Here is a 104,819-nt window from a genome sequence, read left to right as displayed (position 1 = left end):
ACGCGATGCAGGATGGATACTTTCCCTGCCAGCGGCAAGCGATACTTCGCGAGTTGGCCGATTCCGATGTTCCGGTATTCCGGCCTGGGTTTTTTCAATGCTTCAGCCACGTTAGACCCCTTCCCAATCTGATTGACGATTTCGCGCGTCGGCGATGCTCGACACGGGCGCGACTCGTCCAGCCTGATCCGCCTCGAAAAGCGTCCGGCGATTGTGTTGTGGAGAAGTTTCTAACCCGCGCACTGCGCGATAGCGGTATTTTGTCGCGCGATTGATATACTGTCCAATATCTATCTCGTCTTTCTGAAATATCTTTTACAGATATCGCATGGAACTGCGCCATATCCGCTATTTTCTGGCCGTCGCCGAAGAGCGCAACGTGACGCGCGCGGCGGAACGGCTCGGCATCGGCCAGCCGCCGCTCAGCCAGCAGATTCACGCGCTGGAAGACGAACTCGGCGTGCGGCTCTTTCGGCGCACCGGGCACGGCGTCGTGCTGACGGAAGCCGGCGAAGCGTTCGCCGTCGATGCCAGGCGTCTCATGACCGACGCGCGCCTCGCCATCGAAAAGGCGCAAAGCGCGGGGCGCGGCGAGATCGGGCAGCTCAATATCGGTTTCACGGGTTCGGCGGCGTTCAATCCTGTCGTGTCGAAACTCATCCGTTCGTATCGTCAGGCTTATCCGAACGTCACGCTCACGCTCACCGAAGGCAACACGGCGCAACTGCTCGCCCATCTCGACGCCGGCCGCGTCGACGTTGCGTTCGTTCGCCTCGGCAGCCAGTCGCCTGCCGGCGTGCAGATTCATCACATCGCGATCGAGCCGATGAAAATCGTGCTGCCCGCCACGCACACGCTCGGCCGAAAACGCAAGGTGCCGCTCGCGGCGCTGGCCGACGATCCCTTCGTGATGCTGCCGCGCGAAGCGAGCCCGACCTTGCACGACGTCATCATCGGCGCGTGCCGGGAAGCGGGATTCGAGCCGATTCCCGGGCAGCAGGCGCCACAGCTTTCATCAGTCGTGAATCTGGTCGCGGCGGAATTCGGCGTGTCGCTGGTGCCGGCGTCCGTGTGTCAGATTCAGGTCGACGGCGTCGCCTACACCGATGCCCTCGGCAGCGCCATCACGATTCGTCTGGCGCTTGCCTCGCGCATCGACGCGACCGCGGCCAAGACCGCCAACTTTCTCGACATCGCGCGGCAAGTCGTTACGTCATCGGCGTGACATTGTCATCAGAACAAGCGCGCATTGCATTCGACGAATTTTCGTCCAACACTTCAGTTCGCAAGAAGAGCGTCAAGAAGGCCGAATCCTTTCAGATCGAGGAGCGAGGTCATGCGCGAAGAATTGAAGCATCCGCTGCAATGCACGCCCGCGTGCCGCCGGGGTTTCCTCAAATCGGTTGCGTCCGCGACTATCGCCGGGCTCGCCGCGCCGCCGCTGCTCATGGCGTCCGCGCACGCCGATGCGTTGACGCATGCGCAACGCGACAGCATGACGCCCGAGCAGATCATCCAGTTGATGAAGCACGGCAACGAGCGCTTTCAGAAAGGCGAGCGCAAGGATCGCAACTACCTGCGCGAACAGAAAGCGAGCGCGAAAGGCCAATATCCCGCGGCCGTGCTGCTCAGTTGCATCGACTCGCGCGCGCCCGCCGAAGTCATCATGGATCTGGGCATCGGCGATATCTTCAATTGCCGCATCGCGGGCAATATCGAGAACGACGACATTCTCGGCAGCATGGAGTTCGCGTGCAAGCTGATGGGCGCGAAGGTCGTGCTCGTGATGGGACACACGTCGTGCGGCGCGATCAAAGGCGCGATCGCCAATGCGGAGCTGGGCCATCTCACGGGACTGCTTGCGCGTATCAAACCCGCTGTCGATGCGACGCAATACGACGGCGAACGCTCGGCGACCAACTACGCGTTCGTCGATAAAGTGGCGCGCAAGAACGTCGAACTGACCATCGCGCAGATTCGCCGCGACAGCGCCGTGCTGAGCGAGATGGAAGGCCAGCACACGATCAAGATCGCCGGCGCGATGTACAACCTGAGCACGGGCGCGGTGGACTTCTACGGCGCCTAGCTTTCGACGCGCTCGCGAACCTCGTTCTGTTTCGTCACGACGCCGCGAACCGCCGTCCAATACTCGGTCCGCACGCCGATATCCTCGGAAACGAACGGTCCGCCGCGCGTCGACCGGTAATGCGCGAGCGCCTTGTACACGAGACGTTGCCCGATCAGCAGAATCGGCACGTTGAGCAGCACCATCACGATGTTCATCAGATCGGACAGCGCCCACAGGTTCGGCAATTCGAGCCCCGCGAGCACGGTCAGCGCGCCGAACGGCACGAACACCAGCGAACCCACGACGCGAATGCCGGTGATGAAGCCACGACTGCGCGAGATGAAGTTCGCCGATATCTCCGCGAACGAGATCATGCCGAGCAGCGTGGTGAACGCGAAGAGCCCGTAGCACACGCACATCACGATCTTGACGACATGCGCGACCGAAACGGGCACGAGCGTTTCGACCGAAGCCAGATAGACCGTGATCTTCGATGCCCTGACCGATTCCCACGCCTGCCCGTCGACGGTGCCGGTCCATACGTGCGCCATCACGACGATGAAGCCGGTCATCGTGCAGATGACCATCGTGTCGAAGAACACGCCGAGACTCTGCACGAAACCCTGCTCGCAGGGATGATCGTTGTCGGCGATAGCGGCGGCCATCGTGATGGTGCCCTGGCCCGCTTCGTTCGACATCAGCCCGCGTTTGACGCCCTGCGCGAGCGCCGTGCCGATCGCGCCGCCGAACAGCGCATGCGGCGCGAATGCACCGACGATCACCTCATGAAAGAAGTATGGAATCAGCGGCAGATTGATCAGGATGATGACGAACGACATCAGGCAGAACAACGTTGCCTTGATCGGCACGAGCACATCGGTATAGGCGGTGACGCGGCGAATGCCGCCCATGATGATGAACGCGCACGCCGCGATGAGCACGACGGCGATGCCGTAATACACCGTCGACTGTCGCGCGAGATGCGTGCCGCTCACCGTGTCGGCAATGGTGCCGATCGCGGTGAACACGTTGAACGTTTGCGGCGGCACGTTGAAAAGCGCATAGACGATGAACACGAGCGACAGAAACGTGCCGACGATGCGGCTGTCGCCGAGAATGCGCCGCCCATAGAACGGCAGGCCGCCGACGAACTCGTCGTGCTTCTTCTCCTTGAAGAGCTGCGCGAGCGTCGATTCCATGAATGCGGTGGCCATGCCGAAGAATGCGGCGACCCACATCCAGAACAGCGCGCCCGGCCCGCCGACGGAAATCGCGCCCGTGATGCCGACGATGTTGCCCGGCCCCGCGCGCATCGCCAGCCCGAGCATGAACGACGCGAGCGCGCTGACGCCGGTATTCGACGACTGCCGCCGCAACATGATGCGCACGATCTTGCCGACGTTCATCGTCTGGATGAAGCGCGTGCGGATGGTGAAGTGAATGCCCACGCCGACGAGCAGCAGGATCGCGAACGAGAACTGCCCGAGCACGGGAATCTGCGCATAGGCCTTGAAATTGGTGGGGAAATCCCACAAGAAATCCGAGACGGGCGCAATGAAGGCAAACAATGCATTCACGGATTGGAAGAGACTTTCCACGCGGGGCGTTCCTTTCGTGCTTCGACCTGTTTCGAACAGGCGTTCGGAATGTTAAGAAACCAGCGTTCTTTCGGGCTGGCGCTCGTGCCTGCGCGGGCACGAAAACGAATGAGGCAGCGATTATACGGTTCCGGGACCGGCCATCCTCCTGATCGCTGATGGCGAAGCTCAAACGGATGCCGGCAAGACCGACCGTTAGTTGCGGCGTGACGTCATGTTCAACTCATTCTTTCATTGCACAATCTCGTGCATAACGCGTCTGGAGAACGAGATGGCAGAACGACTCGCGAAACTTCTCGCCGTGGCCTCCATGGCCCTGCTCGCCTCGCTCGTCAGTTTCGGCAATCTGACCGACTACGGCAGCAACCTGCAATTCGTCGAACACGTCTTGCGGATGGACACGACCTTTCCCGGCAACGCCAACATGTATCGCGCGATCACGTCGCCGATGCTTCAGCACTTCGGCTACGACCTGATCATTTTTCTCGAGACGGTCACCGCTCTGCTTTGCTGGATAGGCGTCGTTACGATGTGGCGTGCCCTGCGCGGAGAGAACGCGGTGTTCGCGCGTGCCAAGCGCTGGGCGATCGCGGGCCTCACGCTCGGCTATCTCACGTGGCAAGTCTGCTTCATGTCGATCGGCGGAGAATGGTTCGGCATGTGGCAATCGCAGCAATGGAACGGCACGGAGAGCGCGTTTCGCTTCTTCATGACCTTTCTGGTGATATTGCTCTTCGTGACGCGCGCTGAATCACAAACATCCATGAGGGCGAAAACATGACGACGGCCACCGCAATTCAGGTGCTGAATATCGGCAGCTTTCACGTCGGCGGAAAGATGATCACGCTGTCGGGCATGAGCCCGCGCTCACGCGTGAGCACCGCCCAGGGCGCGGTCCATCCGGTCGACCCCAACGGCGAAGTGATCGTCGGGCAGATGTATGTGCAGTACGTGCGGCTTGCTTCAACGCGTAGTGCGCATCCGCTTTTGCTCTGGCACGGCGGCGGCATGAGCGGCGTGAACTGGGAGACGACGCCCGATGGCCGCGCGGGATGGCAGATATATTTCCTGCGTGCGGGCTTCGACGTCTACGTGTCCGACGCGGTGGAACGCGGTCGCGCATCGTGGGCGCCTTATCCCGACGTCTATCCGGATGCGCCTTACTTTCGAACCGCGCGCGAGGCATGGGAGGAAACGTTTCGCTTCGGACCGGCGGGCTCATGGCATGTCGATCCGCAGTCGCGTCGGCCTCACGACGGCATGCGCTTCGACGTATCGAAGATGGAAAGCTTCATGAACCAGTTCGTGCCGCGCTGGGGATCGAACGACACGCTCACGCAACACGCCTACGACGCGCTGATCGAACGCCTGCCCGGCAGCATCGTGCTCACGCATAGTCAGGGCGGCAACTTCGGCTTGCGTGCGGCATTGCATGCGCCGGAGCGCGTGAAAGCGGTCATCTCGCTCGAGCCTTCCGGCGCGCCCGATCCCGCGCAGTGCGATCCGTGTCTATTGCGTGGCGTGCCACATCTGTTCGTCTGGGGCGACTATCTTGACCGGCATCCGTTCTGGATCGAGTCCGTGCCGAAGGTGCGGCGCTGGCACGAAGCGCTCGCCGCGGCGGGCGTCGATACCCAATGGATCGATCTGCCCGCACGCGGCATCACGGGAAACAGTCACGCATTGATGGCCGATGACAACAGCGATGACATCGCGGACATCGTGCTTGCGTGGATGCGGGAGCGGCTGCTCATCGATTAATGCGGCTCAATTCAACGCCACCGCCGCCGCCGCCCCCACCGGCGACCCTTCGATCTGCACCGACTCTTTCCCGTCCGGACCCACCGGCACATCCCCGACGAGCGTCGTGCGATACAACTGCCGGTCGAAGTCGAGATCGAAGATATCGGTAGGCGCGAGATGCGCGGTCGTGCGGTTGTCCCAGAACGCGATGCTGCCCGGCTCCCACTTGAAACGCACCGTGAATTCCGGCCGCGTCACATGCTCCCACAGCAATTCGAGCAACACCTGGCTCTCGCGCGGCGCCAGTCCCGCGACGTGCTTCAGAAAGCCCGGACTCACATACAGCGCGCGTTCGCCGGTCTCGGGATGCACGCGCACGAGCGGATGCTCGCTCACGAGCGTGTGATCCTTCACGGCTTTCGCGAACGCATCGGTGCCGCTCGCGCCTTGCGGCGGCGCGAAGCGATGCACGCCGCGCAAACCATCGACGAAAGCGCGCAGCGGCGCGGACAGCTTCTCGTAGGCGATCACGAGATTGGTCCATTGCGTGTCGCCACCATACGGTGGAATCGTCACGCCGCGCAGAATCGATGCGAACGGCGGATTCACCGCCGCGGTGACATCCGTGTGCCAGCCGGTCCAGGGACGCAACAGCGCCTGGCCTTCGAAACGCGTGGCCTTGCGAAACTTGGAGATCGAATAGATCTCGGGATGCCCGTCGACATGACCGAACACCGGATGCCCAACCGTGAGCTGGCCGAATTGCGCCGAGAACGCGATGTGCTGTTCGTGACTCAGAAATTGCTCGCGGAAAAAGATCACGCGCCATTTGAGCAGCGCGGCGCGGATCGCGCCGACCTGTGCGGACGACAAGGGACGCGTAAGATCGACGCCGCCGATCTCCGCGCCGATATGCGCCGAAAGCGGACTGACAGTCAACTCTGCTTCGTTTTCGATGGCTGCGGCATTCACTCCGGACTCCTTTATATTCGAATCAAGATAAGAGGATCACTCAACTACCCTGCGCGTTCGCATCGTCGGCGAAAAAGTAATCGCGCCACGACTTCGGCTCGTGACGGATCACGCCGACCTTGTGCAGGAACGTACCGAGTTGCAGCGTGTTTTGCGGGGTCGTCGCGAAGCTGGTTTCCTTGTCGCTTAAAATCCTCTCGACGAACGCAGGCGAAAGCTTCGAGCCATCCTGACGAATGTAGATGGCCGCAGCCTGCGCCTTGTCCTTCTCGATGAGCTTCGCGGCATCTGCGAGCGCCGCGCGCACCGCCGCATAGGTCTTCGGATTGTTCTTGCGCCATGCGTCCGAGGTCACGGCGACGCTGCCCGTCGACGGTCCGCCAAGAATCTCGGTGGAACTCGTCACCTTGTGAATCTTCGGGTCTTCGAGTTCCTGATACTGATACGGCGCGTTTGAGAAATGGAGGTTGATGACCGAGTTGCCCGACAGCATCGCGGTCGTCGCGTCGGCGTGCGGCATGTTGACTTCGAAGCGGTCGAGTCGCGCATAGTTGGCGTCGCCAAATGCTCTCGCCGATGCCATTTGCAGAAGACGCCCCTGCTGCGACACCGCGACCGACACCACCGCGATGCGATCCTTCTCGCCGATATCCGCGATGCTGCGAATGCGCGCGTCGTTCGTCACGAGATACACCGGCACCGCGCTTTGCGCCGCGATCGCGCGAAAATCCTGACGCCCGCGTGTGCGGTCCCAGATCGTCATCAACGGCCCGATGCCAATGGTCGCGATATCCGCCGCGCCCGAAAGCAGCGCGTCGTTCACCGCCGCGCCGCCGGAGAGCGTATTCCATTGCACGTCGATATCGAGGCCCGAGCGCGCGCCCGCTTTCTCGATGAGCTTCTGGTCCTTCGCCACCTTGAGCAGCAGCGAGCCGATGCCGCATTGATCGACGATCTTGACCTGGCCTTCGGCATGCGCCCGATGGGCCGGCAAGACAAAAGCCGCCATCAACGCGAACACGGCGAAGAGGCGCTGCAGGGATGGTGTCGTCGTCATGCGGGGATATCGTGGAGAGAGCGGCGGCAGGCAATCAATGTACTAGCCGCTTCCTCACATACGAACGAAGAAATCCCGATACGGATAGCTTCGTTCGCGATAAGCGCCGGGAAGACGCTCACGACGACGATTCGATGCACTGCGCCGTCTCGCGAGGCGCAGTGCGGTAAAACGTGCTTACCAGTGGTAGTTCATGCCGGCGAATACCTGACGGCCGTAGCCGAATGCGCACCAGGTGCCGTAGTAGCACGACGCCACGTACTCCTTGTTGAAGAGGTTCTGCGCGTTCACGTAAAGCTCGACGCCTTTGAACTGCGGATTCGCGCGGCCGAGGTCGTAGCGCAACGTGGCGTCGACGAGGAAGAAGCTCGACACCTTGAAGCTGTTGTCGCTGCTGTAAGTCGTGCCGGTGTAGCGTCCGCCCGCGCCCATCGAGAGACCGGCGAGCGGTCCGCGATTGAGCGTGTAATACGCCCACAACGACGCCTGGTTCTGCGGGATGGCGGGCAGGAACTTGCCTTCGAGCCCACTGTTGTCCTGCGTGTACTTCGTATTGAGGTACGTATAGCTCGCCGTGACGTTCAACGAATCCGTGAGGCTCGCCTTCGCTTCGAGTTCGACGCCGAGCGATCTCGCTTCACCCACCGCCGACTGGAAGTTCGGGTTGGCCGCATTCACGGTCAGCAGGTTCTTACGCGTCAGATCGAACAGCGCAGCCGAGAAGAACGCGTTGTAGCCCTTCGGCGCGAACTTCACGCCGAGTTCGTACTGACGGCCGCGCTCAGGCGCGAACTGATTGCCGTTGATATCCGTGCCCGCTTGCGGCGTGAACGATTCCGTATAGCTGAAGTACGGCGCGATGCCGCTGTCGAACACATAAGACAGACCGCCGCGGAACGTGAACGCGCGATCGAACTGATGCGAAACGATGCCGTACGTCGTGTTGTTCGAATCGCTGCTCGCCCAGTCCTCGCGTCCGCCGAGCGTGAGGATCACGTTGCCCCAGCGCGCCTGATCCTGCGCATAGACGCCGTACTGCGTGCCGCTCAGCACCTGGTGATAACGATCGGGCGGCGTGATCGTCTGGTTGTAGTTCGGCGCGAACATGTCGAGCGACGGCGCTGCGCCGAAGCCCGCGTCGAAGTTGCTCGCGTAATGCTGATAGTCGAAGCCGAACAGCACCGTATGGTCGATCGGACCGGTCGAGAAATTGCCTTCGAGCTGATTGTCGAGGCTGATCGAGTTGAGGTTGTCCTTCGACGCCGCCGTGCCGCGATCGAGCGTGCGCAGATCGTCTTCGAGGCTGCTCGCATAGACGCTCTTGTAGTCCTGCGCGAGATGCAGGAAGCGGCCATTCGAGCGGAACGACCACGCGTTGTTGATCTTGCGATCGAACTTGTAGCCGATCGCTTCCTGCACGCGGTTGAAGCTCTCGAAATTGTGATCGCCGTCGTAGAAGTCGCTCGGCAGCTTGCCGTTCGGGTTATAGAGCACCGTGCCTTGCGGCGGCACGCTGCCGTACGAGGTGCTGCGCGGATCGTGCTGATACAGGCCGTACAGCGTGAGCGAAGTCTTGTTGTCCGGGCGCCACGTGAACGACGGCGCAATCGCGATGCGCTTGTTGTACGTCGATTCAACCTGCCCGTCTTCGGTACGCGCCAGTGCGGTGATGCGATACAGATAGCGTTCATCGCCCGCGATCGGCCCGGAGAAGTCGAAGGTGGCCTGCTTGTGTGCGTAGTTGCCGAACTCGACGCCCACTTCGTGCAACGGCACGACCGTCGGCATCTTGCTTTCCTGATCGAGCAGACCGCCCGCGGCCGCCTGACCGTAGAGCACGGAGACCGGGCCCTTCAGCACTTCGATGCGTTCCATCATGAACGGATCGAGCTGCGGCACCGCGTACCACGCGTTGTCGAGCAGCTTGAGACCGTTCCAGTACTTGTCGGCGTCGAAGCCGCGCACTTTCAGCAAATCGTAGCGCGACGCAACGCCGCCGCGCGTCTCGGGCGTTACGCCCGACACGTAGCGCACAGCCGCGTTGAGCGTCTGCGCGTTCTGCTGATCCATCTGGTCACGCGTGACGACGGACACCGATTGCGGTGTTTCGAGCAGCGACGTGGTGCCCTTCATCGCGGTCGATTCCTTCGCGACATAGCCTTTCGTCGGACCATAGGGTTCATCGACGTTCTGCGCCGTGACCTTCACCGCCGGCAGCGTGCTTTCGGTCGGCGCGCCCGGCGCGTTGGCCGCAGCGGGCGCGGAGTCCGTCGATTGCGCGTAGGCGAGCGGCGCGACCGCGAACAGCAGCAGGGTCGCCAGTCTCAAGGGCCGCATCGTGACCGGGCTCGTCGTTCCAGATTTCATGCTCAATTCTCGTTGGATGTCGTTGCGTGTGTGAATGCGAATCGTTATTATTTGCGGGCGCATTGTGACTGGACGTTTTGTGTTTGTAAAGAAATGATTCGAGCGTATTGGTCCGGAAACGACACAATCCGCCGAAAGGAAGTTGAAATTTTATTGGGGCGCGACGTAGCGCGGCCGCGCAGTGACTACCATGAAAACGGGTCGCCGCCGTGAGCATCGGCTCCGACATGGGAACGCACACGCGAGGTCACACCCATGAACTCCTCTCTTTCTTCCTCGGGCGCGTACGTGCTCGGCCATGCCGATCCCGAAGTGCAGCGCCTCGAAAACCAGGCGCGTTTCATCGGCGATCTGACTGAAGAAATCCTGCGACGCGCGGGTCTCGCGCCCGGCATGCGCGTGCTCGATCTGGGCTGCGGCACGGGCGATGTCTCGTTGCTGGCCGCGTCGCTGGTCGGGCCGGATGGCTCCGTGCTGGGCATCGATCAGGCGCCGGGCGTCATCGACAAGGCGCGCGAGCGGGCGGCACGCGCAGGCCTCGGCAAGGTGCGTTTCGATGTCGCGAGCGTGGCGGATTTCGATCTCGCCATGCCCGTCGATGCGGTCATCGGCCGTCTTATCCTGCTGCATCTACCCGATCCCGCCGCGACGTTGCGCCGCCTCGCCGCGCAGGCGGGCGCGGGCACGCTTTTCGTGTTTCATGAGATGGACATGAGTACCGCGCGCTCGCTGCCCGAGTCGCCGCTCTGCGCGCAAGGCATGCGCTGGATCATGGAGACGTTTGCGCGCGCCGGCGTAGAGACCGACATGGGATCGAAGCTGTATTCGACGTTTCGTCGCGCCGGCCTTCCTGGTCCGCGGATGCTGCTTTCCGCGCGTATCGAAGGCGGCCCCGATTCGTTCGCGTATCAGTATATGGCCGAGGTCCTGCGCACACTGTTGCCGCTCGCCGAGCGTTTTGGCATTGCGAGCGCGGATCAAGTAGGCATCGATACGCTGGCCGCGCGTCTTCGCGATGAGATCGTCGCGCTCGATGGCGTCATTCAGCCGCCCGCTTTCGTCGGCGCGTGGACGCGCGTGGCCTAGCCAGCCGCTTTCTTGTTCCCTTTCGACTGATTGAATTCGATCGCCGCGCGCACGAGATTCTTCAGCGCGCGCGCATCGATTTCGTGGCCTTCGAAGAAGTCGATCGCGCGTCGCGCATTGCCTTCGAGTCCTGCATTGAAGAGCTTCGCGGGATCGGGCAGGCTCGCGCCATACGCGAACGTCAGCTTGACTTTCCCCTTGTGGGCATTGGCCACGGCGATCATGCCATCGCGATACCACACCGGGCTGCCCATGTACTTCCACTCCTCGACGATCCCGTCATCCGCTTCGAGGATGATCTTGCGCACATTGGCGAAGGTCGCGCCGCGCCAGTCCGTTATGCCTGCGATCAATGCGTCGATTCGTTCCGATGGGTTCATGCGTTCCTCTCGTCATGGTTCAGTGCAAGCGCCGACAAATCTAGCGCATGAGGCCCGGGTTGCCAATCGTGAGCTGCAATCGATGAGCCTGGTCCAGATGAAAGATGAACGACGGTCGCGAGCGGATCAGCAATGTCCGCACCTCCGCGCTGCGCGCCGTGCGAATGAAGTCCTCGACGGTAGCGACCAGCTTCTGTAGAAAGGCGACCTCGCGATCGAGATACGCTTCATCGAAATCATAGGTTCCGGTTTCTTCGAGATCGGCGATGTCGTCGATGCCTTGCTTCGTCAATGCATCGCTCGTCGCGCTGCGTTGCGGTTGCGTGCCGAGCCGTTGCGTCAGCGCGGCGATTTCCTGATTGACCTGCGCATGCTCCATCACGATGCGCCGCGCGAACACCTGCAGACTTTTCGAACGCGTCTTGCGCAACGCCAGATTGCCCGCGGCGATTTCCGCCTGATTGGCGACCAAGACGACGCCCAGCATCTGTTCATCGGACAGCGGCCGGTCCTGCGCCTGCACGCGAGCCGTCCACGTCAGAATCAACAACAACGCCGCCGCGATGCGCAAGCAATTCATCCGTGCCTCCAGCCAGGTCTTGTCGACGCCAATGACTCTACTCCATGCGCGCCTTCGCCCAATCCGCCTTGCGCGCCAGCGTGATGAACGCCGCGAGATAGTCGATGCCGGCATCGGCCTCGCGCGTGCCGAGAAAGATCCGTTTCGCGATGCCCTTTCTGCCGAGCTTGAGCACCGCGAGCGGCATGCGCTCCGCGTACTCCTCCGCGAGCCAGCGCGGCAGCGCCGCGACACCGCGTCCGCTCGCGACCATCTGCATCATGATGTCCGTCGTCTCGATCACCTTGTGGCGCTTCGGCACGACGTTCGCGGGCGTCAGGAACTGCGTGTAAATATCGAGGCGATCGGTCTCGACCGGATACGTGATGAGCACTTCCTGCGAAACCTGCATGGGCGTGACATATGACACGGCGGCGAGCGTGTGGTCCTCGGGCACGACGAGCACCTGTTCGTAATCGAACACGGGCGTGAAGCGCAAGCCCGCCTTCTTCAGCGGATCGGGCGTCACGAGCACGTCGATGTCATAGCCGAACAGCGCGCCGATGCCGCCGAACTGAAAGCGCTGCTTTACATCGACATCGACATCGGGCCAGCGCGCGAGATAAGGCGACACGACCTTGAGCAGCCACTGATAGCACGGGTGGCATTCCATGCCGATCCGCAAGGTGCCGCGCTCGCCTTCGGCATATTGCTTCATGCGCGCTTCGGCCAGTTCGAATTGCGGCAGCATGCGGCTCGCGAGACCAAGCAGATACTGCCCCGCCTGGGTGAGCCGCATGCTGCGTCCCTCGCGCGTCCAGACCGGCGTGCCCAGTTGCTGCTCCAGCTTCTTCACGGTATGACTCAGCGCGGATTGCGTGAGATTGAGCACGTCGGCGGCGGCGGTCAGCGAGCCTTGGCGCTCGACTTCTCTTACGACCATCAGATGCGCGCGTTCGAGCATTCGCGTCTCCATGAAGAAAGTTAATCGATACATGAAATTAAACCATTTTTATTCATGCATCGAAAATTCTATCATCGCTGTCACTCACTCTCATTACAAGAACGCACACGATGGTCACGACACATAACCTCGGTTTCCCGCGCATCGGCGCGCAACGCGAACTGAAGTTCGCCCTCGAAAGCTATTGGAAAAATCAGTCATCGCGCGATGAACTGAAGGCCGTCGGTGCGCGCTTGCGTGAGCGGCACTGGAAGGAACAGGCGCATCTCGATCTCGTGCCGGCGGGCGATTTCGCCTTTTACGACCAAGTCCTCGACATGAGCTTCACGCTCGGCAACCTGCCCGCGCGCGTGCGCGACTTCCACGGCGATGCGCTCGACAACTATTTCCGCGTCGCGCGCGGACGCTCGGCCGGGAGCGCCGAAGAACATGCCGCGTGCTGCGGCGGCGTGGCCGCGGGCGAAATGACGAAATGGTTCGACACCAACTATCACTACATCGTGCCCGAGTTCGATGCGGCGACGCAGTTCAGGCTCGATACGTCGCGCCTCGTCGAACAGCTCGGCGAAGCTCGCGCGCTCGGCGTGAACGCGAAGCCGGTCATCATCGGGCCGGTGACATATCTGTGGCTCGGCAAGGCAAAGGACGATTCGGACAAGCTCGCACTCCTGCCGCGCCTCTTGCCCGTCTATGCGGCGCTGCTGGATCACTTCGCCGCGCTCGGCATCGAGTGGGTGCAGATCGATGAACCCGCGCTCGTCACCGAACTCGATACGCCGTGGCGCGATGCCTTCGTTACCGCCTACGAAGCGCTCTCGGCGCGCCGTGTGCGCCTTCTGCTCGCAACTTACTTCGGCCCGTTGCAGGAGAACCTCGATCTCGCATCCAAGCTGCCGGTGGACGGCCTGCATATCGATGCGATCAACGCGCGCAATGAAGCGGCGGCAGCGGCGTCGATGCTGCCGGATACGTCGGTGCTGTCGGTCGGCGCGATCAACGGACGCAATATCTGGAAGACCGATCTGAACGCCGCGCTCGACTGGCTCGAACCGCTGCATGCGTCGCTGGGCGATCGGCTCTGGATCTCGCCGTCGTGCTCGTTGCTGCATACACCCGTCGATCTGGCGAGCGAGGACAAGCTCGACGCCGAGATCAAATCGTGGCTCGCCTTCGCGCTGCAGAAGCTCGATGAACTGAGCGTGCTCGCGCGTGCGTTGAACGAAGGCCGCGCCGCCGTCGCCGATGCGCTCGCGCTCAACTCTGCTGCTATCGAAAGCCGGCGCACGTCAGCGCGCGTGCATAACCCCGCGGTGAAGGCGGCGATCGCGAATATCGACGCAGCGCTCGGCCAGCGTGCGAGCGCCTATGAACTACGCGCGGTCAAACAGGCCGCGATGCTCGATCTGCCGGCCTATCCGACGACGACGATCGGCTCGTTCCCGCAAACGGACGAGATCCGTCAGGCGCGCAGCCGGTTCAGAAAGGGTGAGCTCGATGCAGTCGCCTACAAGGCCGCGATGGAACGCGAGATCACACGCGCCGTGAAGGAACAGGAAGCGCTCGGGCTCGATGTGCTCGTGCATGGCGAAGCCGAACGCAACGACATGGTCGAATACTTCGGCGAGCAGCTCGATGGTTACGCGTTCAGTCAGTTCGGCTGGGTGCAGTCGTACGGCTCGCGCTGCGTGAAGCCGCCGATTCTCTTCGGCGACATCAGCCGCCCGAAGGCGATGACGGTGGAATGGACGCGCTACGCGCAGGCGCAAACGAATAAGCCGATGAAAGGCATGCTGACGGGTCCGGTCACGATCCTGAACTGGTCCTTCGTGCGCGACGATCAACCGCGTTCGGTGTCGTGTCTGCAACTCGCACTCGCGATCCGCGAGGAAGTGCTCGATCTGGAAAAGGCCGGCGTGCGCGTGATCCAGATCGACGAAGCTGCGTTACGCGAAGGCCTGCCGCTGCGCCGCTCGCAGTGGAACGACTATCTGCGCTGGGCCGTCGAATCATTCCGCATCACGGCGAACGGCGTGCAGGACGAAACGCAGATCCACACGCACATGTGCTATTCGGAGTTCAACGACATCATCGCGTCGATCGCGGATATGGACGCCGATGTCATCACGATCGAGACCTCGCGCTCCGACATGGAACTGCTCGACGCCTTCGACGATTTCGACTATCCGAACCAGATCGGACCGGGCGTGTACGACATCCATTCGCCCAATATCCCGAGCGAAGCGCATATCGTCGATTTGATGAAGAAAGCGGCGCAGCGCATTCCGGGCGAGCGCCTGTGGGTGAACCCCGACTGCGGACTCAAGACGCGTCAATGGGACGAAGTGATTCCCGCGCTTCGAAACATGGTCGCGGCGGCGCACGCGCTGCGCGCATCGGCGTGATGATGTGTCAGACGGTCAGCGTGTTGCGGCCCGCGAGCTTCGCGCGATACAGCGCGACGTCCGCGCGTTGCAGCGCGTCGTGGAAGCCCGCCTCGTTCGCCGCGATCTGCGACACACCGATGCTCGTCGTCCATTCCGGCATGCCTTGCGTATAAGTACGGCAAGCGGCGTGAATCTGGTTCGCGCAGACTTGCCCATCCGATGCGCGCGCGGCCGGAAGAATGGCGACGAACTCGTCGCCGCCGAGCCGGCCGAACTCGCCGCCCAGCGATTCGACTTCCGCCCCCGCGAGCCGCGCCAGTTCGATCAGCACGTTGTCGCCCGCGAGGTGACCGTGCCGGTCGTTGATCTCCTTGAAGTGATCGAGGTCGATCGCGAGCACGGTCGCGCCCGGCGCGGCGAGGCGCATCGCGTGCAAATTGAATCCGGCGCGGTTCCAGACGCCCGTCAACGGGTCGCGCCGGGCGGCATCGCGCAGGCGTCGTTGCGCTCGCTCGGCGGGAATCGCGAGCAGGCCGAGATTGAGAACGCCCAGCAGCAACTGATCCGAGAGCATCGGAATCAGCGCAAGATAGTTGATGCGCGGCCCCGCCCATGCATAAGCCGCGAGCGTGACCACATAACCCGGCAGATAGCCCAGCATCGCCAGTCCCGCGATGCGCCGTGCGCGGCTCTTTTCGCGCCTGCCGCTCGACCAGAGCGTGAGGCCGGTGATCGCGGCCGATATCGCCACGCCGATCGTGTCGCCCGCGTGCGTCAATGCCGAAACGATCGGACCGTGACCGCCGATCCATGTCGGCAGGACATGCGCCGCCGCGCAGCCGGCGACAGGCGCAAGCATCCATCTGCGCCACGGCGGCTTGCCGTCGAATGATCGCAGCCCCGAGATGATCAGCATATTGGTGGCCGCGAGCGCGCCGAGCATCGACGCGATGAGCACGAGATTGCCTCGGGCGAGTTCGAAGCCGATCAGCACGGCCGCATACAGCAACGCGCTCGCCGACCAGTGCATGAAATGCAGCTCGATTTTGCGGCCGAGGCGTACAAACGCGAAAACGAGACCGAACGCGGTGCTCGCGAGCACGCTGCAAAGGCGAAGTGTTTCGGTGTCAGGTGTGTGGAACATGGGATAGCCCGCCACGTACGCGACGCGCGTCGGCAACAAACCGCCGTATCATACCTTTCGCTTTCGACGGCTGCGAAAACGGCACGCTCATGTCATCGGCACGGGCGCGGCAAAACTTTAGTCCCGCTCACGTCTTGCGGCATACGCCTTGCTCGCAGGTTGAAGTGTTCGCACAGCTATCATGGAAAGGAGCCGCGCATCATGAAACTCTATTACTCGCCCGGCGCGTGCAGTCTCGCCGATCACATCGCGATGCACGAAGCAGGCATGAATTTCGATCGCGTAAAGGTCGATTTCAAGACCCGGCTTACCCAGGACGGCAAGCCGTTCGACGACATCAATCCGAAGGGTTACGTGCCTGTCGTCGAGTTCGACGACGGCAAACGCCTCACCGAGAACATCGCGATTCTCTCGTGGGTCGCGCAGAAATCGCCTTCTCTCGCGCCTTCGGGCGACGACGGTAATCTCCGGCTACTCGAAACGCTTGCATTCATTTCGACCGAAATTCACAAACAGTTCGGCCGCGTATTCAGGCCATCTTCCGATGCGGAAGCCAGCGCGGCGCGCGAGAAGATCGGCCAGCGCTTCGCGCTCATCGCGAAGATGATGCGCGGCGATTATCTGTTCGGCGACAAGATGAGCGTCGCGGATGCCTATCTTTTCACGATGCTTACATGGGCGCGGAAGATGGGCGTCGATATGCCCGCCGAGCTTCAGGCGTTCTACGCACGCATGCGCGAGCGGCCCGCCGTAAAGCTCGCGTTCGAGCACGAAGGACTCGAATGACTGGATGACGTGACAGGCGCGCGAACGCTCGTTCGCAATGGCGATTCCGGTTTCGACCTGCGCGGGGCAATTTGATACGGAATCCGTATCAAATTGCCCACATTCGCATTTCATCGGTAATCAAAGGTAAGCGTTGCTTACACATGCTCACGTCATTTAATAACGTGATTGCGTAAAGTCCCGGCAACGAAATCAACCCTTTGAGGAAACACGATGAAGAAGAGTCGAACCGTCGCCGCGCTCGTTTGTGCAAGCATCGCACTGACGGCCGGTGTAGCCTTCGCCCAGCCCGCGCCGGGCGGCCCGGACGCCTATCACGACACGAATCGCGGTCCCGGCGGTCCTGGCGGCCCCGGTGCTCCCGGCCACGGTCCCGCGGTGAACGATCACAACGCCCCGCGTCCACCCGAGCATGCGAACGATGAGCCGCGCCATCCGGACTGGCGCAAGGGCGAGCGCCTCTCGGGCGACTACCGCAATCGTCAATACGTCGTCGACGACTGGCACGGCCATGGCCTGCGTCAGCCGCCGCGCGGCTATCAGTGGGTCGGCGTCGGCGCCGACTATCTGCTGGTCGCGGTGGCGTCGGGCGTCATCGCGCAAGTCGTGATGTCGCAATAACGAAGGCGCTCAAGTCTGGCTCGCTGCCGCCGTTATATCGAATCAGGTCGATGGGTCCAATGTGGCCCGGCCGCGATTCAACGTAACGAACGAGTGAGCCATGCCCGATGTCCGTCTCTGGAATGCAAGCACCGATATCGGGCGATGCCGCTTCTATTTCGCGTCGCTGATCGTGCTCTTGGCCGTCGCCATCGTAATGAAGCCGACGCCGCTCGCCTTCCCGCTCGACGACGCCTACATCACGATCCACAACGCGCAGGCGCTGCTGTCCGGCACGGACCGGAATTACGGCGTGTCGCCGCTCGTCGGCGCGACGAGCGAGATTCATCTGCTGCTCGTGACGGCGATGATGTCGCTGACGCAGCCGCTCACCGCGAGCTTTCTCGTCGATATCGCGGCCGCGCTGCTCTATGCGCTGGGGCTCGCGCGCATCGCGTTTCAGTTGGGCGCGTCGTATTTCGTTGCGGTGCTCTTCATCGCGCTCGGCCTGCTGACCGGCTACGCGCCGTATCAGCTTCTCAACGGACTGGAAACAGGTCTCGCGATGGCAGCGGTCACATGGGCCTTGTCTTTCGCGTTGAACCCATCGCTGTCGGTCGCCCTGCCGATTCTTTGCGGGCTTCTTCCATTCGTGCGCCCCGAACTGGGCGCATTGTCCTGCGTCCTCCTCGCGCGACAGATAGGGCTGCGCATTCGACTCGGCGAACGCGCGTACGCAGCACGCGATGGCGCGATAGCGCTTTGCGTCGCGATGCCCTTTCTCATCTGGATGTGGTGGTCGGTCGGATCGCCGATCTCGCAGACCGCATCGGCCAAGCAATGGTTCTTCGCGGAACAGGGCGCGCCGTGGAAAGCTAAATCGGCCGTGATGCTCGGCGGGTTCGCGCAGGCCGGATTGCTGCCGCTCGTGGGCGTCGCGTGTCTCGCGCATCGTTCGAGACTGTGGAAGCCGGTCTGCGTCTATATCGTCGCGCTGCTCGTCGCGTGGTTCGCATTCTTTCCGAGCGGGGTCACGCACAATTTCTCGCGTTATCTGTACGTACTCTTGCCCGCATTGCTGTGCGTGACGCTCGACTATCTGAGGACATCGCGGTTGGCCGTGCCATGGCTGATCGTGTTGACGGGATGCCTCGCGCTCAGCTTGCCGGGCGCGTGGCGCGCCTATCAATCCGGCGACCGCTTCACCGATGGCGAACTGACATCGCTCGCGCAATGGCTGAATACGAATCTGCCCGCTCGTTCGAAAATACTCGTCCATGACGCCGGCTATCTCGCTTACGCAACGCCCTTTCAACTCGTCGATGTCGTCGGCCTGAAGACGCCGCAGAGCATGGCCTTTCATCGCGCGTGCACGGCGCCGACGCGTGGCCGCGCGCGGCAATCGGCCGTTTCGGCGATTGCAACGACTTCGGGTGCTCGATATGCGGTCGTGCTTCACGATGCACAGGGCTTCTGGTACGCGCTGAAGCATGATCTCGACGCCACCGGCTGGACCTTGCGCGAACTGCGCCGACCGTCGACGCCGCACGGATACGGTGTGTATGCGTTGACGCCGCCGGCTGCCGCGGATCACGTGTGCAATACGCTCGCGACCGCTTCGCGCGCGCCGTAGTTCTTTTTACAAGGAAATGGAAAAGAAAAGCCCGCCGGTTGCGGGGGCGGGCAAATTGCGCTTAACGAGAGGGGATCGAAGCGCACTTCCAACACAGTTCACTTCGGTTGAAGTCGATAATTCAACCGTCGCTCAGGCAATCAAGCCTTTCCGCGGATCATGCCGGGTGGAGAAGTCCGTTCCAACGGCTTGCCCGGCCGATCCGGCGCGGTGACAGTCTGATCGAAGATGAAGCCCATCGCGATGTGCTCGGTGTTCCTGGAGCCGCAGGCGGGACAGGTATCGTCTTCGAGCGCATCGTCGGAGTAAATGAGCTTGTTGCATGCCGCACACCGTATGAGCATTTGCACTCCCGAATTCGCCTGAATAGTCCTTCATTTATATGCCATCTGAAGGCATACAGCCAGAGTCGTAAAGCCATGCTTTTACGAGCACTGAACGGACTGCATCGTTAAAACCGATCCGGATGGCGCTCATATGACGTGCGCTAGCAATCCTTGGGCCTGAACGGCTCGGTCATTGTCCGAGCCGGCGCGGCTTCATCGTGGATTGGCCGCGACGAAGTTCTTGACCGCTGCATAAGTCGGCTTCTTCGTCACGCCATCATTCAGCATGATGCCGTATGGACCTTGCCCGGTTGGTGGATCGTCGTACAGCTCATAGACCTGAAGCGACTGAATGTTGTATTGCGGCGCGATTGCAAGCAGCGCGCCCATCATGTTGTTCGCCATGTAGGTGGCCGCCTGGTCCGGTGTACCAGGAAAGTCGGGACGCATGCCCACTTCGTTGATCCAGATCGGCTTGCCGAACGACTGAAGCGTGCCGATCACGTTATAGCAACCCGTCCCACCGCATGCATTGCGGATATCGCCCTGCTCCGAATACCAGTGCCACGCGGTAATGTCCCACGTGACGGCAGGATGACCGCTCGTGCCGTCCGGCTGCGTGCCGTTCGCAAGCATCACGTCGAAGGCGTAATGCATCCACGTATTGCCGCCGATGATGATCTTGCCCACGGGATCGACCGACTTGATGCCCGCAATCAGACCTCGAATGATGCCGCGCGCTTGTTGAAAGCAATCGTTCTTGTAGTCGGTGCTGCGCACGCCGTCGACCCACCCGACCAGACATTGCGGCGCGAGCTCGTTGGTGACTTCGTAATACGCGTAACGCTGTACGCCGACGATCTGCTGGGCGAGCGTATAACTGGCCTGATAGGCCGAATTCTCGTCGGAAAAGACGAGCGATTGCAGAATCACGGGATACACCGTCACACCGGACTTCGCCATCATCTGCGCCACGCTCGCGAGCTTTTGCGCTCCGGCCACGCTGCTCACATCATTGCGATAAAGCGTAAGGCCGAGGTCCTTCACTTGCGCAAGCTGCTGTTCGGGCGTCGAGGTCTGGTAAGGACCGGTCAGGTTGATATGGCCGTTCATGCCATAGAAGATGCTGCCCGAAGGAGCGATCACGGGCATCGGGGTGTCGGCCGCGGCCGTTCCGCTGGCCGGGGCGGGGCTCGATGCGGCGGCCGGCGCTGACGCACCGCCATCCGGCGTAGTCGTCCCGGGCGACGTGCCCGAGTCCGGCGTCGTCGAAGAACTCGACTGCGACCCGCCGGAAGCAACCGTGCCGCCATCGCTGCCGCCACCACCGCCGCATGCCGTCAGCACGAATGCGGCCGCTAGCGCGGGCAACAACATGGTCCATCGTGTCGAACGAAAATGGCGAGCCGCCAGGGAGAGAGTCGAAATGATTTCGGTCATGGCACGATCGGAAGATTGAATTCGCTATCAGGCGCGCGGTTCATTGCCGAAAGAGAAACGCCGACTGAAGCAACGACACGTCGTCGTGAAGCAGGCAGACAACGCGGCCGATGACATGCGGACGCAGTCCCGTTAATGCAAAGGGATGAAGGGAGCGCCCCGACTGGCCGATGCGCAAGAGACGCGATGACCCGGACACACGCTCGATGGACAACGCAGTAACGACAACGCTTCGTTCGAACGAAGCGTCTGTGTGAAGAACGAAAACGGGAAGAAGGCACGGCGGCGCGGACAGCATTCGTAACCGCAAATACGTTAGTACATCATAACGTCCGTGCACGCTTATTCAAGCGTTGTGGGGCATCTTAACAAAAACGCTGGTCGATTTATACCCGTGTATTCGACTGATAAAAGCGCGCCCTCACTGTGATGTGTGGCAAGGCCGCTGTAAGGCGAAGCGCTTTATTGAGACATCAGCGGCGCGCTTCAGTCGCCATCCGCACCGCGAGACCGGCGAGCACCGTGCCCATCAGCCAGCGCTGAATCAGCAGCCATGCGGGCTTGCGGGCGAGAAACAGCGCGATCGATCCGGCCGTCATCGCGACCGTCGAATTGACCGTGATGCTCAGCATGATCTGCACGACGCCGAGAGCGAGCGATTGCCCGAGCACGCTGCCGTTCGACGGATCGATGAACTGCGGCAGCAGCGACAGATACAGCACCGCGATCTTCGGATTCAGGAGGTTCGTGACGAAGCCCATCGTGAAGAGCTTGCGCGGACTGTCGACGGGCAAATCGCGCACCTGAAACGGCGAGCGCCCGCCCGGCTTCACCGCCTGCCACGCCAGATACAGCAAATAGAGCGCGCCGCCGAAGCGCAACGCGTCGTAGGCGAATGGAACCGCGATCAGCAACGCGGTGATGCCGAACGCCGCGCACAACATGTAGAACACGAAGCCGAGCGCGACGCCGCCCAGCGAGATGAGCCCCGCGGTACGGCCCTGGCAGATCGAGCGCGAAATCAGGTACACCATGTTCGGCCCAGGCGTGAGCGCCATGCCGAGCGCGACGAGGGCGAATGCGAGCAGTTGCGGTGTGTGAGGCATCGAGAACTCCGGCGCGAAAGGGTCGAAGCATTCTCCTGCCGAATGAAACGCGACGCCAGATACAGAATCAGCGTGGCCTGTCGATACACTTAATCGAAGCCGAGAAACGTCGAGAAATGCCGAACCGGCTCGCGCGCCATGTCGATCCGGTTGACGGGCGAGGCTTCGTCGGAGATGCCGAGGCTCATGCCGCATACCACCTCATGGTCCGGCGGAAGATCGAGATGCCGTGCGATGACGTTCTGAAAACGCGCGAACGATACTTGCGCGCAGGTCGCGAGGCCAACGGCGCGCGCGGCCAGCATGACCGTCTGAATGAAGATGCCGTAGTCGAGCCAGCTGTATTTCGTGAGCGACGCATCGATCGCGAAGATCAATCCGACGGGCGCGCCGAAGAAATCATAGTTTCTCGCGGTGACGCGGGCGCGCTGTCGAACGTCGGACTTCGCTACGCCGAGCGCGCTGTAATAGCTGGCGCCGAACGCCTCCTGGCGCGATCGCATGTCGTCGGGCAAGGCATCGGGCAGATGCCGCAAAGGTGGATGCGCGTTTTGCTCATGCGCCTGCCTCAACGCCTCGCTCAGGCCCGCCTTGCGCTCGCCCGTCAGCGCATAAACGCGCCACGGCTGCGTATTCGAATTGCTGGGCGCGGCGCGCGCGACATCGAGGATGTCTTCGACTACGCGACGAGGAACTGCATCATCCGTGAAGTAGCGAATCGCGCGGCGCGAACGGATGATTGCATCGACAACTAAAGCATCGGAGTGAGCGTGACGGTCGATCATGAGGCATATGCGCTGTAAGCAGATGGCCCATGATGACACGGCGAAAAGCGGCGCTGCGGCGAAGTATATGCAAGTCCATCTTGCACGAAACAGGACGCAGCGCCGCAAGCATCAACGCATGCCGCCGCTCGCGATGAGATGCTCGCCGGTCATCCAGCGCGCATCGTCGGATGCGAGGAACACCGCGATCGATGCGATATCGTCCGGCTGGCCCAGACGTCCGAGCGGCGTTTGCGCGAGCGCTGCCGCGTCGAAATCGGAACCGATGATGCCCGCGCTGTGCGTGCCTTCGGTCACGACCACGCCGGGATTGATCGAGTTCACGCGGATCTTTCTCGCGCCGAGTTCGCGCGCGAGAACGCCGGTGATCGCATCGACTGCACCCTTCGTGCCGCTATAAACCGCACTCGCCGGCGGCGTGATGCGGCTCACGACCGAACTCACGTTGATGACGCTCGCGCCCTCGCCGAAGTGCTTCGCGGCGGCTTGCGTCGTCAGCAAGGTGCCGAGCACGTTGATATTGAACTGCCTATGAAAATGCTCCTCGGTGATTTCTTCGAGTGGAGCGAATTCGTAGACACCCGAGTTGTTGACGAGAATATCGAGGCGTCCATACGTTTCGACCGCCGCATTCACGATGCCTTGCGCATCGGCGGCCTTCGAGACATCGCCGCCGACCGTGATCGCCTTGCCGTTCGCCGCGGTAATGTCCGCCACGACCGCATCCGCGCCCGCCTTGCTGCTCGCATAGTTGACGACGACTGACGCGCCTTCCGCCGCGAGCGCCTTTGCAATTGCCGCTCCGATGCCTTTCGATGCGCCCGTGACGACCGCCACCTTGCCTGCGAGTTTGCTCATGATCGAATCCTTGAAGAGATTGTTTAATTCACTGATAGACCGGTCGTCGTGTGTCGAACGGAACCGGCGTGACAGCGCTCAATGTAGACATCCGATCGAGCGCGATAAAGCAGCGTAAAGTGAAAAGACTTGCGGTCTCAGGCGAATAATCGAATGCAGGAGGCAACGCATGAACACGAATATGCTTCGCACGGACACGAATTTCGCCGGTCAGATTCCCGAACTGTACGACCGGTTACTCGTTCCTATGCTTTTCGAGCCCTATGCGAACGATATCGCGCAACGCGTCGCGGCGCACGATCCATCGCGCGTGCTGGAAACCGCCGCGGGCACCGGCGCCGTCACGCGGGCCATCGCGCATGCATTGCCGGCGCATGTCGATATCGTCGCGACGGACCTGAATCAGGCGATGCTCGATCGCGCCGCGATGACGCATATCGACCGGCCCGTTGCATGGCGACAGGCGAATGCATTGCAATTGCCTTTCGACGATGCAAGCTTCGATATCGTCGTCTGTCAGTTCGGCGTGATGTTCTTTCCAGACAAGCCGGCTGCTTTTGCCGAGGCGCGTCGTGTGCTGCGTCCAGGCGGCACGCTGCTGTTCAACGTGTGGGACCGCATCGAAGAAAACGAATTTGCCGACACGATAACCGATGCGCTCGGCATGTTCTTTCCCGCCGATCCGCCGCTTTTCATGAAACGCACGCCGCACGGTTATTTCGATCAGGAAACAATCGCGCGCGATCTTGCCACCGCAGGTTTCGATGCAAGACCGCAATTCGAAACGGTGACGCGACGCAGCCGCGCGGCATCGGCGGAACTGGCGGCCATCGCGTATTGTCAGGGCACGCCCTTGCGCAACGAGATCGAATCGCGCGCGGGCGCGAGCCTCGACGATGCGACGTCGGCAAGCGCCGCAGCCGTCGCGGCGCGCTTCGGTTCAGGGCCGGTCGATGGAAAGATTCAGGCCCATGTGATCGCCGTGCAACGCTGACCTGAGCCACGCCACCAGCGAGTCCGATGCACAAAGCGCGCTTCTGAAGCCGATATGCCCGTCCGGGCGCACGGCCCACGCCATGCCGTTCTTTGCGCCGAACGCATCGGCGAACGCGCCCGCGTCGTCGCTGAGCGTCCGATACGCTTCCCGCGCGGGCTCGAACGACGCCGCGTGCGCGAGCTTCGGCGACACGATCAGCACCGCGCTCGCCGCCGTGCCGAGCGCGCCGCGCCACGCGTCGACGACCGCATCGAACGCGGCGACGCGCGCGCCATCGGCGTCGTCGTCGATATAGCCGACGAGCGTGTGATGCCCGCGCCCGAGATGTTCCTGCAGGCGTTGCGCATGGCCGACGAACGCCTGCACGAGACCGCCGACCTCCGGCACGCGATCGCCGGGCGCGGGCAATTCAGCCGCCATGTCCGCGCATTCATCGGCGACGATCGCACTGCTGCCGCGATAGCCCACGAGCAATTGTGTCTCGCGCATCGCGGGCTTGATCTCGCCGTGCGCGAGAACCGTGTTCAACGCACGGCTCGTCGCTTCGACGACATCGAGCCCGACCGGCCGGCGCTCCGTTTCATAACTGTCGAGCAACGCTTCACTCGCCACGCCACGCGCGACGAGCGCGAGTTTCCACGCGAGATTGTGCGCGTCCTGCAGGCCGGTGTTCATGCCCTGCCCGCCGACGGGCGGATGGATATGCGCGGCGTCGCCCGCAAGGAACACGCGCCCGTGCGAATAGTGCTGCGCGATGCGGTGACTCACGCGATACACCGACGACCAGCGCATCGACGAAAGGCGTGTGCCCTTGGGCAGGATCGGCAGCATGATGCGTTCGATCTCCGCGAAATCGGGCGTGGAGTTCAGCGTATGGCGGGCGGCATCGTCGGCGAGCAGGACCATCGACAGGCGATAGCGGCGCGCCGAGCCGCGTACCGGCAAGGCCGCGAGCGTGGTCGAACCGGCGCCGCCTTCGCCCGTCACGTTGAAGCGATACATGCGGCCGCGCGGCAGATTCCATTCGACGTCGACATCGGCTAGCATGAAGGTCTGCGGATACTGATCGCCTTCGTAGGCGACGTTCAACTGACGCCGCACCGTGCTGCGCGCGCCATCGCAACCGACGAGCCAGCGGCAGCGAATCGTGCGGCTCTCGCCGCATGCGTCCTGGATGCGCGCATCGATGAAGTCGGCGGACACGGTGAAATCGGCGAGCGTCGCGCCGTATTCGACGTGCCCGCCATTGCGCGCGAGCGCCGCTTCCAGAATGCGCTCGGTCTCGAACTGTGCGAGCGCGAGCGCGCCGTACGGGAGCCCTTCGCGCTGAATCTCGGCGCTGAATGCGGGCGCGCCGTCCTGAAAGGTGTCGGCGCCGCTGAGCCAGACGCCCGCGTCGATCGCCTCGCGCACGATGCCGAGGTCCTCGAAGATCTCCAGCGTGCGCGCCGTGACGCCGAGCGCCTTGACGAAGAAGACGCGCTCGTCATGCGCGTCGATCACGCGAACTTTTACGCCGTCGCGGCGCAGTTCGGCGGCAAGCATCAGGCCGACGGGGCCCGCGCCGGCGATCAGCACATCTGTCGTGTCGAACATGATGCGATTTCTCCCGAGGAAACCGTTGGATGCGTGGGCGCGTGACGAGATCGTCGGCTGCCGTCAGGGAGAATAACCGTTCAGTGCGTGCTTGTGGCGCTTCAGTCAGCGAGCGGCCCGAGATGCACGCCGATCACGCAGCCCGCCACGATCACGGCGAGCACGGTCGCGGTGATGGCCGCGTAGAGGACGTTTCGCTGCCGCGCGAACACACCGAACATCAGCACGACGCGCAGCACCGGCAGCAGAATGAACAGCGCGACGCCCGCGGTCAGCGCCTTCGTGCCGAAGATCAGTCCCGCGCCGGTAAGCGCGCACGCGGCCCATGTGCCGCACTGAAGAAATCCAGCGAGCAGGCGATCCAGCGAAGCGGACGCATGAGGTTTCGTCATTCGGCGCGCGCCAGGGGATCGATGCCGAGACCGTGCATGACCATCTGGCACGCGACGAGCAGCAGCATCGACAGAAACAGCAGGCGAAGGCGCTCGTTGCGCACTTTCATCAGCACGCGCGCGCCCACGATCGCGCCGATCACCGAGCCGAGCGCCACTGGACCCGCGATGGCGCTGACGATCTCGCCGCGCAGAAAATACGCGCTCGCGCTCGCGGTGGCCGTCACGCCGATCATGAAGTTGGACGTCGCGGTCGAGACCTTGATCGGCAGGCGCAGCGCGTTATCCATCGCCGGAATCTTCAGGATGCCGCTGCCGATGCCGAGCAACGCCGATACGAGTCCGGCCACGTACATCAACGTGAGACCGACGGGCACGCGCCGCACTTCATAGGCGACCTCGCGACGCAGAGCCACATCCGGATAACTCGAATGGAGATCGAGCGCGGCGGCGAGCCCGTGGGCCGGCACAGTGCCCGAGGGACTGGCCGGATCTTCGCGACGAATGAACATCTGCCACGCCGACACCAGCAGCACGCCCGCGAACAGAAAATCCAGCGCTGCAACCGGGATGATGCCCGCGAGCATCACGCCTGTCAGCGCGCCGAGCGTCGTGCCGGTTTCGAGAACCACCGCGAGCCGCACGTTCGTCAGGCCGCCGCGCAGAAACGCCGCTGCGCCGCCGCACGAACACGCGATCACCGACACGATGCTCGTGCCGATCGCCGTGTGCATGTCGATATGGAAGAACGTCGTCAGGATGGGCACGATGAACAGGCCGCTCGCCATGCCCAGCATGCCGCCCGCCGCGCTCGCGCCCAGCCCCGCGCAGAAGAGCCAGCAGGTTGCTTCGAAGCTCATCGGTTCGGCCTCGTTCGAAGATCGGCAAACACTTAATATAACATGTTATAACGTGCTTAGAAAGCCGGAAGGCAGGTCCGCCGATCGTCTCGCGCTATGATTGCCCCTTGCACGATAACAACCACAGCCGAACATGGCCCGACGAAGCAAACAGGAAGACACGCAGGCGGAGAACCTCGACACCACGGACGAAGACGCGTCATCCGGCGGCGGCTCCACGTATCTCGTGCCGGGGCTCGAACGCGGCCTGCGCATCCTCGCCGAATTCTCGGCGCGCGAGCCGGTGCTGGGCGCGCCGGAGTTGTCGCGGCGCATTGGCATTCCGCGCACGACGACGTTTCGTCTGCTGCAAACGCTCGAATCGCTCGGCTTTCTCGAGCGCGTGAACGGAGATCGCAATTTTCGGCTTGGCGTCGCCGTGTTGCGGCTCGGCTTCGAATACGTGAACTCGCTCGAACTGACCGATTTCGGCACGCCGATTCTCGAACGCCTGCGCGATGCAACCGGTCTTTCCACGCATCTTCTGATTCGCGATCAGCGCGATGTCGTGTTCGTCGCGAAGGCGCAAAGCCACGAGCCGATGTTCAGTTCGGTGAAGGTGCATGTCGGCACGCGCCTGCCCGCTCACGCAACGGTGCATGGCCATGTGCTGATGGGTGATCTGTCGCTCGCCGCGTTGAAGGCGCTCTATCCCGAGGGGCAGCTCGAAAAGTACACCGAGCGCACGCCCGCCACCGTCGACGAACTCTACGAGCGCGTGCAGGAATGCGCGGCGCTCGGCTATGGGCTGAGCGAAGCGTCGTTCGAGCGCGGGATATCCGTCGTCACCGCGCCCGTGCGCGATCATTCCGGCGCGATCGTGGCTGCGGTGGCCGCGACCGTGCCGCGCTCGGATATCGGCGCGGATGATGAGAAGTCGCAACTCGTCGAAACGATGTGTGCGGCTGCGGTCGAGCTGTCGATGCGGCTGAACTATCGCGCGTCGCCGGACGATCCCACCGTGGCCCTCGCCGCGCGCAGGATGCCCGCCTAGAACGAGTGATGAATGCCCGCAAGCACGATCACCTGATTCGCCGTGCTCGACACGCCCGCCGTGAAGAACGCCGCCTTCGCACCACCGGTCGCGTGCTCGTAAAGCGCGTTCACATAGAGCTGCGTCGACTTCGACAGCATATAGATATCGCCGATTTCGAACTGCGTCCAGCGGCCGCCCGCGAAGGTCGTCGTCGCTGCGCCACCCGCGATCCAGTTCCACGCCACCGGCTTGAACGTCACGCCCGCATCGTATGACTGGAACGTGTCGGACTGGCCGTTCGATTGCAGCTTCACGCGCGTATAGAGACCGTGCACGACGAACTTGCCGATCTCGTACGATGCCCCCGCGCCCATCTCTTCCTGCTTGTCCGCCATGTAAGTCGCTGCCGGCTGACCCTGGAAGGTCGTGAGGCCGGTCGTCGCGATCGCGGGCGTGCGGTTGTGCTCGTTCGAATACGTGGCCGCCGCCTTGAACGGCCCGTTCGCATACGTGATGCCGAAGCCGTAATTGCGGCCGGTCGAGAAGTTCGTCGTATTGCCGAGGCCCATCATCGCGCCTGCGGAAAAGCCGTAGAAGCTCGCCGAGCGAAACTTCACCGAGTTGTCATACGGCACGACGCCGGTGTCCGCCAGCTGGTCGATGTTGCCCGGATGGAACGCATACCAGCTCGCCGCGAGATAGGCGGTCGAGAGCGGTCCGAGCATGTCGAAGCTGAACGGCGTCTGATGACCGAGCGTCAGCGTGCCGACGTTCTCTTGCTCCAGCCCGAGATACGCCTGACGATTCCATAGCGTGCCGGCCTTCGCGAAGTTGCCGCTGTTCGTATAGAAGCCGTTCTCGAGTTGCGCGACGGTCTTCAGCCCGCCGCCCAGATCCTCGACGACGCGAAAACCCCAGCGGTCGGGCTGCATGTTGCCCTGCTCCTCCATCCACTTCGGATGTCCGCCGACGTTGTTGATATATGCGATGCCGGCATCGAGGCTGCCGTAGAGCGTGACTGAACTTTGCGCGGCCGCTCCGGTCGCGACCCCGGCTCCGATGAGCCCCGCTGCGATGATGTGCTTCACCCTTCGTTCTCCTAACCGTATGGTTCAAGGGCGGGCCCTGCCCGCTTTTGCTGTTGCCGTCGGGGTGCCTTTATTGCGTTCCCGAGGCTGTCCGCTGATCGCTCGTTATGTTCCATATATGGATCACCGTACTGCCTATGGAAAGTATAGTGAGATTTTCCGCGCCAAAACAATAAATTTGGGATGACCTCGGGTAGACCCCGAGTACGGCCCAACGCGCGCGACAAGTCAAAAAAAGCTTACGAATCAATGTCGAACGGACGTTCTTACATCTGATGAAACGTATCGTTCCGCTTTTAAACGTCGCGCATTCAGTGTTTTCACCTAGATATCGCGATTTTTATTTTCCCGCGCTTGGACCACTCCTATAATGCCCATACACGAACTGATGTTCCTTTAGTGGAACGCAGACGAACCAGAGAAAAGGGTGAAAGATGTCTGAACAATGGCGCTGCGCCGGGCAAGCCGGCGATCTGTCGGAAGACGCACCGATCGAATTCAAGCTCGATGACGGCGCGGAAATCGGTATCTACAAAGTGGGCGACGCGCTGTACGCGCTCGAAAACGTCTGCCCGCATGCATATGCATTGCTGACGCAGGGTTTCGTCGATGGCGACACCGTCGAATGCCCGCTGCATGAAGCGGTGTTTCACATCCCCACGGGCAAATGCCTGAAAGAGCCCGGCGGCCGCGACCTGAAGACGTATTCGGTGCGCCTTGCCGGCGAAGAAATCCAGATCAAGGTGGCGTGACATGGAAAAAGTCGTGAACTTCAACCCGAATCTCAAGCCGTGGCTCGCGCCGCAGCCGAACAACGTCGCGGGCAAGGGCGTGATCGAGAAGCCGGGTGAAACCGAAAACTTCATCTGGCAGACGCGCCGTGCCGAGCCGACGCAATACGAAAACGACTTCGGCGATGCGCTCGAACGCGTCTTCGAAGCGGGCGCGCTGGAGCTGGAGCAAGTGGTCGCGGGCTTGAACAAGGACGGCTTCCGCACGCCGGAAGGCACCGCATGGACCGCCGATCGTCTCGCCGCCGAACTTCGCACGCTCGCTGAATAAAGAAGGAGCACTTCCCCATGACGTCCCCTCAGCAATCCACAACGACCGCAGCCGATCCCGTTCAGTGGTATCTCGATCGCGGCCTGCGTAACTACTGGTATCCCGTCGCGCCGAGCTGGCAAGTGGCGAATGCGCCCATCGGCCTGACGCGCCTTGGCGATCAGATCGTGCTCTGGCGCGACCACGAAGGCAAAGTGCACGCGCTCGAAGACCGCTGCCCGCATCGCGGCGCGCGTCTGTCGCTCGGCTGGAATCTCGGCGGCAGCGTTGCGTGCTGGTATCACGGCATCGAAATCGATGGCAGCGGCACCGTGCAGAAAGTGCCCGCCGTGTCGGCGTGTCCGCTCGAAGGCCAGAAGTGCGTGAAGTCGTACCCCGTCGAGGAACACGCGGGCGCGATCTTCCTCTGGTTCGGCGATGACGCCAACAAGGAACCCGCGCCGCTCGTGCTGCCGGAAGAACTCGTCGGCGACGAATACGCGAGCTTCCTGTGCATGTCGCACTGGAAGTGCAATTACCAGTACGCGATCGACAACGTGATGGACCCGATGCACGGTGCGTATCTGCACGCGACGTCGCACTCGATGGCCGAAGGCGACAAGCAGGCGGACATGCGCGTGCGCAAGACCGATACGGGTCTGATGTTCGAAAAGGTCAATCAGCGCGACGTGAACTTCGACTGGGTCGAACTCGGTGAAACCGGCTGCCTGTGGATGCGCCTCGCGATTCCGTACAAGAAGAAGTTCGGTCCGGGCGGTAACTTCGGGATCATCGGCTTCGCAACGCCTGTCGATGAAGACAATTGCCAAGTCTATTTCTGGCGCACGCGCAAGGTCTCGGGATGGCAGCGCGATGCGTGGCGCTTCCTGTATCGCAATCGCCTCGAAGGGCTGCATTGGGCCGTGCTGGAACAAGACCGTTACGTGCTCGAAAGCCTCGCGCCGAACGCGCGCAATCACGAATTCCTCTATCAGCACGATGTCGGCATGACGCGTGTGCGTCGCATGCTGAAGCAGCGCGCGCAGCAGCATCTCGCCGCGCTCGAGGCGCTGCCGAAGAACACGGAGCACGCTCATGCGTGACGCGTCGAATGCGCTCGATGGCCGTCGCGTGCTCGTGACGGGCGGCGCTCGCGGACTCGGCGCGGCGTTCGTCAAGGCGCTCGTCGAGAGCGGCGCGCGCGTTGCGTTCGGCGACGTGCTGCATGCGGAAGGCGAAGCGCTCGCGCGTGAACTGCCCAATGCGCACTTCTTCCCGCTCGATCTGAACGAGCCGCAGAGCATCTCCGCGTTCGTCGATGCAAGCGTGAAAGCGCTGGGCGGTCTCGATGGCCTCATCAACAACGCCGCGATCACCAACTCGGGCGGCAAGTCCGCCGATGAACTCACGCCACAAACGTGGGACGCCGTGATGAACGTCAACGTGCGCGGCGCGTGGCTGATGAGCGTCGCCTGCCTGCCGCATCTGAAGGAATCGGGACACGGTGCGATCGTGAACATCGCGTCGGATACGGCAATGTGGGGCGCACCAAAGCTGCTTGCCTATGTCGCGAGCAAGGGCGCCGTGATCGCAATGACGCGTTCGCTCGCCCGCGAGTTCGGCGCGAGCAACGTGACCGTCAATGCAATCGCGCCCGGCCTCACCGAAGTGGAAGCCACCGCCTACGTGCCCGCCGAGCGCCACGAGTACTACCTCAAAGGCCGCGCACTGACGCGCGCGCAAGTGCCCGACGACGTGAACGGTCCCGCGCTGTTTCTCCTCTCGGATGCCGCGCGCTTCGTGACGGGCCAGCTGCTGCCGGTGAACGGCGGCTTCGTGATGAATTGATTCGCTCTACATAGAACCTGGAGAAAGCAATGGCCGATGCAGACATCGAACGTAAATCGTGGGACCAGCCCGCCGAAGCGAGCTTCGAGCAATGGATGGAGTCGCGCGTCGCGCGCCTCGAAACGCGCCGCTACGACTGGGACGCGCTCAAGTTCCAGGCCGATTACGACCCGAAATATCGCCGCGCGCAGATGCGCTATGTCGGCACGGGCGGCACCGGCGTCGCGAAGGACATGAACACGGTCCCCTCGGGCAGCTTCACGTTTTCGACGATGGTCATTCCCGCCGGCAACATCGGGCCGAGCCATATTCATGTCGACGTTGAAGAAATCTTCTTCGTCTTGCGCGGCAAGATGAAAGTGGTCTGCGAGAAGGACGGACAGACGTGGGAAGCCGTGCTCGGCGAGCGCGATCTCATTTCCGTGCCGCCGGGCGTGTATCGCACGGAGATCAACATCGGCGAGGAAGACGCGCTGATGTGCGTGATGCTCGGCGCATCGAAGCCGATCACGCCGACGTATCCGCCGGATTCGCCTTTGGCGAAGCTCAAGCGCTGAGGCTGCGATGAACATCGAGACGCTCGCCTCGTTCGCCGATATGCGAATCGGCACCACGCACGGCATCACGGGCTATCGCGAGGCAGGTGCGATGCATCTGCGCACCCTGCCCGTCGTGTTGCTGCACGGGATCGGCTCGGGCGCGGCGTCGTGGCTGCGGCAACTCGACGTGCTCGGTGCGAAGCGTCGCGTGCTCGCGTGGGATGCGCCGGGATACGGCGTATCCAGTCGCGTGACGAGTGAATCGCCGATTGCGTCCGATTACGCGAACGCGTTGTCCGCGTGGCTCGATGCGCTGGGCGTCACGCGCTGCGTGCTCGTCGGTCATTCGCTGGGCGCGATCATCGCGGGTTCGTTCGCCGCCGATATGCCGGAGCGTGTCGCGGGCCTGATGCTGATATCGCCCGCTGCGGGTTACGGCGCTGCATCGAAGGACTTGCGCGAGTCGAAACGCGACGCGCGTTTGAAGATGCTCGCCGAACTCGGCCCGCAAGGACTCGCGCGCGAGCGCAGCGCGAACATGGTCTCGCAATACGCCGATGAAACCGCACGCGAATGGGTGCGCTGGAACATGGCGCGCATCGTGCCCGAGGGCTACGCGCAAGCGACGCATCTGCTCGCGAACGCGCATCTCGCAGTGGATATCGCGCGCTTTCACGGACGCATCGCCGTGGCGGTGGGCGCCGAAGACACGATCACGCCGCCCGAAGCGTGCGCGCCCATCGCGCAGGCCGCGCACGTCAGCCTGCAAGTCATTCCGCGTGCCGGACACGCGGGTTATGTCGAATCGCCCGCTGTCTACACGACGCTGATCGATGCGTTTTGCCAGGGCATCGAATGTCACATGAAAGACGGAGTAACACCATGACATCCCTCGCCACGGAAGAAGCCGACAAGAGCGAGCCGACTTATATCGTGCCGGGCCTCGAACGCGGACTGAAGATTCTCACCGAGTTCTCGCCGCGCGAACCCGTGCTCGGCGCGCCCGAATTGTCGCGGCGTCTCGGCATTCCGCGCACGACGGTTTTCCGTCTGCTTCAGACACTCGAATCGCTCGGCTTTCTGGAGCGCGCGGACAAGGACCGCAACTATCGCCTCGGCGTCGCTGTGCTGCGTCTCGGCTTCGAATATCTGAGTTCGCTCGAGCTGACCGATCTCGGCCTCCCGATCATCGAAGCGCTGCGCGATGCGACCGGTCTCACGAGTCACATTCTCATTCGCGATGGCCGCGATGTCGTGTTCGTCGCGAAGGCGCAGAGTCATGCGCCGATCTTCAGCTCGGTGAAGGTGAACGTCGGCACGCGACTGCCCGCGCATGCCACGACGCACGGTCACGTATTGATGGGCGATCTCTCGCTCGATGAACTGCGCGTGCTTTATCCGGAACAACATCTGGAGCGCTTCACGAAGTCGACGCCTGAAACGGTCGAGGAACTCTACGAGCGCGTGAAAGAAGACGCCGAACGCGGTTTCGCAACGAGTCAATCGTCGTTCGAGCGCGGCATTTCGGTCGTCACCGCGCCGGTTCGCAACGACACCGGGCGCATTGTCGCTGTCATCACGACGACGATCCCGCGTCCCGAAATCGACGCCGCGTTACTCGGCAGCGGACTCATCGACAAGGTTCGCGAAGCCGCCGATGCGCTCTCGATGCGTCTCAACTATCGTCCGGCCACGCGTGCTTCAGCGTCGAGCCGATACATGAAGTCTCTGGGGTTGCAATGATTCAGATCGATCTTTCAGGGCAAGTTGCGGTCGTGACCGGCGGTTCGTCGGGCATCGGCTTCGCGACGGCGCGTTTGTTCCTGCAAGCGGGCGCGTCGGTGGCCATTTGCGGACGCGACGGCGAACGGCTCGAAGCCGCGCAAGCCGTACTCGCAAAGGAATTTCCGCAAGCGCAATTGCTCGCTTCACGTTGCGACGTGCTCGATGAGAGCCACGTGAACGCATTCGCCGCACGCGTAATGGAGCGTTTTGGCCGCGTCGACATGCTGGTGAACAACGCGGGACAAGGCCGCGTGTCCACCTTCGCCGACACCACCGACGACGCCTGGCGCGATGAACTGGAACTGAAGTACTTCAGCATCATCCGTCCGACACGCGCCTTTCTGCCGATGCTGAAGGACGCGCCCTCGCCCGCGATCGTCTGCGTGAATTCGCTACTCGCGTTGCAACCCGAATCGCATATGGTCGCGACTTCGTCGGCGAGAGCAGGCGTGCTGAGCCTCGTGAAATCGCTCGCGACGGAGTTCGCGCCGCAACGCATCCGCGTGAATTCGATTCTGATCGGCATTGTCGAATCGGGACAGTGGAAGCGACGTTATGAGGACTACCTACAAAATGCGCAAGAGCCGCGTCAAAGCTGGCAGCAATGGACCGCCGAGCTCGCGCGCAAGAAACACATTCCGCTCGGCCGCTTCGGCTTGCCCGAAGAAGCGGCTCAGGCGCTCTTTTATCTCGCAACAACGCTGTCGTCGTACACGACCGGCAGCCATATCGATGTTTCCGGAGGCTTTGCTCGTCATGTCTAAGAAAACCACGGTCGGCGAACTGATCGCCGCGTTCCTCGAACAATGCGGTGTACGCACGGCGTTCGGCGTGATCTCGATTCACAACATGCCGATTCTCGATGCGATCGGCCGGCGCGGCAATATCCGCTATGTCGGCGCGCGTGGCGAAGCGGGCGCATTGAACATGGCCGATGGCCTCGCGCGGGTCTCGGGCGAACTAGGCGTCGCGTTCACGTCGACGGGCACCGCCGCCGGCAACGCGGCCGGCGCGATGGTCGAAGCCCTGACCGCCGGTACGGCTCTGCTGCATGTCACGGGCCAGATCGAAACGGAATATCTCGATCAGGACCTCGCGTATATCCACGAAGCGCCCGATCAACTGTCGATGCTGCAATCGATCTCGAAGGCCGCGTTCCGCGTGCGTACCGTCGACACCGCATTGCCGACGATCCGCGAGGCCGTGCGCGTCGCGCTGACCGCGCCTGCGGGTCCGGTAAGCGTGGAGATTCCGATCGACATTCAGGCTGCCGAAATCGAATGGCCCGCCGATCTGGCGGCACCCCATGTCGGTGCGCTCACGCATGACAGCCTGCGTGTGAAGCAACTCGCCGATGCACTGACGAACGCCAAACGCCCGCTGCTGTGGCTCGGCGGCGGCACGCGTCATGCGCGCGGCGCGGTCGAGCGTCTGGTGAAGCTCGGCTTCGGCGTCGTGACGAGCGTGCAAGGGCGCGGCGTGCTGCCGGAAGATCATCCCGCGACGCTCGGCGCGTTTAACGTGCATCCGTCGGTCGAGGCGTTCTACAAGACCTGCGATGCGCTGGTCGTCGTCGGCTCGCGTCTGCGTGGCAACGAAACGCTGAAGTACAAGCTCGCGCTGCCGCAACCGCTCTATCGCGTCGACGCCGATGCGCTCGCCGACAACCGTGGCTATCGCAACGATCTGTTCGTGCATGGCGACGCATCGCGCGTGCTCGATGAACTCGCCACGCTGCTCGAAGGCCGCATCCGCATCGATCCGGCGTTCGCGGGCGATCTCGCCGCCGCGCGGGAAACAGCGGTCGCGGAAGTATCGAAGGGACTGGGACCGTACAAGCGCCTCGTCGATTCGCTGCAACGCGCGGTCGGCCGCGATTACAACTGGGTGCGCGACGTCACGATCTCGAACAGCACGTGGGGCAATCGCCTGCTGAAGATCTTCAATCCGCGCGCGGGCGTGCATGCGCTCGGCGGCGGCATCGGCCAGGGCATGCAGATGGCGATCGGCGCGGCGCTCTCGGGCGCGGCGAAGAAGACCGTCGCGCTCGTCGGCGATGGCGGTCTGATGGTCAACGTCGGCGAACTCGCCACCGCCGTGCAGGAAAAAGCGAACGTGATGATCGTGCTGATGAACGATCAATGCTATGGCGTGATCCGCAACATTCAGGACGCGCAGTATGGCGGACGCCGCATGTTCGTCGATCTGCATCAGCCGGATTTCGCGCAGTTCTGCGCGAGCCTCGGTCTCGCGCATCGCCGCATCACGTCGCTCGATCAGGCCGATGACATCGTGCGCGAAGGACTCGCCATCGACGGTCCGGTGCTCGTCGAAGTGGACATGCTGTCGGTCGGCTCGTTCGCGACCGCGTTCGCGGGACCGCCGGTGAAGAAGGAAGAGCCGAAGGAGCCGGAATATGCGTGATCCCCGTCATGCACAGCATGCGATCGACATCGCGATGATCGGCTTCGGCGCGATCGGCTCGGCGGTGTTTCGCGCAGTCGATCGCGATCCGCTCGTGCGCATCTCGCATGTGATCGTGCCGGAACGTGATCGCGCTCATGTGCGCTCGGTGCTCGGCGATGACGTCGATGTCGTGTCGCACGTCGATGCACTCGCGAGTCATCCCGAGTTCGCGCTCGAATGCGCGGGACATGCGGCGCTCGTCGATCATGTCGTGCCCCTGCTCAAGTCCGGCACGGACTGCGCGGTCGCATCGATCGGCGCGCTGTCCGAAGCCGGTCTGCTCGATGCCTTGTTCCATGCCGCCGACGAAGGCGCGGCCACCATCACGCTGCTGTCCGGCGCGATCGGCGGCGTCGATGCGCTCGCTGCGGCGAAGGAAGGCGGCCTCGACGACGTGCAGTACACGGGCCGCAAGCCGCCGCTCGGCTGGCTCGGCACGCCTGCGGAAAACGTCTGCGATCTGCGGTCGCTGACCGAAGAAAGAGTCATCTTCGAAGGGACCGCACGCGATGCCGCGCGGCTCTATCCGAAGAACGCGAACGTCGCGGCGACCATCGCGCTGGCCGGACTCGGACTCGACGGCACGCGCGTGCGCCTGATCGCCGATCCGGCCGTCGAGCGCAACGTGCATCGGATCGTCGCGCGCGGCGCGTTCGGCGAGATGTCGCTCGAAATGTGCGGCAAGCCGCTGCCGTCGAATCCCAAGACATCCGCGCTTACCGCATTCAGCGCGATTCGTGCGTTGCGTAATCGCGCCGCGCGCTGCGTCATCTGAAGGAGCTTTTGAACGATGAATCATCCCGACACTTCGCTCGTGACGTCCGGCGATATCTATATCGGCGGCGAATGGCGCCAGGGGCGCGGCAATCCGTACGCGAGCATCTATCCCGCCGATCAAAGCGTCAACGCGGAGATCAGCACGGCAAACGCCGACGATGCGCGCGAAGCCGTCGAAATCGCGGATCGCGCCTACAGGAAGGCAGATTGGGCCGGATTGAAGCCGCATCAGCGGGCAGCCATTCTGCATCGCATCGCGAATCTGATCGAAGCGCGTCACGAAGCGCTCGCGCAACTTCAGCGCCGCGACAACGGCAAGCCGATCAGCGAAACGCGCGCACTCGTCGCGAGCGCGGCGAGCACGTTCCGCTATTTCGCGTCGTGCCTCGAAACGCTCGAAGAAGAACTCACGCCCTCGCGCGGCGACTATCTGACAATGAGCGTGCACGAACCGCTCGGCGTCATCGTGGCGATCACGCCGTGGAATTCGCCGATCGCATCGGACGCGCAGAAGCTCGCGCCCGCGCTCGCCGCAGGCAATGCCGTCGTGCTGAAGCCCGCTGAAGTGACGCCGCTCGCATCGCTCGCACTTGCGCGCATTTGCGAGGAAGCGGGCGTGCCGAAGGGCGTCGTCAGCGTGCTGCCCGGCAAAGGCTCCGTCATTGGCGATGCACTCGTGCGCCATCCGCTCGTGAAGAAGGTCGCGTTCACGGGCGGCACGGAAGTGGGCCGCGGCATCGCGCGACTCGCGGCGGAGAAGCTGATGCCGGTGTCGCTCGAACTCGGCGGCAAGTCGCCGACCATCGTGTATGCCGACGCCGATCTCGATCACGCCGTCAACGGCGTGCTGTACGGCATCTTCAGTTCGTCGGGCGAATCGTGCATCGCGGGATCGCGCCTGTTCGTCGAGCGCAAGGTGTACAGCGAATTCATGGCGCGGCTCGTCGACGGCGCGCGCAAGCTGCGCGTCGGCGACCCGACGCGCGAGAACACGCAGATGGGCCCGCTGATCACGGGGCAGCATCGCGAGAGCATCGAACGTTACGTCGCGCTCGGTCTCGACGAAGGCGGCACGCTGCTGTGCGGCGGTGAACGTCCCAGCGGCGAGGGCCGCGAGAAAGGCTTCTTCTTTCTGCCGACGATCATCGAAGGTCTCACGAACGACGCGCGCATGTGCCAGGAAGAGATCTTCGGTCCGGTGCTCGCCGCCCTGCCCTTCGACGACGAAGCCGCGTTGCTCGCACAGGCGAACGACAGCGTGTTCGGCCTTGCCGCCGGCATCTGGACGCGCGACTACAAGCGGGCGTGGAGCATGGCGCGCGCATTGAACACCGGCACGGTCTGGATCAACACGTACAAGCAGTTTTCGATTTCCACACCCTTCGGCGGCTGGAAGGACAGCGGCATGGGCCGCGAGAAAGGCCGCCTCGGCCTGCGCGAATACATGCAGCAAAAGAGCCTGTACTGGGGCTTGAACGACGCCCCGCTGCCGTGGGCGAACTGAAGGAGTTGCCATGACGATTCTTGGCATTGAACGCATCACCTACGGCGTGACCGATCTCGACACCTGCCGGCGCTTTTTCGCCGACTGGGGTCTGAAGGAAGTCGCGCACGATGAAACGCGCGCCCGTTTCGAGACCCTGAACGGCTGCGAAGTGCTGCTGGCGCTCGCGCACGATCCAGCGCTCCCGCCCGCGTTCGAAGGCGGTCCGACGCTGCGCGAAGTGACGTGGGGCGTCGCGACACGCGCCGAACTCGACGCACTGCGCGGACGTTTCGCGGGTCTGCCCGGTCACACCGAAACGGATGATGCGGTCGGCTGCATCGATCCGAACGGCATGGCGATTCGCGTCGAAGTGACGAAGAAACGCGATATCGACGTGAAGGGTTCGCCCTCGAACGTGTGGGGACAAACCCTGCGCGTCGATACGCCGAGTCCCGTGTACGAACGCGCCGAACCGGTCGAAGTGGGACACGTCGTGTTCTTCACGAACTGCGTCGCTGAGCAGGAAAAGTTCTATCACGAACTGCTCGGCTTCGAGACCTCCGACCGTTATCCGGGACGCGGCGCGTTCATGCGCTGCGCGCCGCACGGCGGGCACCACGATTTGTTCCTGCTGCAATTGCCCGACGGCAAGCGCGGTCTGAATCACGTCGCCTTCACCGTGCGCGATATCCACGAAGTGTTCGGCGGCGGCCTGCATATCAGCCGCTGCGGCTGGACCACGCAGCTCGGGCCGGGACGTCATCCGGTTTCGTCGGCGTACTTCTGGTACTTCAAAAATCCGGCGGGCGGTCTCATCGAGTATTACGCCGATGAAGACGTGCTCACGCCCGAGTGGCAGCCGCGCGAGTTCGAACCGGGTCCGACCGTGTTCGCCGAATGGGCCGTCGATGGCGGTCTCGATGGCAACACGCGCCGTCAGAAAGACGCGAAGGCGCCCGAAGGCAAGTTCATGACGGAGCGTAAAAATGGCTGATCTTCAGACAGTCGTGGTGATCGGCGGCGGACAGGCTGCCGGATGGATCGTGAAGACGCTCCGCAATGAAGGCTTCGATGGCCGCCTCGTGATGATCGCCGATGAAATCCATCTTCCCTACGAACGCCCGCCGCTGTCGAAGGCCGTGCTCGCGGGCGAAGCGGATATCGACACCGTGCGCATCGTCGATCACGACGCGTTCGCTGAATTGAACGTCGAAGCGTGGCAGCCGGAATGCGCGGCATCGATCGATCGCGACGCGCGCATCGTGCGCACCGCGAGCGGACGCGAAGTGCACTACGACCGCCTCGTCATCGCGACGGGCGGCGCGGCGCGGCGTCTGCCCGATGCGCTCGTGAAGACGTCTCACCTCGCCTATCTGCGCACGCTCGACGACGCGATGGTGATCGGCAAGCGTCTGCGCGAAAGTCACAGCAAGCGTCTGCTCGTGGTCGGCGGAGGATGGATCGGCCTCGAAGTCGCGGCGACCGCGAAGAAGCTCGGCGTCGATGTGACGGTGATCGAAGGCGCGCCGCGTCTGTGCGGACGTTCGGTACCCGAAAGCGTGTCCGACTTTCTGCTGAAACTGCATCGCGATAACGGCGTCGATGTGCGCCTGAATGCTTCGCTCGTGTCGCTCGAAGACTTCGGCAGCGGCGTGCGCGCGCAACTCGCCGACGGCACGACGCTCGATGCGGATTTCGCTGTCGCGGGCATCGGGTTGACGCCGCATACGGCAATCGCGGAGCGCGCGGGCATCGAGGTGAACGACGGCATCGTCGTCGATGAATTCGGCGCGACGAACGATGCGCATGTGTTCGCCTGTGGCGATGTCGCCAATCATCCGAACGCGTGGCTCAAGCGCCGTGTGCGCCTCGAATCGTGGGCGAACGCGCAGAACCAGGCGATCGCGACGGCGCGCGCAGTGCTCGGCGTGCGCACGCCGTATGCGGAGATTCCGTGGTTCTGGTCGGATCAGTACGACGTGAACCTGCAGATTCTCGGCGACATTGCGCCGGGCGCGACGCCGATCGTGCGCGGCGATCTGGACGCGCGGCGCGCGTCGTTGTTCTTCCTCGACGGCGACGCATTGCGCGGCGTCATCGCGATCAACGCGACGCGCGATCTCAAGGTCGCGAAGAAATGGATGAGCCAGGGACGCGCGGTCGATATCGCGGCCCTTGCGGACACAGCGAAAGCACTCGCATAACACACAGACGGGAGCAGGCATGAGGAGCATGGGCAATACAGTCGTCCAACACGGCGGCACCGCAACAACCGTCGCCGACGCGGCCACTGCCGCTCACGCGGTCACGAAGGGATCGATCATCGCGCGCATCGAAAGACTGCCCGCCAACGCGATGCAGGTGCGCGCGCGTATCCTGATCGGCGCGGCGACGTTCTTCGATGGTTTCGACGTCATCGTCATCGCGGCCACGCTGCCGTTGCTGATCCAGAGATGGGGTCTTTCTCCAGCGCAGGTCGGCTTTCTGATCGCGTCTGGATCGATCGGACAACTGATCGGTGCGTTCCTGTTTCCGTCGCTTGCAGAACGCTTCGGGCGCGTGCGTTCGATCGCGTGGAGCTCGGGCATCATCGGCCTCACGAGCATCGCGTGCGGCTTTGCGCCTTCGTTCGCGGTGTTCGTCGCGTTGCGCATCGTGCAGGGACTCGGGCTCGGCGGCGAGTTACCCGTGGCGGCGACTTATATCAACGAGATCACGCGCGCGCACGGACGCGGCCGCTTCGTGCTGTTGTATGAGATCGTGTTTCCGATTGGCCTGCTCGCATCGAATGCGCTCGGCGCGTGGATCGTGCCGCGCTTCGGCTGGGAAGTGATGTACTTCATCGGCGGCGTTCCGCTCGTTCTGTTCTTCCTGCTGCGCGTGCTGGTGCCGGAATCGCCGCGCTGGCTCGGCGAACGCGGCCGCATGCGCGAAGCGGGTGATGCGCTCTCCGCATTCGAAGCCACCGTCAAGCAACCGCTGCCGCCGCTCGGCAATCTCGCCGACTTCGAAGCGATGGCGAACCGTCATCCGAAGCGCCGCCGCCTCGATCTGATCGGCCCGGCGTATCTGAAGCGCACGATTGCGGTCGCGCTTTTGTGGATGACGTGCGGCGTGCTTCAGTACGGTCTGTCGACCTGGCTGCCGACGATTTACCAGACCGTCTATCACACGCCCCTGCAGCTCGCGCTGAATCTTGCGGTGGCGGCATCCGTGCTCGGCGTCATTGGCTCGCTGACCTGCGCCCTGATCGTCGATAAAGTCGGGCGCAAACCGGTCATCAACTGGTCGTTCGTGTTGTGCGCGGTGTCGCTGGTGTGCGCGGGCGTGTGCGTCACGCAGTCCGTGTACGTGGTCGCGACCTTCTGTGCGCTCGCGCTCGGCTTCATGGCATGCGGCTTCATCACCGCGTATGTCTACACGCCGGAACTCTATCCGACGAGCATCCGCGCGTTCGGCTGCGGTCTCGGTGGAGCATGGCTCAAGATCGCGGCGATCTTCGCGCCGGCGCTGGTCGGCAAGACGTTGATGGGCGGGAATATGAACATCGCGTTCTATGCGCTCGCGGCGGTGCCGCTCGTTGCGGCGGTCGCGGTGCATTATATGGGCATCGAGACGAAGGGGAAGGTGCTGGAGCAGCTTGAAGTGTGATGTTTTTGATCAGGCACCGGCGGTGCCTGATCCTTGGCGTTACTGGAATTTGACCGGGACAGGCCGCGTCAAGAGATCGACATAGAACTTGAAGAATCGATCGTTATCGTAGCGCGTGACGTAGGTGATCTTTTGCGGTGATGCGCCCGCCGCCGGCGCATCCGGATAGACCTTCACGTGTCCCTGATCTTCGCCGGGCGTCGTATCGATGTCGAGGTATGCACTTTGCGTCTGCGTCGCGTAAGACGGATCGAGGAAGTAACCAATCGTCAGCGTGTCGTAGATATCTGTGTTCGTTGCGAATGCGCCCGCATTCGCGATTGCATAGACCTTCGTCACCGCCGTCTGTCCTGTCGACGGATTGACGATCTGGTTATAGACCGACTCCGTCAATGGCACGGTGTTGGTGACGTCGAGCGGAATGACTTTCTGCGGAATCGACGTCTGCAAGAGCGTGCGCACGGCCACCGGATCGAACCACCAGTTCAGCTCGCCGGCCGCATTCGCGTTGCCAGGCACGTTCATCGCGCCGCCCATGTAGACGATGCCCTTGATCAGCGGAACGATCTCCGGCGCCTTGTTCACGGCGGTCGCGAGATTGGTCGGCGGCCCGACTTCGATGATCGTCACCTGGTTCGGATAGCGCTTGATCGTGTCGATGATGAAGTCGGCGGCGCTCTGGCTCTGCAGCTTTGCGGATGTCGCGAAGCCGTCGGGCGGCGCGGTCAGTTGGGCTTGTGTGGTCGGCTCGGGACGCATCCATGCGCCGAAGTAGCCGTTCGGATTCGCGGCCTGCTGCGCGCGGATGCTCGCGACGTCGTATTGCAATGGATAATTGGCGCCTGCATACACGCCGACCTTATCCTGCACACCCATGCGTTCGACGGCCTTCAGTGCGTCCGCTTCTTCCTGCAGCAGCCAGTCATTGCCGGTCACGACGCACAGGCCGAGCAGGTTGACCTTGCCTTCGGCCATCAACTGCGTGGACATGGCGAAGAGCTGGCCGTCGTCGCCCATCGTATTGAAGTCCGAATCGATGATGATCTTCGGCGCACTGGCATAGGCGGGTTGATCGTCGTCGGAGCCGCCGCAACCGGCGAGCACGCCGACGATGACAAGGGGAATGATCAGGAATGCCGCGCTGCAACGTCGCATGGTGTTGTCTCCCGAATCGGTTTGTAGTAAGTGCGCCGGTGGTTGGACGCAATTCATTCTACGGTCGATCGGGTGAACGCGTTGCTGGCCGAGGTGTATTGATCTCGCACGTGGCTAGCAGAGGCGGATCTGGAACCCGCCCCTCGCCACGCGGCCCTCGCTATTTGTGCCAGTTGCCGGCCCCGCCCGCGAATGCCGGCACGCCCACTTCCTCACGATCTTGCGCCTCGCGCGCCTCATCGGCCTCCACCGTTTTGCTCGTATCGATGAAAAGCGCCGCGAACGCACCGACCGCGAGCAATCCCGCCGAGATCGTGAACGGCAGGTCATAGCTGCCCGTCTGCTGGATCAGATAACCGAACGCGACCGGCGACACCATCCCCGCGATGCCGAAGCCGGTGTTCATCATGCCGCCCGCCGTGCCCGCATATTTGCCCGCGATATCGAGCGGCAAGGTCCACAACACAGGATTCGTGATCTCGAGGAAGAAGAACGAACCCGTCAGGAACCACACCGCAGCGATCGGGCTCGGCGCGTTGACCATCGGCAAAAGGAAGGCGAGCGAGCCGCCCATGCCAACGACCAGAATGCTGCAACGCGCGAGACGCAGCCGGCCTGTCATCCGGTAGATGCGGTCCGATATCACGCCGCCGAGCGTATCGCCGATCACGCCCGCGAGCAGCGGCAACGCGGTGAAAAGCGCGAGATGCTTCAGATCGAAACCACGCGCTTCCTTCAGATACGAAGGCAGCCAGGTCAGATACACCCAGAGCAGCCATCCATAACAGAAGTCGACGAAAGTCACGAGCCACATGCGATGAATCAGCTTGCGCCACGGCGTCGGGTTCTTGCTCGCGCGCGCGCACTCTCCCGCGCGATAACCGATTTCCGCGATTTCCTCCGGCGTCACGCGGCGGTTCCCATCGGGTGAATTGCTGAACACGAAGAAGTACAGCACCGTCCACGCAAGGCTCGCGATGCCGAGAAGAATGAAGGCCTCGCGCCAGCCGCTCGCCGCGACCACCGCGAGCACCAGCGGCGGCGTCACCGCGCCGCCCAGCCGCGCGAAGCTATGCGTGATGCCTTGCGCGAAACCGCGCTCGCGCACCGGCATCCAGAACGTGAACGCGCGCGTCGCCGTCGGGAATGCGCCGCCCTCGCCGATACCGAGCGCGATGCGCAACAGCACGAGCATCCCGATGCTGCCGGCGAAGCCCGTCGCGAGCGTCGCCGCGCCCCAGATCAGCGAGAGCACGGTCAGCACGAGCTTCGGTCCGAAGCGATCCGCGAGCCATCCGCCGATGATCTGCATCACCGCATAAGGATACGCGAACGCGGAGAACACGAGTCCGAGCTGCATGGAGGTCAGACCCATTTCCTGGCGAATCAACGGTCCCGCGACGGCAATGTTTACTCTGTCGATGTACGAGATGAAGTACATCAGACACATCACGCCTAAAATGATATGGCGCGTCTTCACGCGCTGACGATGCCTGTTCATGCTGTCTCCTGTGTCCATCTTATGTGGAATGGTCAAGCTCGCGAATTCGCGCCCGCTTATTGCACGAGCTTCAGGCGCTGCACCTTGCCTGAAGGGCCGCGCGGCAATGCATCGGTGAAACGGAACTCGCGCGGTGTCTTGTAGCGGCCGAGTTCGCGCAGACAATGCGCGCGCAACTCCGTCACATCGATAGGGACGCCGCCGCTTGCCACGATGTACGCGACGATGTCCTGCCCGTAGGCCGGATCAGGCACGCCGACAGCCGCCGCTTCGAGCACGCCCGGATGACGCAGCAGCGCCTCGTCGATCTCACGCGGCGCGATGTTCTCGCCGCCCTTGATGATCAGTTCCTTCGCGCGCCCGTTGATGTAGAAGAAGCCCGCCTCGTCGCGATAGCCGAGGTCGCCGGTGCGCAGCCAGCCATCGGCGGTGAAGGCATTGCGGGTTTCCTCGGGGCGCTTGTAGTAGCCGCTCATCAGTTGCTCGCCGCGCAGCACCAGCTCGCCGGTTTCATGCGCCGCGCATTCGCGCCCTTCGAGATCGACGATCATCGCCCCGCCGCCCGACGGCAGGCCGATACTGCCGAGTTTTCGTTTGCTCATATCGTACGGATTACTGAATGCGGGCGCGGCGGTCTCCGTCATTCCCATTGTTTCTATGACACCGATGCCGAAGCGCTCCTCAAATGCACGATGATGATCGGCCGGCAACGCCGCAGACGCGCTGCGGCAGAACTTCAGCGCGGAAAGATCGCAGCCGTGCGCGCTCTCGCCATTGAGCAGATACGCGACGATGGTCGGCACCACGTTGATCCACGTACAGCCGTGAAGCGACGCCTCGTTCCAGAACGTGCGGGCGGAGAAACGCGGCGTCATCACCGCCGAGCCGCCGTGCCAGAGCGGCGTCAACAGCGCGACGACGAGTCCGTTGATGTGATAGAGCGGCAGCGACACGAGCACGCGATCCTCTTCGCTCAGGCGATGCTCCGCGCTGATGTTGCGCATGTTCGCGAGCAGGCTGCGATGACTCAGCAGCACGCCTTTGGGCGCGCCCGTCGTGCCCGATGTATACATCAGCAGCGCGGTATCGCCGGGCCGCATCGCGCCTGTGTCGCTCGATACGATCTGCGTGCCGGGCGTTTGGTCGCTTACCAACGAAATCGGGCGCGCAGGTAACGCCGGGATATCGGGCAAATTGCTTGCGTCGGGCGACGTGCGTACCACCGCGATCTCACGCGCCATGCCTTCGCGACGCAACGCATCGATGGCTTCAACGATCGTGTCGCAGGTATCGTCGGCGACGAAGATCGCACGCGTATCCGAATGCTCGACGATATAGCGCACCTGCGAAGGCTGACTCAACAGATTCAGCGGATTCGCCACCAGCCCGCTGTACATCGCCGCGAGCAGCAGACGCGCGGTCTGGATACCGTTGCCCATGAAGACGGACACGACATCGCCAGGGCGTAACCCGGCTGCATGGAAACGCGCTTCGAGTGCGATGCAATCGTCGCGCAATGCGGCGAAGGTCAGCGCATCGTCCTGTGTGATGGACAGCAGAAACGTCTTGTCGGGCGCGTGTGCGGCGCGTGTATCGATCAACGCGCGCAGGGTCGGCGCATCGAGCGGCACGCGGCGAGGCGCGACGATGGGATCGGCAAGCGCGCTCATCGTCCGACCCTCCGGAAGTAATCGCCGAGCAACGCGTCGACTTCGGGCACGCGCTCCGCGATGCGATACGCGACGCGCGTGACGTTAAGGTATTGCCGATAGCCGAGATTCGACGAGAAGTTGTTGCCGCCCCATGTGCCGCAACCCATCGAGAGCGAGAACGGGAGGCCGTTGTCGAAATTGCCGCCGGTCGCGAGGCAATGCGCCTGATCGACGATCACGCGCGCAACCGGCAACTGCATGCCGAGCCTCACGGCGAGCGCGTCGTCGGCGCCGTGCACGCCGACCGAATGCCCCGCGCCCATGTAGCCGTAAATGCCGCGCACGATGTCGATGGCCGCGTCCACATCGCGCGCGCGATAGACCGTCAGCACGGGTGAGAGCTTCTCACCGGAGAACGGATACTCGACGCCGTAGCCGGTTTCTTCCACCATCAGGAACTTCGGCTCGCGCGCGGCGATATCGTCGAGTCCGGCTTCGCGCGCGATGGCCGCCGCCGAACGCGCCGTGCAGCGCGCCGAGAGCTTGCCGTCATGCCACATCGCCGCCTGCAATTGCGCTTTCTGCGCGGCATCGAGCAGCACGCCGCCCTGCTCCGTCAATGCATCGAGCATGCGCGCATAGATCGCATCCTCGATCACGACGCTGTTCTCCGACGAACAGCTCGTCGCGTTATCGAATGTCTTGGACGCGGCGATCTTGCGCGCCGCATCATCGGGATGCGCGCCCGCCGTGACGATCGATGCGACATTGCCCGCGCCCACGCCGAAAGCCGGCGTGCCGCTCGTATAGGCCATGCGCACGTTGGCCTGCGAGCCGGTCGCGACGACGAGATCCGCGAACTTCATCAGCGCGGCAGTGGCGGCCTTGCCGATCGGCTGCGGCAGCATCTGCACGAGAGCGGGATCGAGACCCGCCTTTGCGAACTCCGCGTGAATGAAACCGATCAGCAACGCGCACGACGAATAACCCTTCGGCGAAGGCGCGACGATCACCGCGTTGCCGCACTTGAGCGCGTTGATGATCTTGTTGGCGGGTGTCGCGCCGGGATTCGTCGATGGCGTGATCGCCGCGACGACGCCGACTGCACGCGCGATCTCGACGATGCCGTGTTCCTCGTCACGCGCGATCACGCCGGTCGTCGCGACGCCGTGAAGATCGCGCAGCAGACCGAGCGTCTTGCGATGGTTCTTGCGGAACTTGTCGTCGGCGTTGCCGAGGCCCGTGTCGCGCACCGCGAGCTCCGCCAGTTGCCGGTTGCGCTGCGGGTCCATGATCGCCCACGCGGCGGCGGCCGCCGCGATATCGAGTGTCTCCTGCCCCGCCTGCGCAAAGCGCTGCTGCGCCGCGCGCGCTCGCGTCACGAGCGCTTCGACGATGCGTTCGACGTCGGCTTGCTGTGGGTCAGGCGCGTTGTCGCGGGAACGCGCGAGCGTCGCGCCGCTTGCCATGTCATTCATGCGATGAACCTCGGCTGGTGAAAGATTGAAGGTGTTATCCAATCTAGTCAGCCGCGCTCAACGCGCGGTCCCGTTTTCTGGACTAACGCATACAGCCAAACCGTCAGCATCGGAAAATCAGGATTTCGGGACTTTCCAGAGTCCCGAAAACCGCCGTTTTCGACGCACAATGAAATGGAAGCGAAAAGTAGGTAGACGGAGACAAGCAACGTGACATCGAATCAATCGAATGCCGCCGCAGTGCGCGCGTTTCGCGTGCTCGAAGCACTTGCCGAAGCGAACCGCCCGCTCTCGATGACCGAACTCGTCGATGCGCTCGGCCTGCCCAAGCAGACGGTGCATCGCATTCTCGTGCAACTGATGGATGCATGGCTCGTCACGCGCGGCGCGAGCGACAAGCTCTACGAATGTTCGGCGCGCGTGCGCTCGCTCGCCATCAACGTGCTGATGCATGCGGGGCCCGCCGCGGCGCGTCATGCGCTGCTGGAACAACTCGTTGCGCGCGTCGGCGAGACCTGCAATCTGACGATGCTCGCGGGCAACGACGTCGTGTATGTGGATCGCGTCGAGACCGGCTGGCCGCTGCGCATGCACCTGCAGCCGGGCTCGCATGTGCCGCTGCATTGCTCGGCGAGCGGCAAGCTGCTGTTGAGTTTTCTGCCGAAGGAACGCCGCGAACGGATGATCGAGCGGCTGCCGCTGCGCTCATATTCGGAACGCACCATCACCGACCGCGATGCGTTGCGCCGAGAGCTTGCATTGACGCGCCGCCGCATGCTGGCGATCAACAATCAGGAGCACTTGCAGGGACTCGTTGCGATCGCGGTGCCGGTGATGCTGGACCGCAACCGCGCATGCGCGGCGATTGCGATTCAGGCGCCGGTCGGGCGCGTTGCGCTGGATCAACTGCTCGCCTTCGAACCCGACCTGCGCCGCACCGCGGAAGAAACCGCCAGAACCTTCAAGGAATGACAGCCGGTTTGCGATGCAGCAAACCGGCTGTCCGCTACTTCAAAGCTCAACGTTCGACGGTTTGCAGATGCTGCGCCGAATGTTCATCTGATTCGATCTCGACCTCCTTGCGGCCGCGCTTGAACACCATATACGCGACGATCAGAATGCCGAGACTCGCGACACCCAGCCACAGCGGCTTGCGCTGATCGGGGATGAAAGCCATCGCGACGAGAATCGCCGTCATGCCGAAGATCGCAAGCCAGGTGAGATAGGGAAATCCCCACATGCGCACGCGCAGATCGTTCGCTTCGAAGCTCGTCATGCGGGCACGCAGACGCAACTGCGAGAACGCGATCAGCAGGTACACGAAGATCGCCACCGTGCCGTACGAATTGACGAGGAACGCGAACACCGTATCCGGCGAGATATACGACATCACCACCGACACGTAACCGAACACGGTGCCGAGCAGAATGGCGCGCGTCGGCACACCGCGCTTGTTCACCTTGGCGAGGCCGAGCGGCGCATCGCCGTGACGCGTCAGTGCGAACAGCATGCGCGAAGCGGCGTACAAACCCGAGTTCAGCGCGGAGAGCACGGCCGTCAGCACGATCGCGTTCATCACGTTGGCGGCGGCGGGCATGCCCATCACGTCGAGCGCGCTCACGTAGGGCGTCGCCATCTGATGCGAATTCCACGGCACCAGCGCGACGACGAGCGCCACCGAGCCGACATAGAACACGAGCACGCGCGTGATCACCGAATTGGTCGCCTTCGCCACTGCCTTCGCGGGCTCCTTCGCTTCGGCCGCCGCGATCGTGACGATCTCCGCGCCGAAGTAGAAGCCGGTCGCAGCGACCGCCCCTGTCATCACTGGCCCGATGCCGTTGGGCATGAAGCCGCCGTGTCCGAGGAAAGTCGTGGCGACGTCGGTGGTGTGCATCGACGCCGGCCAGAAACCGCATACATAGAGGCCGCCGAGGAACAGGAACACGATGATCGCGCCGACCTTGATCGACGAAAACCAGAACTCGAACTCGCCGTAGCTGCCGACCGAAATCAGGTTGGTCAGCGTGAGCACGACGAGCAGCACGAGACTGATGATCCATGCAGGCACATCGGGTATCCAGAACTGCACGAGCTTCGCGCCCGCGACCGCTTCGAGCGCGATCACGATGACCCAGAAGTACCAGTACATCCAGCCCGTCAGAAAGCCGGCGAGACGTCCCGGCCCGCGCTGCGTTTTAAAAGCGAGGCGCGCATATTCATAGAACGAGCCGACGGCGGGCATCGCGCACGCCATCTCGCCGAGCATGCGCATGACGAGCACCACGAGGCCGCCCGTGATGAGAAACGAGAGAATCGCGGCGGGCCCGGCCTGCTGGATCACCACACCGCTACCGACGAAAAGTCCGGCGCCTATGACGCCGCCCAATGCGATCATCGTCATGTGGCGCTGCTTGAGGCCGCATTTCAGATCGCCCTGATCCGTGTTCGAGTGCATGTCGTCTCCTGATTTGCTTGTGTCGGTATAGCGTTCGCCCGCTGGTTCATTGCCTGCGGGTCGAGGCGCTTTCATTCAGTCACGTGATGGCCGGACGATCCTTGCGATACGCATTCTTCACCGCGATCCTGCCGTTCCTGAACGTGAAGACATCCACCATGCGCGCTTCGATGCGCGAGCCGTCCGCCTTCGTGCCGCGAAACGTCGATTCCGATACGCCGCGCTCGCCGCTCACGAAATGCTCGCCGTCCTGCCACGACGCATCGGGAAAGGTTTCCCACGCGAGCGTGAAGCCCTTGCGCACTTCATCGCGGCCCTCGAAGGTGCGGCCCAGTGCGTCGGGTCCGGCCACGCCGTGAAAGGCGCATTCGTCCGCCATGCAGTTCATCAATGCGTCGATGTCGTGGCGATTCCATGCATCGTTGAATGACTCCAGAAGGCGGAGGTAGTCCTGATTCGTTTGAGTGCTCATGTGTCGATAGTGTCAGTGCGTTGCGAAAGAGTTCAACCGGGCTCAGCGCTTCTCGTCCTGCGCCAGATACTTGTGATACAGAAATCGTTGGCCGACCCGGCGGAATGGCGCGAAGCCTTTCCACCGCACCATGCCCATCACGTTCGGATATTCGAGCGCGGAATCGTAGATCGGCAGATCGTCGCGGCTGTGCTGCCATTTGCCCGCGACGCGCTCGGCCATGCGCCGCCCCGCATGCGCGGAGAACGACACGCCATTGCCGCCGTAACCCACTGCATAGAAGATGCTCTGCTGCGGATCGGGCTGCGCGACGCGCGGCATCATGTCGTGACTCACATCGACCCAGCCCCACCACGAGTAATCGATGCGAATGCCTTTCAGCGAAGGAAACTTGCGATGCAATCCTTCGATGAGCACATCCATATGCCGGGGGTTCGCCGCGTCCGCGCCGGTGATCGCACTGCGGCTGCCGATCTGCACGCGGTTATCCGGCAGCAGGCGATAGTAGAAACGCAGCGTGCGCGTATCGGTGATGACCTGGCGCGAGCGGAAGCCTGTCGAAGCGAGTTCTTCCTGCGTGAGCGGACGCGTGACGAGCGAGTTGGAAAGGATCGGCATGATCTTCGCGGAAAGCGTGCGATGCATGTCGTTGCGCGTATAGCCGCCGGTCGCGAACGCAACCGCCTTCGCGCGAATCACGCCGCGCGGCGTGCGCACGTGATGCACGCCGCGGATCGTTTCGACGTCGAGCACGGGCGTGCCCGGATGCACCTTCACGCCGAGCGAGCGAGCCATGCGCAGATAGCCGAACGCGAGCTTGAGCGGATGCACGCCGATGCCGTCGGGTTCGAGCAGCGCGCCGCAGCTTTCACGGTCGTCGACATACGATTGCGCGACGTCCTTCGCGCTCAGCATGCGCGTGTCGTAGCCGAAGACATCGCGCATCACGCTGCATTCGTTGGCGAGAAAATCCAGCTTGCGCGGTCGATGCGCGATGTAGAGATGCCCGCCCGGCTGCGCATCGCACGCGAATTCGCCGATCAACTGTTTGAAGGTGTCGAAGCCTTCGCGGATTTCGGCATCGAGCTTGAGCGCCGTCTGCTTGCCCCAGCGCTCGATCCATTGCGAGCGGTACAGCCTGCCGCTCGCGTTCTGTCCCTGCCCGCCGTTGCGGCTCGTGCAGCCCCAGGCGGTGCGGTTCGCATCGACGATCATCGCGCGGATGCCGTGCTCGCGTGCCAGAAAGAGCGCGGTCGAAAGACCGGTGAATCCTGCGCCGACGATCAGCACGTCGACATCGGCATCGCCGGGCAAGGGTCCGTCGTCTTCGGGCGGCGCGCCTGCCGTCGCGACCCAGTAGGTGGGCGCGTAGTCCATCGGCTGACGGCCGATGGGCGAGACGAGCGGGTCGTAGAGCGGATCGTATGGGGCGCACGCGCCTCGAAGGGCCGGCGCAGCGTAATCGAGAGTAGCCACCGATAACTCCTTGGAAAGTACCCCCATGTTGCACCGAACTTCGCGGCGCGCTTAGTGCCACGCCGGAACCATCGTTAGTGCCAGCGCGCGGGTCTCACTGGCCCCAGCGATTGGTCCTTTCTGGCACTACGGCCAGCCATTTTTGTAAGGCCATACTGAGCCGCATCCCTATTTGCCCGCGCATGCCCGTCCCGCGCGGCGCCCATGTTCCTGCGGAGTAACCCATGCTCAAACTCTTGATCGGACTCGGTTTGCCGTTTGTCGGCGTCATCGGCCTGTTGCCGTGGGCGGCGTCGAACGATTTTTATGTGTTCGGCGTTCCGTTTATCTACGCGTGGATATTCGGCTGGTTCGTGCTGACGTCCGTTTGCCTCCAGCTTTGCTGGATTCTGTTCGACAAAAAAGCGGAACAGCGCGAAGTGCGCGGCGCATAAAGGAGACGTTCGACATGGCTTCCACGGTATTTCTGGGCTTCATCGCGCTGTCGCTGTGGCTTGCGTTGCGCGCGGGCAAAGGGCGCGGCTCGCAAAGCGTGCACGATTTCTTTGTCGCATCGCGTCAATTCGGCGCCTGGCTCGTGTTCTTTCTCGCTGCGGGCGAGATTTACAGCATCGGCACAATGGTGGGTTTTCCCGGCGGCATCTATGCGAAAGGGCCGACCTACGGCGTCTGGTTCCTCGGCTATATCCTGCTCGCGTATCCGATCGGCTATTTCATGGGACCGAAAATCTGGGAGGCGGGCAAGCGCTATAACGCCATCACGCTGCCCGACCTGTTCAAGGGACACTTCGCGAGCCGCACGCTCGAACTGATCGTCGCCATTTCCGCGCTGGTCTTTCTGCTGCCGTGGGGACAGTTGCAGTTCACCGGTCTCGTCGCCGCGCTCAAAGGCCTGGGCTGGAACGTGAATCCGGTCGTCCTCATCATGATCTCGGCGCTGCTCGCGTTCGCATACATCGCGATCGCCGGCGTGCGCGCATCGGCGTATATCGCCATTCTGAAAGACCTCCTGATGGTCGCGGCGATCGTCATCACGGGCATCGCGGTGGCGTGGGAAGCGGGCGTGGAACCGGTGTTCAGAGCCGCGAGCCAGCATGTATCGAACGCGATGAGCACCCATCAGCTCACGTTCTCGATGAGCACGATGCTGTTCCAGTCGCTCGGCTTCTACGTGATGCCGTTTGCGATCCAGAACTTCTTCACCGCGAAGAGCGCGAACACGATCCGCCGCTCGCAGGTGGTCATGCCGCTCTACATGCTGATGTATCCTTTTCTCGTGGTCGCGTCGTACTACGCGATCGCGCAGAACGTGCCGCTCGCCTCGCCCAACGAAGCGTTCTTCACCGCCGTCGTGCATCTGTTGCCGCCGTGGCTGGTCGGCCTCGTCGCGGCGGGCGCGTCGCTTTCCGGCTTGCTCGTGCTCGCGGGCATCTGTCTCGCGATCGGGCCGGTGGTCACGCGCAACCTGTTGCCGAACATGCCGGAGACACGTCAGAAGGCCGGCGCCAAAGTGGTGATCGGGATTTATCTGCTGCTCTCCATCGTCATGACGCTCGCCACGCCCAACCTGATGCTCACGCTCATCAACATGACGTACTACGGCGTCACGCAGTTTTTCCCCGGCGTCATCGCGATCGTGCTCGGGCTGCGCGTGAGTGCGCGCGCCATCGCAGCGGGGCTGCTCGTGGGGCAGGTGCTCGCGGTCGTCCTGTATGCGTTCCATGTCGATATCGCCGGCTTGAATATCGGCCTCATCTGTCTCGCGGCGAATGTGCTCGTGGTGTTTCTCAGCAATCCGAGCGCGGGCCGCAAGCACGTTCATGCAGACCTGATCCACTCGAACGACTCATGACCCGAACCGACAACAACGCAGTAAAAGTGCTCGCAGCACGCAAGATTCTGACGATGAATCCGCGTCAGCCCGTCGCGACGCACGTGGCCATTCGCGAGGGCAAGATCCTCGCGGTCGGCACGCTCGACGACATGCGCCAATGGACCGATGCCGAGCCGGACACGTCATTCAGCGACAAGGTGCTGATGCCCGGTCTCGTCGAAGGTCATTCGCATCTGATGGAAGGCGCGATGTGGAGCGCGGTCTATGTCGGCTATTACGAGCGGCGTGGTCCCGACGGCACGCGCTGGCCCGGCCTGCAATCGCTCGATGCGGTGATCGAACGCCTGCAGGAAGCCGAGCGCAAGCTCGATGACGCCAGCGCGCCGCTGCTCGCGTGGGGCTTCGATCCGATCTTCTTCGGCAGCGAGCGTCTGACGGCGGCGCAACTCGATCGCGTATCGGCGACGCGTCCCATCGCGATCCTGCATGCGAGCGTGCATCTGATGAACGTGAATTCGCCGATGCTCGCGCTCGCCGGCATCGACGAAGACACCGACGTCGATGGCATCGTGAAGGACGAGCGCGGCGGGCTCACCGGCGAGTTGCAGGAGTTCGCGGCGATGTTTCCGGTGTATCGGGTGATCGGCGCGACACTTTCCCTTTCGGCAAGCGATAACCCCGCTGCGATCCGCGATTTCGGCAAGGTCGCGCAGCTCGCGGGCGTGACGACGGCCACCGACCTGCTCAACGATCTGTCCGACAAGGGCATGCGCAATCTCGTCGAGGTCACGCGCGATGCGCGTTTTCCGATCCGGCTCGTGCCCGCGTTCGGGCCGCAGCGCAATCCCGAAGGCGGCCCTTCCCGCGTGCTCGAAGCCATGACGCTCAACTCGGAGAAGCTGCGCTTCGGGCCGGTCAAGTTCATCGTCGACGGTTCGATCCAGGGCTTTACCGCGCGCCTGCGCTGGCCGGGCTACGTGAACGGGCGGCCCAATGGTTTATGGCTGATTCCGCCGGAGCAATTCGTCGAAACCTTCTTGCCCTTCCATCTCGCGGGGCTGCAACTGCACATCCACACGAACGGGGATGAAGCCACCGAACTGGTGCTGGATGCCATCGAAACTATCCTGAACCGGCATCCGCGATCGGATCACCGGCATACGCTGCAGCATTGCCAGATGGCCGACAGACGGCAACTCGAACGCGCCGCCCGCCTCGGCATGTGCGTGAACTTCTTCTCGAACCATATCTACTACTGGGGCGACGCGCACTACGCGCAGACCATGGGCGCCGATCGCGCGAACCGCATGAACGCGGCGGGCACGGCTAACGAACTCGGCATCACGTTCGGCCTGCATTCGGATGCGCCGATCACGCAGCTCAACCCGCTTTTTACCGCGTGGTGCGCGGTGCAGCGGCAGACCGCGACCGGTCGCGTGCTGGGTGAAGCGGAACGGCTGAACGTAGCCGATGCGCTGCGCGCGATCACGCTCGGCGCAGCTTATACGATCGGCATGGACGATGTGATCGGCAGCATCGAGATTGGCAAGTTTGCGGATTTTGCCGTGCTCGATGAAGACCCGCATGAGGTGCCGCCCGAGCGTCTCGGTCAATTGCGCGTGTGGGGCACGATTCTCGGCGGCCGCGCGTTTCAGGCGCCCGAATGATGAAGCCGATTCCGCTTGCCGTCATCGGCGGCTATCTCGGCGCGGGCAAGACCACGATGATCAACGCGCTGCTGACCAATACAGATGGCCGGCGCGTCACGGTGCTCGTCAACGATTTCGGCTCGATCAATATCGACGCCACGCTGATTCGCGAACGCAGCGACGACGTGATCGGGCTGGAGAACGGCTGCGTGTGCTGTTCGATCGGCGGCAAGCTGATGGAGACGTTGATCGAGATCAGCGCGCGTGATGCGCGACCCGACTTGCTGGTGATCGAGGCGAGCGGCGTGTCGGACCCGGTGCGTATTGCGCAGGTCGGCATGCTGGATCGCGCGTTCCGCTTGCAGGGCATCGTGGTTGCGGTCGATGCGGAGTGCATCGAGGCGACGCTTGCCAATGCGTATATCGGGGATGTCGCGCGGCGGCAGATCGAAGGCGCGACTTGCATCGTGTTGACGAAGACCGATCTGCTCGGCATCGAGGAATCGCGTGCCGCGCGCGCACGCGTGATGGATATTGCGCATACGCGCATCGTGTTCGAAGGCTGTCATGGCAACGTGCCGAATGCGCTTTTTTTCAACGATGATGCGTCGTTAGGGGAGCGCATTGCTGTGCAGTCGCTTGGTTACTCGAATCGACTGCCCGCCGAATTACGCAGCTTTACGTTTCAGTCCGATCAGCGCTTTGATCGCATCGCGCTCAAGGCCGCTTGCGCATCTTTCAGCGATAGGCTTCTGCGCGCGAAAGGATTCGTGCGTCTTCTCGATGGGTCGTGTGTGGAGATTCATGTCGTTGGGAAGCGCTGGCATATCACGCCATGCCGCGATGTCGAGCAGACTCGGATCGTTTTTATCGGGCTATTCGAACCGGATGATATCGCTTGTGCGTTAAGTGCCGCTTCTGCGCCGCGCACCAACCCATCCCGCGAGCCTGGCGAACAAGGTCATATCCGGCGGCACGGATAAATCCACAGCGAAATGATGCCGATAATAAGGGCTCAGATCGAGCCCGACACCGAGCCCTAGCACTTCCACCCTTCGCGCCGCGTCATACTTCGCGACGACTTCGCGCAAATGCTGATCGAGATAGTTAGGGTCATTGGCCTGCGCGGTGGCGCTATCCATAGGGCTGCCGTCAGAGATGACGACAACAATGCGCCGCGCTTCGCTTCGCGCAATGAGCCGCCCACACGCCCAATCCACCGCTTCGCCATCGATCCCTTCGCGAAACAGATCCGCCTTGAACAGCGCCGCAATATCGCCGCGCGCCGCGCGCCAGCTCGCGTCGCCTTCCTTGAAGATCATGTGGCACGCTTCGTTGAGCCGTCCCGGATAGCGCGGCCTGCCCTTCGCCAGCCAGTCGAGCTTCGCGCGTCCGCCATTCCACGCGCCGGTCGTGAAGCCGAGCACTTCGGTCGCCACACCCGCCATGCCGAGCGCGCGCACGAGCACGTCGATCATCACGGCGACGGGTTCGATGCTCGCCTTCATCGACCCAGAACAATCGATCAGAAAGCTCACCACGCAATCCGCGTGCGGCTGTTCGCGCTCACGCCTGAAGATGCGACGCTCATCCGGCGATGCGACCACTTGCGCGAGCCGGCGTCCGTCGATGCGCCCATCCTCCTCACCGAACGACCAGCCATCGCGCCGCGGCACGGTCAGCGCGGCCTGCAATAGTCGAGCGAGACGCGGCACGTTGATATGCCGCGCAGCGATCAGATCGTCGAGACGTTCGCGATAATCACGCAACAACGCGGCGCGTATCAGCGTCGCCGGACGAAGCGTCCTGTCATGACGCGTAGTGAAGACGCGATAGTCCTCGCGCGACGCCTCCCGGACACTACTGTCCGCGCTAACGGCAAGCGCGAGCCGTTCGATGTCGCCTTCTTCATCGTCGATATCGAACCACGTGCCGAGCATGGTGCGCGCGGCGTCTGCTTCTTCATCGTCGGACGATGCGTTGCTCTCGACGAACGCGTGACGCACGTCGCGCACCATCGCGCCGATCCGCTCGGCGATATCCAGCGCATGAACCGCATAGGCTCGCTGGTCATGACAGTTGCGCCGCATGCCCGCGAGCGCATGTCCGAGCGATGGCGCGAGCGCCGCGCGTGTCGCTTCGATGATCCCTTCCGTTGCTTCGAGCGCCGCGCGGCCGGAAAGACGCGAGGCGGCCATTTGCGCGACCGTGTAAATCAACAAGCCGATGTCGCTGTCGAGCAAGCCGGTTTCATAACAAGCGAGCGACCACGCATCGAAACGATGTCGAACGTTCTGCCTCACGCCGGAGAGGCCCACGGGCACGCGCGTTTCGCAGCGCAGTTGTTCGAGCATGTCGAAGACCATGCGCGCCACGGAATCGCCGGGGGCGAGTGCGTGATGCAGCGCCGCGTCCGAATACGCGATGCGCAACGCGGAGGCATCGGCGGCGCCGCGTGTGGAATCGATGTGCTCGTTTTCCCTGCGCTCGCCGCGCAAATGCGGCGCACGCAGCGGCACGGGCCGCAAGTGGCGATACAACCTGCCGCCCCGATAGTGCAACGCGTCATCGGCGGTCAGCGCGCGCACGGTCGCGGCGCACAGCGCATCGCGGCGCGCGAGTTCACGCGAGTTGCTCATCGCGCCGACTCGTCATGCCATTGCGACTGCGTCTCCAGTTCCTCGCCGAACGCGCGCTGAAAATATTCCGCGACGATGGGCCGTTCCGCTTCGTCGCATTTGTTCAGGAAAGTGAGACGCAATGCGAGCTTCGAATCGTTGAATACCTCGCAATTTTCGGCCCAGTTGATCACGGTACGCGGCGACATCAGCGTCGACAGATCGCCGGCCTGAAAGCCGCGCCGCGTGAGACCGGCCATGCTCACCATCGCATCGACGAGCGCACGGCCCGCGTCGTGATCGAGTTGCGGCACGCGCGCGAGCACGATGCGCGCCTCTTCCTCGCGCGACAGATAGTTCAGCGTCGCGACCACGTTCCAGCGGTCGATCTGCGCGTGATTCAACATCTGCGTGCCGTGATACATGCCGTTCAGATTGCCGAGGCCGATCGTGTTGGTCGTCGCGAACAGGCGAAAAAAACGATGCGGCTGGATCACGCGGTTCTGGTCGAGCAGCGTGAAGCTGCCGTCGCGCTCCAGAATGCGCTGGATCACGAACATCACGTCGGGGCGGCCGGCGTCGTATTCGTCGAACACGAGCGCGATGGGCCGTTGCAGCGCCCACGGCACGATGCCTTCCTGAAACTCGGTGACCTGCACCTCATCGCGCACGACGATCGCATCCTTGCCGACGAGATCGAGCCGGCTCACGTGGCCGTCGAGATTCACGCGCATGCACGGCCAGTTCAGGCGCGCCGCCACCTGCTCGATATGCGTCGACTTGCCGGTGCCGTGCAGGCCCTGCACCATCACGCGCCGGTTGAACGCGAAACCCGCGAGTATCGCCATCGTCACTTCGGGGCTGAAGCGATATGCTTCGTCGATTTCCGGAACGTGCGGATCGCGCGTGCTGAACGCCGGCACCTGCAAATCCGAGTCGATGCCAAACAGCGCACGCACGGACACCTTGCGGTCCGGCTCGTCCAACCATGTGTCGCGCATCATGATGCTTCGTCTCCCATAGCAGAGACTCCAGCATAACAATTATCTTTTTCCGGAACAATTCATTTCGTTTATTTTTATCCAAACGGCCTATACGGCGGCGATCGGCACCTCATTTAAAATAATGTCGAACGAATTCACATGGAATCATGCCGATGGACAAGCCCGACACGCCCACGCTGCGAGCCTTCGCGCTGCTGGAATATCTGGTGCAGGCGGGCAATCCCGTATCGCTGACCGACATGGCCGACGACATGGGCATGCCGAAGCCTTCGCTGCACCGCATGCTGGCGTCGCTCGAAGCGGGCGGTCTGGTGATCCGCGAGCCCGGCGACAAGAACGCGTATGTCGTCGGCCCGCGTCTCGCGCAGCTCGGTCTCAACGTGATGACCCACGCGGGCGCGCGGCGCCTGCGTCACGCGATCCTGACGCGGCTCGTCTCCGATCTCGGCGAAACCTGCAATCTCACGATGCTGCACGAGAACGAAGTGCTGTATCTGGATCGCGTCGAAGCGCCGTGGCCGCTGCGGCTGGACCTGAAGCCCGGCTCGCACGTGCCCGTATGGTGCAGCGCGAGCGGCAAGCTGCTGCTCGCGTTGCAGCCGCGCGAGGAGCGCAACGCGCTCGTGCGGGCGATGAAGCTCGAGCGCTACACCGCGAACACCATCACCGATACGGAGATGCTGGAAGCGGAACTCGACCGCATCGCGAAGAAGGGTGTCGCGATCGACAACGAGGAATTCGTGCAGGGCATCGTGTGCGCGGCCGCGCCCATCGTCGATGCCGAAGGCACGTGTATCGCGGCGATCGCGGTTCATGCACCGGTGTCGCGTACGCCGCTGTCGCGCGCGCTGGAAATGGTGCCGCGCCTGAAGGAAGCCGCTACGGATTTAGGCAAGACGTTCTGAGCGACATCATCTCGGACAATAAAACTGCAACTTCTTGTTCCGAAAATTGTAGCGCCCGGGCCGAGAATCGCCGTAAAGTAACGGGAATGTGAAACCAAACGTTCCGTTTCCGGCTCATGCGCGACGTCACCCATCCCGATCCCGCCGAGCATTCCGGCGATGAAGCGCGGACCCTTCGTCCGCTCGCCGTGCTCGAACAACTGGCCGCGGCCGGCCACCCCTACACGCTGTCGCAGCTTGCGGCGCGCGTGCGAATTCCGAAGGCGACGCTATTGCGGCTGATCGATTCGCTCGAAGCGCAGGGCTACGTCACCCATATGCCCGACTCGCGCGGCACCGACCGTGGCATCGCGCTCGGGCCCCGCGCCGCCCAGCTCGCGCTCGCCACACTCGCCAATAACTCGTTCACGCGCGCGTGCCGCTCGATCCTGCGTTCGCTCGTCGACGTGATCGGGGAAAGCTGCAACCTCACCGCGCTCGACGGCGATACGGTCCTGTATATCGAACGCGTCGAAACCGCCGAACCGCTGCGCTTGCACATGCAGGCCGGCATGCGCGTACCGCTGCACTGCACCGCGAGCGGCAAGCTGTTCCTCTCGCAGATGCCGCTTGCCGAGCGCCGGCAGATTCTCACGCGCCTCACGTTGACGAACCGGACTCATCGCACGCTGACCGATCGGGCGTTGCTCGAAGGCGAACTCGACCGTCTCGCCGCGCGCGGCATCGGCATAGACAACGAAGAGTTCGTGCTGGGGATGGTGGCCGTGGCGGTGCCGATCACCGACGCCGCGACCGGGCGCGTGCTCGCATGCCTGGCCGCGCATGCGCCGACCGCCCGCGCGAACCTCAACGACCTCCTGCAAGCCGTCCCGCAACTGCGCGAAACCGCCGTGAAACTCGCCACGCTCATCGATGCGTCGGACGGACTGACGCTCATGACGCGGCATCGCCCCGCCGCGACGCGCTAGATCCCGCTTCACCCCGATGTTGCCGCCGACGCCCGCTACGCGGGCCACGGCGCCGATTCGCCATCGCTTCGCCTGAAAAATTCCAAATTTTTTAGAGACAAAACATTCCATTTATTTGAAAAAGATGTTGACGGCGAAATCGGGTCGTCCTACGATGTCTTCACGATGCATATTCCGGAACTAAATGTTCCGTTTTATTTTCACCCGGAGACACTCATGAGCGAGCACGACCAAGCCCGTCCTTCCCAGACCACTCTCGCCGCCACCAATGCGGCGCCCGCCGGTCCGCAGTCGATGACCCCGTCCGAAGCATTCGTCGAAACGCTCGCCGCCAATGGCGTGACCGAGATGTTCGGCATCATGGGTTCGGCCTTCATGGACGCGATGGACATCTTCGCGCCCGCCGGCATCCGCCTGATTCCCGTGGTGCATGAACAAGGCGCGGGCCACATGGCCGACGGCTATTCGCGCGTGTCGGGCCGTCATGGCGTCGTGATCGGCCAGAACGGACCGGGCATCAGCAATTGTGTGACGGCCATCGCAGCGGCGTACTGGGCGCACAGCCCGGTCGTGATCGTGACGCCGGAAGCGGGCACGATGGGCATTGGTCTCGGCGGCTTCCAGGAAGCCAAACAATTGCCGATGTTCCAGGAGTTCACGAAGTACCAAGGCCACGTCACGCACCCGGCGCGCATGGCCGAATTCACGGCGCGCTGCTTCGATCGCGCGATGTCGGAAATGGGACCGACGCAGCTCAATATTCCGCGCGACTACTTCTACGGCCAGGTCAAGGTCGAGATTCCGAAGCCGCAGCGTCTCGATCGCGGTCCCGGCGGCGACCAGAGCCTGAACGAAGCTGCCGATCTGCTCGCCGAAGCGAAATTCCCCGTCATCATCTCGGGCGGCGGCGTGGTGATGTCCGACGCCATCGAGGAATGCAAGGCGCTCGCCGAGCGTCTCGGCGCACCGGTCGTGAACAGCTATCTGCATAACGACTCGTTCCCGTCGAATCATCCGCTGTGGTGCGGTCCGCTCGGCTATCAGGGCTCGAAGGCCGCGATGAAGCTGCTGAGCCAGGCCGATGTCGTGATCGCGCTCGGCTCGCGTCTCGGGCCGTTCGGCACGTTGCCGCAGCACGGTCTCGACTACTGGCCGAAAGAAGCGAAGGTCATCCAGATCGACGCGGATCACAAGATGCTGGGCCTCGTGAAGAAGATTTCCGTCGGCATCTGCGGCGATGCGAAGGCGACCGCGATCGCACTGACGCAACGTCTTGCAGATCGCAAGCTCGACTGCGATGCGACGAAGGACGCCCGCGCGAAGACCATCGCGTCCGAAAAGGCCGCATGGGAGAAGGAGCTCGACGAGTGGACGCACGAGCGCGACGCGTACAGCCTCGACATGATCGAAGAGCAGAAGAAGGAGAAGCCGTTCAGCGGCGGTCAGTATCTGCATCCGCGCCAGGTGTTGCGCGAACTCGAAAAGGCAATGCCGGAAGACGTGATGGTGTCGACGGATATCGGCAACATCAACTCGGTCGCGAACAGCTATCTGCGTTTCAACAAGCCGCGCAGCTTCTTCGCGGCGATGAGCTGGGGCAATTGCGGCTATGCGTTCCCGACGATCATCGGCGCGAAGGTCGCGGCGCCGCACCGTCCGGCCGTTTCGTATGCGGGCGACGGCGCGTGGGGCATGAGCCTGATGGAGACCATGACCTGCGTGCGCCATAACATTCCGGTGACGGCGGTCGTGTTTCATAACCGTCAATGGGGCGCGGAGAAGAAGAATCAGGTCGACTTCTACAATCGCCGCTTCGTCGCGGGCGAACTCGATAACCAGAGCTTTGCCGAGATCGCGAAGGCGATGGGCGCGGAAGGCATCGTCGTCGACAAGCTGGAGGATGTCGGTCCGGCGCTGAAGAAGGCCATCGATCTGCAGATGAATCACGGCAAGACGACCATCATCGAGATCATGTGCACGCGTGAGCTCGGCGATCCGTTCCGCCGCGATGCGCTTGCGAAGCCGGTGCGCACGCTCGACAAGTACAAGGACTACGTGTAAGTCCCGTCCACGCCGCTCCGAGCCCGGAGCGGCGTTTTCTTCCAGACACAACAGGCCCGCCATGAAAGCCATGCATCGCATCATCGATCAGGCACGCGACCTGCCGATGCGTATCGTTCTCTCCGAAGCCGAAGACACGCGCGTGCTTCAGGCGGCAGAGCGCGCGCACAAGGAAGGCATCGCGCGCATCGTGCTCGCGGGCGCAAGAGCGCGCACGTATCAGGTCGCGGATGGCGCGGGCATCGATCTGGAAGGCATCGAGCTGATCGATCCTTCTCATTCGCCGCTTGGCGAACGCTTCGCCGGAGAACTCTTCGCGCTGCGCGAGAAGAAAGGCATGACGCCCGAGCAGGCGCGCGCCGCCGTGCTCGATCCGCTGTGCTTCGCGAACCTGATGGTACGCACGGGCGAGGCGGACGGCTCCGTGTCGGGCGCGGTCAACACGACGGCGGACGTCGTGCGCAACGCCATTCAGATCATCGGCGTAAGGCCGTCGTTCAAGCTCGTTTCCAGCTTCTTTCTGATGATGCTGTGCGAACCTTTTCATACGATGAAAGGCGGCCTCATCTTTTCCGATTGCGCGCTCGTCGTCGAGCCGAACGCGGAGCAACTCGCGGAAATCGCAATGGCCGCCGCAGACAGCGCGCGCAGCCTGCTGATGGAAGACCCGCGCGTCGCGATGCTGTCGTTTTCGACGAGCGGCAGCGCGCATCATGCAGCGGTCGACAAGGTCATCGACGCGACGCGGCGCGTGCAGGAAGCGCGCCCCGGCCTCGCGATCGACGGCGACGTGCAGCTCGACGCCGCCATCGTCGCTGAAATCGCGATGCGCAAGGTGCATCACTCGAAGGTCGAAGGGCACGCGAATACGCTGATCTTCCCGAGTCTCGAAGCGGGCAATATCGGCTACAAGCTCGCGGAACGCATCGGCGGCGCGAAGGCCATCGGCCCGCTTTTGCAAGGGCTTGCGAAGCCCGCCAACGATCTGTCGCGCGGCTGCAGCGCCGACGATATCTATCACGTGATCGCCGTGACCTGCGTGCAGGCGCAAGCGGCACGGCATCAGACGATGTGAGAGCACATCATGGATACGCGAGCCGAAACCGAAGCGTTCGTTCAGTCCGAAGCGACGGAAAGCGCGCCGCTAGTAGATAGCGCCGCGCGTGCCGACACGCCCACGCTGCGCGCATTCAGCGTGCTCGAACATCTCGTGGCCGCGAAAAGCGCGCTGTCGCTCGCGGAACTCGCGAACATCATCGAGCAGCCGAAGGCGTCGCTGCATCGTATGCTGCAATCGCTCGAAGCCGGCGGCTTCGTCGCGCGCGAACCGGGCCAGAAGAACGCCTACGTGATCGGTCCGCGCCTCGAACGGCTGGGCGTCGACGTGATGATGCACAGCGGCGCTCGGCGGCAGCGTCATGCGATTCTTGAGCGCCTCGTCGCCGATCTCGGCGAGACCTGCAACCTCAGCACGCTGCACGACACGCAGGTGCTCTATCTCGACCGCTGCGAATCGCCGTGGGCGCTGCGGCTGGAACTCAAGCCCGGCTCGCACGTTCCCGCGCATTGCAGCGCGAGCGGCAAGCTGCTGCTCTCGACGATGCCACGGGACGAACGCGCCGCGCTGATCCGCGCGATGCGGCTGGAACGCTTCACGCCCAACACCCTCGACGATCCGAACCTGCTGGAAGCGGAACTGGATCGCATCGCGCACAAGGGCATCGCCGTCGATAACGAAGAGTTCGTGCTGGGCATCGCGTGCGTCGCCGTGCCGGTGTTCGATTCGCGCGGCAAATGCATCGCGGCCATCGCCGTGCATGGGCCGGTGTCGCGCATGGCGCTGTCGCGCGCGCTGACGTTCGTGCCGCGCCTTCAAGAGGCAGCAGCCGAACTCACGGCCACATTCTGACGCGCCGCAACACCGATCCTTCGGATATCGAAGCAATAAAGCAGGCTCAGGGACAACCCGAATCACCCTCTCAATTCTGAATCGGAATACGCATTTTCCGTTTCACTTTCGCGAGCTTCCGCGCTTTTCTCTTGGCATCCTTGCCCGCTTCTTCCACATTGAACGAAACGCAAGCGAAGCGATTCGTTCCATAAGAAGACTTCAGGAGACAGGTGTCATGCAGCAGGAAGTCGATTACGTGATCGTCGGTGCGGGCTCGGCAGGCTGCGTGCTCGCCAACCGGCTGAGCGCCGATCCGGGCAATACCGTGCTGCTGCTCGAAGCAGGCGGCGCCGATACGAATCCGTGGATTCACATTCCCGTCGGCTACTTCAAGACGATGCACGATCCCGAGCTCGACTGGTGCTATCGCACGGAGCCGGACGATGCCGTCGCCGGACGCAGCATCGACTGGCCGCGCGGCAAGGTGCTGGGCGGCTCCAGTTCGCTCAACGGCTTGCTCTATGTGCGTGGCCAGCGCGAGGACTACGACCGCTGGGCCGAACTCGGCAACGCGGGATGGAGTTACCGGGATGTGCTGCCCTACTTCAAGAAGTCGGAAGATCAGGAGCACGGCGCGAGCGAATATCACGGCGCGGGCGGGCCGTTGAAGGTATCGGACCTGCGCTTGCGTCGTCCGATCGCCGATCACTTCATCGCGGCGGCGCAGGAGATCGGTATTCCGTTCAACGCGGACTACAACGGCGCGACGCAGGAAGGCGTCGGATATTTTCAGCAGACGGCTTACAAGGGCATGCGCTGGAGCACCGCAAAGGGCTTTCTCAAGCCGGTGCGCGACCGTCGCAATCTGACCGTGCAGACGCGCGCGCAGACGCGCAAGGTGCTGATCGAGGGCAAGCAGGCCGTCGGCATCGAATACATGCATGAGGGCGTCGTAAAGACGGTGCACGCGCGTGTCGAAGTGATTCTCGCGGCCGGTGCGATCGGTTCGCCGCAGATTCTGCAGAACTCCGGCGTGGGACCGTCGAGCGTGCTCAACAACGCGGGCGTTCAAGTCAAACATGAACTACCGGGCGTCGGCCAGAACCTGCAGGATCATCTGCAAGTGCGGCTCGTCTTCAAGACGCGCGAGCGCACCCTGAACGATGAAGTCAATAATCCGCTCAAGAAGGCGCTGATCGGCCTGCAATACGCGATCTCGCGCACCGGACCGCTCACGCTCGCGGCAAGCCAGGTTGCGATCTTCACGCGCTCGTCGCCGGATGTCGCGCGTCCCGACATCCAGTTCCACATGCAACCGCTTTCCGCCGACAAGCCCGGCCAGGGCGCGCATCCGTTTTCAGCGTTCACGTCGTCGGTGTGCCAGTTGCGGCCGCATAGCCGCGGCAGCGTCGAGATTCGTTCGAACGATCCGCTGCGCTATCCCGCGATTCACGCGAACTACCTTTCCGACGAACGCGATCATCCTGTCGTGATCGGCGGCATCAAGGTGGCGCGCCGCATTGCCGCCGCGCCATCGCTTGCGAAGCATATCGTGTCGGAATTCATTCCCGGTTCGGGCTATCAGTCCGACGCCGATCTGCTCGACGTCGCGCGCAAGTTCAGCCAGTCGATCTATCACCCGGCAGGCACCTGCAAGATGGGCAGCGATCCGTTCGCCGTCGTCGATGCGCGCCTGAAGGTGCGCGGCATCGGACGCTTGCGTGTGGTCGATGCGTCGATCATGCCGGAACTCGTATCGGGCAATACGAACGCGCCCGTCATCATGATCGCGGAAAAAGCCGCCGACATGATTCTCGAAGATCAGCGTTACCAGCACGTCACGCGCGTGGAAGACGCGCCCGAAGTCGTTGTGCAAAAACCCATGGCCCATGCAGGCCACAGAGACTGATCACAAGTCTCACACATCACGGAGACAAACCATGAACGCACTGCCCCGAACCGATGGCAAGCAGATGAGACGTGTCGTCGTCGCGAGTCTGATCGGCGCGACGATCGAGTGGTACGACTTCTTTCTATACGGCGTGGTCGCCGGGATCGTCTTCAACAAGCTGTATTTCCCGAGCGGCGATCCGCTCATCTCGACGATGCTCGCCTACGGCACCTTCGCAGTCGGCTTTCTGAGCAGGCCGCTCGGCGGCGTGATCTTCGGCCACTTCGGCGATCGCGTCGGCAGAAAGAGCATGCTCGTGATGACGCTGACGATCATGGGCGTCGCGACGGTGTTGATCGGCATGGTGCCGACGTATGCGCAGATCGGCATCTGGGCGCCTTCTCTGTTGCTGTTCCTGCGCGTGCTGCAAGGCATTGGTCTCGGCGGTGAATGGGGCGGCGCGGTATTGATGGCGTTCGAATATGCGCCCGAGAACAAGCGCGGTTTCTACGCGAGCATTCCGCAGATCGGCCTCGCGCTCGGCCTGTGTCTGTCGTCGGGCGTGGTCGCGGGCCTGTCGCTCACGCTGACCGATGCGCAGTTCCTCGCGTGGGGCTGGCGGCTCGCGTTCTTCCTGTCGTTCGCGCTCGTCGCAATCGGCATGTATATCCGCCTGAACGTGATGGAAACGCCCGAGTTCGCGCGTATTCAGCGAACCGGCAGCGAATCGCGCATGCCGATCGTCGAAGTGATCTCGAAGTACCCAGGCAACACGATTGCGGGCATGGGCGCGCGTTTCATCGACGGCGTGTTCTTCAACGTGTTCGGCGTGTTCTCGATTTCCTACCTCACGGGCACGCTGCATCTGCAACGCACCGACGCGCTGCTCGGCGTGATGGTCGCGGCCTTCGTGATGATCTTCACGATTCCGTTTTTCGGGCGCCTGTCGGATCGCGTCGGGCGTGCGCGCATCTACTTCTGGGGCTCGCTCGCTACGGGGCTTTCCGCGTTCTTCGGCTTCTGGCTCATGAAGAACAGCGGCGGCAACACGATGCTCGCGTGGCTCGCGGTCGTGATTCCGCTGGGCGTGGTGTATGCATCGATCTATGGTCCTGAGGCCGCGCTCTTCTCCGAACTCTTCGATGCGAAAGTGCGCTACTCGGGGATCTCGTTCGTGTATCAGTTCTCGGGCATCTTCGCGAGCGGCATCAGCCCGATCGTCGCGACGTGGCTCTTGCAGCGCAATGGCGGCGATCCGTGGATGATCGCGACGTATTGCCTCGCGGCGGGCATCATCAGCGCGCTGTCGGCGGCGTGGGTCGGGTTGCGGCAGCGGCGCGAGATGGCGTTCTCGGTGGGCTGATCGTCTGCGCTGGCCTTGCGTGCAAGCCGCACGTAATATCTCATCATCGACAGAACTTCAGCAGGAGACATGCATGCCGACCCGCCCAACCGCCACGCTTTGGGCGCAGCTCTTCGAGCGCTCGCGGGTCTCGGGGATGAGCTTGCAGAACCAGATCCGCCAGATGATCGTCAATGCGATCCTGAGCGGTCATATTGCGCCCGATTCCGCGCTGCCTTCGAGCCGCGAGCTTGCCGATCAGCTCAACGTGTCGCGCAATACCGTGGTGCTCGCGTATCAGCAGCTCGTCGAGGAGGGCTATCTCGTATCGCGCGAACGTAGCGGTCATTTCGTGAATCCGGCCACGGATGAATTGCAGCGCGGCTTCACCGCGGCGGGACTGTCCGATACGCCGGTCATCGAGACGCAGCAAGGCCATCCCGACTGGAGCGCGCGCATCAGACACGCGCCGTCGAACCAGCGCAACATCGTCAAGCCGTCGAACTGGCAGAGCTACGAATATCCCTTCATTTACGGGCAATTCGATACCGAACTCTTCCCGACGAGCGACTGGCGCGAGAGCTGCATGCACGGTTTGTCGGTGATGGAAATCCGCAACTGGGCGCCCGACCTGATCGAACGCGACGACGAGACGCTCGTCGAGCAGATACGCACGCGCGTGCTGCCGCGCCGTGGCGTGTTCGCGATGCCGGACGAGATCGTCGTGACGAACGGCTGTCAGCAGGCGCTCTATCTGATCGGCGATCTGTTATGCGGGGCGCAGACAAAAGTGGGCATGGAGAACCCCGGCTATCCCGATGCGCGCAACATCTTCCAGCATCACAACGCGCAGATCGTGCCACTGGATATCGATGAGGACGGCGCGGTCATCGACGATGAAAGCGCGATCGCGCCGTGCGATTACGTGTATGTCACGCCAAGCCATCAATGCCCCACGACCGTGACGATGCCGATCGAGCGGCGGCGCAGGCTGCTGGATTTATCGGTGAAGCATGATTTCATCGTCATCGAGGACGACTACGAAAGCGAGAACACGTTTTCGGGCACGCCGCATCCGGCGTTGAAGAGCCTCGATACGGCGGAGCGCGTCGTGTATATCGGCTCGTTGTCGAAGACGCTCGCGCCGGGATTGCGGCTCGGGTATATCGTCGCGCCGCGTACGCTGATGCGCGAACTGCGCGCGTTGCGCCGCTTGATGATCCGGCATCCGGCGGCATACATTCAGCGCGCGTTCGCCACCTTCCTCGCGCTCGGCCATCACGACACGCTGTTGCGCAAGTTGGGGCGCGTCTATAAGGAGCGTGCTGAAGTACTGATGGATGCGCTCGCAAAACACTTGCCGGAGTTGCGCGCATCGAAGGTGACGGGCGGCGCTTCGTGCTGGGTGGAAGGCCCGCCGTGGCTCGACGCGACGCGCCTCGCGAAGGACGCGCAGGCGCTCGGCGTGCTGATCGAGCCGGGCAGCGTGTTCTTCGCCGATCCCGCCGATGGTCAGCGATGCTTTCGCATGGGCTTTTCAGCGATACGCGCGGAATTGATCGAGCCGGGGGTCCGGGCGCTCGCTCAGGTCGTGCAGCAGCGGCGTCCTTGAAACATCGCGGCTACTTCCACGGCGCCATCGCATGAAAAACACCATCGCGCCGCACGAGCGCATGAAACAGCGCCGCCGCAAGATGCACGACGATCAACGCGAAGAAGCATAACGCGAGAAAGCGATGCGCATTCCACAGCAGCGTGTGCAACTCATTGCTATGCGGCAATAGCGAAGGCACGCGCACGCCGAGCAGCACGATCGGATAATCCGCAGCGGACAGCATGCCGTAGCCGAGCAGCGGCAACGCGATCATCAGCGCATAGAACGCCAGGTGCGACAGGTACGCGGCGAGTTTCATCGGCGCGGGCATGTCGGCGGGTAGCGGGGGCGCGCCGCGCGTGATCCTGACGACGAGACGAATCAGCGCAAGCACGAGTATCGCGACGCCGAGCGGCTTGTGGACCGACACGAGCGTCAGATAATCCGGCCTCACCGTCGACACCATGCCGACGCCGATGAACAGCATCGCGAGAATGCAGACCGCCATGATCCAGTGCAGGGCGCGTTGCAACGGCGAGAATCGCCCGGTGATCGCGTTCATTGCGTGGCTCCTTGCGCGGGCGTGTGCGGGTAATCCTTGTCCTCGGCGGTGCGCCGATTGAACGATACCGAGTAGGCGGCCGAACGCGCGGCGGGGAATGGATCGTCGGACACGCGCATGCCGGAGGGCAGCACGGTCGGATCGAAGTTGATATCGCGGCACGGTCCGTCAGGCTCGGGCTCGATGGTCTTGACGACGAGCGTGCCCACTTCCACCGTGTGGCGGTCTTCCGGCCAGGCCTTGCTCGGGTCGGCGGTGGGGTCGCCGGGATTGGCGACCGAGACGACCATCGCCCAGCGTTGCGGCGCGCTTTGGACGCGCTGCGTGATCTCGGCATCGAGGAAATTCGCGCCCTTCTGCTTCAGTTCGTCCGGCGTCAGGTTCTCAGGCTTCGCAGCCGGAATGAAGGACCAGCGCACGGTCTGGTTCTGTCCTTCCGCGTTTGTGAAGACGAAGCTGTTGAGGCTGTTGTAACGCTCGTCCGCGTACGAGGCCGTCCACGGCGCGCTGCCCGCCCACGCGCCGAATGCCGCGATCTCCGGATGCGCGGTGGCAAATTTCTGCATCGACTCGGGGTCGTTCTTGTTCGCGAGCGCGCGCTGCAGTTCGTAAAAGGCCTGTGGGGTCGCGACGGGAAAGAACGGGGCATCGATCATCGCGGAGCGCCATTCGCTTCCATCGGGCATCACGATGCGCAGGCTCAGGCCGCGCACACGCGCCATCGCGTCGGATGCTTTCGGGTCCGGCGTCGCGAGATTGAAGCGGCCCGTGACGGGATACGTGCCCGACGCGAACATTTTGGCCTTGGAAAGCGCCGCGCCCGAGCCATTCGATTCGAAATCGCCGCTGAAGCAGATACCCTTGGCGTGATTGCGCCTGAAGCCCGGCACCGCGCCGCCGGGCGGCGCGAGACTGCCGACGATTTTCGCGGGCGTGAGACGATGCGGCGTGAGCCAGCCGGCCGTGTAGGCAAAGGCCGCGACCAGCGCGGCGACGATAGCCGCGATGAGGATCAGCGCAGGAACGGGCGAACGTGAGGAAGCGTGTTTGTCAGTCATCGTAGTCTCTCGATCAACGATTCTGTTGCACGGTAATCTAACAGCGTGATCGGAATCGTGCCAGTAACGCGCAAAATTCGCAGATACCCCAGTTATTTGCTTCACTTCGAATACCACAGACGATTCATCGTCCGTCGATTGGAGAACGCCTCGTGTTCAAAAGCGTGACTACGTGCGGCAGTGAGATAGCGCTCTTTTACGAAGCGTTTGGAGACCGAGAAGCGCCACCCGTGCTGCTCGTGATGGGCAACAGCGCCCCCGGTCTGGTCTGGCCCGACGCGTTCTGCAATCTGCTTTCCTCGACGGGATTGTTCGTCGTGCGGTTCGATGCGCGTGATACCGGTCTGTCGACCTACATCGACTTCAGCACATCGCCCTACACGCTCGACGATCTGGCTGCAGACGCCTTCGCCGTGCTCGACGGCATTGGAATCGCGAAGGCGCATGTCGTCGGGTTGTCGCAAGGGGGTGTCGTCGGTTACAGGATGGCGCTGTCGAAACCCGAGCGGGTGACGACGCTCTGCACGATCATGTCGTCGCCCGACATGCGGCCCAAGAACGATGCCTTTGCAGGAGCGCCTGAAAGACCAGGAGAGTTGCCGCGTCCCGCAGCGGGCTACGTCGCGAATGTCATCGCGCTGAACGCGCATGCGCCGACGAGCGTCGGCGAAGTCGCGACACGGTTCATCGAGAATTTCCGGTTGGCTGCGGGACCGAGGTCGCCTTTCGACGAAAGCGCCTGGCAAAAGCTGGGGCAGGCATTCGCCGAGCGTCCGCTGCTGCGCTCCGACGGATTGCAGCCGACACTGGCCAATAACAGCAATCACGCGTTGGCCCAGAAAGCGACGGCGGCGCTGACCGCCGAGCAGCTTGGCTCGATCGGGCTACCCATGCTGATCATTCAAGGGAGTGACGATCCGATCTTCCCGGTGGAGCATGGCCGCTGGGTCGCTGCCGCCACACGGCATGCGACGCTTCGAGTCGTCGAGCGCATGGGGCACGCACTCGACCCGGCCTTTTTCGATCCGATCGTACGCGAGTTGTGCCGTTTTTACTTCGGCGAGGAAATTAACATCGCGAGATGACGCCAGAGCCTGGTAGCCGCGAAACCGGGGACGCAATAGTTTGCGTCCCTCGTCCTTCAACGACCGTTATTGCCCCGCAGCCGGCGACTTCACGCTCGGCGTCGCCAGCGTGTTGTTGCTCGAGGGAGCGATGGTGGTCGTCGTACTGCCGGTGTTGTTACTCGGCAGGCCCGAATTCGGCGCCTTCATGCCCATTCCGCTTTCTGAATTGGTGGTACCCGGCGTGCCATAGCCGCCCGATGGGGCTTGCATTTGATTCGACGGGCTAGCGGTACTGCCGGATGTGCCGCCTCCGTTTGCGCCGCCGGCCGTCTGCGCAAAAGCGCCGCCCGACAGTGCGAGTGCAGCGGCTGCCGCAACGAGTGTGGTGGTCAACTTGCTCATGATCCGTCCCTCCTTGTTTCGGACTGAAAATGGACGCAGACGATCACCGCCTGCTCGGTAAAGACTCCCGCAATCACCGTGCCGCATCCTTTCATCCACATGAAATCCTGGCGGGAAAACGCTCCAGCAGCCAGTCGATAAACACACGAAGCCGATGCGTCACGTGACGGTTCTGCGGATATACGACATGGAACGGATACGGCGGCGGTCGCCATTTCTTCAATATCTCCACGAGCGAACCATCGCGAATCGCGGAATGGGCCGCGTAAGCAAATGTTTGCACGATGCCGAGTCCTGCAATGGCCGCCGCCAGATGCGCGTTGCTTTCGTTGATACCGATGCGATGTTCGGCCTTTATCTCGATCCTGTTGCCGTCGTGCTCGAATCGAAACGGCATCGCCCGGCCGTTTTGGGGTGACATGTAGCTGATCAACCTGTGTCCGTTCCTGAGTTCCTCCGGGTAGGCGGGAACGCCGAACTGTTTCAGATATTGCGGCGTGGCGCACGTGATCATCACGGCATCGCCGATATGACGCGCGATAAGCGACGAGTTATCCAACGGACCGCCGCGAATCACACAGTCGACGTTGTCGCTGATCAGATCGACAGGGCGATCGGCTACGCCCAGGTCGATTCTGATATCCGGATAACGCGCCATGAAATCCGGAAGCAGCGGGATCAGCACATCCCGCGCGGGCGATCCACCGACATCGATCCGAAGATGGCCGCGCGGACTGCCTCGCGCAACGTTGAACGACGAGTCGATGTCTTCGAGGTCTCTGAGAATGCGCGTTGCCTTTGCATAGTAATCCTGACCTTCCGGCGTCACCGTGACGCGTCGTGTCGTGCGTTGCAGCAGCCTTGCGCCCAGATGCGCTTCGAGTTCCCGAACCAGCTTGCTCATCGTGGCGTTGGGGAGATCGAGCGAGTCCGCTGCGCGTGTGAAGCTGCCCGCTTCTACCACGCGCGCAAAGGCACGCATTGCCAGCAACTGATCCATTGCGCTCGCCCCGAAATTGACCGGACGATTATACACAAGCGTGAATAGTCATTTCATTGAACACCATTTATCAACAAACGACCAGCCACTAAAGTTCACCCATGCCCAACGCGACACGCAGTCCGGGCGGGCAGATTCCAACACTCATCGACCATCAACGATATGGAGCAAGTCATGAACAAGTCACTCAATGGAAAGATCGCACTCGTCACGGGCGGCAGCACGGGCATCGGCCTGGCCGCGGCAAAGGAGCTCGCCGAGCAAGGCGCACGCGTATTCATCACGGGCCGGCGTCAGGCCGAACTGGATGCGGCCGCGACCGCCATCGGCCCGGCCGCCACGGCGATTCGCGCCGACGCGTCCGTGTTGTCGGATCTTGATGCCGTCTATGCGCAGATCGCCGCGACGGCGGGCAAGCTGGATATCCTTTTCGCCAATGCCGGCGGCGGCGACATGATGCCGCTCGGCGCGATCACCGAAGAGCACTTCGATCGCATCTTCGGCACCAACGTGCGCGGCGTGCTGTTCACCGTGCAGAAAGCGCTGCCGCTGCTGGTCGACGGCGCATCGGTCATCCTGACTTCGTCCATCACGTCCGTGACGGGCACGGCCAGTTTCAGCGTCTACAGCGCGAGCAAGGCGGCCGTGCGCAACTTCGCGCGTTCGTGGTCGCTTGATTTGAAGGACCGCGGCATTCGCGTCAATGTCGTCAGCCCGGGGCCGATCCGTACGCCCGGCCTGGGCGGTCTCGTGCCCGATGAAGCCCGTCAGGGCTTGTACGACGCGCTGGCGTCGCAGGTGCCGCTCGGTCGCCTCGGCGAACCCGAGGAAATCGGCAAGGCGGTGGCCTTCCTCGCGTCCGGGTCGGCCAGTTTCATCAACGGCATCGAGCTGTTCGTCGATGGCGGCATGGCTCAGGTTTGACCGAGCCTACTTCGTCCGAATCTGCTCGTGGGGGTTTTCATCCAGCACGAGCAGATTGTCGTGCGAAAAACCGAGCGCGACCGGCTGGCCGCGTTCCGGCAAGACGCGGCTGGGATCGTTGAAGATATCGAGCGAAACGATCGCCTGATTCACGCGCGCGCGTATGCGTACCACTGCGCCGAGAAAGCTGATTTCCTCCACGGTCGCCGCGAGCGAATTGCGGCCATTCGATGGCGGTTCCAGCAGGATCGCCTCGGGCCGAAGCGCCAGCACGCGATCCTTGCCGGCATCGTCGGGCGCGAGCGGCCGAGACGTCACGAGTTCCTGTCCGTCCACCGCGATGCGTCCCGTCGCCGGATCGATCACACGCCCGGCGAGGATATTGAGCGTCCCCACGAACGACGCGACGAAGCGTGTGCGCGGAACGTTGTAGATATCGAGCGGCGAGCCGATTTGCTCGACGCGCCCGTCGTTCATCACGACGACACGGTCCGAGATCGACAGCGCCTCTTCCTGATCGTGCGTCACGAAAATCGACGTGATGCCGAGTTCACGTTGCAGCGCGCGGATGTCCTCGCGCAGCGAGACGCGAATCTTCGCATCGAGCGCGGAAAGCGGTTCGTCGAGCAACAACACCTGCGGCTTACTCGCAAGCGCGCGCGCCAACGCGACGCGCTGTTGCTGTCCGCCCGACAACTGCCACGGATAACGCCCGGCGAGATGCGGTAGCTTGATCAGTTCGAGCATTTCGGCGACGCGCGCGTCCATTTGTTTCTGCGAGCGCTTTGCGACCTTCAACGCGAAACCGATGTTTTGCGCCACCGTCATGTTCGGAAACAGCGCATACGATTGAAACACCATGCCGACGGCGCGATCGCGCGTGCGCATGTGCGTGACGTCGCGCCCGCCGAGGCGGATCGTGCCGTGCGTGGGCGTTTCGAATCCGGCGATCATGCGCAGCACGGTGGTCTTGCCGCAACCCGACGGCCCGAGAAACGTGATGAACTCGCCTTGCTCGATCTGCATGTCGAAGCGGTGCAGCGCGATGTTCGGCCCGAACGCCTTGTGGAGATTGTCGATCTCGAGAAATGCCATCGGTTGCGGCCTCGGCTCAGGTTTTATGGCCGGCCAGCGCGCGCGCCGAGCCGAACACCTGGATCAACCCCATCGATGCCCACGTGACGACGAACGCGATGATCGCCAGCGCCGAAGGCTCGTAGGCGCGATTCGCGCCGATCAGTTGCAGGTACGGTCCGAACGCGGGACGGTCGAGCAGGCTCGCCAGCGTGAATTCGCCGATGACCACGGCAAACGTCAGAAACGCGCCGGACAGAATCCCCGAGCGCACGTTCGGGAAGATCACGCGCAAGAGGATCGTCGCCCAGCCTGCGCCGAGGCATTCGGCAGCCTCGGTCAGCGTGCGGACATCGACGGCGCGCATGCCGGCATCGACGGCGCGGTACATGTAAGGCAGCGACAGCGTGACGTAACCGAACACGAGCAGCAGATCGGTCGCGCGCTCGTTGCCGGTGAGCGGCAGAATCGAACTGCTGTTGTAGATGCGCAGATAGCCGAAGACGATCACGATCGCCGGTATCACGAGCGGCAGCAAAGTGATGAACTCGACAACAGGCCGTAGCCTCGGAAGACGCAATTGCACCCAGTACGCAGTGGGCACGACAAGCAGCGCGCCGATCACGATCGTGAGCAAGCCCATCAGCACCGAATAGCCGAACGAAGCCTGAAAATGCGGGTCGCCGAGGACGACACGGTAGGCGTCGAAACTGTATGCGTCGCGGCGCATGCGCAGACTGAACTCGAAGGTCGCCGCAAGCGGTATGAGGAAATACAGTGCGCCGATGATCATCGCGATCCAGGCGCCCGCGCGCGATTGCGTTTTCATCGGCGTCCCCTTTCGGCTCTCGCGCGCAGCCAGATGTAGCCGCCGTTCGACAGCCCCGTGACCACGATCATGCCGAGCGCGAGCGCGTAGCCGAGATTCTGGTTGTGCAGCACGTCGCCGCGAATCTGCGCGTAGAGCAGAATCGGCACGATATTGAGCGAGCTGCCGGTCAATGCATACGCCGTGGCCACCGCGCCGAATGCGTTGGCGAACAGAAGCAGGGTCGCCCCGAGCAGGCTCGGCCACAAGACCGGCAAGCCGATATGGCGCCAGTACTGCGCCGCCGTGCCGCCGAGGCAGTCGCACGCTTCGCGCCACTCGCGTTTCAGACCATCGAGCGCTGGCGTGAGAATGAGCACCATCAACGGAATCTGGAAATACAGGTACGTGATGGTCAGCCCCAGAAAACTGAGAATGCTGAAGCCGGTGGAATAGAGGTTGAAGCCGAGGTATTTTCTTGCCAGCACTGTGACAAGTCCCACGCGCCCCAATGTGCAGATGAACGCGAAGGCGAGCGGCACGCCCGCGAAGTTGGACGCGACGCCGGAAAACGTCATGAGCGTCGGGCGCATCCACGCGGGCAAGCGGCCCTGCACCGCGGCCCACGCGAGCAGCGTCCCGAAGAGCGCGCCGCCTAGAGCGGACGCAACGCTCACTTTCACGCTGATCCAGTAGGCATCGAGCACGGCAGGCTGAAACAGTTCGCGCAGGTTCGCCAGCGTGAAGTGACCTTGCGCGTCCTGAAACGCGCCGATCATCAGAAAGGCGGTGGGCAGCAAAAGAAACAGCAGCGCGAACGCGAAAAACGGCACGACGCCGGCATACGTCAGCCAGCTCGTTTCGGCGCCCGCGCGCGCGGGTCCCGACTTCGGCGCGGGCGCGGCCGGCGTCAGCAAGTCCGGGCCCGACGCGCCCGGTTGCGGCGATGCGCTCATCTCGGCGGTCTCGCGCGCTACTTCACATTCGCGCCCACGACCTGATCCCAACCCTTGGTCACGGCGTCCTTCGTGGCGTTCTGCTGCTCGAGCGTCGGGAAGACGGCGTTGCTATAGGCCGATGCAGGCGGCAGCTTCGCGAGCAGCGCCTGCGGCACCTTTTTCTGCGCGACGAGTTCGTTGTAGCGCATCGGATGACAATATCCCGCCAGCCAGCCGAGCTGCCCTTCGTCGGAGTAGAGGAATTCCATCCACAGCTTCGCGGCATTCGGATGGGGCGCATAGGCGCTGATCGCCTGCACATAGACGCCGGCGACGACGCCTGTCTTCGGCACGATCACCTGTACTTTCGGATTGCCCTTGAGCGTGTCCCGATCGGCAAGCGCGTTGTAATCCCAGCGCACGATGACCGGCGTCGTGCCTTGCGCGAGCGACGCCGCCTTGCCGATCACCGGCACGAAGTTGCCGCTCTTGTTCAGATCGGCGAAGAATTTCAGTCCCGCCTGGTCGGCCTTGGCCGCGTCGCCTTTGGTTTGCGACAGGCCCGCCGCGTAGACCGCCTGAATCGCCTGATTGGCGGAACGCGGATCGCCGGCGAGCGAGACCGCATTCTTGTACTCCGGCTTGAGCAGATCGCCCCAGTCGGCCGGCGGCTTGTCGATCATGTCTGCGTTGACTTCGAAGGCGAGCACGCCGTAGTAGTCGCCATACCAGTAGCCGTCGGCATCCTTGGACGCAGCCGGGATCGAATCCCATGTCGCGACCTTGTAAGGCTGCAACAAGCCTTCCTTCTTCGCGGACGGCCCGAACGACAGACCGACGTCGATCACATCGGGCGCCTGCGGACCCTTGTTGCCCTTGTTCGCCTTGATGGCTTCGATCTCGTCGCCCGAGCCCGCGTCCGGGTTGAGTTCGTTGACGTGAATGCCGTACTTCTTCTGGAATGCGGCGATCAGCGCGCCGTAACCACACCAGTCATGCGGCAATGCGATGGTGGTCAACTGCCCTTCCTGCTTCGCGGCGGCGACGAGCGCGTCGGGTGGCGCAGCCGATGCGGCGTCGATGACGCCCCCGCTCAGTCCCGCCGCTGTGGTGATCGAAAGGACACGGCACGCCCAGATACGCTTCATCGTCATCGCTGTTCCCGATAGGAAGATAGTGCGTTGAAGAGATCCGCCGATTGCCGATGCAGGCTAAATTCAATTCCCCGGATTTGCAAGCTGCCAAAAAAGTACGAGCGCGCGTTTTGTCGAATGTAAGGCGGAGTGCGGTCACTCCTTGACGTGCAGCGTGTCGAGAGAACGCTTGCGCAGGCGGGTATCGTGCAGCGCGCCGGCCGCTTCGAGCACCGGATACGCCGTCGAACAAAAGAGCGAATTCAATCGCTTCATATTGCTGATGAGATCGAGGTGAAGCGCGCTGGTCTCGATGCTGCGCAAGGTCTGACCCGCGAGACGATCCAGATGCTTGTGCGAATACGCGCGCTCCAGATCGCGGAAGCGCTCCTTTTCCGCCAGCAGTTGTTCGGCGCATCGCAGGTCGTTGTTGAGGAACACCGACAGTCCGAGCCGCAGATTGCTTACGAGCCGCGCGTGAAGATCGTCGAGTTCGCCCAGACCCTGCTCCGAGAAGGCGAGGCGCTGCGAAATCTTCTTCTCTTCGATGTCGCTCACGATGCGCTCGATGATGTCGCCCGCGTGTTCGAGATTGATCGTCAGCGAAATGACGTCGGTCCAGCGACGGCTTTCCGCCAGGTCGAGCTGCTCGCGAGAGATCAGCGTCAGATAGGTTTTCACTTCCGCATAGAGCTGGTCGACGTCGTCGTCCATGCGCATCGTCTCGCGCGCGACGGCGAGATCATTGTGTCTGAAGAGATTCGACACGTTATCGAGCATGACGCGCACGATGTCGCCGATGCGCAGCACTTCCCGCGAGGCATTCGCGAGCGCGAGGCTCGGCGTCGCGAGCCCGGCGGGATCGAGGTAGAGCGGACGCAGCTCGCCTGTCGCGACCGCGCGATCGGGCAAGAGGCGCCGGCTGATCGCGGCGACCCGATCGACGAGCGTGACGCAGGCGCAGCAGCGCACGAGGTTGTAGATCACATGGAAGCCGACCACCGCTTCGCGCGGATTGGATATCACAACCGGCAGGCCGCGCGCGAGCAGCGATGCGAACGGCAGGATGACGATCGCGCCCGCCAGCTTGAATGCGAAGCTGCCCGCCGAGAGACGCCGCGCCGCCGCGTTCTGCGGCAGCGCGTTGAGCAGGGCCAGCAGGCCGCTGCCGAGATTCGCACCGACCACCAGACACAGCGCGACCTTCAGCGAGATCACACCTGACTGGGCCAGTGTCGCCGTCAGCAGAACGGCGGCGAGACTCGAATACGAGAGCATCGCGAAGCCGGCGCCGACGAGCGCATCGAGCATGGTGTCGCCGGTGAGCGCGCCGAACATCACGCGCACGCCCGCGCCTTGCGTCATCGGCTGCGCTGCCTCGACGATCAGATGAAGCGCGAGAAGTATCAGTCCGAGCCCGATGATCGTGCGCCCGACCTGCCCCGCCCGGTTCTGCTTGCGCGTGAGGAACAACGGCACGCCGAACAGGATGAGAATCGGCGAAAGCCACGACAGATCGAGCGTGAGCACGCGCGCCATGAGCGCGGTGCCGACATCCGCGCCGAGCATGACGGTCAGCCCGGCCGTCAGCGGGACGAGTCCTTGCGCGGCGAACGACGTGATGATGACGGCGGTGGCATTGCTGCTTTGTACGAGGCTGGTAACGCCGATGCCCGCCAGAAATGCGCGCATCCTGCTTCCGGTGCTACGCCCGAGAATCGCGCGAAGATCGGCTCCGAGCACCCGGAGAATGCCAGTACGGACGATATGCGAGCCCCACACCAGAAGGGCGACGCCGGAGAGCAGATTGAGAAGAACCAGCACGGCAGATCGATTTCCTCAAAACAGGACGTGACGCTGACGCCAGGCGGTTGAAGACTGGTTTATGACAGTAGTGTTACATAGTTGGGCGGGTTTTGAGTGAAGTTATCCGCGTGTCATCGCCCGGATGCAAGCGTCTCGGTCAGAATCGCCTTGATCGTTTTTTTGGCCAGCGTCGTGCGCATGCCATGGTCGATGGCGTCATACACGCGGCTCAGCGGCAGACCGATCCCCTTCCCCACCGGGCACCGCTGACTGGGTCTCGCCGCATGCAATGCGAACTGCGCGCCCTCTTCGAGTGCATCGAACACATCGAGCAAGGTAATCTCGTCGGCTCGTTTCGCGAGGCGCCACCCCGCATTCACGCCGCGATAGCTTTCGACCAGACCCGCCCTCGCCAGATAGCCGAGCATGCGGCGAATGACCACCGGATTGGTATTCACGCTTGCCGCGATACGGTCGGACGTGACCGGACCGCTTTCCCTGCGCGCGACGAGCGCCATCCAGGTCAGAATGTGAGTTGCTATCGTCAGGCGGCTATTTGCGCTCATTTCCTCATGCTCTTCATCTTTCGATATAACTATATTGGTTACATCTGAAAGCGTCAAACGATGGAATTTGGATACTCCGCTTTTCGACAATAGAGCATTCCAGACCCGACATTGTGTGCGACCCTGGAGATGGATACGATGTAACTACTATTGTTACATCAAGTTTCCAGCGAGGACTCCCAAAATGTCGATACTCTTCGATCCTGTTCAGATCGGTGCGCTCAAGTTGCGAAACCGGATCGTCATGGCGCCGCTCACCCGCATGCGTGCTTTCGATGAACGCGCTCCGGGTGCGCTCAATGCACATCATTACGCGCTGCGCGCGACGGCCGGTCTCATCATTACCGAAGCCACATCGGTGACGCCGCAGGGCGTCGGGTATCCCAATACGCCGGGCATCTGGAGCGAGAAGCAGGTCGCAGGATGGACAAAGCTCGTTTCCGCAGTTCACGATGCGGGCGGCCTGATCGTGTCGCAACTGTGGCATGTCGGCCGCGTGTCGGACCCCATCTACCATGACGGGCAACCGCCGGTTGCGCCGAGCGCAATCGCACCGCAAGGTCATGTCAATCGCGTTCGGCCCGTGCGTCCCTATGCGGTTCCCCGCGCGCTTCTGACTGAGGAAATTCCCGGCATCGTCGAGGATTTTCGGCGCGGCGCCGAGAACGCGAAACGAGCTGGCTTCGATGGCGTCGAGCTGCATGCGGCGAATGGCTATCTCTTCGATCAGTTTCTCCATGACGGATCGAACCAGAGAAGCGATCGCTACGGCGGATCGATCGAGAACCGCGCGCGTTTTCTGCTAGAGGCGGTCGATGCGCTTCTGACCGTGTGGCCCGCCGATCGCATCGGCGTGCATCTGAATCTGATGTCGAGTTCATACTCGATGCATGATTCGAATCCCCGTGCGCTTTTCGGCTATGTGGCAGAGCAACTGGATGCGCGTCACATCGCTTTCATCTTTGCTCGCGAATCGCTCGAGCGCGGAGATGAACGCATCGGGCGCGAAGTGCGGCGCATCTTCAAGGGTGCGTTCATTCTCAACGAGGGCCTGACGAAGGAGAGTGCGGAGGAAGCTATCGCACGCGGTGAAGGAGATGCCGCGGCGTTTGGTCGTCACTTCGTGGCGAATCCAGATCTGGTCGAGCGGTTTCGACGCGGCGCGCGCCTCAACGAGGTTGATGTGGAAACGATTTATCGGGACGATGAAGCTGGGTACAACGATTATCCGTTGCTGGGAGAAGTCGCAGCGTTGTCGGACCTTTAAGCATTGACTCGGGCAGGCTACAGAGCATCAAGTCTGGCAGCGGACCTCAGTTCGCTGCATTCGCCAAGGAATCTCCCTGCCCTAACGTTTGACCAGCCCCAGTACGTAAGTGCACGCGCTATCGGTCGAATTGACAAACGTGCATTGCACAGGCGGCCCGAGTTGCAGGCAATCGCCCGCATTGAGCGTATGCGTGACCTCACCCTCCTCGAATAACAGCGTGCCCGATGTCACCCAAATCTGCTGATGCTGGAAGGTGAACGCGGATGGCGGGTAGGACACTTTCGTGTGCGCGGGCAGATTGACCTCGACCAATTCGAGCACCGAACCATTCAGTGGCGACAGCACGCGCCGTGTGTAACCCGTCTCCGGATCTTTCCAGACAGGCTGCGCATCCGCGCGGCTGATTCGCAATCCCGCCTGCTCGGCCAGAGCCAGCAAGGTCGATAGTTGCAGTCCGAACGCGCCGGACAGACGGCCGAGCAAGGTCGCGGTCGGGCTAGCCTCGCCGCGCTCGATCTTGCTGATCATGGCTTTCGATACGCCAGAGCGCTCCGCAAGCTCGGAAAGCGACCAGTTTCGCCGTTCGCGCTCGATCTTGATGCGCGTGGCAATGGCGTCGGTCGGGTCATTCGTCACGCGGAGCCTCCTGGTCGGTTGGATATCGGAGCGACGCATTATAAGCGGCGGCCATGTTCGGCCCGCGGCGCAGGTCGGTCACGGACTTTCAACGCCGAGCGTAAACCCTGAGGCAAATTCTTATTTATCGTAGCCGTTCGTCCACTATAGTAAACGCATCAAGTTCAGGCGTCGCCGGGCGCCATCGAATAAGGACACGACTATGCCGCAGGAAATCCGCCTCAACGCATTCGACATGAACTGTGTCGGCCACATTCAGCAGGGCCTCTGGACGCATCCGCGCGACCAGTCCGGCCGATACTCCGAACTCCAGTACTGGATGGACTATGCGAAGAAGCTCGAAGCCGGGCTTTTCGACGGCCTGTTCCTCGCGGACGTCGTGGGCGTCTACGACGTCTATGGCGGCAGCGCCGACGCCTCGCTGCGCGGCGCGGTCCAGGTGCCCGCCAACGACCCGCTGATGATCGTGCCCGCCATGGCGGCCGTCACGAAGCATCTGGGCTTCGGCGTGACCTGCAACCTCACCTACGAACAGCCTTTCCTGTTCGCGCGCCGCATGTCGACGCTGGATCATCTCACCGGCGGGCGTATCGGATGGAACATCGTCACCGGCTATCTGGACAGCGCGGCGCGGGCCATCGGCATCGATCACCAGCTTGCGCACGACGACCGCTACGACCTCGCGGACGAATACATGTCGCTCGTCTACAAGCTCTGGGAAGGAAGCTGGGCGGATGACGCCGTGCTCAACGACCGCGAGGGCGGCGTCTATGCGTCGCCGTCGCGCGTGCGCTCGATTCATCACCACGGCGCGCAATACAAGGTCGATGCGATGCACCTCTGCGCACCCTCGCCTCAGCGCACACCGGTGCTCTATCAGGCGGGTTCGTCGACGCGCGGCAGGCAGTTCGCCGCGACCCACGCCGAGTGCGTGTTCGTGAACGGGCAGAAGAAGGAAGGTATCCGGGAAATCGTCGGCGACATCCGCCAGAGGGCCGTCCAGTACGGCCGTCGGACAGACGACGTGAACATCTTCATGGGTGCGTCGCTGGTGATCGGCCGCACGGACGCGGAAGCGCGCGACAAGCTCGAAGACTATCGGCGCTACGTGAGTTCGGAGGCGGCGCTTGCACATGCGGCGGCGTCGCTGGGCATCGACTTCTCGCGTTACGACATCGACGAACCCATCGACACGCAGAAGAGTCAGGCCATCGTCTCGAATGTCGAAGCGATGACGCGCAGCGCGGGCCCTCAATGGACACGTCGCAAGCTGCTCGAACAGATGGTGCTCGGCAGCCGGCAGACACCTTGGGTAGGCTCGGCGCAAAGCATCGCCGATCTGATGATGGCCTGGGTGGAGGAAACCGGCATCGGCGGTTTCAATCTGTCGCGCACGGTGGTGCCCGAATGTTTCGACGACGTCGTCGACCTCCTGATTCCGGTCCTGCAGGAACGCGGCGCCTACAAGACGGCGTATCGCGACGGGACTTATCGCGAGAAGCTCTTCGGCCATGCGCGCCTGCCCGGATCGCATCCGGCGGCGCAGTATCGCGGCGGCTTCGAGCAGACCCTTTGATATCTCATCTTCAACCAGATCGGGCGAAATCATGATCAACAAGACAAGCTTCCGAGAAGCCATGGCGGGCCTGGGTGCGTCCGTCAACGTGATTACCTCCGATGGCGTCGCCGGGCGCGCGGGCTGCACCGCCTCGGCCGTATGCGCGGTCACCGACGAGCCGCCCACGCTGCTCGTCTGCATCAACCGGTCGAGCCGCAATAACGCCATCATTCGCGAGAACGGCGTGCTGTGCGTCAACGTGCTGTCGGCCGACCAGCAAGACATCGCCGCGCGCTTCGCGACCAAGGACGCCAGCATGGACGAACGCTACGCCTGCGGCGAGTGGAACGCGCTCGAAACCGGTGCGCCGGTCCTCGCGGATGCCATCAGCGCGCTGGATTGCGCGGTCCGATCCACCACGGAAGTCGGCACCCACACGGTCTTCTTCTGCACCATCGAAGCCACCCGGACACGCAGCGAAGCCGATGCGCTCATCTACTACGCGCGCAATTTTCATCGCGTCGGCAACACGGCTGCCGCTCTGTCGGCTGTAGCGGCCTGAAACGTCGAATTCCGATCGAGATTCTTCAATGGCATTCAATTACCCAAAGATTCAGTTGCTCGTCGACGGCCAGTGGCGCGACGCGCCGGGTCAGCCGGTCATCAGCCCGGCCGACGAAACCGTGATCGGCATGGTTCCGCACGCAGCACCGCATGACCTCGACGACGCGCTCACCGCAGCGCAAGGCGGGCTTCAGGTCTGGAAGCGCACGTCGCCCGCGCGACGCGCGGAAGTCATCCTGCGTGCGACGGAACTGTTGCGCGAGCGGATCGAGACGATCGCGCCGGTCATCGCGATGGAGCAAGGCAAGACGCTGGTGCAGGCGCGCGCCGAAGTGCTGCGCAGTTGCGACCTGATGGCCTGGGACGCGAATGAAGGCAAGCGTCTGTACGGCCGCGTGATTCCGGCGGAACCGGGCATGCGGCACACGGTGATCCGCGAACCGCTCGGCGTCATCGCTGCGTTCACGCCGTGGAACTTCCCGATGAGTTCGCCCGCGCGCAAGGTCGGCGGCGCACTGGCGAGCGGCTGCTCGATCATTCTCAAGCCGGCAGAGGAAACGCCGGCGGGCGCGGTCATGCTCGCGACCGCACTGATGGATGCGGGTCTTCCTCCGGGCGTGCTCAATCTCGTCTACGGCGACCCCGCGCAGATTTCGGAGCATCTGATCTCGAACCCGGTCGTGCGAGGCATCACGTTCACCGGCTCCACGCCCGTCGGCAAGCACCTCGCCGGGCTCGCCGCGCGCTTCATGAAGCCGGCGATCATGGAGCTAGGCGGACACGCGCCCGTGGTGATCAGCGACGACATCGACGTCGATTCGGTCGCGCTCGCCTGCGTAAAGGGCAAGCTCAATAACGCCGGGCAGGTCTGCGTGGCGCCGACGCGCTACTTCGTGCATCGCGCGGTCTATGACGCGTTCGTGTCCGCATTCGAGCGGCATGCGAAGCAAATTCGTGTCGGCCATCCGCTCGAATCCGGCAGCGATATCGGCCCGCTCACCAGCCGCCGCAGGCTCGAAGCGATCGAAGCGCTGGTCCAGAACGCGCTGGATGCAGGCGCGCGTCTGATGTGCGGCGGCAAACGACTGCCGGGAGCGGGTTACCTGTTCCCGTTCACGGTGCTCGCCGACGTGCCCGAGTATGCCCGCATCATGCACGAGGAGCCTTTCGGACCGGTGTGCCTCGTCACGCCGTTCGATTCGCTCGATGAAGCCATCGCCCGGGCGAACGCTCTGCCCTTCGGGCTCGCGGGCTATGCGTTCACGCGCTCCGCCGCGACGGCATACCGGCTGGGACAGGAAATGGAGGTCGGGAATCTCGCGATCAACCATTTCGTATCGGCGGTCTCGGAGACGCCCTTCGGAGGCGTGAAGGAAAGCGGCTACGGACGCGAGGGCGGAACAGAGGGCCTGGAGTGCTATACGACCGTCAAGAGCATCTCCCACCTGATCGTCTGAACCGCGCGTCGAAGTCGAATCTGACCTGATTGCATCGGGCGGGAATCGGCCAGATCACCCTACGTGAAGTTTCCTCGCGCTCCGGCGCGCGCAAGACGGAATGCCGGCGGTGAGCATTCCGGGGCAAGGCAACACCGCAAAGGTTGACGGCGTTCTCGTCCGGGATATGGCATCCCGCGGCTGCGCTCGTCTTTTCATCATAAAAGCTTGTGGAGTCTCGATGCGTCCCATCCACACCCTCGTCGTTTTGCCGCCCGCGTTCGTATTGCTCGGGCCTTTCTTTCTGAATCGCGTGACGCCGTTCGTTCTGGGCATGCCGTTTCTGCTTGCGTGGCTGGCCGGGACGCTCGTCATCACGTCGATCGTGATGGCGCTCGTCTATCGCTCCGACAGCAAGCACCGCGTCAAGTCCAGTGACGAAATGGCGGGAGACCATGCATGAATAGCGCACTTTTGATCATCTTCGCGGCCATGGCGCTCGCGTTGTTCCTCGGGATCCGTGCTCGACCGGGCAAAGGCATGAGTCTCGAACAATGGGCCGTCGGCGGGCGCGGATTCGGCACGGCGATCGTGTTTCTTCTGATGGCCGGAGAGATCTATACGACGTTCGTGTTTCTCGGCGGCAGCGGATACGCGTACGGACACGGTGCCGCCGCTTACTACATGATCGGCTACGGCAGTCTGTGCTTCGTGCTGTCCTACTGGCTGCTCCCGCCGATCTGGCGATATGCGAAGCAGCGTGGCCTCATCTCGCAACCCGACTTCTTCGCCGCGAAGTACAACAGCCCGTTGCTCGGCGTGCTGGTGGCGATCGTCGGCATCGTCGCGCTCATTCCGTATCTGGTGCTGCAACTGAAGGGGCTGGGCATCATCGTGACGGTGGCCTCTTATTCGGCCGTGTCATCCACGCAGGGCGTCTGGATCGGGGCCACGGTCGTCGCCGTCTATGTGGCGCTGTCCGGCGTGCATGGTTCCGCGTGGACCTCGGTCGTGAAGGACATTCTCGTGATGGGCGTCGCGGTCTTTCTGGGACTGTATCTGCCGTTCCATTACTACGGCGGCATCGGCGCGATGTTCGCCGCCATCGACGAAGCGAAGCCGGGCTTCCTTGCCTTGTCGTCGCGTGGTGAAAGTCCGGTGTGGCTCGTCTCGACGGTGCTGCTATCCACACTCGGCTTCTACATGTGGCCGCACATGTTCATGGCGACCTACACCGCCAGGCGCGAGGACGTGCTGCGCCGGAATGCCTATGTGCTGCCGATCTATCAGCTCATGCTGCTGTTCATTTTCTTCGTGGGCTTCGCGGCGGTCCTGCGCATCCCGGGCCTCAAGGGTACCGAAATCGACCTTGCGCTGCTCAAGATCTCGATGGCGACTTTCGATCCCTGGTTCGTCGGCGTGATCGGCGCGGCCGGCGTGCTGACGGCGATCGTCCCCGGCTCGATGATCCTGATGACCGCATCGACCCTGCTTGCGAACAACGTCTACCGTGTGGCGCGCCCGAACGCGAGCAAGCAGCACATCGCCGCGTCGGCCCGCTGGATTGCGCCGGTCATCATGCTGGGCGCGGTCTTCTTCACGCTTCAGGGCGGCCAGACGATCGTGTCGCTGCTGCTCATGGCGTACGCCCTCGTGACGCAGTTGTTCCCGGTCCTCGTCGCCTCGCTGCTGCGCCATAACCCGGTCACGCGAGCGGCCGCGTTCGCGAGCATCATCGTCGGCGAAGCGACCGTCGCCGCCGTGTCGCTCACCAGGAGCACGATCGCTCAACTATTCCCGTTCCTTCCCGATGCGCTGAAGGACCTGAACGTAGGCATCGTCGCGCTGGTGCTCAACGTGATGACACTGGTCGTCGTGACCTTGCTCACGAGGCGCGCGACCGATGAAGCTCGCAGCGGCGCGACGGCGCTTTGACGAGCACGGCCCTTGCGAGCGTTTCAGACTCTCGCAAGGGCGTATCGAGGATGACACGATGAACAGACATTCCGAAGACTTCGAGTCCGGGTTCAAGATTGCCTACGTCGAGGCGGGATGGCACCAGGACATTCTGGCGCCGGGCCGGGAAGCCTTCGCGCGCCGCATGCAAGGCAAGGGCCTCGACGGCAGCCGGATCGACTACTTCACCGTTCCCGGCGCTTTCGAGATTCCGCTGTTCGCGCGGCGCCTCGCCGCCAGTGGACGTTACGCCGCGATAGCAGGCGCGGCATTCGTCGTCGACGGCGGAATGTATCGTCACGATTTCGTCGCGAGCACGGTCGTCGACGCATTGATGCGCGTGCAGCTGGACGAGAACGTCCCGGTCTTCTCGATGGTGCTCACGCCGCACCACTTCCACGAGCACGCGACTCATCTGCAATTTTTCAAGGACCACTTCTCGATCAAGGGCAGCGAGCTGGCCGAGGCCTGCATGCAGCAGCTACTCGGCCTCGAAGCCCTCGACAGGTATCGGGTCGAGACGCTGACATAGACACCGGAAGAGCATGAATCCAGACACGACAACCCGGCTCGGCGAGCTGATCGACAAGCATCTGCCCCGATGGGTTTCGCTGAGGCACGACCTGCACGCGCACCCGGAGCTGCGCTACGAGGAAGTCCGGACCTCGGACGTGGTGGCCGAAGAGCTGCGGCAGGCCGGATACGAGGTCACGCGAGGGCTGGGAGGAACCGGCGTGGTCGCGAGTCTCCCCGGCATCGACCCTGCTCGCGCGATTCTGCTGCGCGCGGATATGGACGCGCTGCCTATCCGCGAAACCAGCCAGCACGCGTATGCGTCTCGTCACGAAGGTCGCATGCATGCCTGCGGTCACGATGGGCACACCGTGATGCTGCTGGCCGCTGCACGCGTTCTCCGGCAGCTTCCGGCACTGCCCGGCACGGTTCACTTCGTCTTTCAGCCTGCCGAGGAAGGCGGCGCCGGGGCGAAGCGCATGCTCGACGAGGGCCTGCTGGATCGATTCCCCAGCGAGGCGGTATTCGCGATGCACAACTGGCCCGGTCTTCCGGCGGGACACTTCGGCTTGCGCGCGGGACCGATCATGGCTGCCGGCACGCGCTTTCGTGTCACGGTGAAGGGCGTCGGCGCGCACGCGGCGCAACCGCATCGAGGTGTCGACCCCGTGCCGATCGCGTGCGCGCTCGTTCTTCAATTCCAGACGCTTTGCGCGAGACACAAGGACCCGGTCGACCCGGCCGTGCTGTCCGTGTGCATGATCCACGCGGGAGAAACGGACAACGTGTTGCCTGAAACAGTCGAGATGCGGGGGACCATCCGCACCTTGTCGTCCCGCTTGCTGAATGAACTCAAGGAGAGCGTGGACCGCCTTTGTCAGGGCGCGGCGCAATCTTACGGCGTGCGGATCGAGACGGAGTTCTTTCAGTACTACCCCGCGACCGTCAATACGAAGGCCGAGACCGATTTCTGCGCGGCCGTGCTGCGCTCGACCTTCGGCGACGAGCGCGTTCATCTGGACGTCGAGCCCAACATGACCTCCGAGGACTTCGGCTTCATGCTGGAGGCCCGGCCGGGCGCGTACGTGCTGGCGGGAGCGGGCGGCGATGCAGGTCTGCATCACCCGGCCTACGACTTCAACGACACGCTCATTCCGGCAGGCGTCCGCTATTGGGCGGCGCTTGCACACGATTACTTCCAACGCCCCGTCGAGGCGCGCTGATCCGCGTGTCAGCGCGACACAACAGGAGATATCACTTTGGCAATGGCGCAATGCACTGGCGTACGGCGAATGCTCGCCGAGCGCGTCGGGCCCGTGACGGTCATCTCGCTCGCGCAGTTGTTCGGCACCTCGCTGTGGTTCAGCGCGAACGGCGCCGCCTCTGAAATCACGCGCGCGTGGCACGCCACCGCCGCCGATATCGGCTGGCTGACGAGCGCGGTGCAGGCCGGCTTCATCCTCGGCACGCTGACGATGTCGCTGAGCGGCGGCGCCGACCGCTTTCGCGCGAGTTCCATCTTCATATGGAGCGCCCTTTTCGGGGCTGTCTTCAATGCGATGTTCGCGCTCCTCGCCACGGGAATCGTCTCCGGCGCGATATGCCGGTTTCTCGTCGGCATCTGTCTGGCCGGCATCTATCCGATGGGCATGAAGCTGGTCGTCAGCTGGGTGCCGGAGAAAACCGGTCCGGCGCTGGCCCAGCTCGTCGCGATGCTGACGCTGGGCTCGGGACTTCCGCACGCGCTGAAAGTGGCAGGCACCGATTTGCCGTGGCAGGGCATCATCGTGGCGTCTTCGATGCTGGCGCTGCTGGCCGGCCTCCTGATCTTCCTTCTCGGCGACGGGCCACATGCACGAAGCAAATCCCATCGCACTCACAAGAGCACGGCATCCCCATCATCCGGCGTGTTCGGCGCACTCCAACGCCCTGATTTTCGCGGCGCGGCGCTGGGCTATTTCGGCCACATGTGGGAGCTCTATGCGTTCTGGACGCTGGTGCCGCTTTACATTGCACGGTCTTCGCTGGCGGACGGCATTCACGCAGGCGGCGTGTCCGGTCTGTCGTTTTTTATCTTCGCGGCCGGCTCGGCCGGTTGTCTCGCCGGCGGCATGCTCTCCCGGAGAATCGGCAGTGCAGGTGTCGCCGCGGGCGCGCTGGCGATATCGGGTACGTGCTGTGTGCTGTTCGCCCTGATGTGGCGCGATGCAGGCGCCCCGCTGCTGTTTGTTCTGCTGCTCGTGTGGGGCGCCGCCGTGGTCGCGGACTCGCCGCAGTTTTCCGCGCTCTCCGCCAGGGCCTGTCCGCCCGAACTCGTGGGAAGCGCGCTGGCGATTCAGAACTCGATCGGCTTCGCCATCACGGTCGTATCGATTTCGGCGGCAACTGCGCTGTTCGAAAGAGTCGGGCTCGACTCGGCATGGCTGCTCGTGATCGGCCCGATCGCCGGCCTGACGGGATTCGCCCCAGTTCTCAGGCGGCAGATGAGAGGCAAAACATCGAAAGCGTAGCCGGCGCGACGTCAGGCGTCGTCCGGCTTCTCGCGGTCATCCAGAATCAGTTGCAGAAACGTGAGATCGAGCCACACGCCGAACTTCATACCGACCTGCGGCAACTGGCCCACGTGCTGGAAGCCGAGCTTCTCGTGCAAACGAATGGAGCCCTTGTTGCCCGACTCGATTGCGGCGACCATGACGTGCTTGCCAATGCGGCGCGCGCGCTCCAGCAGCGCGAGCATCAGCGCCTCGCCAATGCCCTTGCCGCGCTGACCGGCGTGCACGTAGACCGAGTGCTCGACGGTATGCCGGTAACCGTCGAACGCTCGCCAGTCGCCGAACGACGCATAGCCGAGGACCTGGCCGTTTTCATCGACTGAAACCAGGACCGGATAGCCCTGCTTCTGGCGCTCGGCCAGCCATTGCGTGCGGTTGGCTACATCGACGAGCTTGTCGTTCCAGATCGCCGTCGTGTGCTGCACGGCGTCGTTATAGATCGAGGTGATGACCGGGAGGTCGTCCAGGCCTGCATCGCGGATAGGCATCGTTCGAATCCGTATTTCATAGTTGACCAGTGTCCACTATAGTATCCGAACAAAAACCACGCGCCAATGGGATGGACTCTGCCCGGGCGTCGCGCTCCATATCAATTGACGTCGACCAGAACCCGCCCTCTGAGCTGGCCCGCCAGCATCGCCTCGGCCGCCGCGCCCACTTCCTCGAGGCGCACGGTTTGCGCGGTGATGCCGTCGAGCAGCGTGGCCGGCAGGTCGATGACGATGCGGTTCCATGCCTTGACGCGATCTTTCGATGGCAGCATCACCGAATCCACGCCAATCAGCCGGACGCCGCGCAGGATGAACGGCATGACGGTGGTCGGCAAGTCTGCGCCGCCGGCAAGGCCACACGCGGCAACCACGCCGTTGTAGTTCATCTCGGCGAGGACGCGGGCGAGCACCTTCGAGCCGACGGTGTCGATCGCCCCGGCCCATTTCTGCGCTTCGAGCGCGCGCGGCGGATCGGCCCACTGCGGACCATCGACGAACGCCGTCGCGCCGAGGCCCTTGACGTATTCGTGCTTCTCTTCGTTGCCGGTCAGCGCGCACACTTCGTAGCCGAGCTTGCTCAACACGGCGACGGCGACGCTGCCCACGCCACCCGCCGCGCCGGTCACGAGCACCGGACCGCTCGCCGGCGTGATGCCCGCGCCTTCGAGCGCATTCACGCACAGCATGCCGGTAAAGCCGGCGGTGCCGATCATCATCGCCTGGCGGGTCGTGAGTCCTTCCGGCAGCGGCACCAGCCATTCGCCGCGCACGCGCTGATACTGGCTGTAGCCGCCCCAGTACTTCTCGCCCACGCTCCAGCCGGTGAGCACGACCTTCTGCCCCACGCGCAGATTCGGATTCGACGTTTCGACCACTTCTCCGGAGAAGTCGATACCCGGCACGAGCGGCCAGGTCTTGACGATCTTTCCCTTGCCGGTAACAGCCAGCGCGTCCTTGAAGTTGATCGTCGAGTATTCGATCTTCACCAGCGTGTCTTCACCCGGCAGCGCGTCGAAGCTCAGCTTCTCGATCGCGGCCTTGGTCTTCCTGTCTTCCTCGCGCAGCATCATTGCATTGAACGTCTGTCCGGACATTACGTGCTCTCCAGTTGATGAGATGGTTTGGTATAGAAGCATTAGCCTTCGAAGCGGCGGTCGCGCCAGCGGATGGCTTCGCGCATGCCTTGCGCGCGCGCGACTTCCATGAACGCCTTTTTGTCGGGCGACACCGCCGTCTCGACGGCATGGTCGATATCGAGCGCGTGCTTGAGCGTCTCCTTCATGCCGCGCGCCTCGAAGCTGTGATTGATCGCACGCTTGGTTTCGCGCACCAGGTTCGGGTCGATGACGCACATCGTGCGAGCGATCCGCAGCGCTTCGTTCAGATGCTCGCCGTCCTCGACGACGCGATTGACGAACCCGAGCTCGGCGCCCTTCTCCGCCGTGACATGGTCGAGGCCGGTCAGGATGATTTCCTTGGCCTGCTTGGGATTGGTCATCCACGGCAGCAGCATGGTGACGATGCCCGCGCCGAACTTGAGCTCCGGCTCGCCGAAGATCGCCGAGCGCGCGGCGACGGTGATATCGCAGGCGAGCACGATCTCGAACGCGCCCGCGAGACAGGCGCCGTGGACCGCGGCGATGGTCGGCTTCGGGCAGTCCCAGAAACGCATGGTCGTATCGAAGTCGCGGTCGAGGATTTCGCGCCACACAGCCGCGCCTTCCGGACGCGCTTCCATCTGTTCCTTCAAATCGAAGCCCGACGAGAACGCTTTTCCCTCACCGACGACGACGATGGCGCGAACGCCTTGATCGGCTTCCGCCCGGTCCATGACCGCGTTGATTTCCTGCAGCGACTTCTTGCCCAGCGCGTTCAGGCGCTCGGGCCGGTTCAGCGTGACGATCGCGATCGAGTCTTTGACTTCATACTTCAGCGTGGTGAATTCGGACATCGGGTGTCTCCGGTTCGGGTTCAGGAACGGCCGGCAAGCGGTGCGAGCGTGCCGCCCGAAATCATGTTGCGCAGCTCGCGCCGGTCCGCCTTGCCGGTCCGCCCGATCGGGAGGGCATCGGCGATATAGATGAAGTCCGGCATCTTGAAGCGGTCGAGCCTGCTCGAAAGAAACGCGCGCAGCGTGTCCGCTTCGATCGCGCAGCCACGGTTCGGGACGATCAGCGCGTGAATGCGCTCGCCAAGAATGTCATCGGGCGCGCCTACGACCATGCAATCGCAAACGGCCTCGTGCTGCTTCAGCGCGCGCTCGACTTCCATCGGCGTCACCTTGTTGCCGCCGCGCGATATCAGCTCCTTCGAGCGGCCCATCAGACGTACCTGGCCATCCACATCGAGCTGGGCGAGATCGCCTGATCTGAACCATCCGTCGGAGAATGCGGCTTGCGTGAGGCCGGGTTCATCGAGGTAGCCGGACATCAGGAAGGGACTTCTGATCTGCAATTCGCCGATGGCTCCCTGTTCGCATGGCGCGCCCAGTTCATCCACGACGCGGAACTGCACGTTGCTCGACGGCAAGCCCAACGAGTGAGGATTGGCCTCTCGATCCGGAGGGAACTGGAAGAAGTCACACGTCGACGTCTCGGTGAGACCGAAGATATTCACGAGATCGGTATCCGGAAAGAGCTGGGCGACCTGCGTCGCGAGCTGTTCGCTCAACTGCTCGCCGCCGGTCAGGATCTGGCGAAGCGTCGGGCATGCGGCGGTCAGGCCGTCGGCGTCCTGTGCCCGAACGGCGAGCATGGCGCGCAACATGGTCGGCACCACACCGACGCGATGAATCCGCTCGTTGCGCAATTGTTCGAGCAGAAGCGCCGGAACGAACTTCTGCGGCAACACGATGGTTCCGCCTCCGATCAGCGTCAGCAGGCTCGACCAGATGCCGAAGCTGAACGTGATGTTCAGCAGTTGCAGCGTGCGTTCGTTCCTGCGGAAGTGGATCATCGCGTCGATGGCGCGCAGCTTGCCGTTGAAGGCGTCGTGGCCGATCACGACGCCCTTCGGAACGCCGGTCGATCCGGACGTGAAGATGATCATCGCGGCGCGATCGAGTTGAGCGCGCGCGTCCGGCGGCGTCTCGCCTATCAGGGTGACGACATCGGAATCCGCCACATCGACCGCGAGCCGCGCCCGGCTTCTGCCTTGCACACTGTCGATCACGCTTGCAGGCGACGTGCGATGTAGCGGCACCACCACGCCGCCCGCGAGCCACACGCCGAGAAAACCGGCGAGGTCCGCGGGATGACTGGAAACGAGCACGTGCACCGGTTCGTCGGGACGGCAATCGTGCGCGATGAGCGCGCGCTCGACATCCATTGCGCGTTCAAGCAACGCGTCGTACGTCAGCTTCGTTTCAGCCGCTTCGATCGCGACGGCCGCGCCATGCTTTCGGCATGCGGCCGCCAGAATGAAGCCAAGGTTATTCATGTCGTCCATGAGCTTTCAGTGAGACCAAAGGGTGCGAAAGGTTGAAAGAGCCGCTTACAGCAGAAGGAGCGTGCCTCCCATCACCGCCAGCATGACGAAGAAGATGATGACAGTGAAGCCCATCACGCGGCCCATGCCCACGCCTGCAATCGCGAGCAGCGGAATGACCCACATCGGCTGCACCATGTCGGCCACACCTTCGCCGAGCGCGACGGCAATCGCGACCGCGTGTTGCGAGACCCCGAGATGCTGCGCCGCGGGCACGACGAAAGGCGCCTGAACGATCCAGTGTCCGCCCGCACTCGGCACGAACATGCTGATGAGCACCGACGAGACGAAGGTCCAGAACGGCAGCGTGTGCGTGGTGGAAAAGCTGATGAACCATTTCGCCATTTCGTCGGCGAGGCCCGTCACCGTCATGACGCCCATGATGCCGCCGTAGATAGGAAACTGGAGCAGCACCGGACCGGCGACGCGCGCGGCATTATTGATCGCGGTGAGATAGGCGCGCGGCGTCCAGTGTGTCACCAGACCAAGGATCAGAAAGATCATGACGAGCATGTTCAGGTCCATGGTGAACTTGCCGGCCATGACTTTCATCACGATATAGCCCAGGCCCAGCGCAACGAGAATCAGGTTAAGTACCCATCCGTTGTCGAGCCACGCGGCGAAGGTCTTCACGCGCGCGTCCGACACATCGACGGTATCTTCCGCGATGAGTTTCGCCGGGTCCGCCGCGATGGTTTCGTTGTCGTGCGGCTTCATCATGCGGAACACGAGCGGAACCAGCACGGCAAGCACGACGACGGGCACGTAGTTCAACGGCGACAGCAGAAAGTCCCGCATCGGCAGCACCGATCCTGTCATCTTTTCGATGATGTTCAGCGGCGAGCCCTTCGTCGCGCTCAGCAAGGCGATGGAACTCGAAAGACCGCACGGGTAGAACGACCAGCCTGCGTAGGCGGCCGCGACAAGCCACGCGAAATCCACGCGCACCCGCTTGGCGATCTCGCGGGCGAACAGCGCGGAGACGACCAGACCGACAGCCCAGTTCAGCAGGCCGCTGACCATCGAGACAAAAAAGGTCAGCGTCATCGCGCCGACGGCGGTCGTTGGATACGACGCGACCTTTCTGAGCAGCATCGATACAGGCTTCGAAGTCGACAACGCGTGTCCCGTGACGAGTGTCAATGCGACCAGAAACGCGAAGCTCGCGATCTTGAATACACCGTCATACCAGCTGGTCACGACCGTGCCGATATCGCCATGCGGCGCGAGGGCAACCGCAAGCACGCATGTCAGCAACGTCAGCAAGACAGCGATGACGAACGGGTCCGGCATCACCTTCTCGACGAGCACCACGCAAACGCGTGTGAATCCGCGTAGCCCGTAGGATCGCACGGGTCTGTTCATCGACGTCGCTGCTCCTGCGTTCACCTTTTCCATTGCTCATGTCTCCGTTTGTCTGATGCGTTTCATGTCGCTCAGTCTTGTGGCGAGGTACTAGACGACCGGTCAGTTATGGACGTTATAGCCCCTAGTTGACTGGTCGTCTACAAAAACCTATAGTGGTTGCGGGAAAGTACTGACGCGGCTCGACAGGCAATCGACGTGACCTTTGAGGAGACTTCAAGTGAGCACTGGGCTGGGCGCAGATCGAGCGGAAGTGCTGGCAGCGTCACGCGCCAATCGGGCGATAGCGGTGATCGCGCTCGCGCAACTGTTCGGCACATCGCTGTGGTTCAGCGCGAACGCGGCCATGCATGACCTGCAGGTGTCGTGGCACCTCACTGCATCGGGAATGGGATGGCTCACGAACTCCGTGCAGGCTGGGTTCATCGTCGGTACCTTGATCTCCGCGTTCACGGGAATCGCGGACCGGCTGCCGACGAGCCGCGTCTTCGCCGCCTGCGGTTTGCTCGGCGCGGTGCTGAATGCGCTCTTCGCGTTGTGCAGTTCGGGCTTCGCATCGGCGGTGGTGTTCCGCTTCGGCGTCGGCGTCGCGCTGGCCGGCATCTACCCGCTAGGCATGAAGCTGCTCGTGACGTGGGCGCCCGCGCGGGCCGCGCAGACGCTCGCATGGCTCGTCGCCATGCTGACGCTCGGTACGGCTTCGGTGCACGCGATACGCGGCGCGTTCGATACCGTGCCGTGGCAGACCGTGGTGCTCACGTCGTCGCTGCTGGCCTTGATCGGCTCAGCGATGGTGCTGACGCTCGGCGAGGGACCGTACGCGCGCCGGACACAGTCGAACGCCGGCGTGAGCAACGCGCGCTCGGTGTTTCGTTCGCGGGAGTTTCGCGCTGCGGCTTTCGGATACTTCGGTCACATGTGGGAGCTTTACGCGTTCTGGACACTCGTGCCGTTGCTGGTCGGTCATGCGTTGCATGCGGGCACGACAGCATCCACACGCGACATTGCGTTGTGGTCCTTCGCGGTCATCGGTATCGGCGCGCTGGGCTGTGTCGCGGGTGGCGCTTTCAGCAAGCGATTCGGCAGTGCGCGCACGGCGTTCATCGCGCTCCTCGTGTCGGGATCGATCTGCCTGCTGTATCCGTTTTTTGCCGACAGAACGGCCGTGTATGCGCAACTCGCGGTGCTGCTCTTCTGGGGCATGAGCGTGGTCGCCGATTCGCCGCAGTTTTCCGCGCTGTCCGTGCGCGCCTGTCCGCCCGAACTGGTCGGCGGTGCGCTGACGATTCAGAATAGCCTCGGTTTCTTCATCTCGGCCTGTTCGATCTTCTCGGCGACGAGTGTGTATCACGCGCTGGGCGCGTGGAGTTCTCTGCTCCTGCTTCCGGGCCCGCTGTTCGGTCTAATCGCAATGAGCCCGCTTTTGAAGAAACAGCCGCGCTGGTAGAACGCGGCTCAATCATCCGAAGGACGTCACATCAATGGCAACGATTTCAAACAAGAAAGAGGGTGGTCGCCGGTCCGAGCTGATCCGGCTCGGGGTCGCGATCCTGACCGAGAAGGGTTTCCACAACTTCTCGCTAGATGAACTCGTCGCGCTCGCGGGCGTGCCAAAAGGTTCGTTTCACTATTACTTCAACAACAAGGACGCCTATTGCCTCGAAGTCATTCAGGCTTATCACGAGTACTTCGCCAAGAAGCTCGACATGCATCTGAAAGACGCGAGCCTCTCCCCACTCGAACGCATCAAGGCGTTCACGGAAGATGCCGCGATCGGCATGCAGCGGCACAAGTTCAAGCGCGGTTGCCTCGTGGGCAATCTGAGCCAGGAACTGGCCGCACTGGACGAGACCTTCCGCAAGGCCCTCATGGACGTTCTGCAGGACTGGCGTCGACGGATCCGCGAGTGTCTGGAGGAAGGCAAGGCAAGTGGCGAAATTCGCGCGGATGCCGATACCGCCGCGCTTTCGCGATACTTCTGGAATGCGTGGGAAGGCGCGGTCATGTGCTCGAAGCTCGAGAAGTCGAGAGAGCCGCTCGACGATGCCAGTGCTGCATTCCTCGCGCATCTCACGCCGCCCGGCAAGCGCTGAGCGCAGTCCGGACAGCCTTGCAACAGCAATCACGTGAACAACGCCAAGGAGAAGACATGAGCGCAGACAACGGCTGGAGCAATACCCTGAACGGCATGCCCGCGGCGGGATCGAGTGCCGAGCGCTCGAAAACGATGAGCATGCGCGACATCGAACTGTTCACGGAAATCACGGGCGACCGCAATCCCCTGCACTACGACGAAGAACTCGCGAAACAGTCTCCTTTCGGCGGTTTGATCGTGCAAGGCGGCGTCACGTCCGGCATGCTCAACGCCATCGTCGCGGAAGCGTTGCCCGGGCCCGGCACCGTGTTTCTCGGCATGGAGCTCAAGTTCTCCAAGGGCGTGCTCGTAGGTGACACAGTGACCGGTCGCGTCGAAGTGAAGTCCGTACGCGAGGACAAGCCTATCTGCAGCGTCGAAGTTTCCGTTGTCAATCAAAGAGGCGAAGTCTGCCTCAGCGGCACTGCAACGACGTACACCATGCCGTTGAAGAAGGCCTGACTTTTCCGGGTTATGGCGCTCCCGCCGGCAACATCAGTCCGGAATGCGCTCACTCGCATTCAGGCCGCTCTGGCAGTCTTCTGTCGCAACCCACGCCGCTCGAGCCACCCCGCCCCCCATTCGTTGAGCTGCAACAGGATGGGGCCGATCGTGCGGCCCTCATCCGTTAAAGCATATTCGACCTTGGGGGGAACGACAGCATAGACGGTGCGCGTGATGAAGGCATCTTCCTCCAGTTCACGCAGTTGCTTCACAAGTAAGCGGGGTGTGCAGCCGGGCAAGTGCCTTTGCAGCTCATTGAATCTCATCGTGCCTTTCGTTAGCAGATAGTAAAGAACCACACCCTTCCAACGACCGTTGATCAAATTGAGCGTGGCTACTATCGCGCACGGCGGAGCTTCGTCGTATTTGCGACGCTTCGGCATCGGATCCTCCCAAACGCAGCAGTAATGGGTAGGCTGTCCACACTACCCTTTTGGGTAGTATATGTAAAAAAATGGAGTATTGCGGTTCCGGGCGCGTGGCAGAAAAATAGAACGAATGCTCAGCGATCCACGCTGAGCACACCGCAAAGGAGTGCTCCATGACCCGAGTTGTCCGTTTCCATGAATATGGCGATCCACATGTGCTGCGCATTGAAGACGTGGACGTTCCCGCACCCGCCGCAGACGAGGTTCAGATTTCCGTCAAGGCCATTGGGCTCAACCGTGCCGAAGTGATGTTTCGCACCGGCCGATATCTTCAGGAAGCAGCATTCCCGTCCCAGCTCGGCTACGAAGCCGCGGGCACCGTGAAGATGCCGGGCGCAGGCGTCACCAACTTTGCCAAAAACGACGTTGTGAGCGTCATTCCGACCCCGGACATGTCGCGTTGGCCCACCTACGGCGAAGTGATCAACATTCCCGCCAAATTCGTCGTGAAACATCCGGCGCGATTGACGTTCGAACAGGCGGCTGCATCGTGGATGCAATACGTTACCGCGTGGGGTGCGCTGGTCGCCCAGGGGAGATTGAGCGCAGACGATTTCGTCATTGTTTCGGCGGCATCCAGCAGCGTTGGCATTGCCGCGATTCAGATCGCGCGGAGCGTCGGTGCTACCGTTATCGCAACGACTCGTACCAGCGCGAAGGCTCAACCGCTTCGAGAGGCCGGTGCTCACCACGTGCTTGCCACGACAGAAGAGGACCTGGCAGCCCGCGTCAACCAGATTACGAAAGGCAAAGGGGCTCGCGTCGTGTTCGATCCAATCGGCGGGCCGGCAATCGCTCAACTCGCAAAGTGCATGTCGTTCGGTGGCATCCTTCTCGAATACGGCGCGCTGAGCACCGACGAAGGAACGTTTCCGCAGTTTGATCTGCTCGGCAAATGCCTGACCTTCAAAGGCTATCTCTACGTCGAAGTCACGAGCAATGACGATTTGCTCGAACGAGCAAAGGCCTTCATCAACGAGGGCCTCGAATCCGGCGCTCTTGCGCCTTTGATCTCCCGAACCTTTGAATTCGATCAGATCCAGGACGCAACGCGCTTCCTCGAATCGAATGAGCAAGTTGGGAAAATCGTCGTCACGGTGAACTGAACCGGTAGACAAGGTGCGGCGCAACTGCCCTGCCCCTGTACGTGGCGCCCTCCTTCGGAAACGGACCGACGCTATGCCGCACCTTCTCCGGCTATCTTCGATAGCACGGTCGCAATGATCCGATCACACTGCAAGCCGCCAAATTCGAACACATCGCGCTCAGCGAGATCGAACGCTTGCGCCAGTGACTCGCGCAGCATGCTGCGCGCGCGAAAATGCCGGCTGCGCACAGTTGCCTCCGGAATGTTCAAGCATTGCGCGGTCTCCTCGACGCTCATCTCTTCGATCGAACGCAGTACAAAGACGACGCGAAACGACTCGGGCAATCCATCGAGCTTGCGTTCGAGCAGCGCGCGAACCTCCGAGCGCGCGAGGGCTTCGTCGGGGGTATCGTCGTCGCACGTGATCATCGCTTCGACCTGTTCGGCGAAGTCAGGCGCATCCACAATTGGAATGACATTGTGACGCCGCGCCGAGCGCCGCAATCGCGCGTAGCACTCGTTGAGCACGAGTCTCGACAACCACGTGAACAGTCGAGCATCGCCGCGAAACTGGCTCATCGAGCGATACGCATGCAAATACGCGTCCTGCAAGGCATCCTCGGCATCGGCATCGTTGCGCAAGGTGGCGCGCGCGAGACGATAGAGACGCCGGTTATTCCGCCGCATCAACAATTCGAACGCGGAGCGATCCCCCGCGACGACGCGTCGCGCAATGCTCAGGTCATCGTCGCCAGCACTGGCTGTATTCGGTCGGGAGGAATCACTCATAGTGGCTTCATCGAACGTCGAGAACGGCGCGCATCGTCGGATGCAGCGAACAGAAATACGCGTATCGCCCCGCACTGCGCGGGACATAACTCCATGACGCTTCGGGCGGGATATCGTGCGAATCGAAGGTCTTTGCATCGGCGGTCGCGGTATGGGGAAACAAATCCTTGTTGACCCAGACGATGCGATCGCCCCGAACGACAGTCAATGCCGACGGCTCGAAGCGCATCTGCTCGATCACGATGACATACGTCGCAGCGCTCGACTGAGCAGGCCACGCAGACGCGCATGCGAGAAGAAGAAGCAATTGCAGATTACGCACCGCTCTTTCCCAGTTCTGACTGTACATGCCGCGCATGTTCGAGATGCGCGACGAACGCCGGCCGCACCTTGACGAGCAGCGCCTTCAGCTCCTCGTTCTTCGCGCCAGGAATCAAGGTCTTGTCGAGCGCATCGAGCACGCTTTCATGGTAGGCAACCTCGTGATCGATGTACGACCTGTCGAAGCTTGCCTCCGACAACGTCCGGAGCTTCATGAGATTCGCGTCGCCGCCCTGCTTGAGGCTCTGGCTCGTCGGATTGTCCTCAGGCGTCAGGTTGAGCTTCCTGACGAGATCAGTGGCAGCCTTGTTGACGCCGCTGTGGTCCGTGACCATCTGTTGCGCGAACGCTTTCACGTCCTTCGATTTCGTCTTCGATTCGGCGAGCTTGCCGGCGTCGATATCGACCTGATTGGCCGTTACCACAATAGCCGCGATCTGCGGATCGGTGGGTCCAGCGTTTTGTGCGTAAGGCGAGATGCTCGCGCATGCAAGCGTTGTCGCTAACACGGCATGGATGAATTTCACGTGAGGTCTCCCGGCAACAGTGGCGGATACTGGGTTAGATGCCACGTGCAGGAATCGCGTTCCGGTTGATCTGGTGCCTGTCACGCGCGCGCAGATTGGTCATCGATTGCGTCAGATGCAACTCTCGACTGGCGCCTGACCGGCTCTTATTTTCTTGCCTTTGGAAGAATCTCGGTGTGCTCCATCGATACGAGCGGCGCGACGAATTGCTGGAAGTGTGGCGACCAGATCGGTATTGACCGGTCGACATTGAACATGCCGTGGCCGTTGCTGCCAAAGGGCGGCTCGATGATCAACTGCCCCTGACCGCCTGCCGCCTGAAAGGCCGCAAACCATGTCCTGACGACTTCAGGTGAAAAGTACTGGTCGTTCTGAACGTAATGCCAGAGAACGGGAACACGGGTCGTCGATGCAAAATGCGCGATGGTGTCGGCCATCTGCTGCGGATCGCACGGCATGCCCGGATGTTTCAGCGGGTCCCCTCCTCGACCACCTGAGAAGTTGAAGACCGCAACCAA

The 104,819-nt window shown here is 62.7% G+C and carries 100 protein-coding genes and 1 pseudogene (1 of these 101 only partly in view); 53 read left to right on the top strand and 48 right to left on the bottom strand.

Features of this window, described 5'->3' with window-relative positions; all coding sequences use genetic code 11:
- Window positions 1–110: pseudogene (locus tag AWB80_RS23455) on the bottom strand (succinate dehydrogenase, cytochrome b556 subunit); the annotation flags it as partial.
- A gap of 218 nt (window positions 111–328) precedes the next feature.
- Between AWB80_RS23455 and AWB80_RS23450 the strand changes: the two are divergent.
- Both AWB80_RS23450 and AWB80_RS23445 read left to right on the top strand, forming a co-directional pair.
- Window positions 329–1,225, top strand: coding sequence for a LysR family transcriptional regulator (locus AWB80_RS23450; protein WP_061177036.1), 897 nt, complete (start codon window positions 329–331; stop codon window positions 1,223–1,225).
- Window positions 1,226–1,336: 111 nt separating this feature from the next.
- A complete protein-coding gene (locus AWB80_RS23445; RefSeq protein WP_061177035.1) occupies window positions 1,337–2,086 on the top strand; it encodes a carbonic anhydrase family protein in 750 nt (249 codons plus the stop codon).
- On the opposite strand, the gene AWB80_RS23440 is transcribed toward AWB80_RS23445, so the two are convergent.
- Window positions 2,083–3,666, bottom strand: a complete 1,584-nt coding sequence (locus AWB80_RS23440; protein ID WP_061177034.1) for an alanine/glycine:cation symporter family protein — start codon at window positions 3,664–3,666, stop codon at window positions 2,083–2,085. The two genes, AWB80_RS23445 and AWB80_RS23440, sit on opposite strands and share 4 nt — an antisense overlap.
- 271 nt (window positions 3,667–3,937) lie before the next feature.
- On the opposite strand from AWB80_RS23440, the gene AWB80_RS23435 reads away from it, so the two are divergent.
- Together AWB80_RS23435 and AWB80_RS23430 are read left to right on the top strand one after the other, a co-directional pair.
- Window positions 3,938–4,447, top strand: coding sequence for a DUF2165 family protein (locus tag AWB80_RS23435; RefSeq protein ID WP_061177033.1), 510 nt, complete (start codon window positions 3,938–3,940; stop codon window positions 4,445–4,447).
- The gene (locus AWB80_RS23430) at window positions 4,444–5,427 is read left to right on the top strand and encodes an alpha/beta hydrolase (RefSeq protein WP_061177032.1); all 984 of its coding nucleotides are present in this window, start codon (window positions 4,444–4,446) and stop codon (window positions 5,425–5,427) included. Before AWB80_RS23435 ends, AWB80_RS23430 begins: the two co-directional genes overlap by 4 nt.
- Window positions 5,428–5,433: 6 nt before the next feature.
- On the opposite strand, the gene AWB80_RS23425 is transcribed toward AWB80_RS23430, so the two are convergent.
- From AWB80_RS23425 to AWB80_RS23415, 3 genes are all read right to left on the bottom strand, one after another.
- Complete coding sequence (locus AWB80_RS23425; protein ID WP_061177031.1) at window positions 5,434–6,381, bottom strand: TauD/TfdA dioxygenase family protein; 948 nt, start codon at window positions 6,379–6,381, stop codon at window positions 5,434–5,436.
- Between the two features lie 40 nt (window positions 6,382–6,421).
- Window positions 6,422–7,438, bottom strand: coding sequence for an ABC transporter substrate-binding protein (locus AWB80_RS23420; protein ID WP_061177030.1), 1,017 nt, complete (start codon window positions 7,436–7,438; stop codon window positions 6,422–6,424).
- A gap of 177 nt (window positions 7,439–7,615) precedes the next feature.
- Window positions 7,616–9,805, bottom strand: coding sequence for a TonB-dependent siderophore receptor (locus tag AWB80_RS23415; RefSeq protein WP_061177029.1), 2,190 nt, complete (start codon window positions 9,803–9,805; stop codon window positions 7,616–7,618).
- A gap of 255 nt (window positions 9,806–10,060) precedes the next feature.
- On the opposite strand from AWB80_RS23415, the gene AWB80_RS23410 reads away from it, so the two are divergent.
- The gene (locus tag AWB80_RS23410; RefSeq protein WP_087131541.1) at window positions 10,061–10,891 is read left to right on the top strand and encodes a class I SAM-dependent methyltransferase; all 831 of its coding nucleotides are present in this window, start codon (window positions 10,061–10,063) and stop codon (window positions 10,889–10,891) included.
- Here the strand turns inward: AWB80_RS23410 and AWB80_RS23405 are convergent.
- The 3 genes from AWB80_RS23405 to AWB80_RS23395 are packed head-to-tail and all read right to left on the bottom strand — an operon-like array spanning window position 10,888 to window position 12,794.
- The gene (locus AWB80_RS23405; protein ID WP_061177027.1) at window positions 10,888–11,271 is read right to left on the bottom strand and encodes a DUF1801 domain-containing protein; all 384 of its coding nucleotides are present in this window, start codon (window positions 11,269–11,271) and stop codon (window positions 10,888–10,890) included. The genes AWB80_RS23410 and AWB80_RS23405 overlap by 4 nt on opposite strands.
- 40 nt (window positions 11,272–11,311) lie before the next feature.
- Window positions 11,312–11,851, bottom strand: coding sequence for a DUF4142 domain-containing protein (locus AWB80_RS23400; protein WP_061177026.1), 540 nt, complete (start codon window positions 11,849–11,851; stop codon window positions 11,312–11,314).
- 37 nt (window positions 11,852–11,888) lie between these two features.
- Window positions 11,889–12,794, bottom strand: a complete 906-nt coding sequence (locus tag AWB80_RS23395) for a LysR family transcriptional regulator (protein ID WP_061177025.1) — start codon at window positions 12,792–12,794, stop codon at window positions 11,889–11,891.
- Window positions 12,795–12,904: 110 nt separating this feature from the next.
- On the opposite strand from AWB80_RS23395, the gene metE reads away from it, so the two are divergent.
- A complete protein-coding gene (metE, locus tag AWB80_RS23390; protein WP_061177024.1) occupies window positions 12,905–15,196 on the top strand; it encodes a 5-methyltetrahydropteroyltriglutamate--homocysteine S-methyltransferase in 2,292 nt (763 codons plus the stop codon).
- A gap of 7 nt (window positions 15,197–15,203) precedes the next feature.
- On the opposite strand, the gene AWB80_RS23385 is transcribed toward metE, so the two are convergent.
- Complete coding sequence (locus AWB80_RS23385) at window positions 15,204–16,322, bottom strand: GGDEF domain-containing protein (RefSeq protein WP_143328132.1); 1,119 nt, start codon at window positions 16,320–16,322, stop codon at window positions 15,204–15,206.
- 201 nt (window positions 16,323–16,523) lie between these two features.
- Here AWB80_RS23385 and AWB80_RS23380 point away from each other — a divergent pair, with 201 nt between their 5' ends.
- The 3 genes from AWB80_RS23380 (at window position 16,524) to AWB80_RS23370 (ending at window position 19,341) form a co-directional block, all read left to right on the top strand.
- Window positions 16,524–17,108 carry a glutathione binding-like protein gene (locus AWB80_RS23380; protein ID WP_061177022.1) on the top strand — a complete coding sequence of 195 codons (585 nt, stop codon included), beginning with the start codon at window positions 16,524–16,526 and terminating at the stop codon, window positions 17,106–17,108.
- Window positions 17,109–17,321: 213 nt separating this feature from the next.
- The gene (locus tag AWB80_RS23375) at window positions 17,322–17,729 is read left to right on the top strand and encodes an RcnB family protein (RefSeq protein ID WP_061177021.1); all 408 of its coding nucleotides are present in this window, start codon (window positions 17,322–17,324) and stop codon (window positions 17,727–17,729) included.
- Between the two features lie 100 nt (window positions 17,730–17,829).
- Entirely contained in the window at window positions 17,830–19,341 is a 1,512-nt protein-coding gene (locus AWB80_RS23370) for a hypothetical protein (protein WP_061177020.1), read from the top strand.
- Between the two features lie 140 nt (window positions 19,342–19,481).
- Here AWB80_RS23370 and AWB80_RS23365 read toward each other — a convergent pair whose 3' ends face one another.
- The 5 genes from AWB80_RS23365 to AWB80_RS23340 form a co-directional block, all read right to left on the bottom strand.
- The gene (locus tag AWB80_RS23365; protein ID WP_061177019.1) at window positions 19,482–19,685 is read right to left on the bottom strand and encodes a hypothetical protein; all 204 of its coding nucleotides are present in this window, start codon (window positions 19,683–19,685) and stop codon (window positions 19,482–19,484) included.
- 195 nt (window positions 19,686–19,880) lie between these two features.
- Window positions 19,881–21,107 (bottom strand): hypothetical protein, encoded by a 1,227-nt coding sequence (locus tag AWB80_RS23360; RefSeq protein WP_244206682.1) that lies wholly within the window; start codon window positions 21,105–21,107, stop codon window positions 19,881–19,883.
- 473 nt (window positions 21,108–21,580) lie between these two features.
- Window positions 21,581–22,213 carry a LysE family translocator gene (locus tag AWB80_RS23350; protein WP_061177016.1) on the bottom strand — a complete coding sequence of 211 codons (633 nt, stop codon included), beginning with the start codon at window positions 22,211–22,213 and terminating at the stop codon, window positions 21,581–21,583.
- Window positions 22,214–22,302: 89 nt separating this feature from the next.
- The gene (locus AWB80_RS23345; RefSeq protein ID WP_061177015.1) at window positions 22,303–22,998 is read right to left on the bottom strand and encodes a nitroreductase; all 696 of its coding nucleotides are present in this window, start codon (window positions 22,996–22,998) and stop codon (window positions 22,303–22,305) included.
- Window positions 22,999–23,109: 111 nt separating this feature from the next.
- On the bottom strand, window positions 23,110–23,856 hold the full coding sequence (locus AWB80_RS23340) for a glucose 1-dehydrogenase (RefSeq protein ID WP_061177014.1): 747 nt from the start codon (window positions 23,854–23,856) through the stop codon (window positions 23,110–23,112).
- Between the two features lie 169 nt (window positions 23,857–24,025).
- Here AWB80_RS23340 and AWB80_RS23335 point away from each other — a divergent pair, with 169 nt between their 5' ends.
- On the top strand, window positions 24,026–24,850 hold the full coding sequence (locus AWB80_RS23335; RefSeq protein ID WP_061177013.1) for a class I SAM-dependent methyltransferase: 825 nt from the start codon (window positions 24,026–24,028) through the stop codon (window positions 24,848–24,850).
- On the opposite strand, the gene AWB80_RS23330 is transcribed toward AWB80_RS23335, so the two are convergent.
- From AWB80_RS23330 to AWB80_RS23320, 3 genes are all read right to left on the bottom strand, one after another.
- Window positions 24,797–26,449, bottom strand: a complete 1,653-nt coding sequence (locus AWB80_RS23330) for an FAD-dependent monooxygenase (protein ID WP_061177012.1) — start codon at window positions 26,447–26,449, stop codon at window positions 24,797–24,799. The two genes, AWB80_RS23335 and AWB80_RS23330, sit on opposite strands and share 54 nt — an antisense overlap.
- 101 nt (window positions 26,450–26,550) lie before the next feature.
- The gene (locus AWB80_RS23325; RefSeq protein WP_061177011.1) at window positions 26,551–26,841 is read right to left on the bottom strand and encodes a DUF1634 domain-containing protein; all 291 of its coding nucleotides are present in this window, start codon (window positions 26,839–26,841) and stop codon (window positions 26,551–26,553) included.
- Window positions 26,838–27,701, bottom strand: a complete 864-nt coding sequence (locus AWB80_RS23320) for a sulfite exporter TauE/SafE family protein (RefSeq protein WP_061177010.1) — start codon at window positions 27,699–27,701, stop codon at window positions 26,838–26,840. The genes AWB80_RS23325 and AWB80_RS23320 overlap by 4 nt, the downstream gene beginning before the upstream one ends.
- Before the next feature lie 133 nt (window positions 27,702–27,834).
- On the opposite strand from AWB80_RS23320, the gene AWB80_RS23315 reads away from it, so the two are divergent.
- Window positions 27,835–28,734 (top strand): IclR family transcriptional regulator, encoded by a 900-nt coding sequence (locus AWB80_RS23315; protein ID WP_061177009.1) that lies wholly within the window; start codon window positions 27,835–27,837, stop codon window positions 28,732–28,734.
- Here AWB80_RS23315 and AWB80_RS23310 read toward each other — a convergent pair.
- The gene (locus AWB80_RS23310; protein ID WP_061177008.1) at window positions 28,731–29,804 is read right to left on the bottom strand and encodes a porin; all 1,074 of its coding nucleotides are present in this window, start codon (window positions 29,802–29,804) and stop codon (window positions 28,731–28,733) included. The genes AWB80_RS23315 and AWB80_RS23310 overlap by 4 nt on opposite strands.
- A 434-nt stretch (window positions 29,805–30,238) precedes the next feature.
- Here AWB80_RS23310 and AWB80_RS23305 point away from each other — a divergent pair, with 434 nt between their 5' ends.
- From AWB80_RS23305 to AWB80_RS23240, 14 genes are read left to right on the top strand one after another with little or no spacing between them, the layout of a single operon-like run.
- On the top strand, window positions 30,239–30,556 hold the full coding sequence (locus AWB80_RS23305; protein WP_061177007.1) for a non-heme iron oxygenase ferredoxin subunit: 318 nt from the start codon (window positions 30,239–30,241) through the stop codon (window positions 30,554–30,556).
- 1 nt (window position 30,557) lies between these two features.
- Complete coding sequence (locus AWB80_RS23300; protein ID WP_061177006.1) at window positions 30,558–30,866, top strand: recombinase-like helix-turn-helix domain-containing protein; 309 nt, start codon at window positions 30,558–30,560, stop codon at window positions 30,864–30,866.
- 17 nt (window positions 30,867–30,883) lie between these two features.
- Window positions 30,884–31,948: an aromatic ring-hydroxylating dioxygenase subunit alpha gene (locus AWB80_RS23295; RefSeq protein WP_061177005.1), complete on the top strand. Its 1,065-nt coding sequence runs from the start codon at window positions 30,884–30,886 to the stop codon at window positions 31,946–31,948.
- The gene (locus AWB80_RS23290) at window positions 31,941–32,693 is read left to right on the top strand and encodes an SDR family oxidoreductase (RefSeq protein WP_061177004.1); all 753 of its coding nucleotides are present in this window, start codon (window positions 31,941–31,943) and stop codon (window positions 32,691–32,693) included. Before AWB80_RS23295 ends, AWB80_RS23290 begins: the two co-directional genes overlap by 8 nt.
- Window positions 32,694–32,722: 29 nt before the next feature.
- A complete protein-coding gene (locus AWB80_RS23285; RefSeq protein WP_061177003.1) occupies window positions 32,723–33,250 on the top strand; it encodes a cupin domain-containing protein in 528 nt (175 codons plus the stop codon).
- 7 nt (window positions 33,251–33,257) lie between these two features.
- The gene (locus tag AWB80_RS23280; RefSeq protein WP_087131539.1) at window positions 33,258–34,118 is read left to right on the top strand and encodes an alpha/beta fold hydrolase; all 861 of its coding nucleotides are present in this window, start codon (window positions 33,258–33,260) and stop codon (window positions 34,116–34,118) included.
- Entirely contained in the window at window positions 34,115–34,975 is an 861-nt protein-coding gene (locus AWB80_RS23275; RefSeq protein ID WP_061177002.1) for an IclR family transcriptional regulator, read from the top strand. Before AWB80_RS23280 ends, AWB80_RS23275 begins: the two co-directional genes overlap by 4 nt.
- Entirely contained in the window at window positions 34,972–35,781 is an 810-nt protein-coding gene (locus tag AWB80_RS23270; RefSeq protein ID WP_061177001.1) for an SDR family oxidoreductase, read from the top strand. The genes AWB80_RS23275 and AWB80_RS23270 overlap by 4 nt, the downstream gene beginning before the upstream one ends.
- Window positions 35,774–37,441, top strand: coding sequence for a thiamine pyrophosphate-binding protein (locus tag AWB80_RS23265; protein WP_061177000.1), 1,668 nt, complete (start codon window positions 35,774–35,776; stop codon window positions 37,439–37,441). The genes AWB80_RS23270 and AWB80_RS23265 overlap by 8 nt, the downstream gene beginning before the upstream one ends.
- Window positions 37,434–38,258 (top strand): aspartate dehydrogenase, encoded by an 825-nt coding sequence (locus AWB80_RS23260; RefSeq protein WP_061176999.1) that lies wholly within the window; start codon window positions 37,434–37,436, stop codon window positions 38,256–38,258. Before AWB80_RS23265 ends, AWB80_RS23260 begins: the two co-directional genes overlap by 8 nt.
- Before the next feature lie 15 nt (window positions 38,259–38,273).
- The gene (locus AWB80_RS23255) at window positions 38,274–39,764 is read left to right on the top strand and encodes an aldehyde dehydrogenase (RefSeq protein ID WP_061176998.1); all 1,491 of its coding nucleotides are present in this window, start codon (window positions 38,274–38,276) and stop codon (window positions 39,762–39,764) included.
- 10 nt (window positions 39,765–39,774) lie between these two features.
- A complete protein-coding gene (locus AWB80_RS23250) occupies window positions 39,775–40,740 on the top strand; it encodes a VOC family protein (protein WP_061176997.1) in 966 nt (321 codons plus the stop codon).
- On the top strand, window positions 40,733–41,950 hold the full coding sequence (locus AWB80_RS23245; RefSeq protein ID WP_061176996.1) for an NAD(P)/FAD-dependent oxidoreductase: 1,218 nt from the start codon (window positions 40,733–40,735) through the stop codon (window positions 41,948–41,950). The genes AWB80_RS23250 and AWB80_RS23245 overlap by 8 nt, the downstream gene beginning before the upstream one ends.
- A 19-nt stretch (window positions 41,951–41,969) precedes the next feature.
- Complete coding sequence (locus tag AWB80_RS23240; RefSeq protein WP_061176995.1) at window positions 41,970–43,397, top strand: MFS transporter; 1,428 nt, start codon at window positions 41,970–41,972, stop codon at window positions 43,395–43,397.
- Window positions 43,398–43,436: 39 nt separating this feature from the next.
- Here the strand turns inward: AWB80_RS23240 and AWB80_RS23235 are convergent, their stop codons facing one another.
- From AWB80_RS23235 to sauS, 4 genes are all read right to left on the bottom strand, one after another.
- Window positions 43,437–44,552 (bottom strand): nucleoside hydrolase, encoded by a 1,116-nt coding sequence (locus AWB80_RS23235; RefSeq protein WP_061176994.1) that lies wholly within the window; start codon window positions 44,550–44,552, stop codon window positions 43,437–43,439.
- A 160-nt stretch (window positions 44,553–44,712) separates the two neighbouring features.
- The gene (locus AWB80_RS23230) at window positions 44,713–46,053 is read right to left on the bottom strand and encodes an MFS transporter (RefSeq protein ID WP_061176993.1); all 1,341 of its coding nucleotides are present in this window, start codon (window positions 46,051–46,053) and stop codon (window positions 44,713–44,715) included.
- 56 nt (window positions 46,054–46,109) lie between these two features.
- Window positions 46,110–47,723: an AMP-binding protein gene (locus AWB80_RS23225; protein WP_061176992.1), complete on the bottom strand. Its 1,614-nt coding sequence runs from the start codon at window positions 47,721–47,723 to the stop codon at window positions 46,110–46,112.
- Window positions 47,720–49,183 (bottom strand): acylating sulfoacetaldehyde dehydrogenase, encoded by a 1,464-nt coding sequence (gene sauS, locus AWB80_RS23220; RefSeq protein WP_061176991.1) that lies wholly within the window; start codon window positions 49,181–49,183, stop codon window positions 47,720–47,722. The genes AWB80_RS23225 and sauS overlap by 4 nt, the downstream gene beginning before the upstream one ends.
- Window positions 49,184–49,393: 210 nt before the next feature.
- On the opposite strand from sauS, the gene AWB80_RS23215 reads away from it, so the two are divergent.
- Window positions 49,394–50,155 carry an IclR family transcriptional regulator gene (locus AWB80_RS23215; RefSeq protein WP_061176990.1) on the top strand — a complete coding sequence of 254 codons (762 nt, stop codon included), beginning with the start codon at window positions 49,394–49,396 and terminating at the stop codon, window positions 50,153–50,155.
- A 46-nt stretch (window positions 50,156–50,201) separates the two neighbouring features.
- Here AWB80_RS23215 and AWB80_RS23210 read toward each other — a convergent pair whose 3' ends face one another.
- The 3 genes from AWB80_RS23210 to AWB80_RS23200 all read right to left on the bottom strand — a co-directional run bounded on the left by AWB80_RS23210 (window position 50,202) and on the right by AWB80_RS23200 (window position 53,589).
- Window positions 50,202–51,641 (bottom strand): amino acid permease, encoded by a 1,440-nt coding sequence (locus AWB80_RS23210; RefSeq protein WP_061176989.1) that lies wholly within the window; start codon window positions 51,639–51,641, stop codon window positions 50,202–50,204.
- A gap of 79 nt (window positions 51,642–51,720) precedes the next feature.
- Window positions 51,721–52,113: a nuclear transport factor 2 family protein gene (locus AWB80_RS23205; RefSeq protein ID WP_061176988.1), complete on the bottom strand. Its 393-nt coding sequence runs from the start codon at window positions 52,111–52,113 to the stop codon at window positions 51,721–51,723.
- A 42-nt stretch (window positions 52,114–52,155) separates the two neighbouring features.
- The gene (locus AWB80_RS23200) at window positions 52,156–53,589 is read right to left on the bottom strand and encodes an NAD(P)/FAD-dependent oxidoreductase (protein ID WP_087131536.1); all 1,434 of its coding nucleotides are present in this window, start codon (window positions 53,587–53,589) and stop codon (window positions 52,156–52,158) included.
- Window positions 53,590–53,813: 224 nt separating this feature from the next.
- Here AWB80_RS23200 and AWB80_RS23195 point away from each other — a divergent pair, with 224 nt between their 5' ends.
- Genes AWB80_RS23195 through AWB80_RS23180 form a run of 4 tightly spaced genes read left to right on the top strand, consistent with a single transcriptional unit; the run spans window position 53,814 to window position 58,055 of the window.
- On the top strand, window positions 53,814–54,023 hold the full coding sequence (locus AWB80_RS23195) for a DUF3311 domain-containing protein (protein ID WP_061176986.1): 210 nt from the start codon (window positions 53,814–53,816) through the stop codon (window positions 54,021–54,023).
- A 14-nt stretch (window positions 54,024–54,037) separates the two neighbouring features.
- Window positions 54,038–55,441, top strand: a complete 1,404-nt coding sequence (locus tag AWB80_RS23190) for a sodium:solute symporter family protein (RefSeq protein ID WP_061176985.1) — start codon at window positions 54,038–54,040, stop codon at window positions 55,439–55,441.
- Window positions 55,438–57,090 carry an amidohydrolase gene (locus AWB80_RS23185; RefSeq protein WP_061176984.1) on the top strand — a complete coding sequence of 551 codons (1,653 nt, stop codon included), beginning with the start codon at window positions 55,438–55,440 and terminating at the stop codon, window positions 57,088–57,090. The genes AWB80_RS23190 and AWB80_RS23185 overlap by 4 nt, the downstream gene beginning before the upstream one ends.
- Window positions 57,087–58,055, top strand: a complete 969-nt coding sequence (locus tag AWB80_RS23180) for a CobW family GTP-binding protein (RefSeq protein WP_244206679.1) — start codon at window positions 57,087–57,089, stop codon at window positions 58,053–58,055. The genes AWB80_RS23185 and AWB80_RS23180 overlap by 4 nt, the downstream gene beginning before the upstream one ends.
- On the opposite strand, the gene AWB80_RS23175 is transcribed toward AWB80_RS23180, so the two are convergent.
- Complete coding sequence (locus AWB80_RS23175) at window positions 57,978–59,711, bottom strand: cobaltochelatase CobT-related protein (protein ID WP_061176983.1); 1,734 nt, start codon at window positions 59,709–59,711, stop codon at window positions 57,978–57,980. The two genes, AWB80_RS23180 and AWB80_RS23175, sit on opposite strands and share 78 nt — an antisense overlap.
- On the bottom strand, window positions 59,708–60,694 hold the full coding sequence (locus AWB80_RS23170) for an AAA family ATPase (RefSeq protein ID WP_208635678.1): 987 nt from the start codon (window positions 60,692–60,694) through the stop codon (window positions 59,708–59,710). The genes AWB80_RS23175 and AWB80_RS23170 overlap by 4 nt, the downstream gene beginning before the upstream one ends.
- A 152-nt stretch (window positions 60,695–60,846) precedes the next feature.
- Between AWB80_RS23170 and AWB80_RS23165 the strand changes: the two genes are divergently transcribed.
- The 8 genes from AWB80_RS23165 to pdxR all read left to right on the top strand — a co-directional run bounded on the left by AWB80_RS23165 (window position 60,847) and on the right by pdxR (window position 71,364).
- Window positions 60,847–61,599: an IclR family transcriptional regulator gene (locus AWB80_RS23165; RefSeq protein ID WP_061176981.1), complete on the top strand. Its 753-nt coding sequence runs from the start codon at window positions 60,847–60,849 to the stop codon at window positions 61,597–61,599.
- A gap of 116 nt (window positions 61,600–61,715) precedes the next feature.
- A complete protein-coding gene (locus tag AWB80_RS23160; protein ID WP_061176980.1) occupies window positions 61,716–62,567 on the top strand; it encodes an IclR family transcriptional regulator in 852 nt (283 codons plus the stop codon).
- A gap of 216 nt (window positions 62,568–62,783) precedes the next feature.
- Window positions 62,784–64,628, top strand: coding sequence for a sulfoacetaldehyde acetyltransferase (xsc, locus tag AWB80_RS23155; RefSeq protein WP_061176979.1), 1,845 nt, complete (start codon window positions 62,784–62,786; stop codon window positions 64,626–64,628).
- Window positions 64,629–64,689: 61 nt separating this feature from the next.
- Window positions 64,690–65,703 carry a phosphate acetyltransferase gene (pta, locus tag AWB80_RS23150; RefSeq protein ID WP_061176978.1) on the top strand — a complete coding sequence of 338 codons (1,014 nt, stop codon included), beginning with the start codon at window positions 64,690–64,692 and terminating at the stop codon, window positions 65,701–65,703.
- 9 nt (window positions 65,704–65,712) lie between these two features.
- Window positions 65,713–66,537 carry an IclR family transcriptional regulator gene (locus tag AWB80_RS23145; RefSeq protein WP_244206678.1) on the top strand — a complete coding sequence of 275 codons (825 nt, stop codon included), beginning with the start codon at window positions 65,713–65,715 and terminating at the stop codon, window positions 66,535–66,537.
- 217 nt (window positions 66,538–66,754) lie between these two features.
- Window positions 66,755–68,428 (top strand): GMC family oxidoreductase, encoded by a 1,674-nt coding sequence (locus tag AWB80_RS23140; protein ID WP_061176977.1) that lies wholly within the window; start codon window positions 66,755–66,757, stop codon window positions 68,426–68,428.
- A gap of 31 nt (window positions 68,429–68,459) precedes the next feature.
- The gene (locus tag AWB80_RS23135) at window positions 68,460–69,773 is read left to right on the top strand and encodes an MFS transporter (protein WP_061176976.1); all 1,314 of its coding nucleotides are present in this window, start codon (window positions 68,460–68,462) and stop codon (window positions 69,771–69,773) included.
- 73 nt (window positions 69,774–69,846) lie between these two features.
- Window positions 69,847–71,364, top strand: coding sequence for a MocR-like pyridoxine biosynthesis transcription factor PdxR (pdxR, locus tag AWB80_RS23130; protein WP_061176975.1), 1,518 nt, complete (start codon window positions 69,847–69,849; stop codon window positions 71,362–71,364).
- A 10-nt stretch (window positions 71,365–71,374) separates the two neighbouring features.
- Here the strand turns inward: pdxR and AWB80_RS23125 are convergent, their stop codons facing one another.
- Both AWB80_RS23125 and AWB80_RS23120 read right to left on the bottom strand, forming a co-directional pair.
- Complete coding sequence (locus tag AWB80_RS23125) at window positions 71,375–71,908, bottom strand: cytochrome b (RefSeq protein WP_061176974.1); 534 nt, start codon at window positions 71,906–71,908, stop codon at window positions 71,375–71,377.
- A complete protein-coding gene (locus AWB80_RS23120; RefSeq protein ID WP_061176973.1) occupies window positions 71,905–72,966 on the bottom strand; it encodes a catalase family peroxidase in 1,062 nt (353 codons plus the stop codon). Before AWB80_RS23120 ends, AWB80_RS23125 begins: the two co-directional genes overlap by 4 nt.
- Window positions 72,967–73,118: 152 nt before the next feature.
- On the opposite strand from AWB80_RS23120, the gene AWB80_RS23115 reads away from it, so the two are divergent.
- Entirely contained in the window at window positions 73,119–74,051 is a 933-nt protein-coding gene (locus AWB80_RS23115) for an alpha/beta hydrolase (protein ID WP_143328131.1), read from the top strand.
- Between the two features lie 66 nt (window positions 74,052–74,117).
- Here AWB80_RS23115 and AWB80_RS23110 read toward each other — a convergent pair whose 3' ends face one another.
- On the bottom strand, window positions 74,118–74,435 hold the full coding sequence (locus AWB80_RS23110) for a hypothetical protein (RefSeq protein ID WP_061176971.1): 318 nt from the start codon (window positions 74,433–74,435) through the stop codon (window positions 74,118–74,120).
- Window positions 74,436–74,526: 91 nt separating this feature from the next.
- Entirely contained in the window at window positions 74,527–75,435 is a 909-nt protein-coding gene (locus tag AWB80_RS23105) for a LysR family transcriptional regulator (RefSeq protein WP_061176970.1), read from the bottom strand.
- A gap of 174 nt (window positions 75,436–75,609) precedes the next feature.
- On the opposite strand from AWB80_RS23105, the gene AWB80_RS23100 reads away from it, so the two are divergent.
- Window positions 75,610–76,359, top strand: a complete 750-nt coding sequence (locus AWB80_RS23100; RefSeq protein WP_061177052.1) for an SDR family oxidoreductase — start codon at window positions 75,610–75,612, stop codon at window positions 76,357–76,359.
- Window positions 76,360–76,365: 6 nt separating this feature from the next.
- On the opposite strand, the gene AWB80_RS23095 is transcribed toward AWB80_RS23100, so the two are convergent.
- The 6 genes from AWB80_RS23095 to AWB80_RS23070 form a co-directional block, all read right to left on the bottom strand.
- A complete protein-coding gene (locus tag AWB80_RS23095) occupies window positions 76,366–77,454 on the bottom strand; it encodes an ABC transporter ATP-binding protein (RefSeq protein WP_061176969.1) in 1,089 nt (362 codons plus the stop codon).
- Window positions 77,455–77,470: 16 nt separating this feature from the next.
- Window positions 77,471–78,262, bottom strand: a complete 792-nt coding sequence (locus AWB80_RS23090) for an ABC transporter permease (RefSeq protein WP_061176968.1) — start codon at window positions 78,260–78,262, stop codon at window positions 77,471–77,473.
- Window positions 78,259–79,197 carry an ABC transporter permease gene (locus AWB80_RS23085; RefSeq protein ID WP_061176967.1) on the bottom strand — a complete coding sequence of 313 codons (939 nt, stop codon included), beginning with the start codon at window positions 79,195–79,197 and terminating at the stop codon, window positions 78,259–78,261. Before AWB80_RS23085 ends, AWB80_RS23090 begins: the two co-directional genes overlap by 4 nt.
- A 17-nt stretch (window positions 79,198–79,214) precedes the next feature.
- Complete coding sequence (locus tag AWB80_RS23080) at window positions 79,215–80,333, bottom strand: ABC transporter substrate-binding protein (RefSeq protein WP_061176966.1); 1,119 nt, start codon at window positions 80,331–80,333, stop codon at window positions 79,215–79,217.
- A gap of 135 nt (window positions 80,334–80,468) precedes the next feature.
- Window positions 80,469–82,136: a Na/Pi cotransporter family protein gene (locus AWB80_RS23075; protein WP_061176965.1), complete on the bottom strand. Its 1,668-nt coding sequence runs from the start codon at window positions 82,134–82,136 to the stop codon at window positions 80,469–80,471.
- A 113-nt stretch (window positions 82,137–82,249) separates the two neighbouring features.
- Window positions 82,250–82,774, bottom strand: a complete 525-nt coding sequence (locus AWB80_RS23070; protein ID WP_244206676.1) for an Rrf2 family transcriptional regulator — start codon at window positions 82,772–82,774, stop codon at window positions 82,250–82,252.
- A gap of 94 nt (window positions 82,775–82,868) precedes the next feature.
- Here AWB80_RS23070 and AWB80_RS23065 point away from each other — a divergent pair, with 94 nt between their 5' ends.
- A complete protein-coding gene (locus tag AWB80_RS23065) occupies window positions 82,869–83,951 on the top strand; it encodes an alkene reductase (RefSeq protein WP_061176963.1) in 1,083 nt (360 codons plus the stop codon).
- 81 nt (window positions 83,952–84,032) lie between these two features.
- On the opposite strand, the gene AWB80_RS23060 is transcribed toward AWB80_RS23065, so the two are convergent.
- The gene (locus tag AWB80_RS23060; RefSeq protein WP_061176962.1) at window positions 84,033–84,629 is read right to left on the bottom strand and encodes a helix-turn-helix domain-containing protein; all 597 of its coding nucleotides are present in this window, start codon (window positions 84,627–84,629) and stop codon (window positions 84,033–84,035) included.
- Between the two features lie 163 nt (window positions 84,630–84,792).
- On the opposite strand from AWB80_RS23060, the gene AWB80_RS23055 reads away from it, so the two are divergent.
- The 8 genes from AWB80_RS23055 to AWB80_RS23020 all read left to right on the top strand — a co-directional run bounded on the left by AWB80_RS23055 (window position 84,793) and on the right by AWB80_RS23020 (window position 93,127).
- Complete coding sequence (locus AWB80_RS23055) at window positions 84,793–86,166, top strand: LLM class flavin-dependent oxidoreductase (RefSeq protein WP_061176961.1); 1,374 nt, start codon at window positions 84,793–84,795, stop codon at window positions 86,164–86,166.
- A 31-nt stretch (window positions 86,167–86,197) separates the two neighbouring features.
- Window positions 86,198–86,710 (top strand): flavin reductase, encoded by a 513-nt coding sequence (locus AWB80_RS23050; protein ID WP_061176960.1) that lies wholly within the window; start codon window positions 86,198–86,200, stop codon window positions 86,708–86,710.
- 28 nt (window positions 86,711–86,738) lie between these two features.
- The gene (locus AWB80_RS23045) at window positions 86,739–88,169 is read left to right on the top strand and encodes an NAD-dependent succinate-semialdehyde dehydrogenase (RefSeq protein WP_061176959.1); all 1,431 of its coding nucleotides are present in this window, start codon (window positions 86,739–86,741) and stop codon (window positions 88,167–88,169) included.
- Between the two features lie 220 nt (window positions 88,170–88,389).
- Window positions 88,390–88,611 (top strand): DUF3311 domain-containing protein, encoded by a 222-nt coding sequence (locus tag AWB80_RS23040; protein WP_061176958.1) that lies wholly within the window; start codon window positions 88,390–88,392, stop codon window positions 88,609–88,611.
- A complete protein-coding gene (locus tag AWB80_RS23035) occupies window positions 88,608–90,083 on the top strand; it encodes a sodium:solute symporter family protein (protein WP_061176957.1) in 1,476 nt (491 codons plus the stop codon). The genes AWB80_RS23040 and AWB80_RS23035 overlap by 4 nt, the downstream gene beginning before the upstream one ends.
- Before the next feature lie 58 nt (window positions 90,084–90,141).
- Entirely contained in the window at window positions 90,142–90,636 is a 495-nt protein-coding gene (locus tag AWB80_RS23030) for a 6,7-dimethyl-8-ribityllumazine synthase (RefSeq protein ID WP_061176956.1), read from the top strand.
- 13 nt (window positions 90,637–90,649) lie between these two features.
- The gene (locus AWB80_RS23025; RefSeq protein ID WP_087131534.1) at window positions 90,650–91,840 is read left to right on the top strand and encodes a M20 aminoacylase family protein; all 1,191 of its coding nucleotides are present in this window, start codon (window positions 90,650–90,652) and stop codon (window positions 91,838–91,840) included.
- A gap of 69 nt (window positions 91,841–91,909) precedes the next feature.
- Complete coding sequence (locus AWB80_RS23020; protein ID WP_244206674.1) at window positions 91,910–93,127, top strand: MFS transporter; 1,218 nt, start codon at window positions 91,910–91,912, stop codon at window positions 93,125–93,127.
- A gap of 11 nt (window positions 93,128–93,138) precedes the next feature.
- On the opposite strand, the gene AWB80_RS23015 is transcribed toward AWB80_RS23020, so the two are convergent.
- The 5 genes from AWB80_RS23015 to AWB80_RS22995 form a co-directional block, all read right to left on the bottom strand.
- Window positions 93,139–93,657 (bottom strand): GNAT family N-acetyltransferase, encoded by a 519-nt coding sequence (locus AWB80_RS23015; RefSeq protein ID WP_061176954.1) that lies wholly within the window; start codon window positions 93,655–93,657, stop codon window positions 93,139–93,141.
- 101 nt (window positions 93,658–93,758) lie between these two features.
- Window positions 93,759–94,754 carry an MDR family oxidoreductase gene (locus AWB80_RS23010; protein ID WP_061176953.1) on the bottom strand — a complete coding sequence of 332 codons (996 nt, stop codon included), beginning with the start codon at window positions 94,752–94,754 and terminating at the stop codon, window positions 93,759–93,761.
- A 41-nt stretch (window positions 94,755–94,795) separates the two neighbouring features.
- Window positions 94,796–95,611 carry an enoyl-CoA hydratase/isomerase family protein gene (locus AWB80_RS23005; protein ID WP_061176952.1) on the bottom strand — a complete coding sequence of 272 codons (816 nt, stop codon included), beginning with the start codon at window positions 95,609–95,611 and terminating at the stop codon, window positions 94,796–94,798.
- A gap of 20 nt (window positions 95,612–95,631) precedes the next feature.
- Window positions 95,632–97,107 carry a class I adenylate-forming enzyme family protein gene (locus AWB80_RS23000; RefSeq protein ID WP_061176951.1) on the bottom strand — a complete coding sequence of 492 codons (1,476 nt, stop codon included), beginning with the start codon at window positions 97,105–97,107 and terminating at the stop codon, window positions 95,632–95,634.
- Window positions 97,108–97,152: 45 nt separating this feature from the next.
- Entirely contained in the window at window positions 97,153–98,511 is a 1,359-nt protein-coding gene (locus AWB80_RS22995; protein ID WP_160147472.1) for a TIGR00366 family protein, read from the bottom strand.
- A gap of 220 nt (window positions 98,512–98,731) precedes the next feature.
- On the opposite strand from AWB80_RS22995, the gene AWB80_RS22990 reads away from it, so the two are divergent.
- Genes AWB80_RS22990 through AWB80_RS22980 form a run of 3 tightly spaced genes read left to right on the top strand, consistent with a single transcriptional unit; the run spans window position 98,732 to window position 101,107 of the window.
- Window positions 98,732–99,958 (top strand): MFS transporter, encoded by a 1,227-nt coding sequence (locus tag AWB80_RS22990; protein ID WP_087131531.1) that lies wholly within the window; start codon window positions 98,732–98,734, stop codon window positions 99,956–99,958.
- A gap of 34 nt (window positions 99,959–99,992) precedes the next feature.
- Window positions 99,993–100,604: a TetR/AcrR family transcriptional regulator gene (locus tag AWB80_RS22985; protein ID WP_208635677.1), complete on the top strand. Its 612-nt coding sequence runs from the start codon at window positions 99,993–99,995 to the stop codon at window positions 100,602–100,604.
- A gap of 56 nt (window positions 100,605–100,660) precedes the next feature.
- Complete coding sequence (locus tag AWB80_RS22980) at window positions 100,661–101,107, top strand: MaoC family dehydratase (RefSeq protein ID WP_061176949.1); 447 nt, start codon at window positions 100,661–100,663, stop codon at window positions 101,105–101,107.
- Window positions 101,108–101,166: 59 nt separating this feature from the next.
- Here AWB80_RS22980 and AWB80_RS22975 read toward each other — a convergent pair whose 3' ends face one another.
- Window positions 101,167–101,532, bottom strand: coding sequence for a winged helix-turn-helix transcriptional regulator (locus AWB80_RS22975; protein ID WP_061176948.1), 366 nt, complete (start codon window positions 101,530–101,532; stop codon window positions 101,167–101,169).
- Window positions 101,533–101,690: 158 nt separating this feature from the next.
- Between AWB80_RS22975 and AWB80_RS22970 the strand changes: the two genes are divergently transcribed.
- Window positions 101,691–102,683, top strand: a complete 993-nt coding sequence (locus AWB80_RS22970; RefSeq protein WP_061176947.1) for a zinc-dependent alcohol dehydrogenase family protein — start codon at window positions 101,691–101,693, stop codon at window positions 102,681–102,683.
- Between the two features lie 71 nt (window positions 102,684–102,754).
- Here the strand turns inward: AWB80_RS22970 and AWB80_RS22965 are convergent, their stop codons facing one another.
- The 4 genes from AWB80_RS22965 to AWB80_RS22950 form a co-directional block, all read right to left on the bottom strand.
- A complete protein-coding gene (locus AWB80_RS22965; RefSeq protein ID WP_061176946.1) occupies window positions 102,755–103,453 on the bottom strand; it encodes an RNA polymerase sigma factor in 699 nt (232 codons plus the stop codon).
- Window positions 103,454–103,460: 7 nt separating this feature from the next.
- Window positions 103,461–103,802 carry a cupredoxin domain-containing protein gene (locus AWB80_RS22960; RefSeq protein ID WP_087131546.1) on the bottom strand — a complete coding sequence of 114 codons (342 nt, stop codon included), beginning with the start codon at window positions 103,800–103,802 and terminating at the stop codon, window positions 103,461–103,463.
- Window positions 103,768–104,301 (bottom strand): DUF4142 domain-containing protein, encoded by a 534-nt coding sequence (locus AWB80_RS22955; protein ID WP_061176945.1) that lies wholly within the window; start codon window positions 104,299–104,301, stop codon window positions 103,768–103,770. The genes AWB80_RS22960 and AWB80_RS22955 overlap by 35 nt, the downstream gene beginning before the upstream one ends.
- A gap of 146 nt (window positions 104,302–104,447) precedes the next feature.
- Window positions 104,448–104,819: the 3' portion of a dienelactone hydrolase family protein gene (locus AWB80_RS22950; RefSeq protein WP_061176944.1), read on the bottom strand. 570 nt of this gene lie beyond the right edge of the window; 372 of the gene's 942 nt are visible here — the last part of the coding sequence; its start codon lies off the right edge, out of view; its stop codon occupies window positions 104,448–104,450.

Source organism: Caballeronia pedi (assembly GCF_001544915.2).
GTDB classification, from domain to species: domain Bacteria; phylum Pseudomonadota; class Gammaproteobacteria; order Burkholderiales; family Burkholderiaceae; genus Caballeronia; species Caballeronia pedi.
This window is presented reverse-complemented; position numbering and strand designations above follow the sequence as displayed.

Coding starts and splice junctions, on each gene's coding strand:
- AWB80_RS23165 (WP_061176981.1), top strand. CDS start 60,847: ATGGACAAGCCCGACACGCCCACGCTGCGAGCCTTCGCGCTGCTGGAA.
- AWB80_RS23420 (WP_061177030.1), bottom strand. CDS start 7,438: ATGACGACGACACCATCCCTGCAGCGCCTCTTCGCCGTGTTCGCGTTG.
- AWB80_RS23280 (WP_087131539.1), top strand. CDS start 33,258: ATGAACATCGAGACGCTCGCCTCGTTCGCCGATATGCGAATCGGCACC.
- AWB80_RS23360 (WP_244206682.1), bottom strand. CDS start 21,107: ATGACCGAAATCATTTCGACTCTCTCCCTGGCGGCTCGCCATTTTCGT.
- AWB80_RS23400 (WP_061177026.1), bottom strand. CDS start 11,851: ATGAATTGCTTGCGCATCGCGGCGGCGTTGTTGTTGATTCTGACGTGG.
- AWB80_RS23445 (WP_061177035.1), top strand. CDS start 1,337: ATGCGCGAAGAATTGAAGCATCCGCTGCAATGCACGCCCGCGTGCCGC.
- AWB80_RS23205 (WP_061176988.1), bottom strand. CDS start 52,113: ATGAGCACTCAAACGAATCAGGACTACCTCCGCCTTCTGGAGTCATTC.
- AWB80_RS22975 (WP_061176948.1), bottom strand. CDS start 101,532: ATGCCGAAGCGTCGCAAATACGACGAAGCTCCGCCGTGCGCGATAGTA.
- AWB80_RS23010 (WP_061176953.1), bottom strand. CDS start 94,754: ATGTCCGGACAGACGTTCAATGCAATGATGCTGCGCGAGGAAGACAGG.
- AWB80_RS23430 (WP_061177032.1), top strand. CDS start 4,444: ATGACGACGGCCACCGCAATTCAGGTGCTGAATATCGGCAGCTTTCAC.
- AWB80_RS22995 (WP_160147472.1), bottom strand. CDS start 98,511: ATGAACAGACCCGTGCGATCCTACGGGCTACGCGGATTCACACGCGTT.
- AWB80_RS23080 (WP_061176966.1), bottom strand. CDS start 80,333: ATGACGATGAAGCGTATCTGGGCGTGCCGTGTCCTTTCGATCACCACA.
- AWB80_RS23230 (WP_061176993.1), bottom strand. CDS start 46,053: ATGAACAGGCATCGTCAGCGCGTGAAGACGCGCCATATCATTTTAGGC.
- AWB80_RS23295 (WP_061177005.1), top strand. CDS start 30,884: ATGACGTCCCCTCAGCAATCCACAACGACCGCAGCCGATCCCGTTCAG.
- AWB80_RS23265 (WP_061177000.1), top strand. CDS start 35,774: ATGTCTAAGAAAACCACGGTCGGCGAACTGATCGCCGCGTTCCTCGAA.
- AWB80_RS23240 (WP_061176995.1), top strand. CDS start 41,970: ATGAGGAGCATGGGCAATACAGTCGTCCAACACGGCGGCACCGCAACA.
- AWB80_RS23330 (WP_061177012.1), bottom strand. CDS start 26,449: ATGTTCGACACGACAGATGTGCTGATCGCCGGCGCGGGCCCCGTCGGC.
- xsc (WP_061176979.1), top strand. CDS start 62,784: ATGAGCGAGCACGACCAAGCCCGTCCTTCCCAGACCACTCTCGCCGCC.
- AWB80_RS23085 (WP_061176967.1), bottom strand. CDS start 79,197: ATGAGCGCATCGCCGCAACCGGGCGCGTCGGGCCCGGACTTGCTGACG.
- AWB80_RS23450 (WP_061177036.1), top strand. CDS start 329: ATGGAACTGCGCCATATCCGCTATTTTCTGGCCGTCGCCGAAGAGCGC.
- AWB80_RS23335 (WP_061177013.1), top strand. CDS start 24,026: ATGAACACGAATATGCTTCGCACGGACACGAATTTCGCCGGTCAGATT.
- AWB80_RS23120 (WP_061176973.1), bottom strand. CDS start 72,966: ATGACTGACAAACACGCTTCCTCACGTTCGCCCGTTCCTGCGCTGATC.
- AWB80_RS23045 (WP_061176959.1), top strand. CDS start 86,739: ATGGCATTCAATTACCCAAAGATTCAGTTGCTCGTCGACGGCCAGTGG.
- sauS (WP_061176991.1), bottom strand. CDS start 49,183: ATGAATGACATGGCAAGCGGCGCGACGCTCGCGCGTTCCCGCGACAAC.
- AWB80_RS23145 (WP_244206678.1), top strand. CDS start 65,713: ATGGATACGCGAGCCGAAACCGAAGCGTTCGTTCAGTCCGAAGCGACG.
- AWB80_RS22960 (WP_087131546.1), bottom strand. CDS start 103,802: ATGTACAGTCAGAACTGGGAAAGAGCGGTGCGTAATCTGCAATTGCTT.
- AWB80_RS22980 (WP_061176949.1), top strand. CDS start 100,661: ATGAGCGCAGACAACGGCTGGAGCAATACCCTGAACGGCATGCCCGCG.
- AWB80_RS23290 (WP_061177004.1), top strand. CDS start 31,941: ATGCGTGACGCGTCGAATGCGCTCGATGGCCGTCGCGTGCTCGTGACG.
- AWB80_RS23140 (WP_061176977.1), top strand. CDS start 66,755: ATGCAGCAGGAAGTCGATTACGTGATCGTCGGTGCGGGCTCGGCAGGC.
- AWB80_RS23315 (WP_061177009.1), top strand. CDS start 27,835: ATGGCCCGACGAAGCAAACAGGAAGACACGCAGGCGGAGAACCTCGAC.
- AWB80_RS23255 (WP_061176998.1), top strand. CDS start 38,274: ATGAATCATCCCGACACTTCGCTCGTGACGTCCGGCGATATCTATATC.
- AWB80_RS23105 (WP_061176970.1), bottom strand. CDS start 75,435: ATGGATCAGTTGCTGGCAATGCGTGCCTTTGCGCGCGTGGTAGAAGCG.
- AWB80_RS23025 (WP_087131534.1), top strand. CDS start 90,650: ATGAATCCAGACACGACAACCCGGCTCGGCGAGCTGATCGACAAGCAT.
- AWB80_RS23410 (WP_087131541.1), top strand. CDS start 10,061: ATGAACTCCTCTCTTTCTTCCTCGGGCGCGTACGTGCTCGGCCATGCC.
- AWB80_RS23175 (WP_061176983.1), bottom strand. CDS start 59,711: ATGAGCAACTCGCGTGAACTCGCGCGCCGCGATGCGCTGTGCGCCGCG.
- AWB80_RS23270 (WP_061177001.1), top strand. CDS start 34,972: ATGATTCAGATCGATCTTTCAGGGCAAGTTGCGGTCGTGACCGGCGGT.
- AWB80_RS23170 (WP_208635678.1), bottom strand. CDS start 60,694: ATGATGCGCGACACATGGTTGGACGAGCCGGACCGCAAGGTGTCCGTG.
- AWB80_RS23065 (WP_061176963.1), top strand. CDS start 82,869: ATGTCGATACTCTTCGATCCTGTTCAGATCGGTGCGCTCAAGTTGCGA.
- AWB80_RS23125 (WP_061176974.1), bottom strand. CDS start 71,908: ATGAACGCGATCACCGGGCGATTCTCGCCGTTGCAACGCGCCCTGCAC.
- AWB80_RS23370 (WP_061177020.1), top strand. CDS start 17,830: ATGCCCGATGTCCGTCTCTGGAATGCAAGCACCGATATCGGGCGATGC.
- AWB80_RS23300 (WP_061177006.1), top strand. CDS start 30,558: ATGGAAAAAGTCGTGAACTTCAACCCGAATCTCAAGCCGTGGCTCGCG.
- AWB80_RS23345 (WP_061177015.1), bottom strand. CDS start 22,998: ATGATCGACCGTCACGCTCACTCCGATGCTTTAGTTGTCGATGCAATC.
- AWB80_RS23000 (WP_061176951.1), bottom strand. CDS start 97,107: ATGGACGACATGAATAACCTTGGCTTCATTCTGGCGGCCGCATGCCGA.
- AWB80_RS23185 (WP_061176984.1), top strand. CDS start 55,438: ATGACCCGAACCGACAACAACGCAGTAAAAGTGCTCGCAGCACGCAAG.
- AWB80_RS23365 (WP_061177019.1), bottom strand. CDS start 19,685: ATGCTCATACGGTGTGCGGCATGCAACAAGCTCATTTACTCCGACGAT.
- AWB80_RS23235 (WP_061176994.1), bottom strand. CDS start 44,552: ATGCGACGTTGCAGCGCGGCATTCCTGATCATTCCCCTTGTCATCGTC.
- AWB80_RS23030 (WP_061176956.1), top strand. CDS start 90,142: ATGAACAGACATTCCGAAGACTTCGAGTCCGGGTTCAAGATTGCCTAC.
- AWB80_RS23260 (WP_061176999.1), top strand. CDS start 37,434: ATGCGTGATCCCCGTCATGCACAGCATGCGATCGACATCGCGATGATC.
- AWB80_RS22965 (WP_061176946.1), bottom strand. CDS start 103,453: ATGAGTGATTCCTCCCGACCGAATACAGCCAGTGCTGGCGACGATGAC.
- AWB80_RS23405 (WP_061177027.1), bottom strand. CDS start 11,271: ATGAACCCATCGGAACGAATCGACGCATTGATCGCAGGCATAACGGAC.
- AWB80_RS23350 (WP_061177016.1), bottom strand. CDS start 22,213: ATGCCTCACACACCGCAACTGCTCGCATTCGCCCTCGTCGCGCTCGGC.
- AWB80_RS23380 (WP_061177022.1), top strand. CDS start 16,524: ATGAAACTCTATTACTCGCCCGGCGCGTGCAGTCTCGCCGATCACATC.
- AWB80_RS23055 (WP_061176961.1), top strand. CDS start 84,793: ATGCCGCAGGAAATCCGCCTCAACGCATTCGACATGAACTGTGTCGGC.
- AWB80_RS23320 (WP_061177010.1), bottom strand. CDS start 27,701: ATGAGCTTCGAAGCAACCTGCTGGCTCTTCTGCGCGGGGCTGGGCGCG.
- AWB80_RS22970 (WP_061176947.1), top strand. CDS start 101,691: ATGACCCGAGTTGTCCGTTTCCATGAATATGGCGATCCACATGTGCTG.
- AWB80_RS23195 (WP_061176986.1), top strand. CDS start 53,814: ATGCTCAAACTCTTGATCGGACTCGGTTTGCCGTTTGTCGGCGTCATC.
- AWB80_RS23385 (WP_143328132.1), bottom strand. CDS start 16,322: ATGTTCCACACACCTGACACCGAAACACTTCGCCTTTGCAGCGTGCTC.
- AWB80_RS23040 (WP_061176958.1), top strand. CDS start 88,390: ATGCGTCCCATCCACACCCTCGTCGTTTTGCCGCCCGCGTTCGTATTG.
- AWB80_RS23005 (WP_061176952.1), bottom strand. CDS start 95,611: ATGTCCGAATTCACCACGCTGAAGTATGAAGTCAAAGACTCGATCGCG.
- AWB80_RS23160 (WP_061176980.1), top strand. CDS start 61,716: ATGCGCGACGTCACCCATCCCGATCCCGCCGAGCATTCCGGCGATGAA.
- metE (WP_061177024.1), top strand. CDS start 12,905: ATGGTCACGACACATAACCTCGGTTTCCCGCGCATCGGCGCGCAACGC.
- AWB80_RS23210 (WP_061176989.1), bottom strand. CDS start 51,641: ATGCACTCGAACACGGATCAGGGCGATCTGAAATGCGGCCTCAAGCAG.
- AWB80_RS23325 (WP_061177011.1), bottom strand. CDS start 26,841: ATGACGAAACCTCATGCGTCCGCTTCGCTGGATCGCCTGCTCGCTGGA.
- AWB80_RS23305 (WP_061177007.1), top strand. CDS start 30,239: ATGTCTGAACAATGGCGCTGCGCCGGGCAAGCCGGCGATCTGTCGGAA.
- AWB80_RS23090 (WP_061176968.1), bottom strand. CDS start 78,262: ATGAAAACGCAATCGCGCGCGGGCGCCTGGATCGCGATGATCATCGGC.
- AWB80_RS23245 (WP_061176996.1), top strand. CDS start 40,733: ATGGCTGATCTTCAGACAGTCGTGGTGATCGGCGGCGGACAGGCTGCC.
- AWB80_RS23095 (WP_061176969.1), bottom strand. CDS start 77,454: ATGGCATTTCTCGAGATCGACAATCTCCACAAGGCGTTCGGGCCGAAC.
- AWB80_RS23020 (WP_244206674.1), top strand. CDS start 91,910: ATGCTCGCCGAGCGCGTCGGGCCCGTGACGGTCATCTCGCTCGCGCAG.
- AWB80_RS23340 (WP_061177014.1), bottom strand. CDS start 23,856: ATGAGCAAACTCGCAGGCAAGGTGGCGGTCGTCACGGGCGCATCGAAA.
- AWB80_RS23375 (WP_061177021.1), top strand. CDS start 17,322: ATGAAGAAGAGTCGAACCGTCGCCGCGCTCGTTTGTGCAAGCATCGCA.
- AWB80_RS23250 (WP_061176997.1), top strand. CDS start 39,775: ATGACGATTCTTGGCATTGAACGCATCACCTACGGCGTGACCGATCTC.
- AWB80_RS23135 (WP_061176976.1), top strand. CDS start 68,460: ATGAACGCACTGCCCCGAACCGATGGCAAGCAGATGAGACGTGTCGTC.
- AWB80_RS23225 (WP_061176992.1), bottom strand. CDS start 47,723: ATGAGCGCGCTTGCCGATCCCATCGTCGCGCCTCGCCGCGTGCCGCTC.
- pta (WP_061176978.1), top strand. CDS start 64,690: ATGAAAGCCATGCATCGCATCATCGATCAGGCACGCGACCTGCCGATG.
- pdxR (WP_061176975.1), top strand. CDS start 69,847: ATGCCGACCCGCCCAACCGCCACGCTTTGGGCGCAGCTCTTCGAGCGC.
- AWB80_RS23110 (WP_061176971.1), bottom strand. CDS start 74,435: ATGAGCAAGTTGACCACCACACTCGTTGCGGCAGCCGCTGCACTCGCA.
- AWB80_RS23180 (WP_244206679.1), top strand. CDS start 57,087: ATGATGAAGCCGATTCCGCTTGCCGTCATCGGCGGCTATCTCGGCGCG.
- AWB80_RS23275 (WP_061177002.1), top strand. CDS start 34,115: ATGACATCCCTCGCCACGGAAGAAGCCGACAAGAGCGAGCCGACTTAT.
- AWB80_RS23035 (WP_061176957.1), top strand. CDS start 88,608: ATGAATAGCGCACTTTTGATCATCTTCGCGGCCATGGCGCTCGCGTTG.
- AWB80_RS23395 (WP_061177025.1), bottom strand. CDS start 12,794: ATGCTCGAACGCGCGCATCTGATGGTCGTAAGAGAAGTCGAGCGCCAA.
- AWB80_RS23285 (WP_061177003.1), top strand. CDS start 32,723: ATGGCCGATGCAGACATCGAACGTAAATCGTGGGACCAGCCCGCCGAA.
- AWB80_RS23015 (WP_061176954.1), bottom strand. CDS start 93,657: ATGCCTATCCGCGATGCAGGCCTGGACGACCTCCCGGTCATCACCTCG.
- AWB80_RS23415 (WP_061177029.1), bottom strand. CDS start 9,805: ATGAAATCTGGAACGACGAGCCCGGTCACGATGCGGCCCTTGAGACTG.
- AWB80_RS23050 (WP_061176960.1), top strand. CDS start 86,198: ATGATCAACAAGACAAGCTTCCGAGAAGCCATGGCGGGCCTGGGTGCG.
- AWB80_RS23060 (WP_061176962.1), bottom strand. CDS start 84,629: ATGCGTCGCTCCGATATCCAACCGACCAGGAGGCTCCGCGTGACGAAT.
- AWB80_RS23190 (WP_061176985.1), top strand. CDS start 54,038: ATGGCTTCCACGGTATTTCTGGGCTTCATCGCGCTGTCGCTGTGGCTT.
- AWB80_RS23100 (WP_061177052.1), top strand. CDS start 75,610: ATGAACAAGTCACTCAATGGAAAGATCGCACTCGTCACGGGCGGCAGC.
- AWB80_RS23435 (WP_061177033.1), top strand. CDS start 3,938: ATGGCAGAACGACTCGCGAAACTTCTCGCCGTGGCCTCCATGGCCCTG.
- AWB80_RS22985 (WP_208635677.1), top strand. CDS start 99,993: ATGGCAACGATTTCAAACAAGAAAGAGGGTGGTCGCCGGTCCGAGCTG.